The organism is Achromobacter sp., from assembly GCF_050285565.1.
In the GTDB taxonomy this organism is placed as follows: Bacteria; Pseudomonadota; Gammaproteobacteria; order Burkholderiales; family Burkholderiaceae_B; genus Achromobacter.
Genome location: NZ_JBLZXG010000011.1, coordinates 113,829 through 211,449, shown reverse-complemented (window position 1 = coordinate 211,449; position 97,621 = coordinate 113,829). Strand labels below are relative to the sequence as shown.

83 protein-coding genes are annotated in these 97,621 nt (G+C 67.0%); 45 read left to right on the top strand and 38 right to left on the bottom strand.

Features of this window, described 5'->3' with window-relative positions:
• Window positions 1-140: 140 nt before the first annotated feature.
• From ACN6O8_RS22625 to ACN6O8_RS22600, 6 genes are all read right to left on the bottom strand, one after another.
• Window positions 141-1,136: an ABC transporter ATP-binding protein gene (locus tag ACN6O8_RS22625; protein WP_427993225.1), complete on the bottom strand. Its 996-nt coding sequence runs from the start codon at window positions 1,134-1,136 to the stop codon at window positions 141-143.
• Entirely contained in the window at window positions 1,133-2,113 is a 981-nt protein-coding gene (locus ACN6O8_RS22620; protein WP_427993224.1) for an ABC transporter ATP-binding protein, read from the bottom strand. The genes ACN6O8_RS22625 and ACN6O8_RS22620 overlap by 4 nt, the downstream gene beginning before the upstream one ends.
• Before the next feature lie 10 nt (window positions 2,114-2,123).
• Window positions 2,124-3,038, bottom strand: a complete 915-nt coding sequence (locus tag ACN6O8_RS22615) for an ABC transporter permease (protein WP_427993223.1) — start codon at window positions 3,036-3,038, stop codon at window positions 2,124-2,126.
• Complete coding sequence (locus ACN6O8_RS22610) at window positions 3,038-4,027, bottom strand: ABC transporter permease (RefSeq protein WP_427993222.1); 990 nt, start codon at window positions 4,025-4,027, stop codon at window positions 3,038-3,040. Before ACN6O8_RS22610 ends, ACN6O8_RS22615 begins: the two co-directional genes overlap by 1 nt.
• A gap of 63 nt (window positions 4,028-4,090) precedes the next feature.
• Complete coding sequence (locus ACN6O8_RS22605; protein WP_427993221.1) at window positions 4,091-5,662, bottom strand: ABC transporter substrate-binding protein; 1,572 nt, start codon at window positions 5,660-5,662, stop codon at window positions 4,091-4,093.
• 192 nt (window positions 5,663-5,854) lie between these two features.
• On the bottom strand, window positions 5,855-6,349 hold the full coding sequence (locus ACN6O8_RS22600) for a MarR family winged helix-turn-helix transcriptional regulator (protein WP_427993220.1): 495 nt from the start codon (window positions 6,347-6,349) through the stop codon (window positions 5,855-5,857).
• Between the two features lie 371 nt (window positions 6,350-6,720).
• Here ACN6O8_RS22600 and ACN6O8_RS22595 point away from each other — a divergent pair, with 371 nt between their 5' ends.
• The 14 genes from ACN6O8_RS22595 to ACN6O8_RS22530 all read left to right on the top strand — a co-directional run bounded on the left by ACN6O8_RS22595 (window position 6,721) and on the right by ACN6O8_RS22530 (window position 23,992).
• A complete protein-coding gene (locus tag ACN6O8_RS22595; protein WP_427993219.1) occupies window positions 6,721-8,946 on the top strand; it encodes a thiamine pyrophosphate-dependent enzyme in 2,226 nt (741 codons plus the stop codon).
• 11 nt (window positions 8,947-8,957) lie between these two features.
• Window positions 8,958-10,502 carry an indolepyruvate oxidoreductase subunit beta family protein gene (locus ACN6O8_RS22590; RefSeq protein WP_427993218.1) on the top strand — a complete coding sequence of 515 codons (1,545 nt, stop codon included), beginning with the start codon at window positions 8,958-8,960 and terminating at the stop codon, window positions 10,500-10,502.
• 21 nt (window positions 10,503-10,523) lie between these two features.
• On the top strand, window positions 10,524-11,501 hold the full coding sequence (locus ACN6O8_RS22585) for a PDR/VanB family oxidoreductase (protein ID WP_427993217.1): 978 nt from the start codon (window positions 10,524-10,526) through the stop codon (window positions 11,499-11,501).
• 28 nt (window positions 11,502-11,529) lie between these two features.
• Window positions 11,530-12,843 carry an aromatic ring-hydroxylating dioxygenase subunit alpha gene (locus tag ACN6O8_RS22580; protein ID WP_427993216.1) on the top strand — a complete coding sequence of 438 codons (1,314 nt, stop codon included), beginning with the start codon at window positions 11,530-11,532 and terminating at the stop codon, window positions 12,841-12,843.
• Window positions 12,840-13,331, top strand: a complete 492-nt coding sequence (locus tag ACN6O8_RS22575; RefSeq protein WP_427993215.1) for an aromatic-ring-hydroxylating dioxygenase subunit beta — start codon at window positions 12,840-12,842, stop codon at window positions 13,329-13,331. Before ACN6O8_RS22580 ends, ACN6O8_RS22575 begins: the two co-directional genes overlap by 4 nt.
• A 9-nt stretch (window positions 13,332-13,340) precedes the next feature.
• Window positions 13,341-14,972, top strand: a complete 1,632-nt coding sequence (locus ACN6O8_RS22570; protein ID WP_427993214.1) for an AMP-binding protein — start codon at window positions 13,341-13,343, stop codon at window positions 14,970-14,972.
• On the top strand, window positions 14,969-16,144 hold the full coding sequence (locus tag ACN6O8_RS22565) for a thiolase family protein (RefSeq protein WP_427993213.1): 1,176 nt from the start codon (window positions 14,969-14,971) through the stop codon (window positions 16,142-16,144). Before ACN6O8_RS22570 ends, ACN6O8_RS22565 begins: the two co-directional genes overlap by 4 nt.
• Window positions 16,141-17,382 carry an SDR family NAD(P)-dependent oxidoreductase gene (locus ACN6O8_RS22560; RefSeq protein ID WP_427993212.1) on the top strand — a complete coding sequence of 414 codons (1,242 nt, stop codon included), beginning with the start codon at window positions 16,141-16,143 and terminating at the stop codon, window positions 17,380-17,382. Before ACN6O8_RS22565 ends, ACN6O8_RS22560 begins: the two co-directional genes overlap by 4 nt.
• 30 nt (window positions 17,383-17,412) lie before the next feature.
• Window positions 17,413-18,198 (top strand): cyclase family protein, encoded by a 786-nt coding sequence (locus ACN6O8_RS22555; protein ID WP_427993211.1) that lies wholly within the window; start codon window positions 17,413-17,415, stop codon window positions 18,196-18,198.
• Between the two features lie 38 nt (window positions 18,199-18,236).
• Window positions 18,237-18,965 carry an SDR family NAD(P)-dependent oxidoreductase gene (locus ACN6O8_RS22550; protein ID WP_427993210.1) on the top strand — a complete coding sequence of 243 codons (729 nt, stop codon included), beginning with the start codon at window positions 18,237-18,239 and terminating at the stop codon, window positions 18,963-18,965.
• 163 nt (window positions 18,966-19,128) lie between these two features.
• A complete protein-coding gene (locus ACN6O8_RS22545; protein ID WP_006388950.1) occupies window positions 19,129-20,277 on the top strand; it encodes an ABC transporter substrate-binding protein in 1,149 nt (382 codons plus the stop codon).
• A gap of 141 nt (window positions 20,278-20,418) precedes the next feature.
• Window positions 20,419-21,459 (top strand): branched-chain amino acid ABC transporter permease, encoded by a 1,041-nt coding sequence (locus ACN6O8_RS22540; protein ID WP_427993209.1) that lies wholly within the window; start codon window positions 20,419-20,421, stop codon window positions 21,457-21,459.
• Entirely contained in the window at window positions 21,456-23,249 is a 1,794-nt protein-coding gene (locus ACN6O8_RS22535) for an ABC transporter permease subunit (protein WP_427993208.1), read from the top strand. Before ACN6O8_RS22540 ends, ACN6O8_RS22535 begins: the two co-directional genes overlap by 4 nt.
• Entirely contained in the window at window positions 23,249-23,992 is a 744-nt protein-coding gene (locus tag ACN6O8_RS22530; protein WP_427993232.1) for an ABC transporter ATP-binding protein, read from the top strand. Before ACN6O8_RS22535 ends, ACN6O8_RS22530 begins: the two co-directional genes overlap by 1 nt.
• Before the next feature lie 18 nt (window positions 23,993-24,010).
• On the opposite strand, the gene ACN6O8_RS22525 is transcribed toward ACN6O8_RS22530, so the two are convergent.
• On the bottom strand, window positions 24,011-24,946 hold the full coding sequence (locus ACN6O8_RS22525; RefSeq protein WP_427993207.1) for a glycosyltransferase family 2 protein: 936 nt from the start codon (window positions 24,944-24,946) through the stop codon (window positions 24,011-24,013).
• A gap of 225 nt (window positions 24,947-25,171) precedes the next feature.
• Between ACN6O8_RS22525 and ACN6O8_RS22520 the strand changes: the two genes are divergently transcribed.
• Both ACN6O8_RS22520 and ACN6O8_RS22515 read left to right on the top strand, forming a co-directional pair.
• Complete coding sequence (locus ACN6O8_RS22520) at window positions 25,172-26,131, top strand: LysR substrate-binding domain-containing protein (RefSeq protein WP_427993206.1); 960 nt, start codon at window positions 25,172-25,174, stop codon at window positions 26,129-26,131.
• Between the two features lie 276 nt (window positions 26,132-26,407).
• Window positions 26,408-26,536: a hypothetical protein gene (locus ACN6O8_RS22515; RefSeq protein WP_006226408.1), complete on the top strand. Its 129-nt coding sequence runs from the start codon at window positions 26,408-26,410 to the stop codon at window positions 26,534-26,536.
• Between the two features lie 182 nt (window positions 26,537-26,718).
• Here the strand turns inward: ACN6O8_RS22515 and ACN6O8_RS22510 are convergent, their stop codons facing one another.
• Genes ACN6O8_RS22510 through ACN6O8_RS22500 form a run of 3 tightly spaced genes read right to left on the bottom strand, consistent with a single transcriptional unit; the run spans window position 26,719 to window position 29,095 of the window.
• Entirely contained in the window at window positions 26,719-27,642 is a 924-nt protein-coding gene (locus ACN6O8_RS22510; RefSeq protein ID WP_427993205.1) for a sugar kinase, read from the bottom strand.
• Complete coding sequence (locus ACN6O8_RS22505; RefSeq protein WP_427993204.1) at window positions 27,635-28,279, bottom strand: bifunctional 4-hydroxy-2-oxoglutarate aldolase/2-dehydro-3-deoxy-phosphogluconate aldolase; 645 nt, start codon at window positions 28,277-28,279, stop codon at window positions 27,635-27,637. The genes ACN6O8_RS22510 and ACN6O8_RS22505 overlap by 8 nt, the downstream gene beginning before the upstream one ends.
• A 24-nt stretch (window positions 28,280-28,303) precedes the next feature.
• Window positions 28,304-29,095 carry an IclR family transcriptional regulator gene (locus ACN6O8_RS22500; protein WP_427993231.1) on the bottom strand — a complete coding sequence of 264 codons (792 nt, stop codon included), beginning with the start codon at window positions 29,093-29,095 and terminating at the stop codon, window positions 28,304-28,306.
• A gap of 231 nt (window positions 29,096-29,326) precedes the next feature.
• Here ACN6O8_RS22500 and uvrA point away from each other — a divergent pair, with 231 nt between their 5' ends.
• From uvrA to ACN6O8_RS22485, 3 genes are all read left to right on the top strand, one after another.
• Complete coding sequence (gene uvrA, locus ACN6O8_RS22495; protein ID WP_427993203.1) at window positions 29,327-35,086, top strand: excinuclease ABC subunit UvrA; 5,760 nt, start codon at window positions 29,327-29,329, stop codon at window positions 35,084-35,086.
• A gap of 8 nt (window positions 35,087-35,094) precedes the next feature.
• Window positions 35,095-36,231: an aminodeoxychorismate synthase component I gene (locus tag ACN6O8_RS22490; protein ID WP_427993202.1), complete on the top strand. Its 1,137-nt coding sequence runs from the start codon at window positions 35,095-35,097 to the stop codon at window positions 36,229-36,231.
• A gap of 76 nt (window positions 36,232-36,307) precedes the next feature.
• Window positions 36,308-36,940 (top strand): aminotransferase class IV family protein, encoded by a 633-nt coding sequence (locus ACN6O8_RS22485; protein ID WP_427993201.1) that lies wholly within the window; start codon window positions 36,308-36,310, stop codon window positions 36,938-36,940.
• A gap of 40 nt (window positions 36,941-36,980) precedes the next feature.
• On the opposite strand, the gene ACN6O8_RS22480 is transcribed toward ACN6O8_RS22485, so the two are convergent.
• Entirely contained in the window at window positions 36,981-37,883 is a 903-nt protein-coding gene (locus ACN6O8_RS22480) for a LysR family transcriptional regulator (RefSeq protein WP_427993200.1), read from the bottom strand.
• A 193-nt stretch (window positions 37,884-38,076) separates the two neighbouring features.
• Here ACN6O8_RS22480 and ACN6O8_RS22475 point away from each other — a divergent pair, with 193 nt between their 5' ends.
• Genes ACN6O8_RS22475 through ACN6O8_RS22465 form a run of 3 tightly spaced genes read left to right on the top strand, consistent with a single transcriptional unit; the run spans window position 38,077 to window position 40,144 of the window.
• Window positions 38,077-39,342: an aromatic ring-hydroxylating dioxygenase subunit alpha gene (locus ACN6O8_RS22475; RefSeq protein ID WP_427993199.1), complete on the top strand. Its 1,266-nt coding sequence runs from the start codon at window positions 38,077-38,079 to the stop codon at window positions 39,340-39,342.
• A gap of 2 nt (window positions 39,343-39,344) precedes the next feature.
• Entirely contained in the window at window positions 39,345-39,818 is a 474-nt protein-coding gene (locus ACN6O8_RS22470; protein ID WP_427993198.1) for an aromatic-ring-hydroxylating dioxygenase subunit beta, read from the top strand.
• Window positions 39,819-39,832: 14 nt separating this feature from the next.
• Entirely contained in the window at window positions 39,833-40,144 is a 312-nt protein-coding gene (locus ACN6O8_RS22465; RefSeq protein ID WP_427993197.1) for a non-heme iron oxygenase ferredoxin subunit, read from the top strand.
• Window positions 40,145-40,214: 70 nt separating this feature from the next.
• On the opposite strand, the gene ACN6O8_RS22460 is transcribed toward ACN6O8_RS22465, so the two are convergent.
• The 14 genes from ACN6O8_RS22460 to ACN6O8_RS22395 all read right to left on the bottom strand — a co-directional run bounded on the left by ACN6O8_RS22460 (window position 40,215) and on the right by ACN6O8_RS22395 (window position 56,781).
• The gene (locus ACN6O8_RS22460) at window positions 40,215-41,045 is read right to left on the bottom strand and encodes a tRNA threonylcarbamoyladenosine dehydratase (RefSeq protein WP_427993196.1); all 831 of its coding nucleotides are present in this window, start codon (window positions 41,043-41,045) and stop codon (window positions 40,215-40,217) included.
• A 49-nt stretch (window positions 41,046-41,094) separates the two neighbouring features.
• A complete protein-coding gene (locus ACN6O8_RS22455) occupies window positions 41,095-42,369 on the bottom strand; it encodes an efflux RND transporter periplasmic adaptor subunit (protein ID WP_427993195.1) in 1,275 nt (424 codons plus the stop codon).
• The gene (locus ACN6O8_RS22450) at window positions 42,362-43,843 is read right to left on the bottom strand and encodes a TolC family protein (protein ID WP_427993194.1); all 1,482 of its coding nucleotides are present in this window, start codon (window positions 43,841-43,843) and stop codon (window positions 42,362-42,364) included. The genes ACN6O8_RS22455 and ACN6O8_RS22450 overlap by 8 nt, the downstream gene beginning before the upstream one ends.
• Complete coding sequence (locus tag ACN6O8_RS22445) at window positions 43,836-45,038, bottom strand: ABC transporter permease (protein ID WP_427993193.1); 1,203 nt, start codon at window positions 45,036-45,038, stop codon at window positions 43,836-43,838. Before ACN6O8_RS22445 ends, ACN6O8_RS22450 begins: the two co-directional genes overlap by 8 nt.
• A gap of 6 nt (window positions 45,039-45,044) precedes the next feature.
• Window positions 45,045-45,749: an ABC transporter ATP-binding protein gene (locus tag ACN6O8_RS22440; protein WP_427993192.1), complete on the bottom strand. Its 705-nt coding sequence runs from the start codon at window positions 45,747-45,749 to the stop codon at window positions 45,045-45,047.
• A 159-nt stretch (window positions 45,750-45,908) separates the two neighbouring features.
• The gene (locus tag ACN6O8_RS22435; protein WP_427993191.1) at window positions 45,909-46,751 is read right to left on the bottom strand and encodes a hypothetical protein; all 843 of its coding nucleotides are present in this window, start codon (window positions 46,749-46,751) and stop codon (window positions 45,909-45,911) included.
• A 413-nt stretch (window positions 46,752-47,164) separates the two neighbouring features.
• Window positions 47,165-47,575 (bottom strand): hypothetical protein, encoded by a 411-nt coding sequence (locus ACN6O8_RS22430; protein WP_427993190.1) that lies wholly within the window; start codon window positions 47,573-47,575, stop codon window positions 47,165-47,167.
• Between the two features lie 353 nt (window positions 47,576-47,928).
• Window positions 47,929-48,771, bottom strand: a complete 843-nt coding sequence (locus ACN6O8_RS22425) for a hypothetical protein (protein WP_427993189.1) — start codon at window positions 48,769-48,771, stop codon at window positions 47,929-47,931.
• A gap of 406 nt (window positions 48,772-49,177) precedes the next feature.
• Window positions 49,178-49,588 carry a hypothetical protein gene (locus ACN6O8_RS22420; protein ID WP_427993188.1) on the bottom strand — a complete coding sequence of 137 codons (411 nt, stop codon included), beginning with the start codon at window positions 49,586-49,588 and terminating at the stop codon, window positions 49,178-49,180.
• 309 nt (window positions 49,589-49,897) lie between these two features.
• A complete protein-coding gene (locus tag ACN6O8_RS22415; protein ID WP_427993187.1) occupies window positions 49,898-50,758 on the bottom strand; it encodes a hypothetical protein in 861 nt (286 codons plus the stop codon).
• 192 nt (window positions 50,759-50,950) lie between these two features.
• A complete protein-coding gene (locus ACN6O8_RS22410) occupies window positions 50,951-51,895 on the bottom strand; it encodes a LysR substrate-binding domain-containing protein (protein WP_427993186.1) in 945 nt (314 codons plus the stop codon).
• A gap of 308 nt (window positions 51,896-52,203) precedes the next feature.
• Complete coding sequence (locus tag ACN6O8_RS22405) at window positions 52,204-53,631, bottom strand: efflux transporter outer membrane subunit (RefSeq protein WP_427993185.1); 1,428 nt, start codon at window positions 53,629-53,631, stop codon at window positions 52,204-52,206.
• A gap of 5 nt (window positions 53,632-53,636) precedes the next feature.
• Complete coding sequence (locus ACN6O8_RS22400; protein WP_427993184.1) at window positions 53,637-55,595, bottom strand: MacB family efflux pump subunit; 1,959 nt, start codon at window positions 55,593-55,595, stop codon at window positions 53,637-53,639.
• 1 nt (window position 55,596) lies between these two features.
• Window positions 55,597-56,781 carry an efflux RND transporter periplasmic adaptor subunit gene (locus tag ACN6O8_RS22395; RefSeq protein WP_427993183.1) on the bottom strand — a complete coding sequence of 395 codons (1,185 nt, stop codon included), beginning with the start codon at window positions 56,779-56,781 and terminating at the stop codon, window positions 55,597-55,599.
• A 493-nt stretch (window positions 56,782-57,274) separates the two neighbouring features.
• Between ACN6O8_RS22395 and ACN6O8_RS22390 the strand changes: the two genes are divergently transcribed.
• The 6 genes from ACN6O8_RS22390 to purU all read left to right on the top strand — a co-directional run bounded on the left by ACN6O8_RS22390 (window position 57,275) and on the right by purU (window position 62,357).
• Window positions 57,275-58,402, top strand: coding sequence for an MFS transporter (locus tag ACN6O8_RS22390; protein ID WP_427993230.1), 1,128 nt, complete (start codon window positions 57,275-57,277; stop codon window positions 58,400-58,402).
• Window positions 58,403-58,404: 2 nt separating this feature from the next.
• Window positions 58,405-59,058, top strand: coding sequence for a gamma-glutamylcyclotransferase (locus ACN6O8_RS22385; RefSeq protein ID WP_427993182.1), 654 nt, complete (start codon window positions 58,405-58,407; stop codon window positions 59,056-59,058).
• Between the two features lie 105 nt (window positions 59,059-59,163).
• Window positions 59,164-59,793, top strand: coding sequence for a pyridoxamine 5'-phosphate oxidase (gene pdxH / locus ACN6O8_RS22380; protein WP_427993181.1), 630 nt, complete (start codon window positions 59,164-59,166; stop codon window positions 59,791-59,793).
• 51 nt (window positions 59,794-59,844) lie between these two features.
• Entirely contained in the window at window positions 59,845-60,369 is a 525-nt protein-coding gene (locus ACN6O8_RS22375; protein WP_427993180.1) for a flavin reductase family protein, read from the top strand.
• Window positions 60,366-61,499 (top strand): NAD(P)/FAD-dependent oxidoreductase, encoded by a 1,134-nt coding sequence (locus tag ACN6O8_RS22370; protein ID WP_427993179.1) that lies wholly within the window; start codon window positions 60,366-60,368, stop codon window positions 61,497-61,499. The genes ACN6O8_RS22375 and ACN6O8_RS22370 overlap by 4 nt, the downstream gene beginning before the upstream one ends.
• 3 nt (window positions 61,500-61,502) lie before the next feature.
• A complete protein-coding gene (gene purU, locus ACN6O8_RS22365) occupies window positions 61,503-62,357 on the top strand; it encodes a formyltetrahydrofolate deformylase (protein ID WP_427993178.1) in 855 nt (284 codons plus the stop codon).
• On the opposite strand, the gene ACN6O8_RS22360 is transcribed toward purU, so the two are convergent.
• Window positions 62,354-63,241, bottom strand: coding sequence for a LysR family transcriptional regulator (locus ACN6O8_RS22360; RefSeq protein WP_427993177.1), 888 nt, complete (start codon window positions 63,239-63,241; stop codon window positions 62,354-62,356). The genes purU and ACN6O8_RS22360 overlap by 4 nt on opposite strands.
• 133 nt (window positions 63,242-63,374) lie before the next feature.
• On the opposite strand from ACN6O8_RS22360, the gene ACN6O8_RS22355 reads away from it, so the two are divergent.
• The 4 genes from ACN6O8_RS22355 (at window position 63,375) to ACN6O8_RS22340 (ending at window position 68,989) form a co-directional block, all read left to right on the top strand.
• Window positions 63,375-65,072 (top strand): acyl-CoA dehydrogenase family protein, encoded by a 1,698-nt coding sequence (locus tag ACN6O8_RS22355; RefSeq protein ID WP_427993176.1) that lies wholly within the window; start codon window positions 63,375-63,377, stop codon window positions 65,070-65,072.
• Window positions 65,073-65,130: 58 nt separating this feature from the next.
• A complete protein-coding gene (locus tag ACN6O8_RS22350) occupies window positions 65,131-66,108 on the top strand; it encodes a Bug family tripartite tricarboxylate transporter substrate binding protein (RefSeq protein WP_427993175.1) in 978 nt (325 codons plus the stop codon).
• 13 nt (window positions 66,109-66,121) lie between these two features.
• The gene (locus tag ACN6O8_RS22345) at window positions 66,122-67,243 is read left to right on the top strand and encodes a CaiB/BaiF CoA transferase family protein (RefSeq protein ID WP_427993174.1); all 1,122 of its coding nucleotides are present in this window, start codon (window positions 66,122-66,124) and stop codon (window positions 67,241-67,243) included.
• Window positions 67,244-67,585: 342 nt separating this feature from the next.
• Window positions 67,586-68,989: an APC family permease gene (locus tag ACN6O8_RS22340; protein WP_427993173.1), complete on the top strand. Its 1,404-nt coding sequence runs from the start codon at window positions 67,586-67,588 to the stop codon at window positions 68,987-68,989.
• A gap of 73 nt (window positions 68,990-69,062) precedes the next feature.
• Here the strand turns inward: ACN6O8_RS22340 and ggt are convergent, their stop codons facing one another.
• On the bottom strand, window positions 69,063-70,817 hold the full coding sequence (ggt, locus tag ACN6O8_RS22335) for a gamma-glutamyltransferase (protein WP_427993172.1): 1,755 nt from the start codon (window positions 70,815-70,817) through the stop codon (window positions 69,063-69,065).
• A gap of 127 nt (window positions 70,818-70,944) precedes the next feature.
• Between ggt and ACN6O8_RS22330 the strand changes: the two genes are divergently transcribed.
• Complete coding sequence (locus ACN6O8_RS22330) at window positions 70,945-71,835, top strand: LysR family transcriptional regulator (RefSeq protein ID WP_427993171.1); 891 nt, start codon at window positions 70,945-70,947, stop codon at window positions 71,833-71,835.
• 126 nt (window positions 71,836-71,961) lie between these two features.
• Here ACN6O8_RS22330 and ACN6O8_RS22325 read toward each other — a convergent pair whose 3' ends face one another.
• Window positions 71,962-72,939 (bottom strand): tripartite tricarboxylate transporter substrate binding protein BugE, encoded by a 978-nt coding sequence (locus ACN6O8_RS22325; RefSeq protein ID WP_427993170.1) that lies wholly within the window; start codon window positions 72,937-72,939, stop codon window positions 71,962-71,964.
• A gap of 165 nt (window positions 72,940-73,104) precedes the next feature.
• Between ACN6O8_RS22325 and ACN6O8_RS22320 the strand changes: the two genes are divergently transcribed.
• A complete protein-coding gene (locus tag ACN6O8_RS22320; RefSeq protein ID WP_427993169.1) occupies window positions 73,105-74,085 on the top strand; it encodes an AEC family transporter in 981 nt (326 codons plus the stop codon).
• Between the two features lie 260 nt (window positions 74,086-74,345).
• Here the strand turns inward: ACN6O8_RS22320 and fumC are convergent, their stop codons facing one another.
• Window positions 74,346-75,737: a class II fumarate hydratase gene (gene fumC / locus ACN6O8_RS22315; RefSeq protein ID WP_427993168.1), complete on the bottom strand. Its 1,392-nt coding sequence runs from the start codon at window positions 75,735-75,737 to the stop codon at window positions 74,346-74,348.
• Between the two features lie 171 nt (window positions 75,738-75,908).
• On the opposite strand from fumC, the gene tsaE reads away from it, so the two are divergent.
• The 3 genes from tsaE (at window position 75,909) to ACN6O8_RS22300 (ending at window position 80,457) form a co-directional block, all read left to right on the top strand.
• The gene (gene tsaE / locus ACN6O8_RS22310) at window positions 75,909-76,448 is read left to right on the top strand and encodes a tRNA (adenosine(37)-N6)-threonylcarbamoyltransferase complex ATPase subunit type 1 TsaE (protein WP_427993167.1); all 540 of its coding nucleotides are present in this window, start codon (window positions 75,909-75,911) and stop codon (window positions 76,446-76,448) included.
• The gene (locus tag ACN6O8_RS22305; protein WP_427993166.1) at window positions 76,376-77,755 is read left to right on the top strand and encodes an N-acetylmuramoyl-L-alanine amidase; all 1,380 of its coding nucleotides are present in this window, start codon (window positions 76,376-76,378) and stop codon (window positions 77,753-77,755) included. Before tsaE ends, ACN6O8_RS22305 begins: the two co-directional genes overlap by 73 nt.
• A gap of 263 nt (window positions 77,756-78,018) precedes the next feature.
• Window positions 78,019-80,457 carry a TonB-dependent receptor domain-containing protein gene (locus ACN6O8_RS22300; RefSeq protein WP_427993165.1) on the top strand — a complete coding sequence of 813 codons (2,439 nt, stop codon included), beginning with the start codon at window positions 78,019-78,021 and terminating at the stop codon, window positions 80,455-80,457.
• A gap of 48 nt (window positions 80,458-80,505) precedes the next feature.
• On the opposite strand, the gene ACN6O8_RS22295 is transcribed toward ACN6O8_RS22300, so the two are convergent.
• A complete protein-coding gene (locus ACN6O8_RS22295; RefSeq protein WP_427993164.1) occupies window positions 80,506-81,144 on the bottom strand; it encodes a VTT domain-containing protein in 639 nt (212 codons plus the stop codon).
• Window positions 81,145-81,241: 97 nt separating this feature from the next.
• Here ACN6O8_RS22295 and mutL point away from each other — a divergent pair, with 97 nt between their 5' ends.
• The 3 genes from mutL to ACN6O8_RS22280 all read left to right on the top strand — a co-directional run bounded on the left by mutL (window position 81,242) and on the right by ACN6O8_RS22280 (window position 84,738).
• Window positions 81,242-83,200, top strand: a complete 1,959-nt coding sequence (gene mutL / locus ACN6O8_RS22290) for a DNA mismatch repair endonuclease MutL (protein WP_427993163.1) — start codon at window positions 81,242-81,244, stop codon at window positions 83,198-83,200.
• Window positions 83,201-83,203: 3 nt separating this feature from the next.
• A complete protein-coding gene (gene miaA / locus ACN6O8_RS22285; RefSeq protein ID WP_427993162.1) occupies window positions 83,204-84,160 on the top strand; it encodes a tRNA (adenosine(37)-N6)-dimethylallyltransferase MiaA in 957 nt (318 codons plus the stop codon).
• 83 nt (window positions 84,161-84,243) lie between these two features.
• Complete coding sequence (locus ACN6O8_RS22280) at window positions 84,244-84,738, top strand: hypothetical protein (protein ID WP_427993161.1); 495 nt, start codon at window positions 84,244-84,246, stop codon at window positions 84,736-84,738.
• 61 nt (window positions 84,739-84,799) lie between these two features.
• Here the strand turns inward: ACN6O8_RS22280 and purM are convergent, their stop codons facing one another.
• Entirely contained in the window at window positions 84,800-85,849 is a 1,050-nt protein-coding gene (purM, locus tag ACN6O8_RS22275) for a phosphoribosylformylglycinamidine cyclo-ligase (RefSeq protein ID WP_427993160.1), read from the bottom strand.
• 314 nt (window positions 85,850-86,163) lie between these two features.
• On the opposite strand from purM, the gene hda reads away from it, so the two are divergent.
• From hda to ACN6O8_RS22255, 4 genes are read left to right on the top strand one after another with little or no spacing between them, the layout of a single operon-like run.
• Window positions 86,164-86,865, top strand: a complete 702-nt coding sequence (gene hda, locus ACN6O8_RS22270) for a DnaA regulatory inactivator Hda (RefSeq protein ID WP_175131161.1) — start codon at window positions 86,164-86,166, stop codon at window positions 86,863-86,865.
• On the top strand, window positions 86,862-87,560 hold the full coding sequence (locus ACN6O8_RS22265) for an HAD family hydrolase (protein ID WP_427993159.1): 699 nt from the start codon (window positions 86,862-86,864) through the stop codon (window positions 87,558-87,560). Before hda ends, ACN6O8_RS22265 begins: the two co-directional genes overlap by 4 nt.
• Complete coding sequence (pcnB, locus tag ACN6O8_RS22260) at window positions 87,561-88,946, top strand: polynucleotide adenylyltransferase PcnB (RefSeq protein ID WP_427993158.1); 1,386 nt, start codon at window positions 87,561-87,563, stop codon at window positions 88,944-88,946. It begins immediately after the preceding gene.
• Between the two features lie 4 nt (window positions 88,947-88,950).
• Window positions 88,951-89,433 carry a 2-amino-4-hydroxy-6-hydroxymethyldihydropteridine diphosphokinase gene (locus tag ACN6O8_RS22255; protein WP_427993157.1) on the top strand — a complete coding sequence of 161 codons (483 nt, stop codon included), beginning with the start codon at window positions 88,951-88,953 and terminating at the stop codon, window positions 89,431-89,433.
• A 41-nt stretch (window positions 89,434-89,474) separates the two neighbouring features.
• On the opposite strand, the gene ACN6O8_RS22250 is transcribed toward ACN6O8_RS22255, so the two are convergent.
• Genes ACN6O8_RS22250 through ACN6O8_RS22235 form a run of 4 tightly spaced genes read right to left on the bottom strand, consistent with a single transcriptional unit; the run spans window position 89,475 to window position 93,277 of the window.
• On the bottom strand, window positions 89,475-90,371 hold the full coding sequence (locus ACN6O8_RS22250) for a sugar kinase (protein WP_427993156.1): 897 nt from the start codon (window positions 90,369-90,371) through the stop codon (window positions 89,475-89,477).
• A 55-nt stretch (window positions 90,372-90,426) separates the two neighbouring features.
• The gene (locus ACN6O8_RS22245; RefSeq protein WP_427993155.1) at window positions 90,427-91,260 is read right to left on the bottom strand and encodes an HpcH/HpaI aldolase/citrate lyase family protein; all 834 of its coding nucleotides are present in this window, start codon (window positions 91,258-91,260) and stop codon (window positions 90,427-90,429) included.
• Window positions 91,257-92,450, bottom strand: a complete 1,194-nt coding sequence (locus ACN6O8_RS22240; RefSeq protein ID WP_427993154.1) for a CaiB/BaiF CoA transferase family protein — start codon at window positions 92,448-92,450, stop codon at window positions 91,257-91,259. The genes ACN6O8_RS22245 and ACN6O8_RS22240 overlap by 4 nt, the downstream gene beginning before the upstream one ends.
• On the bottom strand, window positions 92,447-93,277 hold the full coding sequence (locus ACN6O8_RS22235; protein WP_427993153.1) for an FAS1-like dehydratase domain-containing protein: 831 nt from the start codon (window positions 93,275-93,277) through the stop codon (window positions 92,447-92,449). Before ACN6O8_RS22235 ends, ACN6O8_RS22240 begins: the two co-directional genes overlap by 4 nt.
• 136 nt (window positions 93,278-93,413) lie before the next feature.
• Between ACN6O8_RS22235 and ACN6O8_RS22230 the strand changes: the two genes are divergently transcribed.
• Complete coding sequence (locus ACN6O8_RS22230) at window positions 93,414-94,307, top strand: LysR substrate-binding domain-containing protein (protein ID WP_427993152.1); 894 nt, start codon at window positions 93,414-93,416, stop codon at window positions 94,305-94,307.
• Between the two features lie 75 nt (window positions 94,308-94,382).
• Here the strand turns inward: ACN6O8_RS22230 and paaG are convergent, their stop codons facing one another.
• From paaG to ACN6O8_RS22215, 3 genes are read right to left on the bottom strand one after another with little or no spacing between them, the layout of a single operon-like run.
• The gene (gene paaG / locus ACN6O8_RS22225) at window positions 94,383-95,183 is read right to left on the bottom strand and encodes a 2-(1,2-epoxy-1,2-dihydrophenyl)acetyl-CoA isomerase PaaG (protein ID WP_427993151.1); all 801 of its coding nucleotides are present in this window, start codon (window positions 95,181-95,183) and stop codon (window positions 94,383-94,385) included.
• Complete coding sequence (locus ACN6O8_RS22220; RefSeq protein ID WP_427993150.1) at window positions 95,180-96,292, bottom strand: acyl-CoA dehydrogenase family protein; 1,113 nt, start codon at window positions 96,290-96,292, stop codon at window positions 95,180-95,182. Before ACN6O8_RS22220 ends, paaG begins: the two co-directional genes overlap by 4 nt.
• 31 nt (window positions 96,293-96,323) lie before the next feature.
• Complete coding sequence (locus ACN6O8_RS22215) at window positions 96,324-97,514, bottom strand: acyl-CoA dehydrogenase family protein (RefSeq protein ID WP_427993149.1); 1,191 nt, start codon at window positions 97,512-97,514, stop codon at window positions 96,324-96,326.
• Window positions 97,515-97,621 lie beyond the last annotated feature (107 nt).

The window sequence follows — 97,621 nt, the reverse complement described above, 5'->3', positions numbered from 1 at the left end:
GTAGGGAGCCGAAGGCGTACGAGGTTGACGCAGGGGCAGTCCGGAGCGAAGGCTCCGGACCGCAATCGTAGCCCCGCATCCCCCGCCGCCCGCCGCGACAGGCGCCTCAAGAACCCCTCACAAGACCAGCAAGCAAAAGATCAACCCGCAATCCGCCCCTCCTCCACCGCATGGCAAGCCACCACCGCCACTCCCGCCATCCGAGCCACCGGCGCCTCCGCCTTGCACCGCTCATTCGCATGCGGACACCGAGGATGAAACGTACACCCCGACGGCGGATTCAACGGATTCGGCACTTCCCCCGCCACCGCCGTGCGCGGCTTGCCCGCCCCATCGATATCCGGGATCGCCGCCAGCAGCATCCGCGTATAGGGATGCCGCGGCCGCGCAAACAGCTCATCGCGCGGCGCCACCTCCACCATCCGCCCCAGGTACATCACCCCGACCCGATCGGCCACGTGATGCACCACCGCCAGATTATGCGAGATGAACAGATACGTCAGCCCCAGTTCCCGCTGCAGATCCTTCATCAGATTCAGCACTTGCGCCTGCACCGACACGTCCAATGCCGAGGTCGGCTCGTCGCACACCAGGAACTCGGGATTCACCGCCAGCGCCCGCGCGATCGAGATGCGCTGGCGCTGCCCGCCCGAGAACTGGTGCGGATAGCGGCCCTGGTCGGCCGGGTCCAGCCCCACCTGCCTGAGCAGCTCGCCGACTCGCGCGGTGCGCTCGGCCGGCGTCATCCTGGTGTGCGTCAGCATCGGCTCGGCAATGATGCGTCCAACCCGCCAGCGCGGATTCAGGCTCGCGTACGGATCCTGGAAGATCATCTGCAGGCGCTTGCGCAGCTCGCGCCCGCCCGGCTCCGACATGCGCGACAGCGGCTGGCCGTCGAAGCGGATGTCGCCGCGCGTCAGGCCATACAGCCCCACCAGCATGCGCGCCACCGTCGACTTGCCGCAACCGGATTCGCCCACCAGCGCCAGGGTCTCGCCGCGCTTGATCTCGAACGACACGCCGTCCACCGCGCGCAGCATCACCCGCGGCTTGCCCGCCAGCTTGCGTTCCAGCCAGGGCGGCGACACATCGAACCAGCGCGCCGCGTCCTTCACTTCCACCAACGGCGTGCTCATGTGGCCACCTCGACTGCGTTTGCATGCAACCAACAGGCCGCGCGGGACGTGCCCGCCGGCATCAGTTCGGGCCGCTCCTGGCCGCAACGCGGCAGGCGCCGCCCGCAGCGCGGATTGAAGGCACAGCCCGGCGGAATCGCGTTCAGCCGCGGCATGCTGCCGTCGATCTGCACCAACCGCTCGGCATGCCCCTGCAGCGACGGGATCGACCCCATCAGCCCCGTCGTGTACGGGTGGCGCGGCTGGTGAATGACGTCGCGCACCGGCCCGATCTCGGCCACGCGCCCGGCGTACATCACCGCCACCCGGTCCGCCGTTTCCGCGATCACACCCATGTCGTGCGTGATCAGCATCACCGCCGTTCCCTGTTCGCGGCACAGGCGCTTGAGCAGTTCGATGATCTGCGCCTGGATCGACACGTCCAGCGCCGTGGTCGGCTCGTCCGCCACCACCAGCTTGGGCTCGGCCGCCAGCGCCAGCGCGATCACCACGCGCTGGCGCATGCCGCCCGAGAACTGGTGCGGATAGTGGTCAATGCGCTCGCGCGCCGCCGGGATGCCGGTCGCCGCCAGCAGCTCGACCGCGCGGTTGCGCGCCTGCGACCAGCTCATGTCCAGGTGCGTGACGATGGTCTCGGCCAGTTGCCGGCCCACCGTGTACAGCGGATTCAGGGACGTCAGCGGGTCCTGGAACACCGCCCCGATCTCGCGGCCGCGCACGCGGCGCATCTGCTCGTCCGGCAGATTGTCGATGCGGCGGCCCGCCAGCAGGATCTCGCCACCGGCGATGCGGCCGGGCGGCTCCAGCAGGCCGATGATCGACGCGCCGGTCAGCGACTTGCCGGCGCCCGACTCCCCCACCACGCCCAGGACCTCGCCCGCCTGGATCGAGAAGGACACGTCGTCCAGGGCGCGTAGCGTGCCGCGGCGCGTCGGAAACTCGACGCGCAGATTGCGGACTTCAAGTAATGCGCTCATGGGTATATCTCTAGTTCAGGCGTGGATTCAGCGCGTCGCGCAGCCAGTCACCCAGCAGGTTGACCGACAGCACCAGCAGCACCAGCGCCGCGCCCGGGAAGATGGTGATCCACCATTCGCCGGAAAACAGGAAATCGTTGCCGATGCGGATCAGCGTGCCCAGCGACGGCGCCGTCGGCGGCACCCCCACCCCCAGGAACGACAGCGTCGCCTCGGTGATGATGGCGGTCGCCAGGTGCACGGTGGCCAGCACCAGCACCGGCCCCAGCACGTTGGGCAGCACGTGGCGGAACATGATGACGGGCGAGGCCACGCCGATCACGCGCGCCGCCTGCACGTATTCGCGGTTCTTCTCCACCAGGGTCGAACCGCGCACCGTGCGCGCGTACTGCGGCCAGCCAGCCAGCGCGATGGCGCCGATCAGCACCGGGAACGCGATGATCTCGTGCAGCTCGCGCGGCACCGCCGCGCGCGCCACGCCGTCGATCAGCAGCGCGATCAGGATCGCCGGGAACGACAACTGCACATCGGCGATGCGCATGATGAAGGCATCGATGCGCCCGCCCGCGTAGCCCGAGATCAGCCCCAGCACGATGCCGATCAGCATCGACAGCAGCACCGAGGCCAGGCCGATCAGCAGCGACACGCGGGTGCCGTACAGGATCGCGGAATACAGATCGCGGCCCTGGCTGTCGGTGCCCAGCAGATAGGTAGACTGGCCGTTGGGCGACCAGGCCGGCGGCAGCAGCGCGTCCAGCAGTTCGACCTGGGTCAGGTCGAACGGATTGTGCGGCGCCACCCAGCCGGCGCCGAACGAGCCGATCAGCAGGGCCACCAGCAGCACGGTGGCGACGATGGCCACGGGCGCGCGGCGCCAGGCCCAGGCAATATCGCTGTCCCACCAGCGTTTCAGTATGGCACGCATCAGTGGCCACCTCCGCCGCGGGTCAGCCCGGAACGCAGGCGCGGATCCACGACAAAATACAGAAGATCGACGATCAGGTTGATCACCACGAACACCAGCGCGATCAGGCACAGGTACGCGGCCATCACCGGCACGTCGGCGAATTGCACCGCCTGGATGAACAGCAGGCCCATGCCGGGCCACTGGAACACCGTCTCGGTCACGATGGCGAAGGCGATGATGCCGCCCAATTGCAACCCGGTGATGGTGATGACGGGCACCATGGTGTTCTTGAGCGCATGGCCGAAATGGATGGCGCGGCGCTTCAGGCCGCGGGCGCGGGCGAACTTGATGTAGTCCGAGCGCAGCACCTCCAGCATTTCCGAGCGCACCAGCCGCAGCACCAGCGTCATCTGGAACAGCGACAGCGTGATCGACGGCAGGATCAGGTGCTTCCAGCCATTCGCGGTGAACAGGCCGGAGGTCCACCAGCCCAGCGCCACGGTATCGCCGCGGCCGTAGCTTGGCAGCCAGCCCAGTTGCACCGAGAACACCAGGATCAACAGGATGCCGATCAGGAAGGTCGGCAGCGACACCCCCAGCAACGAGCCGGCCAGCAGCAGTTGCGACAGCAGGCTGTTGCGCTTGAGCGCGGTGTACACACCCAGCGGCACGCCCACCACCAGCGCCAGCAGGGCCGCCACCAGGGACAGCTCCAGCGTGGCCGGCAGGCGCGACTTGAGCAGGGTCGAGACCGGTTCGCTCTGGCGCAGGGAAATGCCGAAATTGCCTTGCGCGGCGTTGGCCACGAAGTGGCCGAACTGGACGATGGCGGGCTGGTTCAGCCCCAGGCGCTCACGCAGTTCGATGCGCTCGGCATCGGTGGCATCCTGTCCCAGCATGATGGTGACAGGATCGCCAACGTATTGAAAAAGCACGAAGGCCAGCAGCGCGACGGTGAGCATCACCGCTACGGCCTGCAACAGGCGACGCAGTATGAAAGCGAACATAGGCGGGAAAGGCAAGACAGCGAAGCCCCGCGGGGCCTCGCTGTCTGGTTAGCCGGGGCGGGGTCAGTCGACCTTGACCCAGTCGGCAACGAGGCGGTTGTCCGCGCGGTGGATCACCGACACGTTCTTGCGCATGGCCCAGGGAATGACCTGGTCATGCAGCGGAATGTGGCCGAATTCCTGGGCGTGGACTTCCAGCACCTTGCGGATGTCGGCGTCGCGCTTGGCCACATCGGTTTCCGTCTTGATGCGGTCGATGATCGCGTCCAGTTCCTTGTTGCTGTAGTTGCCCAGGTTGTACATGCCGTCCGCGCCCTCGCCCTTGGTGCGGATCAGGTTCTGCAGCGTGTACATGGCGTCGAACGTGGGCACGCCCCAGCCGAACAGATAGGCGCTGGTGTCGGAGCTCTGCACCTTGGGGAAGTAGGTCGAACGCGGCATGGCGTTCATGGTCGCCTTCACGCCCACCTTGGCCCACATGCCGACCACGGCCTGGCAGATGGCTTCGTCGTTGATGTAGCGGTTGTTGGGACAGTCGAGCGTGAAGTTCAGGGTGCCGTCGTAGCCGGCGTCCTTGAGCAGGGCGCGGGCCTTTTCGGGATCGTACGGCACGCGCTTGTGCAGCGATTCGGTCCAGCCGTGAACCTGCGGCGCGATCATGGTGCCGGTGGGCGCCGACAGGCCGCGCATCACGGCGCGCTTGATGGCGTCGACGTCGATGGCGCGGTACAGCGCCTCGCGCACGCGGACGTCCTGGAACGGGTTCTTGCCCTTGATGTTCGAGTACTGCAACTCGGGACGCTTCTGGTCGAGGCCCAGATAGATGGTGCGGTACTCGTTGCCCTCGACCACCTTGGCGGACTGGCGCAGGCGGTCCAGGTCCTGCGCGGCCGGGTCGAGCACGAAGTCGATTTCGCCGGACAGCAGCGCGGCGGTGCGGGTGGCGTTCTGCTTGATCGGGGTGAACACCACTTCGGTGACGTTGCCGACCTTGTTGGGCTTGTTCCACCAGTCCTTGTTCTCTTCGAACACGGTGCGCACGTCGACTTCGCGCGACTTCAACTTGTACGGGCCGGTGCCGTTGGTGTTGCGCGCGCCGAAGGTCTCTTCCTTGTTGACGAAGTCCTGCGGCTTGGCGATGTTGTTCTTCTCCGACCAGGCCTTGTTCATGATGAACACGTTCGGCAACTGGCGCAGCAGCACCGGGTTGGGCGCCGTGGTCTCGATCTCGACCGTCAGGTCGTCGATCTTGCGCGCTTCCTTGATGCCGGTGGTGTAGGCCTTGTAGTTCGAGGTGGGCGCCATGGCGCGGTGCACCGAGAACACCACGTCGTCGGCCGTGAACGCGGCGCCGTCGTGGAACTTGACGCCGGGGCGCAGCTTGAAGCGGTACAGCGTGGGCGAAACCTGCTGCCACTCGGTTGCCAGGCGCGGCACCACCTTGAAGTCCTTGTCGTAGTCCACCAGCGGTTCATAGATATAGCTGTTGGCGGCGATCGTCATGCCTTCGTTCTGCGAGTGCGGATCGAAGGTGAGGATGTCGCCCTGGGCGGCCCAACGGAAGGTCTTGGCCTGCCCGATCGAGGGCACGGCCACGGCGGCGGCGATCGCGATGGCAATCAAAGTGCGGCGCATAGGTTCAACTCCTGACTGTAGTCTGAATACCGGCGCGATATTGCCTAGCGCCCAGACCCGCGTCAATTAAGGGTTTATGCGTACCGGAGGCGGTTTACACAGGGAAAACGCATTTAGGGACACATATAAATATGACAAAAAAATCGCTGTCCCTTGATGTAAACAGCGTTCGACCAGCGCCGCCGCGCCCCGCTATTCCTCGGCGTCCAGCGGCAAGTCGAGCGGCACATGCTCGGCCATCAGGCGCCGCAGCATGTCGATCAGCAACGCCGCCTTGTCCTCGCCGAACGGCGCCAGCACCGCCTTCTGGTGCTGCATCGCCTGCTCGCAAAGCGACGCGATCAGGTGCCGGCCCTTGGTGGTGATGACCACGCGCGTCTGGCGGCGGTCGGTTCGCACCTCGGTGCGCGTCACCCACCCTTCGGCCTCCATCCGCTGCACCACCTTGCTCAAGGTCGGTTGCTTGGTGATGGCCAGCACCGCCAGGTCGCCGATGGTTTCGCCGGCGCTGCCCTCCAGGCTCGCCAGCACCCGCCACTGCGTGACCGACAGGCCGGCGGCCTTCACCTGCTGGTGGAATTCCGCCGAGATGCGCTGGCTGGCCTGCGCCAGCAGGTAGGCCAGGTAGTCGTCGACGAACCGCGCGCCGCTGTCCTGGAGGCCACCGCCCTGCTTGTCCGACCGCATGTTGTTCCGCTCCCACGCATCAATATTGAATGGACGACCCGAGGCCGGCAGGCGCATTGCACCACGCTGGCGCGGGCGTGCGCCATGACGCGGCGCAATGCTGTTGCGCAGCACAGGGTATACCCCGAATCGCAACCCGTTTTTGCACCATCAAAGGGCCTTTTTCAAACGCTTCGAGTAGAGAACAACCAGTATATACACCCTTGTTTTCACGTGATATTTTTTTGATTCCATGAAATTTCATCTTTTTTGTTGACAGCTAAAACGTTGACTCCTAAAGTATTTTTCAGAGCGAAATTTCGTGACATGGCGTTGCTGCGAAGCAGCATGGCCGCGGGACCCGGATGCCGGTCCGCGTGGAGGAGTTCGAGATGGCTGAAAGGTCTTTCAAGAAAGAAGTCCAGCAGTTGCGCATCGGCGCGGGCCAAGAGTTCCGCGGCGAAGGCATTCTCGCGGTCACCAAGGCGCTGCTGCAATCCGGCGTGGGCTATGTGGCCGGCTATCAGGGCTCTCCCATCTCGCATCTGATGGATGTGCTGGCCGACGCCAACGACATCCTGCAGGAACTCGGCGTGCACTTCGAGGCCAGCGCCTCGGAAGCCACCGCCGCCGCCACGCTGGCCGCCTCGGTCATGTACCCGATCCGCGGCGCGGTCACCTGGAAATCCACCGTCGGCACCAACGTCGCCTCGGACGCGCTGGCCAACCTGGCCTCGGGCGGCGTCACCGGCGGCGCGCTGGTGATCGTCGGCGAAGACTATGGCGAAGGCTCGTCCATCATGCAGGAACGCTCGCACGCGTTCGCCATGAAATCGCAGATCTGGCTGCTCGATCCGCGTCCCAACCTGGAAAGCATGGTCAAGGCGGTGGAAGACGGCTTCGCGCTGTCCGAAGCCAGCAAGACGCCGGTGATGCTGCAACTGCGCATCCGCGGCTGCCACGTGCACGGCCGCTTCATCGCCAAGGACAACCAGCGGCCGGCGTTCTCGCTGGCCGAGGCGCTGGAAAGCCCGGCGCGCGACACCAGCCGCATCGTGCTGCCGCCGGCCTCGTTCCTGCACGAGCAGGAGAAGATCAAGGAACGCTGGCCCGCCGCCATCCGCTATATCAAGGAACACAAGCTCAACGAGCACTTCGACGGCGACCATGACGACATCGGCCTGATCTTGCAGGGCGGCTTGTACAACGGCGTGATCCGCGCCCTGCAATTGCTGGGCCTGGCGGACAACTTCGGCAACAGCCGCATTCCGCTGTATGTGATGAACGTGGCCTACCCGGTGATCGAGGACGAGGTCATCGACTTCTGCCGCGGCAAGCGCGCCGTGCTGCTGCTGGAGGAAGGCCAGCCCGACTACCTGGAGCAGGCCCTGCACGCGGTGCTGCGCAAGGCGGGCGTCGACACGAAGCTGGCCGGCAAGGACGTGCTGCCGATGGCCGGCGAATACACCACCCAGGTGATGCGCGACGGCCTGCGCGCGTTCCTCAAGCGCGAGCGCCCCGAATCGCTGCAGACCCATCCCGCCGTGGCCGCCGACAGCGGCGTGGCGGAACCCGCGCTGCAGGTCACCGAAATCATCCGGCCCAAGCCCGCGCCGCGCCCGGCCGAACAGCCCATCACCTTCCACAAGCACGTGGCGGAACTGGCCGCCGTGGTGCCGCCGCGCCCGGCCGGCTTCTGTACCGGCTGTCCGGAGCGGCCGATCTTCTCGGCCCTGACGCTGGCGCAGGAGAGGCTGGGCCAGCACCATATTTCCTGCGACATCGGCTGTCACCTGTTCTCGATCCTGCCGCCGTTCAACCTGGGCGCCACTACCATGGGCTACGGCCTGGGCGCCTCCAGCGCCGCGGCCTTCAACGTGCCGGCGGCCAAGCGGCCGATCTCCATCATGGGCGACGGCGGCTTCTGGCACAACGGCCTGGCCTCGGGCATCGGCAACGCGGTTTTCAACAAGTATGACGGCGTCATCGTCATCGTCGACAACTTCTACGCCTCGGCCACCGGCGGGCAGGACATTCTGTCGTCGCGCGCCGAGAATCCGGACCGCTCCACCAACAACCCCATCGACCAGGCCGTGCGCGGCGTGGGCGTGAAGTGGGTGCGCACGCTGGACCGCACCTATGACGTGGCCAAGGTGCGCGCCACCATCGAGGAAGCGCTGACCACCGACATCAAGGGCCCCAAGGTCATCATCGCCCAGTCGGAATGCATGCTGAACAAGCAGCGCCGCATCAAACCGCTGTTCAACCAGGCGGTCAAGGCGGGCAAGCGCGTGGTCAAGGAACGCTTCGGCGTCGACCCCGACGTCTGCACCGGCGACCACGCCTGTATCCGGCTGTCCGGCTGCCCGTCGTTGACGGTCAAGGACAGCGGCGACCCCCTCAAGGAAGATCCGGTGGCCCACGTCGAAAGCAGCTGCGTGGGCTGCGGCAACTGCGGCGAGGTAGCGCACGCCGCCGTGCTGTGCCCGTCTTTCTACCGCGCCGACATCGTCCACATCCCCAGCGGCCGCGACCGTTTCCTGGCGCGCCTGCGCCAGGGCGTGATCGGCTTCCTGCAGCGCCGCCGCGAAGCGCGCCTGGCCAAATTCGCCCTGTGAGGACCCGCCCCATGAACCCGGTGGCATTGCAGCAAGGCACCCCCATCAAGATCGCCATCCTGGCCATGGGCGGCCAGGGCGGCGGCGTGCTGGCCGACTGGATCGTCGACATGGCCGAGCACGCCGGCTGGTGGGCCCAGACCACCTCGGTGCCGGGCGTGGCCCAGCGCACCGGCGCCACCATCTATTACCTGGAACTGCTGCCCGAGGCCGATGTGGCCCGTGCCGGCCGCGCGCCCGCGCTGGCGTTGATGCCCACCCCGGGCGACGTCGACCTGGTGGTGGCGGCCGAGCTGATGGAAGGCGGCCGCGCCATCCAGCGCGGGCTGGTCACGCCCGACCGCAGCGTGCTGATCGCCTCATCGCACCGCAGCTACGCGGTCAGCGAGAAGTCGGCGCCGGGCAATGGCATCGCCGACCCCAACAAAGTGCTGGAAGCCGGCCGCGCCGCGGCCCGCCGCTTCCTCTGCTTCGACCTGCAGGATCTGGCCGACCGCGCCGGCAGCGTCATCAGCGCCAGTCTGTTCGGCGCGGTGGCCGGCAGCGGCGCCTTGCCGTTTTCGCGCGAAGATTTCGAGGCCACCGTGCGCCGCGCCGGCGTCGGCGTGGACGCCAGCCTGCGCGCCTTCGCGCTGGGCTTCGAGGCCGCCGCGCAGGCGCCGGCGCAACCCGCCGCCATCGACCTGACGCGCCCGGTGCCCGCCGTGCCCGAACGCGCCGCCAGCGCAAAGACGCAGGCGCTGCTGGATCGCATCAACCGCGACTTCCCCGCCTGTGCGCGGCCGCTGCTGACGGCCGGCGCGCGCCGCCAGATCGAGTTCCAGGACCTGGCGTATGCCGAGGAATACCTGGCGCGCATGGCGGCGATCCGCGACCTCGACGCGCGCCACGGCGGCGAGGCGAAACAATGGGCACTGACCTGCGCCGCCGCGCGCTACGTGGCCACCGCCATGGCCTACGACGACGTCATCCGCGTGGCCGATCTGAAGACGCGCGGCACGCGCTTCGAACGGGTGCGCGCCGAGGTCGGCGCCAAGCCCGGCCAGTTGGTCTACACCACCGAATTCATGCACCCGCGGCTGGAAGAAATCTGCGGCACGCTGCCGGCCGGCCTGGGCCGCTGGCTGGAACAGTCCAAGGCCTTCGGCGGCTTCGTCGAACGGCGCCTGGGCAAGGGCCGCCGCATGCAGAGCGGCACACTCGCCGGCTTCCTGATGCTGTACACGCTGGCCGGCATGCGGCGTTTGCGCCGCCGCACGCTGCGCCACCAGATCGAATCCGAAGGCCTGAAGCAATGGCTCGACCTGATCGCCAGCCTGACGCCGCGCGACTATGACCTGGCGGTCGAAACCGTGAACTGCCGCCGCCTGGTCAAGGGTTATAGCGACACCCACGCGCGCGGCGGCGGCAAATACCGCCAGTTGATCGCAGCGGCCGCCCAGTTGGCAGGCCGCCCCGACGCGGCCGCCTCGCTGCGCGCCCTGCGCGAGGCCGCGCTGGCCGACGAAAAATGCGGCCCCCTTGAACGCCAATTGGCCGAGAAACTGGCCGCCTGACATCGACAAAGAGACGACGCCGTGCAAACCCTGAAACTCATCGTCCGTGAAGTGCGGCAAGAATCGCCGCTGATCCGCTCGCTGCGCCTGGCGCGCGAAGACGGCGGCGCCCTGCCCGCCTTCGGCCCCGGCGCCCACCTGAAGGTCAGCGTGCCGGGCCTGCGCGAGCCGCGCTGCTATTCGCTGGTGCAACTGGCCCCGGAAGCCGGCCGTTTCGCCGCACCCGTCGAATACCGCCTGGGCGTGCGGCTGGAGCAAGACAGTGCGGGCGGCTCGCGCCACATGCACGGCCTGGCGGTGGGCGACACGCTCAGCGTCGAAGGGCCCAAGAACGACTTCCCGCTGCACGAGGGCCCGGCCGGCGACGCGCCGGTGGTGCTGATCGCCGGCGGCATCGGCATCACGCCGGTGGCGTCCATGGCGGCGTCGCTCAAGGCCGCCGGCCGCGCCTTCGAACTGCACTACAGCGGCCGCAGCCGCGACCAGTTGGCGTTTCTGCCGGAATTGCAGGCGCTGGCGGGCGACGCGCTGGTGCTGCACGCCGACGACGACGCGACCTGCCGCTTCGACCTGAAGGCGCTGCTGGACGCCGCCAATCCGCGCCAGCACCTGTACGTGTGCGGCCCCAAGGGCCTGATCGACGCGGTCATCCAGGAAGCGCGCGCGCGCCACTGGCCTGACGCCCACATCCATTTCGAACTGTTCGCCAGCGCCGCGCCGCAGGCCGGCGACCAGCCCTTCGAGGTCGAGCTGCGCCAGTCCGGCCGGGTGCTGACCATTCCCGCCGACAAGACCATCGTCGACGTGATGGAAGAGGAAGGCTGCGACCCGATGTACGACTGCAAGCGCGGCGAATGCGGCGTGTGCCAGGCCACCGTGCTGGAGGGCGAGCCCGACCACCGCGACTACTACCTGTCGGATACCGAGAAGGCCAGCGGCAAGATCATCCAGATCTGCATCTCGCGCGCCAAGTCGGCGCGCCTGGTGCTGGATCTGTAGGGCCGGGCGCGACAAGAGGAGACCCCCAATGGCCAAATACCGCGACAACCCCGATGCCATCCGCGCCCTGCTGCGCGAGACCGAGGTGCACAAGGATCTGTTCATCGACGACGAACTGTTCGACCTGGAGATGGAACGGCTGTACGCCAACACCTGGGTCTACGTCGGCCACGACAGCCAGGTGCCCAACCCGGGCGACTACATCACCACCACCGTCGGCAACCAGCCGGTGGTGATGGTGCGCCACAGCGACCGCTCGGTGCGCGTGCTGCACAACCGCTGTCCGCACAAGGGCACCATGGTGGCCGGCGACGCCTGCGGCAACACCGGCAAGTTCTTCCGCTGCCCGTATCACGCCTGGACCTTCAAGACCGACGGCAGCCTGCTGTCGATCCCGCTGAAAAAGGGCTACGAAAACACCGGCCTGGAACAGTGCGAAGCCAGCCAGGGCATGGCGGCGGTGAAAGACGTGCGCAACCACCGCGGCTTCGTGTTCTGCCGCCTGAATCCCAACGGCCAATCGTTCGAGGACTTCTTCGGCGACGCGTTGTCGACGCTGGACAACATGGTCGACCGTTCGCCCGAGGGCCGGCTGGAAGTGGCCGGCGGCGTGCTGCGCTACATGCACCGCTGCAACTGGAAGATGCTGGTCGACAACCAGACCGACACCTGCCACCCGATGGTGGCGCACGAATCCTCGGCCGGCACCGCGGTCAAGGTGTGGGAGCAGGCGCCCGCCGGCACGCCCAAGCCGATGGCGGTGGAACTGTTCGCGCCGTTCATCTCGCCCTACGAATTCTTCGAGAACATGGGCATCCGCGTCTGGGAAAACGGCCACGGCCATACCGGCGTGTCCGATTCGATCCACGCCGCGTACTCGGGCGTTCCCGGCTACTGGGAAGCGATGGTCGCGGCCTACGGCGAGGAACGCGCCCGGCGGATTCTGGGCGACGTGCGCCACAACACCGTGTACTTCCCCAACATCATGGTCAAGGGCCCGATCCAGACCCTGCGCGTGTTCAAGCCGATCGCCGCCGACCGCACCCTGGTGGAGTCGTGGACCTTCCGCCTGGTCGGCGCGCCCGACCTGTTGCTGGAACGCACGCTCATGTACAACCGCCTGATCAACGCGCCCACCTCGGTGGTCGGCCACGACGACCTGGAGATGTACGAACGCGCCCAGGACGGCCTGCAATCGCGCGCCCGCGAGTGGGTCAACGTCGGCCGCCTGTACGACCCGGCCGAAGTCGGCCAGAAGAACGTCACCACCAACGGCACCAATGAATGGCAGATGCGCAACCAGTACCGCGCATGGGGCCGCTACATGACGGAGCAGGCATGAGCTTGAGCGACCGCGACCTGATCGATTTCGTGTACGCCGAGGCGCGCCTGCTCGACGAACTGCGCTTCGAGGAATGGCTCGACCTGTACACCGACGACGGCCACTACTGGATGCCGCTGGCGCACGGGCAGACCGACCCCAGGCTGCACGCGTCGCTGATGTACGAGGACAAACTGCTGCTGCGCGTGCGCGTCGAGCGGCTGGCCGGCCAGCGCACGTTCTCGCAGCAGCCCGGGAGCCGCTGCCACCACCTGCTGCAAGCCCCCGTCATCGAGCGCGACCATCCCGAGTCGGCGCCCGACCAGGGCCGCCACGTGCTGCGCACCGCCTTCCATTACGTCGAGACGCGACAGGACGCGCAGACCCTGTATGCCGGCTGGGCCACGCATCACCTGGTCGAGCAGGACGGCGCGCTGCGCATCCGCCTCAAGCGCGTCGACCTGGTGAACTGCGACGCCGCCTTCGGCAACATCCAATTGTTCATGTAGGAGCGGCTTGTGAGCACCACCGTCCATCAGGCATTCCGCGACACCGCGGCGCGCCACGGCGCCAGGCCCTTCCTGTGCATCCTGCCGGAAACCGCCGGCATCTACGGTATCGGCGCCGGCGAGCTGGGCTATGCGCAGGCGGCCAGCGCCATCGAGACGCTGCGCGCGGCCTATGCGCGCGCCGGCTACGGCCATGGCCACCGCGCCGGCCTGCTGTTGGAAAACCGTCCGGCCTTCTTCCTGCATTGGTTTGCGCTGAACGCGCTGGGCGTGTCGGTGGTGCCGATCAATCCCGACCTGCGCGCGGCCGAGCTGGAATACCTGACCGGCCACTCCGAGATCGCGCTGGCGGTAGCCCTGCCCGAGCGCCACGCCGACCTGCTGGCCGCCGCCGCGCGCGCCGGCCGGCCGCTGCGCGTGATGGGCCCGGACGACGCGCCGCCCGCCGCGCCCTTCCCCGCGCCACTGGCAGGCGATCCGGACGAACTGACTGAATGCGCGCTGCTGTACACGTCCGGCACCACCGGCCGCCCCAAGGGCTGCATCCTGCCGAACCGCTACTTCCTGCACGCGGGCCGCTGGTACGCCCGCATCGGCGGCCTGGCCGCACTGCGGCCCGGCGAGGAACGCATGCTGACGCCGCTGCCGCTGGTGCACATGAACGCCATGGCCTATTCCGCCATGGCCATGGTGCTGACCGGCGGCTGCCTGATTCCGCTGGATCGCTTTCATCCCAAGACCTGGTGGGACAGCGTGCGCGACTCGGGCGCGACCGTGCTGCATTACCTGGGCGTGATGCCGGCGATCCTGATGAAGGCCGAGCCGTCGGCGCGCGACAGGCAGCCGGCGATCCGCTTCGGCTTTGGCGCCGGGGTCGACCGCAAGCTGCACCAGCCGTTCGAGGAGCGCTTCGGCTTCCCGCTGCTGGAGGCGTGGGCCATGACCGAGACCGGCGCCGGCGCCGTCATCATCGCCAACCGCGAACCGCGCCACATCGGCAGCAGCTGCTTCGGCCGCGAGGAAGACGACGTGCAGGTGCGCATCGTCGCCGACCATGGCGGCGAGGCCGTGGCGGGCGAGCCGGGCGAGCTGCTGGTGCGCCATGCCGGCGACGACCCGCGCTATGGCTTCTTCGCCGGCTACCTGAAGGATGCCGACGCCACCGCCCAGGCCTGGGAGGACGGCTGGTTCCACACCGGCGACATCGTGCGGCGCGAGGCCGACGGCGCGCTGCGCTTTGTCGATCGCAAGAAGAACGTGATCCGCCGCAGCGGCGAGAACATCTCGGCGGTGGAAGTCGAAAGCGTGCTGTTGCAGCATCCGCTGGTCAAGGCGGTGGCGGTGGCCGCCGTGCCCGACCCGGTGCGCGGCGACGAGGTGCTGGCCTGCGTGGTGGCGGAAACCGCGCCCGCCGATGCCGCCGCGCGCGCCGCCGCCGCCCGCGATATCGTGCAATGGAGCCTGCAACAACTGGCCTACTACAAGGCGCCTGGCTACGTGGCCTTCGTCGACAGCCTGCCGCTGACCACTACCAACAAGATCCAGCGCGGCGAGATGAAGGCGCTGGCGCCGACGCTGCCCGGCACCGCCGCCTGCGTCGACACCACCGCCATGAAAAAGCGCCAGGAGCCCGCCCGATGAGCGCGCCGCGCGCCCGCTACGACGGCGTGGTGGCGGCCCTGCCCGTCAGCATTCCGTATGAGCGCTACTCGCCCCATGCCGCCCACTGGTGGCTGGGCCGCGCGCTGGGCGCGCTGATCCGCCAGGCCGGCATCGCCAAGACCGACGTCGACGGCCTGTGCGTGTCCAGCTTCACGCTGGCGCCGGACACCGCCGTGGGCCTGACGCAGCACCTGGGCATGAGCCCGCGCTGGCTCGACCACATCCCCATGGGCGGCGCCAGCGGCGTGGCCGCGCTGCGCCGCGCCGCGCGCGCGGTGCAGGCGGGCGACGCCGGCATCGTCGCCTGCATCGCGGGCGACACCAACCAGGTCGACTCGTTCCGCAACACCGTCAGCCAGTTCTCGCGCTTCGCCCAGGATGCGGTCTACCCGTATGGCGCGGGCGGCCCCAACGCCAGCTTCGCGCTGCTGACCGCGCACTACATGCGCAGCACCGGCGCCACCCGCGAAGACTTCGGCAAGGTCTGCGTGGCGCAGCGCGACAACGCGCTGCGCTATCCGCACGCGTTGATGAAGAAGCCGCTGACGCTCAAGCAATACCTGGACGCGCGCGTCATCACCGACCCGATCCACCTGTTCGACTGCGTCATGCCCTGCGCCGGCGCCGACGGCTTCCTGGTCATGAGCGAGGACCGGGCGCGGGCGCTGCATCTGCCCTACGCCCGCATCCTGTCCACCATCGAACGCCACAACGCCTGGATCGAAGACCCGATCCAGACCCGCGGCGGCTGGACCATGGACATCGACGAACTCTACGGCATGGCCGGCGCCGCGCCGGCCGACATGGACTTCCTGCAGGCCTATGACGACTACCCGGTCATCAACCTGATGCAGATGGAAGACCTGGGCTTCTGCGCCAAGGGCGAGGCGCCCGCCTTCGTGCGCGCCAACACCTTCACCGTCGACGGCAGCCTGCCCTTCAACACCAACGGCGGCCAGCTATCGGTGGGCCAGGCCGGCGCGGCCGGCGGCTACCTCGGCATGGTCGAGGCGCTGCGCCAACTGACCGGCGCCGCCGGCGGCACCCAGGTGGCCGACGCGCGCCTGGGGCTGGTCAGCGGCTTCGGCATGATCAACTACGACCGCGGGCTGTGCACCGCCGCGGCCATTTTGGCCAGGAGCGACGCATGACCCAGCCGCTAGCCAAGCCGCCGCGCAAAGACCCCGTGGCGCGCACGCGCCAGCCGACCCTGCCGCCCGGCGCCCGCAGCCGCGCGGCGCTCGGGCTGACGGCCGCGGCCGCCGAAGGCCGCTTCGAACTGCAGACCTGCGCCGAGTGCGGCGCCGTGCAATACCCGCCGCGCGAAGTCTGCGGCCATTGCCTGTCGCAACACCTGCCCTGGCGGCCGGTGGACCCGCGCGGCGAACTGCTGGTCAGCACCACCCTGCACCACAGCAACGACCTCTATTTCCGTGAACGCCTGCCATGGCGCGTCGGCACGGTGCGCATGGACGCCGGCCCGTCGGTGGTGGCGCATGTGCACCAGGACTGCGCCGACGGCGCCCGCGTGCGGCTGGCGCTGAAGCTCGATCGCAGCGGCCAGGCCGTCATGATCGCCCTGCCCGAAAGGAATACGCCCAACATGGAAGACGACAAGACCCTGCGCGAGACCTCGTGCGATCCGAAATTCCGCCGGGCGCTGGTCACCGACGGCAAGTCGGCGGTGGGCCTGGCGGTGGCGCGCGCGCTGCTGGACACCGGCAGCCCGACGGTCTTCGTCGGCGATCCGCGGACCTGGCGCCGCGACGCCGCCTTCGACGCGCTGGCGGCAGACCCACGGGTGCAGGTGCTGGCGCTGGACGTGACCGACAGCGATTCGGTCGCGCGCGCCGCCGCCTCGATCGGCGGCAAGGTCGAGATCCTGGTCAACACCGCCGACCAGGAGCGCGAAGGCGGCCTGCTCGGCCGCAAGGACGTCAACACCGCGCGCGACGCCCTGGACGTCAACGTGCTGGGCCTGATGCGGCTGGCGCAGGCCTTCGGCCCAGCGCTGTGCGGCCGCGCCGCCGACGGCGTCAACAATGCCACGGCCTGGGTCAACGTGCTGTCGATCTACGCCCACGTCAACCTGCCGGCGCGCGGCATGTGGTCGGCTTCCAAGGCCGCCGCGCTGTCGCTGACGCAGTGCCTGCGCGCCGAAATGCGGCCGGCCGGCGTGCGCGTGGTGAACGTATTTCCCGGCCCGGTGGACCACGAATGGGAGCAGCGCACGCCGCCCCCGCGCGTGGCCCCCGCAGCCATCGCGAGCGCCATCGTGCGCGCGCTCAAGGATGGCGTCGAGGACGTGTACGTCGGCGACGTGGCACAGGAATTCCGCGCAAGGCTGGCGGAGAACCCCAAGGGCCTGGAACGGGAACTGGGCGCCTGACGCCCCGACACGAAACCAAAGGAGCAACAGATGAGCCAACCCATACTCGCGCAGTTCATGACCGAACTGGTGTCGGGCCGCATCCGCCTGGTGGACCTGACCGAGACCCTGACGCCCGAATTCCCCACCATCGTGCTGCCGCCGGAATTTGGCCAGGCCTGGCCCTTCCGCATCGAGGAAATCTCGCGCTATGACGAGCGCGGCCCGGCCTGGTACTGGAACAACTTCTCGTGCTCCGAGCACACCGGCACCCACTTCGACGCGCCGGTGCACTGGGTCACCGGCAAGGACCAGCCCGACAACACCGTCGACACCATTCCGGTCGAGGCTTTCATCGCCAGCGCCTGTGTCATCGACTGTTCGGCCGAGGCGCGCGACAACCCCGACTTCCTGCTGACCATCGACTTCGTCAAGAAGTGGGAGGAAAAGCATGGCCGCATCCCGGCCCGTTCCTGGGTGCTGATGCGCACCGACTGGTCCAAGCGCGCCAAGCCGGCCGAATACCTGAACATGCGGGAAGACGGCGCCCACTCGCCCGGCCCCGACGCCGAGGTGGTGCCGTGGCTCATCAAGGAACGCGACGTGCACGGCTTCGGCACCGAGTCGGTGGGCACCGACGCCGGCCAGGCCCATCACCTGAACCCGCCCTACCCCTGCCACTACTTCATGCACGGCAACAACCGCTACGGCCTGCAGTGCCTGACCAACCTGGACCAGTTGCCGCCCACCGGCGCGGTGATCTTCTCGGCGCCGCTCAAGATCCGCAGCGGCTCGGGCAGCCCGCTGCGGGTGCTGGCGCTGGCGCCGCGCGCCTGAGCGGCGGCCGATAACTACAGAACACAGGGGGAAGCACCATGACGCAAACCAACGTCGCCATCGTCACCGGCGGCAGCGCCGGCATCGGCGCCGAGATCTGCCGCAGCATGCTCGACGCGGGCTACGAGGTGATCTCGATGGCGCGCCGCGCCGCCGACTTCAGCCACCCGCGCCTGCACAACGTGCAGGTCGACCTGCTGGACGCAGACGCCACCGCGCAGGCGGGCGCCGAGATCGCGGCGCGCTTTCCGGTCAGCCACGTCATCCACAACGCCGGCGTCATCTGGCCCAACCTGCTGCCGCAGGTGACCCAGGAGGAACTGCATGGCTTGACCCAGATCCACCTGGGCGCGGCCATCAGCCTGGTGCAGGCGGCGCTGCCCGGCATGCAGGAACGCAAGTTTGGCCGCATCGTCATGATGTCCTCGCGCGGCGCGCTGGGCCTGCCGACCCGCACCGCCTATTCCGCCACCAAGGCCGGCATGATCGGCATGGCGCGCACCTGGTCGCTGGAACTGGCCCCTTTTGGCATCACCGTCAACGTGGTGGCCCCGGGCCCGATCCAGACCGACATGTTCTACGAAGTGATCGAACCCGGCAGCGAACGCGAAAAGCAGCTGGCCAACGGCATCCCCGTCAAGCGCCTGGGACGCTCGGACGACGTGGCGCGGGCGGTGATGTTCTTCGCCGACCCCGCCAACAGCTTCGTCACCGGCCAGACGCTGTTCGTCTGCGGCGGCGCCAGCGTCAGTTCCATCACCATCTGACCGGCGTCCAACGCATCCGCTTCGGGTTTTGACGGATAGGTAAGCACGCAGACCGCGTCTACAGTGCAGTGCCAGAAAGTTGAAGCCAAAAGCAATTTTCGCGGTATCCGTTTTCTCCGTTTTCCAGCCGCACCCACTCTGCTCCCTATCCGGAGGTTTTGCCATGCTGTCGAAGAAACTCCCCCTGGCCGCCGCCGTGCTGGCCACGCTGGTCTCGCTGCCCGTCCTGGCCCAGGTCAAGGTCGGCGTGGTCACCTCGTCCACCGGCCCCACCGCGCTGGTCGGCATTCCGCAAAAGAACACCGTGCCGCTGCTGCCCAAGAAGATCGGCGACCTGACCGTGGAATACATCTCGCTGGATGACGCCAGCGATTCGACCAACTCGGTCACCGCCTTCAAGAAGCTGATCACCGAGCAGAACGTGGACGCGCTGATCGGGCCGTCGGGCTCGCCCAACGCCATGGGCGTGATCCAGTTCGCCGCCGAGGCCGGCGTGCCGATGCTGGCGCCGGTGGGCACCGCCGCCGTGGTGCTGCCGATGAACGAACAGAAAAAGTGGGTCTTCAAGACTACCCAGAACGACGACATCATCGCCCGCGCGCTGGTCGACCACATGGCCAAGACCGGCATCAAGACGGTCGGCTTCATCGGCCTGAACGATCCCTATGGCGAGAACTGGTACAAGGTATTCTCCGGCCTGGCGGCCGAGAAGGGCATCAAGATCACCGCCAATGAGCGCTACCTGCGCTTTGACAGCTCAGTCACCGGCCAGGCGCTGAAGATCCTGGCGGCCAAGCCCGACGCCGTGCTGGTGGCCGCCCCCGGCGCCGCCAGCGTGCTGCCGCAGACGACGCTGTTCGATCAGGGCTACAAGGGCAAGTTCTACCAGACCCACGGCGCCGCGCTGCCCGACTTCCTCAAGCTGGGCGGCAAGAAGGTCGAAGGCACGGTGCTGGCCGCCAGCCTGATGCTGGTGCTGCCGGAAATGCCCGACAGCAACCCGTCCAAGAAGGTGGCCAGCGACTACATCGCCGCCTACGAAAAGCTCAACGGCTCCAAGCCCGCCACCTTCGGCGCCAACGTCTACGACGCCGGCCTGCTGCTGGAGAAGGCCATTCCGCTGGCCGAGAAGGCCGGCAAACCTGGCACCAAGGAGTTCCGCAGCGCGCTGCGCGACGCGCTGGAGCAGACCCGCGAGCTGGTCGGCACCCAGGGCGTCTACAACATGAGCGCCGCCGACCACAGCGGCTTCGACGACCGCGGCCGCGAACTCATCACCGTCAAGGACGGCAACTGGACGCTAGTCAAGTAACCCCCCCTTGAACGCTGCCACATCGAGATGCCGCGGAGCCGGCTCCGCCGGTCCGCAGGCATGCCCCCCGGGGGCAAGCGCGCAGCGCTTCGGGGGGGATAAAACCGCTGCAGTGTTTTTCCGTTTTATCCGGAAGTACCGATGAATGCTCAGATCGCCTTGATACTCGGGCAGGACGGCATCACCAACGGCGCCATCTACGCGCTGCTGGCCTTGTCCATCCTGCTGGTCTTTACCGTTACCCGCGTGCTGTTCATCCCCCAGGGCGAGTTCGTCGCCTTCGGCGCGCTCACCATGGCCGCGCTGCAGGCCGGCAAGCCGGTGCTGCTGGTGTGGCTGCTGCTGGCCTTCGCGCTGGCCGAGGCCGTGGCCGACCTGATGGCGCGCGCCAAGCGGCCGGGACGCCGCGCGCCGTTGTGGCGCATCGGCGCCAAGGTGGCGTATCCGCTGCTGCTGGCCGCGCTGTTCTACCGCCTGCCGCTGGCGCAGTTGCCGATGGCCGCGCAGGCGCTGCTGACGCTGCTGCTGGTGGTGCCGATGGGGCCGCAGCTTTACCGCCTGTTCTACCAGCCGATCGCCTCGGCCTCGACGCTGGTGCTGCTGATCGTGTCGATCGCGGTGCACCTGGCGCTGGTGGGCCTGGGCCTCTTGGCCTTCGGCGCCGAGGGCGCGCGCACCGCGCCGTTCAGCGACGCCAGCCTGACGCTGGGCCCGGTCAACGTCAACAGCCAGGCGCTGTGGGTGGTGGCGGTGTCGGCGCTGCTGATCGTGGTGCTGTACCAGTTCTTCGAGCGCTCGATGTACGGCAAGGCGCTGCGCGCCGCCGCCTTCAACCGGCTGGGCGCGCGCCTGATGGGCATTTCGCCGGTATTCGCCGGCAAGGCCACGTTCTTCCTGGCGGCTTTGATCGGCACCGTCTCGGGCATCCTGATCGCGCCCATCACCACCATGTATTTCGATTCCGGCTTCATGGTCAGCCTGAAGGGCTTCGTCGGCGCCATCATCGGCGGCCTGGTGAGCTACCCGCTGGCCGCCGCCGGCGCCGTGCTGGTCGGCCTGATCGAGGCCTTCTCCTCGTTCTGGGCCAGCGCCTACAAGGAGATCATCGTCTTCACGCTGATCATCCCCGTGCTGCTCTGGCGTTCCCTGAAAAGCCGCCACGTCGAGGAAGAAGAAGAATGACCCCGCGCCACCTCGTCCTTGTGTTCCTGGCGCTGCTGGCGGTCGCGCCGCTGGCGCTGCCGCCGTTCTACGTCACGCTGTTGAACTACATCGGCCTGTACGCCATGGTGGCGCTGGGGCTGGTGCTGCTGACCGGCGTCGGCGGGCTGACCAGCTTCGGCCAGGCCGCCTTCGTCGGCATCGGCGCCTACACCACCGCGCTGCTCACCACCCGCGCCGACGCCCTGCCCGCCTGGCTGGCGTGGCTGGGCGCCTCGCCCTGGCTGACGCTGTTGGCCGGCCTGTTGCTGACGCTGGTGGTGGCCTACCTGCTGGGCGCCATCACGCTCAAGCTGTCCGGCCACTTCCTGCCGCTGGGCACCATCGCCTGGGGCCTGTCGCTGTACTTCGCCTTCGGCTCGGTCGAGGGCCTGGGCGGCCACACCGGCATTCCCGACGTGCCCGCCATCAACCTGTTCGGCTGGGCGCTGACGCAGGGCGATGACATCTACTACCTGATCTGGGCCTTCCTGCTGGTGGCCATGTGGTCGACCAGCAACCTGCTCGACTCGCGCGAGGGCCGCGCCATCCGCGCCCTCAAGGGGGGCCGCGTCATGGCCGAGTCCATGGGCGTGGACACGGCCCGCTCGCGCATGGTGATCTTCATCATCGCGGCGCTGCAGGCCTGCGCCTCGGGCTGGCTGTACGCGCACATGCAGCGCTTCGTCAATCCGAACCCGTTCGGCCTGCAGATGGGCATCGAGTACCTGTTCATGACCGTCATCGGCGGCGCCGGCCAGGTCTGGGGTGCGCTGGTCGGCGCGGGCGCGTTCACCGTGCTCAAGCAATGGCTGCAGGACTGGCTGCCCAAGCTGCTGGGCCAGACCGGCAACTTCGAGGTGATCGTGTTCGGCTTCGGCATGGTGCTGCTGCTGCACCGCTTCCGCGGCGGCCTGTGGCCGGTACTGGCGCGCTGCGTGCCGGTGCGCAAGCGCCAGCGCCAGATCGATGCCCAGGCCGAACCGCTGCCGCGCAAGCCGATGCCGCCGCACGGCGAGGTGGTGCTCAAGGCGGTGGACGTGACCCGCAAGTTCGGCGGCCTGGTCGCCAACAACGCCATGAACCTGGAGATACGCGCCGGAGAGATCCTGGCGCTGATCGGCCCCAACGGCGCCGGCAAGAGCACCATGTTCAACCAGATTTCGGGCGTGGACACCCCCACTTCCGGCCAGGTCACGCTGCTGGGCCAGCAAGTGGCCGGCGCCGGCGCGCGCCGCATCGCCCGCCTGGGTCTGTCGCGTACCTTCCAGCACGTGCGCCTGCTGGGCCGCATGAGCGTGCTGGAGAACGTCGCCATCGGCGCCCACCTGCGCGGCCATCGCGGCGTGCTGCCGGCCGCCTGGCGGCTGGACCGCGCCGAGGAAACCCGCCTGCTGGCCGAGGCCGCGCGCCAGGTCAAGCGCGTCGGCCTGGGCAAGCACCTGCACGACGAGGCCGGCTCGCTGGCGCTGGGCCAGCAACGCATCCTGGAGATCGCGCGGGCGCTGGCGTCCGATCCCTGCATCCTGCTGCTGGACGAACCGGCCGCCGGCCTGCGCTACCAGGAAAAATGCGAACTGGCCGAATTGCTGAAGAAGCTGCGCGCCGAAGGCATGGCGATCCTGCTGGTCGAGCACGACATGGATTTCGTGATGGGCCTGGTGGATCGGGTGGTGGTGATGGACTTCGGCGAGAAGATCGCCGAGGGCCTGCCGGCCGAGATCCAGCACAACCCCGCGGTGCTGGAAGCCTATCTGGGCGGAGTGGAATGATGAGCGCGAAACTGCTGGAAGTACGCGACCTACGCGTGGCCTACGACAAGGTCGAGGCGGTCTCGGGCGTCAGCCTGTCGGTGGACGAAGGCAAGATCGTCACCGTGATCGGCCCCAACGGCGCCGGCAAGACCACGCTGCTGTCGGCCATCATGGGCGTGCTGCCCTCGCGCGGCGAGATCGTGTTCGGCGGCAAGCGCCAGGAACACGCCGAGATCGAGGAAATGGTGGGCGCCGGCATGAACCTGGTGCCGGAAAAGCGCGAACTGTTCGCCGAGATGTCGGTGGAAGACAACCTGATGCTGGGCGCCTTCGACCGCTTCCGCCGCGGCCTGCGCGACCAGGATCGGACGCTGGCCGAGGTCTACGATCTGTTCCCGCGCCTGCGCGAACGCCGGGCGCAACTGGCGGGCACGCTGTCCGGCGGCGAGCGCCAGATGCTGGCCGTGGGCCGCGCCCTGATGGCCAAGCCGCGCCTGTTGATGCTGGACGAACCCAGCCTCGGCCTGGCGCCGCGCATCGTGCGCGAGGTGTTCCGCATCGTCGAGCAACTGCGCGGCATGGGCGTGTCGATTTTGCTGATCGAGCAGAATGCGCGCGCGGCGCTGCAAGTGGCGGACTACGCCTATGTGCTGGAAACCGGCACGGTCACGCTGGAAGGCCCGGCCGCCGCAGTGGCGGAGGATCCCCGCGTGGTGGAGGTGTACCTGGGGTTGGGGCATGCGGCGCCGGCATCGCCGTAGCCGCGCGGCCACCGACGCTCAGACCACGCCGCGCCGCCGGTCGCGGCGGTACAGCGCGTAGCCCAGCGGCCACATCGCGCCCACCATCACCCGTGCCCACGGATTGGTCAGGCGGTAGGCCTGCACCGCCGTGGGCACGCCGGAATGCTTCAGGTGCAGCCGGAAGCGCGTGTAGCGCGCCGCGGCCATGATGAATTCGCGCGGCCGAAAACGGAAGAATTCCAGATGGTGTTGCAACATGTCCCAGGCCAGCAAGTACAGGCCCTGGGCGTTGTTGCTCACCGACACCGCCCCCTGGCTCAACCCGCCCGGGGTGTCGTGATAGGTGCGCACGACCTGGTTGATGAAGCGGCTGAGATAACCGGCCCGGGCGATCGCCCACCACACCAGGCTTTCGGGCACGAACCCGGCCACGTCCTCGGGGAAGGGAAACCGGCGCAGGATGTCGGTGCGCATGCAGCCGAACTTCTCGCCCTTGATGCGGTAGCGGAAGTACACGTCGACCGCGGTGCTGTCGAACACGTCCTGCGGATAGCGGTCGCCCACGATGCTGCCGTCGGGCCGCGCGCACAGGCCGGTCACGGCCACGTACGAATCGCGCCGCGCGGGCGGAATCGCCTCCCAGGCGGCCTTGAAGATCGCCAGCGCGTCCGGTGGCATTTCGTCGTCGCTGTCCAGCGCCACGATGAGCTCGCCGCGCGCCTCGCGCACGCCGCGGTTGAAGGCGGTCTTCTTGTGCTGGTTGTTCTGCCAGACGTAGCGGATGGGAAAGTCGGCGCGCTGCTGCCAGTCGAGCACGGCCTCGTGCGTGTTGTCGGTGGAGCCGTCATCGACGATCACCCACTCGAAATCCCGGAATGTCTGGCGGGATAGCGATTCATACACCCGATGCAACGTGCCCGCCCGGTTGTAGGTGGGCGTCAGGACGGTGAAGAACGTCGGCGTATCGGTCATGCGAACTGTGCCCCTTTGCGATTTCCGGACAACCGCTGCGGTCTTGGTCTGTGTGGTTTTCGCCTGAAGTGTAGGGGATATGCCTGTGCCAACGGATGCCATGGCATGCAAATTTGCAATCAAATCTGACAATCCGCGGATTTCCAGACCTGTCCTAGCCCTGTCCCGGCCGTTGGGCCCCCAGCCGGAGTGGCGTAAACTCGGGCGGCCCACCACGGAATGCCTATGGAAGCTTCGACCGTCCAGCTCAATGACATCGCCTTGTTCGTCGAGGTGGCCAAGCGCAAGAGTTTCAGCCTGGCCGCCCGCGCCCTGAACATGCCCACTTCGACGCTGTCACGCCGCATCAACGAGCTGGAACGCGCGATCGGCCTGCGCCTGATCAACCGCAACACCCGCCGCCTGGACCTGACCGAGGCCGGCGCGGCCTACATGAGCCGCTGCCAGGGCCTGATCGACGAGGCCCGCCTGGCGCACGAGCAGTTGCAGGCGCTGTCGGGCGGGCCGTCGGGCAATCTGCGGGTGTCGATGCCCTACAGCCTGGCGATCTGGCTGTTGCCGGAGACGATCAATGACTTCACCGAACGCTATCCAGAGGTGGAGTGCGAGTTCGACCTGAGCATGATGACGGCGTCGGACGCCCAGGGCACGCCGTTCGACATCGTGCTGCGCTTCGGCCGCAATAGCGACTATCCGGGAGTCACTGCCGACAATGGCAATGGCGGCGTGCCGGTGCCGCGCAGCGACGGCGCGGTGGTGCAGGAGCTGGTGTCGCTGGACAACTATCTATATGCGTCGGACCGCTATCTGGAGCGCTTCGGCGAGCCCAAAACGCCGCGCGACCTGACGCGGCATCAGTGTCTGCGCACGACCATCGACGATGCCCATTCCCACTGGACGCTGCACAACGGCCGGGTCAGCGAGCAGGTGCCGGTGAGCGGACATCTGGCGGCCAACAACATGAGCATCGCGGGGACGCTGGCGGGTCTGGATCTGGCAATCACGCGGATGCCGCATTGCCAGGCGCTGGATCCGATCATCAAGCGCAATTCACTGCGGCGGGTGTTGCCGGGGTGGTCGGTGGATCCTATTTCGATCTACGTGGTGTATCCGTCGACGATCCAGCCGGCCAAGACGCGGGCGTTCATGGATTTCATTCGGCCTAAGTTGGGGCCGGCTGAGTAGGTCATTTGCGTGGGCGCCCGCCATCGGATCCGCCCGGCCGAGGGGCGACCTGCGAAGCACTATTGCGTCCCCGTTTCGCTCCCGAGGCCCTATCCGACAGAAAAGCCCCAAAATTGGCAGGCACCCCACTTTCAGGCTAGAATACCGAGTTACCCAATTTCCCCGCCAGCCCGGTATCCGGTTGTGCGGCCGGGTCGAAGGCCGAAGTCCTGCAAAACGCAAGACCCAGCTTCGCCCCGCTAATTCGATTTCCGCAAATTCAACAGGAGAATCAACATGGCTGAACGCAAACGCGTACGTCGCAACACCCTGGAACGCCGTTGCCTGGGCAAGGCCTTCAAGCGCTTGTTCGTCAAGTCGCCCAAGGGCGTGTTCAAGATGCTGGAAAAGATCAAGCGCGTCTAAATGACTCGCCGGCCGCGCCAGGCTGCTGGCGTGCGGCCTGATCGAAAAAAATCCCCGCTGGTGCGAACCAGCGGGGATTTTTGTTTGGGCCGGCAGGCGGGCCCGTGCCTGGCGGCCCGGCGCGCGGCAGGCGGAGCCGTTGCTTGCCGAGTGGCTGCCCCGCCCCACCCTTGACTGGCGTGTCAGCCGCCCAGCCTGGCCAGCACCTGGGCGGCGCGCGGCAGCGGGTCGACCGCGCCGTAGCCCAGCGTCGACAGCGCCGCCGCCACGTTGGCGTAGCGCACCGCGGCGGGCCAATCGTCGCCCTGGCAACGGCGCGCCAGCAGGCTGCCGGCGAAGCAGTCGCCGGCGCCGGTGGCGTCCACCGCATCCACGCGCAGCGCGGCAACGGGGGTGCGGGTCTTGCCGTCGTCGATGATGGAGCCATCCTTGCCCAATTTCAGCACCACCACACCGCTGGCGCCGGCGTCGCGGACCCAGTCGAGCGTGCGTTCGGGGTCGTCGTTGCCGGTCAGGTGCTGCATGTCGTCCATGCTGGGCAGGAACAGGTCGGCGTGGCGCAGCGCCTCGCGCAACACGGCGCGGGCCCGGTCCAGCGGCCACAGGCGCAGCCGCAGGTTCGAATCCAGGCTGACCTGCACGCCGGCCGCGCGCGCGCGGGCGATGGCAGCGAACACCGTGTCGCAGGCGCTGGTGCTGATTGCCAGGCTGATGCCGGAGACATGCAGGAACCGTGCGCGTTCGACCAGGCCGCCATCCAGCGTGGCCGGCGTCATCAGGCTGGCGGCGGAACCGCGGCGCAGGTAGCTGAAGGCATGACCGTCGGGGCCGTGCTGCACGAAATACAGACCGGTATGGGCGTTGGCATCGACCTCGACGCCCGCGGTGTCCACGCCCTCCTCGCGCCACAGCGCCAGGAACTGCGCGCCGAAGGCGTCGTCGCCGACGCGCGTCAGGTAGGCGCAACGCGCGCCCTGGCGGGCCGCGGCGATGACCGCGTTGGAGGTGTCGCCACCGAAGCCTTGCAGGAATTGGCGCGGGTCCCGGCGGGTCTGGTTCAGCTCGACCAGCGGCTCGCCCAGCGCGACGATGTCGAAATCAGCCATGGGCGGCCTCGCGGGTGCGGGAGATCTGCGCCACCAGCGCCGCGGTATCGCGCGCGGCGAAGGCGGCCTTGTCGTAGAGGTTGCTGCCGATGCCGACCAGGCCGGCGCCGGCGGCGAAATAAGCAGCCATGTTCTCGGCGGTGACGCCGCCCGTGGGGCAGAACACCGTGTCCGGGTAAACCGATTTCAGCGCCGCCAGGTGCTTGGGGCCGCCCGTGTCGGCCGGGAACACCTTGACCACGTCGACGCCGGCGCGGCGCGCGGCCAGCACTTCGGTGGGCGTGAAGGCGCCCAGCAGGCACAGGGCATCGGCGGCGTGCGCCAGGTCGACAATCTCGGTGGCCAGGGCCGGCGACACCAGGAAATCGGCGCCGGCCACCAGGGCCTCGCGCGCCTGGGCTTCATCCAGCACCGTGCCCACGCCCAGCAGCAGCGCGGATCCGTGCTTGTCGCGCAGCGCGCGCACCAGATCGGTCACGCCCGGGATGGTCCAGGTCAGTTCCAGCGTGGTGCAGCCGGCGGCCACGGCCACCTCGGCGGCGTAGGCCGCGGTGGCGGCATCCTGGTAGCGCAGCACGGGCACGACCCGGGCGGCGAGCAAGGCGGCGAGTTTCGAGGCACGGGGGGCAGCAGTCATGGCATTCCTTTCGGGAGGGATCGTTCAGGCGCCGCCCGAGGGCAGCATGGCGAGTTTGGCGGCGGCCGCATCGCGCAGCCGCAGCAGGGGTTCGATATAGGCGGACTGCGGATCGTCGCGGCGCCGGAACAGCAGGGTGCTGATGCTGACGCAGGCCACCGGTTGGCCGGCGGCGTCGCGCAGCGCCACGCCATAGCAGACGATGCCGGGCTCGTTTTCCTCGTTGTCCAGGGCGTAGCCGCGCGCCGCCGTCTCGGCCAGCGCCGCCCGCAGCGCGGGCAGGTCCGCCACGGTGCCGGGCATGCGCGATTCCAGCGGCAGGCCGCGCAGCAGGGACTCGCGCGCGGTGTCGCCGAGCGCCGCCAGATAGGCCTTGCCCACCGCGCTGGAATGCAGGGCCACGGTCGCGCCGACGCGCGAGGCCATGCGCACCGGGCCGGGGCTTTCGAGCTTGTCGATATAGATCATTTCGGCCCCCGCGGGCACCGCCAGGTGCACGGTTTCGCCGGTTTCGTCGCGCAGCGCCCGCAGGTCGGCCGCCAGCGCGGCGCGCAGGTCGAACTGCGACCAGGCGCGGCTGGCCAGCGCCAGCAGACGCGGCCCGAGACGGTAGGCACCGTCGCTCTCGACCACCATGCCCTGCTCGGCCAGCGCCGCGACGATGCGGTAGACCGTGGGCCGCGGGTAGCCGCAGCCGCGCGCCAGGGCCGCCGCCGTGGGCGGACTGGGCGCGTCCGCCACCGCCTGCAGCACCGTCATGAACTTGGCGAACGCCGCGGCGCCCGCCACCTTGGATTCCGTCACCACCACCCCCATCTCGGGAAGATGCCCCGCGTTGACCCTGCGTATGCGGCATGCCGCAGGCAAGCCGCGCTAAATTCAGACGAATCTGCGATACTGTTTATTTGTACAGCAGCGTAGCGCATGATTGCCCACATTGTGGACACATGCCTCACGATATAGGCAATTATTCCACATCGCCGCGCCCGGAACCAGCCACAGGCCGTCGTCCGGGCCCGCGCCCTCCCTCAGGCTACGATACCGTCCATGAGCTCCCAAATCCGCATCGTTGGCGCCCGCCAGAACAATCTCAAGAACCTGGACCTGACCATCGCCACCGGCGAACTGGTGGTCGTGACCGGCGTGTCGGGGTCCGGCAAAAGTTCGCTGGCCTTCGACACCCTCTACGCCGAGGGCCAGCGCCGCTACGTGGAAACCTTCTCGCCCTATGCGCGCCAGTTCCTGGACCGCATGGACAAGCCGCAGGTGGACCGTATCGAGGGCATCCTGCCGGCCATCGCCATCGACCAGACCAACCCGGTGCGCAGCTCGCGCAGCACGGTCGGCACGATGACCGAGCTCAATGACCACATCAAGCTGTTGTTCGCGCGTGGCGCGCGGCTGCATTGCCGCGGTTGCGGCAAGGTGGTGCAGCGTGATACGCCCGAATCCATCTACCGCTCGCTGGCCGAGCGCGCGGCCGCCGCGAACGATCCGCGCCTGGTGGTGACTTTCCCCATCGCCGTGCCCGCCAACTTCACCGAAGACGAAGTGCGCGGCTTCCTCGAACAGCAGGGCTACACCCGCGTGCACGCCGAGGAAACCGCCGTGCCGCGCGCCGCCGCGCCGGCCAAGGGCGCCAAAAAGGAAAAGGGCAAGGCCAAGGCCAACACCGAGGCGCGCCGCATCCTGCACGTGATCCAGGACCGCTTCCGCTTCGCCGGCACCGAGCGCGAGCGCGTGATGGAGGCGCTGGACACCGCGCTGCGCATGGGCGCCGGCCACCTGGCCGTGTACGTCATGGAGGCCGAGGGCGCCGACGCGCAAATCTGGAAGTACAGCGACCGCCTGCACTGCGCCGACTGCAATATCGAGTACACCGATCCGTTGCCCAGCAGCTTCTCGTTCAACTCGCCGTTGGGCGCCTGCGAAGCCTGCCGCGGCTTCGGCCGCGTGATCGGCATCGACTTCGGCCTGGTCATCCCCGACGAGAACAAGACGCTGCTGGAAGGCGCCATCAAGCCCTGGACCACGCCCTCGTACAAGGAGTGCCAGGACGAGCTGCAGAAGTACGCGCCGCGCGCCGGCATCCCGTTGGGCGTGCCATGGAAGAGCCTGAGCGAGGAGCACAAGCGCTGGGTGCTGTACGGCACGCCCGACTGGAAGGGCGGCAACGACGCCTGGAAGCACCAGTGGTACGGCGTGCAGCGCTTCTTCGACTGGCTCGAGACCAAGTCGTACAAGATGCACGTGCGCGTGCTGCTGTCCAAATACCGCAGCTACACGCCCTGCCCCACCTGCAACGGCGCGCGCCTCAAGCCCGACGCGCTGCTGTGGCGCCTGGGCACCAAGGCCGAGGCCGACACCGTGCTGCCGCCGGAAGATGGGCGCTACAAGCGCTTCATGCCGGTCGGCGCCAACTGGAGCCGCGCGCAGCTCGACACGCTGAACGGCCTGTCGATCCACGACGTGATGCTGCTGCCGATCGAGCGCGTGCGCGCGTTCTTCGACAAGCTGTCGTTCGAAGGCGCGCTCGACGCCGCCACCGACCTGCTCATGACCGAGGTGCGCGCGCGCCTGAAATTCCTGTGCGACGTCGGCCTGGGCTACCTGACGCTGGACCGCCAGAGCCGCACGCTGTCCGGCGGCGAAGTGCAGCGCATCAACCTGACCACCGCGCTCGGCACCTCGCTGGTGAACACGCTGTTCGTGCTGGACGAGCCCTCCATCGGCCTGCACCCGCGCGACATGCACCGCGTGGTCGAGGTCATGCACCGGCTGCGCAACGCCGGCAACACGCTGGTGGTGGTGGAGCATGACCCGCAGGTCATGGTGGCCGCCGACCGCATCATCGACATCGGCCCCGGCCCCGGCGAACGTGGCGGCCAGATCGTGTTCGACGGCACGCCGGCGCAGCTGCGCGCGGCCCGCACGCTGACCGGCGACTATCTTGGCGGACGCCAGCGCGTCGAAGCGCCGCGCCCCATGCCGGTGGCGGCCAGCACCCCGCGCCTGCTGCTCGAAGGCGTCAGCGCGCACAACCTGAAGAACGTCTCGGTCGAGCTGCCGCTGGGCCGGCTGGTGTGCGTCACGGGCGTGTCCGGCTCGGGCAAGTCGACGCTGGTGCAGGACGTGCTCTACCCGGCTCTGCTCAAGCAAAAAGGCAAGCCGTCGGAAGCGCCGGGCGCGTTCGAGCGCCTGCTGGGCGCCGAGCAGATCGCCGACGTCGTCATGGTCGACCAGACCCCGATCGGCAAGACCGCGCGCTCCAACCCGGCCAGCTATGTCGGCGCGTTCGACGCGATCCGCAAACTGTTCGCGCAGGCGCCGCTGGCGCGTGAACGCGCCTACACCGCCGGCACCTTCAGCTTCAACGGCGGCGATGGCCGCTGCCCGACCTGCGGCGGCACCGGCTTCGAACACGTCGAGATGCAGTTCCTGTCCGACGTCTACCTGCGCTGCCCCGATTGCGACGGCAAGCGCTTCCGCCCCGAAGTGCTGGAAGTGCGCGTCGAACACCTGGGCAAGAGCGCCTCGATCGACGAGGTGCTGGAAATGACCGTGAGCGAGGCGCTGGAATTCTTCAAGGGCCTGCGCGACGTGCAGACCGGGCTGGCGCCGCTGGCCGACGTCGGCCTGGAATACGTGCGGCTGGGCCAGCCGGTGCCGACGCTGTCGGGCGGCGAGGCGCAGCGCCTGAAGCTGGCCGGCCACCTGGCCGAAGCGGCGCGCAGCGGCATCTCCACCGCCAAGGTCGCCAAGAAGGGCAGCCTGTTCCTGTTCGACGAGCCCACCACCGGCCTGCACTTCGACGACGTGGCGCGCCTGATGCGCGCCTTCCGCAAGCTGCTGGCCGCGGGCCACACGCTGCTGGTGATCGAGCACAACCTGGACGTGATCCGCGCCGCCGACTGGCTGATCGACCTGGGCCCCGAAGGCGGCGACGCCGGCGGCCTGGTGATCGGCGTCGGCACCCCACGGGACCTGATGGCCAACCCCGCCTCGCACACCGGCGCGGCGCTGCGCGACTATGAAGTCAGCATCCTGCCGGCCGACGTGGTGGTCAGCAGCGACATCGACGCGCAGGAGGCCGAGCAGGCCGGCCTGACGGCCCGCATCGCCGAACCAGCGGCGGCCTACGCCGCGGGCGAAGGCACGCCGCTGCAAGCCGTCATGCGCAAGCGCCGCCAGGACAACATGGCGATCGAGATCCGCAATGCGCGCGAGCACAACCTGAAGAACGTCAGCGTCGAGATCCCGCGCGACAAGTTCACGGTGATCACCGGCGTGTCCGGCTCGGGCAAATCGACCCTGGCCTTCGACATCCTGTTCAACGAAGGCCAGCGCCGTTACCTCGAATCCCTGAACGCCTACGCCCGCGCCATCGTGCAGCCGGCCGGCAAGCCCGACGTGGACGCTATCTTCGGCATCCCGCCGACCGTGGCCATCGAGCAGCGCACCAGCCGCGGCGGCCGCAAGTCGACCGTGGCCACCATGACCGAGATCCACCACTTCCTGCGGCTGCTGTACGTGAAGCTGGGCACGCAATACTGCCCCGACTGCAACGTCGCGGTGGAGCCGCAGAACACCGACCAGATCGTGGCGCGCCTGCTGCGCGAACGCAAGGGCGAGCACATCGGCCTGCTGGCGCCGCTGGTCACCGCGCGCAAGGGCTACTACACCGACCTGGCCAAGTGGGCCGGCGCCAAGGGCCACACGCACCTGCGGGTCGACGGCGAATTCATCCCGGTGGCGCCGTGGCCGCGCCTGGACCGCTACAAGGAACACACCATCGAACTGCCGGTGGCCGACGTGGTGGTCGACCCGGCCAACGAGGCCGGCCTGCGCGCCGCCGTCAAGAGCGCGCTGGAAAACGGCCAGGGCGTGATGTCGGTGGTGTGGCCGGTGGACAAGCTGCATGAGGCGCTGAATAGCGAACTGCAGCAGCAGCACTTCTCGGTCAAGCGCGCCTGCCCGTCGTGCGGCACCAGCTTCCCCGAGCCCGATCCGCGCCTGTTCTCGTACAACTCCAAGCACGGCTGGTGCACCGGCTGCTTCGGCACCGGCCTGCAATTGCAGGGCTTCGACGAAGAGCAGACCGGCGAGGAAACCGCCTGGAACGCCTGGTACGAAGGCGAGGCCAAGGTCTGCACGCAGTGCGACGGCCAGCGCCTGAACCGGGTCGCGCGCGCGGTGCGCTGGCGCGACAAGTCGATCGCCGAACTGGCCGCGCTGCCGGTGTCGGACGCGCATACCTTCTTCACCGGCCTGGTGGCGCGCGGCCGCGAAGGCGAGATCGCCCGCGACATCCTCACCGAAATCCGCGGCCGCCTGAACTTCATGCAGGAAGTCGGCCTGAACTACCTGGCGCTGGACCGCGCCGCCCCCACGCTGTCGGGCGGCGAGGCGCAGCGCATCCGCCTGGCGGCGCAGCTGGGCTCGAACCTGCAGGGCGTCTGCTACGTGCTGGACGAGCCCACCATCGGCCTGCACCCGCGCGACAACCGCATCCTGCTGGACGCGCTGGCGCGGCTGGAAGGCAACGGCAACACGCTGGTGGTGGTCGAGCATGACGACGACACCATCCGCCGCGCCTCGCACATCATCGATATCGGCCCCGGCGCCGGCATCCGCGGCGGCCGCGTGGTGGCGCAGGGCAGCGCGCAGGACCTGATCGACGCGCCCGAATCCGTCACCGGCCGCTACCTGGCCAAGCCGCTGCAACACCCGCTGCAGGGCCGCCGCCCGGTCGAGGCCGACACGCCAATGATCGAGATCAAGGGCGCGCGCCTGCACAACCTGCGCAGCGTCGACGCCAAGATCCCGGTGGGCCGCCTGAGCGTGGTCACCGGCGTGTCCGGCTCCGGCAAATCGACGCTGGCGCGCGAAGTGCTGCTGGACAACCTGATGCAGGCCGTCTCGCAGGGCAAGGCGCCCGGCTGGGCCGGTTGCGAAAGCATCCAGGGCTGGGAAGCGATCGACCGCGTGCTGGAGGTGGACCAGACCCCGATCGGCAAGACGCCGCGCTCGTGCCCGGCCACCTACGTCGGCTTCTGGGACGACGTGCGCAAGCAGTTCGCCGACACGCGCGAAGCGCGCATGCGCGGCTGGACCTCGGCGCGCTTCTCCTTCAACACCGGCGACGGCCGCTGCCCGATCTGCGAAGGCCAGGGCATGCGCACCATCGAAATGAACTTCCTGCCCGACGTGAAGGTGCCGTGCGATGCCTGCAACGGCGCGCGCTTCAACAGCGATACGCTGAGCGTGCAGATGCGCGGCAAGAACGCCGGCGAACTGCTGGCCATGGAAGTCGATGACGCCATCGAATACTTCGCCGCCCATCCCAAGATCCACCGCCCGCTGCAACTGATGCAGGACGTCGGCCTGGGCTACCTGACGCTGGGCCAGCCGTCGCCGACGCTGTCGGGCGGCGAGGCGCAGCGCATCAAGCTGGTCACCGAGCTGTCCAAGGCGCGCCTGACCGACGGCCTGATCAAGACCGGCCGCGCCTCGCGCATCCCGCACACGCTGTACGTGCTGGACGAACCGACCGTGGGCCTGTCGATGGCCGACGTGGAAAAGCTGATCCACGTGCTGCACCGCCTGGTGGAAGCCGGCAATACGGTGGTGGTGATCGAGCATAATCTCGACGTCATCGCCGAAGCCGACTGGCTGCTGGACCTGGGCCCCGAAGGCGGCACTGGCGGCGGCAAGCTGGTGGCGCAGGGCTCGCCGGAACACGTCATGACGTTACGTGACCACTCCCATACCGGCCGCGTCCTGACGGAATTCCTGGCGCAACCGTAAAGAGAGTCATGCATTGTCGTTTTGAAGACCGGCTGGCCGGCCGCGCCCTGCGGCTGGACGGTTTCCTGGCCCGCATCGAGGCGCGCACGGCGGCCGAGGTCGGCCCCGCGCTGACCGCCATCGACGCGGCACGCCGGCGCGGACATTGGGTCGCGCTGCTGCTGGACTACGAGCTGGGCGAATGGCTGCTGCCCGAAGCCACCCGGCCCGCGCCCGCCGGTCCCTGGACGCCGCCGCATGATGACGGCCGGGCGCGCCTGACGGCATTGGTGTTCGAGCGCCAGATCGACGAAACGCCATGGGACCCGCCGGCGGCCGACAGCCCCCCGGCCGCCCTCAGCATTCCCGCGCCGCGCATGACCGAGGCCGGCTACGTGCGCCAGATCGAGGCCATCCGCGCGCTGATCGGCGCCGGCGAGCTGTACCAGGTCAACTACACCCAGCCGCTCGACGTGCAATACCAGGGCGACGCGGCCACGCTGTACCGCCGCATCGCCGCCCGCAACCCGGTGGCGCACGGCGCCTACATCGAAGACGGCGCGCGCACGGTGCTGTCGTTCTCGCCCGAGCTGTTCGTGACCCGCCGCGGCGCGCGATTGACCACCCGTCCCATGAAGGGCACGGCGCCGCGCCACCCCGATCCGGCCGAGGATGAACGCCTGGGCCAGGCGCTGCTGGCCAGCGACAAGAACCGCGCCGAAAACCTGATGATCGTCGACCTGCTGCGCAACGACCTGGGCCGGCTGGCCGCGCCCGGCTCGGTCAAGGTCGAGGCGCTGTTCTCGCTGGAACGCTACCCCACCGTCTGGACCATGACCTCGACCGTCTCGGCGCAGGCGCCGGACGCCACGCTCGCGGACGTGCTGCGCGCGCTGTTCCCCTGCGGCTCCATCACCGGCGCGCCCAAGGTCGCCGCCATGCGCCGCATCCGCCAGCTGGAAACCGCGCCGCGCGGCCTGTATTGCGGCAGCATCGGCTGGCTGGCCCCGGACGGCGACTTTTCGCTCAACGTGGCCATCCGCACCCTGGTGCTGGACGCGGCCGGCCACGGCGTCTACAGCGTCGGCGGCGGCATCGTGCACGATTCCGACCCGGCCGAGGAATGGCAGGAATGCCACTGGAAGGCCCGCATCCTGCGCGCCTGAGTGCGCAATCCGTGTGCGCGGGTTAGGATAGAACCCGGCCCCGCCCGCCGCCGTCCGCCGTTTACCAGGAGCCCCCATGCAACCCGAACTGATCGAGACCATCCTGGTCGACGCCGAGCACCGCGTGCCCCTGCTGGCGCGCCACCTGCGCCGCCTGGAGCAGTCGTGCAAGGCGCTGGGCTACACCTGGGGCGGCAACGCGGTGCAAAGCGACATCATGATCGCCGCGCTCAGCCTGAACACCCCCGGCGCGCACCGCCTGCGCCTGCTGGTCGCGCGCGACGGCAGCCGCCACATCCAGACCGCCGTGCTGCCGCCGCTGCCGGCGGCGCAGGAAATCATGCTGGCGCCCGAGGCGCTGCGCTCGTCCGAACCGCTGCTGCGCTACAAGACCACCTACCGCCCCTGGTACACCAAGACCATCGAATGGCTGCCGGCGCATCCGCACATCTTCGACCTGGTCTACCTGAACGAACGCGGCGAGCTGTGCGAAGGCAGCCGCAGCAACGTCTACCTGCGCCTGGATGGCGACTGGTACACCCCGCCGGTCGACAGCGGCTGCCTGCCCGGCGTGCAGCGCGCCGAACTGCTGGACACCGGCAACGTCACGGAACGCGTGCTGACCCTGGCAGACCTGCACGCCGCCGACCAGATCCGGCTGTCCAACGCCCTGCGCGGCTGGTTCACGGTCACGCTGCGCGAAGCCTGAATCGCGCAGCGCCCGCCGCGGCGCATGCGCGCGCACGCCGCTAGTCCGCGAACTGCTCCACCACCACCTGCCGCAGCCACTGGTTGGCCGGTTCGCGGTGGTTGCGGGCATGCCAGAAGACGTTGATGACGGACTCCGGGATCTTCACCGGGCAGGGCGCGGTGGCCAGGCCGAACGGCTTGCAAGCGCAATCGGCGAAGCGGCGCGGCACCACCGCGATCATGTCGGTGGCCTGCAGCACCGGGCCCACCGCCATGAAGTGCGGCACCGTCAGGCGCAGGCGCCGGCGGATGCCGGCCTGCTCGATGACCTGGTCCACCACCCCGTGGCCGGTGCCCTCGGACACGATGGCAACGTGCTCGGCGGCGCGGAACTGCCGCGCCGACACGCCGGTGCGCGCCAGCGGGTGGTCCTCGCGGAAGATGCACACATACGGCTGGCGGAACAGCCGGCGCTGGAAGAAACCGTGCTTCAGCCCCGGCAGGAAGCCCATCGCCAGGTCGATGCGGCCGCGCTCCATCTCGTCCTTGACGTCGATCGAGGTGGTGCGCACGGTGCGGATGGTGACGCCCGGCGCGGCGCCGTCCAGGGCCCGCATCAGGCGCGGCAGGAAGTAGGTTTCACCGACGTCGTTCACGCCGATGACGAAGGCCCGTTCGCTACGCGCCGGATCGAAGCTGGCGCGGGCGTTGAGCGTGCCGTGCAGCGCCGCCAGCGCGTCGGCGATGGGCTGCGCCAGCGCCTCGGCATACGGCGTGGGCACCATGCCGCGCGCGGTGCGCAGGAACAGCTCGTCGCCCAGCAGCTTGCGCAGCCGCCCCAACGCGTTGCTGACCCCGGGTTGCGAGATGCCCAGGTTCTGCGCCACCGCCGACACCCGGCCGTGCTTGCACAGCTCGTTGAACACGACCAGCAGGTTCAGGTCGATGTCTTGCAGGTTCATGCTTGTCTCCACCAATATTCATTTTGGTGATTGTTGCCATCATCCAGATTCTATTTATTTATTTAACACCCTGGCCGATGATGCGACAAACGCCCGCGCCCATGTCGCGCGGGCCCCGATGGATGAAGGAGACAACCATGCGCCATCCCCTCGCCCCGCCCTGTCCGCGCGGCCGCCTCGCCGGAGGCCGCCGATGAACGCCCCCGAACAGCCGCTGTCGTTCGTGCCGCCCTGGCAGGGCGGCGGCAGCCACCGCATTCCCTTCGGCGTCTACACCGACGCCGCCCTGCACCAGCGCGAGCTGGAGCGCTTCTTCTATCGCGGCCACTGGAACTACGTCGGCCTGGAAGCGGAAATCCCCAACCCCGGCGACTTCAAGCGCACCGCCGTGGGCGAGCGCTCCGTCATCCTGTTGCGCGACAACGACGGTCAGGTGCGCGTGGTGGAGAACGTCTGCGCCCACCGCGGCGTGCAGTTCTGCCGCGAACGTTCCGGCAACCGCAGCGAATTCGTCTGCCCCTACCACCAGTGGAACTACGACCTGCAGGGCAATCTGATCGGCGTGCCGTTCCGGCGCGGCGTCAAGCAGGACGGCCGCGTCAACGGCGGCATGCCGCCCGACTTCAAACCCGAGGAACACGGCCTGACCAAGCTCGCCGTGGCCTGCCGCAACGGCGTGGTATTCGCCTCGTTCGACCATGACGTCGAGCCGCTGGAGGACTACCTGGGCCCGGACATCCTGCACTACTTCGACCGCGTCTTCGACGGCCGTCAATTGGTCATCCACGGCTACAGCCGCCAGCGCATCCCCGGCAACTGGAAGCTGATGCAGGAGAACATCAAGGACCCGTATCACCCGGGCCTGCTGCACACCTGGTTCGTCACTTTCGGCCTGTGGCGCGCGGACAACCGCTCGGAACTGAAGATGGACCGCCACTTCCGCCACGCCGCCATGATCTCGACCCGCGGCCAGGGCGGCAAGGGCAGCGTCACCAGCGGCGTGTCCAGCTTCAAGGAGCAGATGACGCTGAATGACGAGCGCTTTCTCGACATCGTGCCGGAACCCTGGTGGAACGGCCCCACCGCCGTGCTGATGACGCTGTTCCCCAGCGTCATCATCCAGCAGCAGGTCAACTCGCTGTCGACGCGCCACATCCAGCCGGTCGGCCACGACGCCTTCGACTTCGTCTGGACGCACTTCGGCTTCGCCGACGACACGCCCGAGATGACGCAACGCCGCCTGCGCCAGGCCAACCTGTTCGGCCCGGCCGGCTTCGTCTCGGCGGACGACGGTGAAGTCATCGAATTCTCGCAATCCGGCTTCGCGCAGAAGCCCTGGCACCGCAGCGTGGCAGAGCTGGGCGGCAAGACCGCCGAGAACACCGACCACATGGTGACCGAAACCCTGATCCGCGGCATGTACGCCTACTGGCGCCGCGTGATGCAAGCGGAGGCGTGAACATGCTGGACTTTCCCCTGTACTACCAACTGACCCGTCTGTACACCGACTACGCCGCCGTGCTCGACGCCGGGCAGTGGGAACAATGGCCCGAGTTCTTCCTGGAGGAGTGCGTCTACAAGGTGCTGCCGCGCGAGAACCACGAGCGCGGCTATCCGCTGGCGACCATGTCGTTCGAGAGCCGCGGCATGCTCAAGGACCGCATCTACGGCGCCACCGACACCATCTTCCACGACCCCTACTACCAGCGCCACGTGGTCGGCGCGCCGCGCGTGCTGTCCGTGCGGGACGACCGGATCGAAGCGGAAGCGAACTACGCCGTGTTCCGCACCAAGCCGAACCAGCTGACCACGGTCTACAACGTCGGCCGCTACCTGGACGTGATCCGGCGGACGCCCGACGGGCTGAAGTTCGAATCGCGCCTGTGCATCTTCGACAGCGAGCTGATCCCGAATTCGCTGATCTACCCCATCTGACCAGGACACCCGACATGAGTACGAACTGGATCAAGGCCATCGCCCTGGCCGACGTGCCGGACGAAGACGTGATCGCCGTGCAGGCGGGCGATCGCGAGATCGCGCTGTACGGCGTGGACGGCAGCGTCTACGCCACCGACAACCTCTGTACGCACGGCAATGCTCGCCTGTGCGACGGCTTCCTGACGGGCCACGAGATCGAGTGCCCGCTGCACCAGGGCCGCTTCGACGTGCGCGACGGCCGCGCGCTCTGTTCGCCGCTGCGCGACAACCTGGCGACCTATCCGGTCAGGATCGAGGACGGCGTGGTGTTCGTGGCGCTGTGAGCACGGCGCGGCGCCGCAAGCGTGGCGCGGCGGCCCGCCGTTCCGAACCGGGCGGCGCCAGCCCCCCGCCTTACAACGCCAGCCGCAAGGCCTCGTTGGCGGCCGCCATGCCCATGGCGGCGGTCACGGTGACCACCGAGCCATAGCCGGCGCACGACAACCCCTGTGGCGCCACGGCCTGCCCCGAAGCGCCCATATCGTCCTCGGCCTCGGCCTGCCGCGTCCATTCGTCGGGCAGGATGGCGGGCTGGTCGAACCACAGGGCGTGGATGCCCATCTTCGGCACCCGTTTGAGCGCCTTGCCGTTCTTGTCGGACGCCCGCGCAAAGCCATGCTCGCGCCGCAGCTTGTTGCGCAGCTTGGCCAGCAAGGCGTCGTTGACGGCCGCCGACAGGTCGCCGGCGCGCAACGCCAGCGGATCGGTCTTGCCGCCCGCGCCGCCGCACAACAGCATCGGAATTCCCAGCGCCCGCGCATGCAGGATCATGGCGATCTTGGCCGCGGCCTGGTCGGTGCAGTCGATGATGGCGTGGTAGGGGCCGGGCAGCACTTCGCCGACGTTCTCCGGCGACACGAAATCATCGACGCGCGTCAGGCGGCACTCGGGATTGATGGCCAGGACGCGCTCGGCCATGGCATCCACCTTGGATTGCCCCAGGGTCTGCGTGAGCGCATGGATCTGCCGGTTGACGTTGGATTCGGCGATGTGGTCCAGGTCGATCAGCGTCAGGGCGCCGACGCCGCAACGGGCCAGCGCTTCGACGGTCCAGGAGCCGACGCCGCCAAGTCCGGCGACGGCGATGTGGGCGTTTTGCAGGCGCGCCGGAGCATCGGGGCCATAGAGGCGGGACAGGCTGCCGAAGCGGCGGGCGATGTCGGCTTTTTCTTGGGGGGTGTTCATGGGCGCCTATTTTATATGGCCGACGGTGGGACGATCCCTTCCCCCATTTTCACGGCCGAGGGTCCCCCGGGGTCCACACGTACCCCGGCGCAAGGCCGGTCACGACGACCCCGTCTTGCGTGGCAGGCCCGACCGAGACGGCCACCTGCCGCTCGGGGGCGCTCGCGGACTCACGAAACCGGACGAGACGCGTATCCGCATCAGTCCGAATCGCCGTGGCAGGCACCACCAGGGCGCCGTCGTCATGAAATATCACGATGGCGGCGCTTGCGCTCATTCCCAGCCGCACCACCCGCTGCTGCGCCGCCGTCAGCGGGGGCAAGGCAATCACAACCCGGTACATCGTGCCCGCCTGCGAATCGCCTTCGAGGCCCTGCACGCCAATCGATTCCAACTCACCCGACAGCACCAGATCCCTGAACCCGTCGCCACGTATCTCCACCCGCTGGCCCGGGCGCAGCTGATTCAGATCCGTCTCGTCGACCTTGGCCACGACGTTGACGCGCTCGACGTTGGCGACGGCCAACAGCCCCTGGCCCTGCGTCACTTTGGCGCCCGCCAGCAAGGGATCGCCCGTGGCGTCCTGCCTGGCGTTGGCGTTGCCCGGAACGCGGATCACCACACCGGAGAACGGCGCCGTCACCGTCCCGGAGGCATCAGTGCCCAGCGCGTCGACCGCGGCAGAAGCATTGGCCAATTCCATTTCCGCGAGTTGCCGCGCCTCCCCCGTGCCGCGTTGCCGGGTATTCGCCAGCTCCGCCTCGGCCGACGTCACCGCCAGGGATTGCATCTTTTCCTGTTGGATCAATGCGTCCCGCTCCATGCGGGGAACGATTCCACGTTCGTAGAGCCGCCGCGTCTCCACCAGCTTCCCCTGCGTATCGTTCAAGCTGAGGCGCGCGCTCAACACGGCTTGACGCGCACGGGCGACATCCGGGCCCGACTCCCAATGATCGATGTCGCTCAGGGCCTTGCGCGCCTTGATCTGCTCGCTCAGCGCCTGGCGCCGTTGCATGTCGAGCTGGGTCATATCCATCTCGAACAGGCGCTGGCCCGCGGCCACCCGTTGTCCCTCCGCCACCTCAAGGGACTTGATATTGCCGTCGAAGGGCGCCGTGATCGTGACGATTTCCGCGGAGGCGATCTTCCCCACCACGCCAAGACGAATATCGACAGGACGAGGCGAAATCCGTACCCAGGGAGAAGGGGCCTCCCGTGGCTCGCCGCGCGGCGGTTGATGCCACGCAAAGACGATCGCCAAGACGGCAAGCAGCGCCAGGCCTGCCGCCAGCAGGCCACGCTTATGGACACGGAACTCAGTCATTCAGCGAAATACCCCAGCTTTGCAGCGTCATGCCGAGCTCCAGGTCCAACTGCGCCTGGGCGTCCAGGTAGCTGATCAAGGCATTGAGCCGGGCGCTCTCCGCCCCGCGAAGATCGGTTTCAAAGGCAAGGACCTGGAAGTTGCTCGAGCGCCCGGCCTGCAGCTTTTGATGTTCGATCTCGAGCTTCTGGCGCGAGAGATCCCGCACGCGCCCGGCGATTTCGTACTGGCGCCATCGCGAGGCCAATTCCCGCACCGCGTTGCTCACGTCCAGCGCCAACTGCTTTTCGGCGTTTTCAAGCAGCAAAGCCTGGTTGTCAGCATCGGTTTTCGCATGGACTTCAGCCTGTCGCGTGCTCAGGTCGCCGATCGGTATCTGGAGCTGGATCCCGACATAACCCTCCCAGCGGCGATCGGAGACCGCTTCCGATTGGCCCGCTCGCCGGGTTCGCCCTTGGCTGGCGCCGCCCATCAGGGCAACATCCCACAGGCGATTGTCGCGCGCGACCACGAGATTGATATCGGCCTGTTCACGGGCGATCACCTGCCGCAGATACTGCGGTTGATGCGTCAGCGCGATACGCTGGGCGTCTTGCAGGCTGAGTCTCGAAGGGGCTTTTTCCGGCGTGTCGCTGACCCGGATCCGGCTGTGCAGGTCCAGGGCCAGCAGCTGCAGCAATGCCAATCGGCTGGCGTTGAGATCGTTGTCGGTATTCTCGACATTGAATTCCTGGGTAGCCACATCCGCCTCGGTCTGCACCACGTCGACCTGCGCCATGCGCCCGGCGGCGATCAACGCCTTGTTGATCTCCAGCAGCCCCCGGGAACGCTGCAATGCCGCCTGGGCGATGGTGACTTGCTCCTGTGCCCGCAGCAATTGCCAGTAGGCCTGGACGATCTGCGTGACAGTCCGGGAAACCGACTCCTGCAAGGCCAGCCGATTGCTCTGTTCGATCAATCGCGCCATGCGCACAGGCGCGGTTGCGACCTCACGCCCGGCGCCGCGCAGCAAGGGCTGAATGATCGCGAGCGTGACGCCATCGTCCCGAAATCCGCCCGTCCGGCTGGCGTTGCTCAGTTGGCGGATCCAACCCAGGCTCAAACGCGTGCCGAATTCACTCACCATCGTCGTCTCGGGCGAAAACAATCCCTGTCGCGAACGATCATCCTGATTGCGGTTGCCGGTGATCCTCCCGGTCACCAGCAGCTTGGGAGAAAAGTAATCCTCGGCCACGCGCAGGTCGAACTTCTGCGCCAGGCGACTCAGGTAGGCGCTGCGTATGCTGCGATTGCCCCGCAGGCCGAGAAAGACGGCATCGGTCACGGTCAGATTGACGACGTCCTCGCCCCGTGGAACCGGCGCTTGGTGCGACATGGTGGGGCGAGACGGTGACGGGTCATCATCCGCGCGCGCCATGGGCAACAGCGTCGCGACGCCAAGCGCCGCAATCAGCATCCGCGTGCCGTCATGCATCGCGCAAGGCCTGGACAGGCTCCAGCCGCGCCGCCGCGATGGCCGGATACCAACCGAAGAACAACCCGGTCAGCAGCGAAGTCCCCATCCCCAGAGGCAGGGATGCGGGAGCCAGCACGAACTGCCAGTCAGAGAAGCGCGCAAAAGCGTAGGCCGCGCCAACGCCGAAGACCGCGCCCAGCGCCGCGCCGGCCAGGGCCAACAGGCCGGCCTCGGCGAGGAACAACCGGCGGATGTCGCGCCGCGTCGCCCCAAGCGCCAGGCGAAGGCCGATCTCGCGCCGCCTTTCGAAGACGCTCATCAGCATCACGTTCATCACGCCCACGCCGCCCACCAGCAGTGCGATCGCGCCCAATCCGGCCAGCATGTACGAAAAGGTTCGCGATTGGCGTTTGAGGCCGTCGATCAACTGCTGGGGAATATCCACCTGAACCTCCCTCCCGGGCACCTGCGTCATGACGTACTCGCGCAGCGCGCTGGCCGTTTCAGGCAGGTCGGCCAGAGGCTTCGCCTTGGCCAGGATGGCGCCGAGTTCAGGCTTGGGAAACAATCGATGCACGCCCTCAATGGGAACAATCACCGATCGGTCGGCATCGACCGGAATCAGCGGGTTCCCTTTCATGCCGCGCGTGATGCCGATGACTTGATACAAGTAACCGCCGATTTGCAGCGCGTCCCCCACAACGAGTGGCTGCGCCGGGCTGCCCAGCGCCAGCGCGGCTTGCGCACCCACGACGGCAAAGGTGGCATCGCGATCAAAGGGCGACAGGAAACGGCCCCGCGCCATGCGCAGATTCATCGCGTCGGCAAGATCCGCCGTCGTGCCCACGATCCTGAGAGCTGTGGTGCGTCCCGCGAAGCGCAACGGCACGTTGTAGACCGACAGCGGCGCCGCATGGCGGATGCCGGGCACGGCCTGCTCCAACGCACCGGCATCCAACGTGCGGGGCAGCGCGCGCGGCTGGGCGCCCGTCACCGGGAAAGTCACCACCAGGACATCCGTACCCATGTCCTTGAACATGCGCATCACCTGTTCGGCGGCGCTATGCCCGATATTCAGGAGCGCGACGATGGCGGTGCTGCCAACCATGATGCCAAGCAGAGCCAATAAGGCCCGGCGACCCAATTGGCGCAAGCTGTCGACCGCCTGCAGCAGGGTTTGTGCCAGTGATGGGCCGCGCATGCGCTGAATCACCGGGAATCAACGCCCGCCACGGCGGCGGGCAGGCTCATGCAATGCTCCATCCTTCACGTGAATCTGGCGCGAGAAGCGGGCCGCCAGGCTGGCATCGTGCGTCACCATCACGATCGTGACCGCCCGCTCGCGGTTCAGCCCCATGAGCAAGGCCATGATGCTCTCGGCTGAAGCCTGATCCAGATTACCGGTCGGCTCGTCCGCGAGAATCAGGGCGGGTTCTCCCACCAAGGCACGGGCAATGGCGACCCGCTGGCGTTGCCCGCCGGAGAGATCGGCGGGGAGATGCCCGCCGCGATCGGCCAATCCAACTTGACGAAGCAAATCCATGGCCGTGGCCCGCGCCTGCGCGCGCGGGATACCACGATAGAACAGTGGCAGCGCAACGTTATCGAGGGCGTTCATACGGGGCAACAGGTTGAAGGACTGAAAAACGAACCCGATCTCTCGATTGCGCACCCAGGCGCGGGCGTTCTCATCGATACCCAGCATGTCTCGTCCGCGAAACAGGAACTGGCCGGCCGACGGCCGGTCGAGTAAGCCCAGGATATTGAGCAAGGTGCTCTTGCCGGAACCGGACGCCCCGAGCATCGCGCAGGTTTCGCCGGGATGGATCTCGAGCGTCACGTCGCGCAGCACGCTCACTGACTGGCTGCCTTTGCGATAGGCATGGCTGACATGCGTGATTTGGATGAGCGGATGGTGCGACATCTTTGCGATCTGAATCAGTCAAAAAATCCAGATCTATTCGAATTCAATATATGGACCAACAGGCTGCCAGCCCCCCACGCGAACAAAGTCTCGATGAACCTCAGCCCAGCATTAGCCCATAACGAGAACCACCTTAATAGCCACTTCAATACAATAAATTCAACGACCAGATGCCAATTTCGACTTATTCCCCATATTTCTGTAAAGCAAATCCATCAGAAAATATTGTCTATCTCGCTCCATATCACGGGCTTTCTGCATTATGGCTTTTTGTGAAATTCCACCCTTTATTTGCGCCAGTGTATCGACGTCCGATTCATCAGGAGGGCTATACATGAGCGAAAAGGAATCATCGCGTCCTTCGAACGGATTGCCACGAGGACCCCATTGAGGCATGGACTCCACGGCCTCTCGAAACTTGACACTGAATCCGAACCTGTAGGCAAAATCATCGGGTTGAGACAAAATCAATTTACCAATCTTCTTATAGATATCCATTGCCGAACTACCCTTCTCCACTTCTTCTCTGTACATGGATTGCAGTTGGGCAACGAACGCATCGGATTGTCGCTTATCGATAACTTCACTTTCAGGAGTTACCAGAATTCTCGTGGTCGTATAATAAGTCGGCCCTCCATAGATGGCCTCTGTGCAATCATGCGCAGTAGAGTATCCGCTGTTAAAAACCATGGTATTGAGGCGCTGGAACCGTTCTTCCTCAGTATAATTTCTATCAAAGCGAGCCAGTTCAGCCGGTGTCCAGCACGCTAACAAACTGAGATCAGCGTCCTCGTCTGCTTCTTTATTTACCAAGACCAATGCTTTATCGGACAGAATCACGGCTTTCGATTCCGACGGACTTTCAAGATGATTCTCCTTAACCGCACCCATGACCTCGGTAAAAGTAGATTCACCAGTCACATCCGTAGTGAGGCGCGTCGACGGATCTTTTACTGCGAGCGGAGCGCGAGGGCCAAATAGCGTTGAAGCAGATATCTGCATTGGAAACTCCTGCGGGAAATATGATCTTCCAATGTAAAATAGCAAACAGTCCTCGCGTTGCTTTATGAGAAGGGCGTGATACCAAAAAGGCAACACACGAGTGGATCTCCAGGTGCTGGCCGGCTTTAATGCGCGGATCATGACTTATACAAAAGTTGGGCGACGCCGATCTGCCGACGTGGCTTCCGAGCGCCCTGCAAATAGATGAATAACCGGGGGCCTAGCACTACACAGAGCTCGAGGTCGGACGCCCATGCCATAGGCACCGCTGGCATGCATAATGTGAATAGCTGGATGTTGAGCGCATTACACGTGCGTTTTGCATCAGCTCACAACACCCATAGTGCACCCCAACATGCCCGACAGCGATTTATCGCCAGGATCTGCGATAAATCGCTATCGCTTAGGCTCACTTAATCGTTGTAATAAACCACCATCGTGGCGAGGATGTAACGGGGATATGGACCAAGGCCAGTGCCGGTATATTTCACATGGAAAGGATTATCGGCAAGCTTGCCATTAAAATACTGCGATATCTGCCCGTTATTGGATAAAGGAATGCAATCAAACGGACCGTTATAGCAAACCTGCATAGATACGCTTGCTTGGCTACTATCCTGAAGCTGAACTTGCACACCCTTGATTGTTTTCCCCACTGGCGAAACAAGGAAATTGCTGGGTTGATACACAACCGTGGCGGTTCCTCCTCTTCTCGACACATAGTCGCCACTCTTATAGGTGGACCACACATAATCACCGGCAAACGCGCTGCCGGAGAAAAAAAGCGAAGTAATAACCAATGCATGCAGCAATGGGGTTTTCATGGTATCTCTCCAGGGCCAGGTATGAAACTACGCATCAATCACCGATTGATGCCCCCCCTTAGATGACTTGCTTTCAGCCTGACAACATACGGGGTGGACAGGTTGACAACCTGCATATCAATTTGAACGCAGCAACGGCGTCGTTTATTGCTATTTCAGGAACACGCGTTACCGTATGGGTCAGAAAAATATGGTTTTGCCCCTAGCCATAAAAAAGCTATGGTCAGCCCGATCCCCACGAAGCGCTACGCCGAGCGGGGTTCTGTCTGACCATCTTTATTAGGCCCGGCGAATCCAATATGCCGACGCCTTTCCGAAAAATGCGACATGCGCATTTTTCGGAGGAACCTAATTTACGCCTGGCGACCTGCAGGTTTCGACTTATGGTTCACTTTCCCATACAACAGGTCCATCAGTTGGTGCTGCCTGTCTCGCTCCATATCATGTACCCTCTGTTGCAGCTTGTTGTGCGAAAACCCATCTTTCATTTTTTTCAACATCGCGACATCCGATTCGTCTGAAGCGGCGTGACTAAGGGTAGAAAAATCACCGCGCTGCCGTTCGACCGGCTTAGCACGTCCCCCCCATTGCATGGACTCCACCCTGTCGCGAAACGTGACACTGAATCCGAACCTATAAGCAAAATCATCCGGTTGGGACAGAATCAATTTTCCGATCTTCTTGTAGATATCCAGCGCTGAGCTGCCTTTGTTCCTTTCGGCCTTATACATGGATTTCAACTGCGCAACGAACGTATCTGACTGCCGCCTGTCGACAATTTCACTTTCTGGGGTAACCGGAATCCTCGTGGTCGCATAGTAAATCTGACCACCATCTTCAGTAAGCTCACTGCAATCGCACCCCGGTGAATATTGACTGTTAAAAACCATAATATCCAGTTCCTCGAGCCGCTCGCTTTCCGTATAGTTCTTGGTGAACCGCGCCAGCTCAGCCGGTGTCCAGCACGCTAACAAACTGAGATCAGCGTCCTCGTCTGCTTCTTTATTTACCAAGACCAATGCTTTATCGGACAGAATCACGGCTTTCGATTCCGACGGACTTTCAAGATGCTTCTCCTTACCCATGACCTCGGTAAAAGTAGATTCACCAGTCACATCCGTAGTGAGGCGCGCCGACGGACCTTTTACTCCGAACGGAACGCGAGGGCCGAATAGCGTTGAAGTAGATATCTGCATTGGAAACTCCTGCGGGAAATTGATCTTCCAATTTAAAATAGCAAACAGTCCTCGCGTTGCTTTATGAGAAAGGCGTGATACCAAAAGGGCAACACACGAGTGGATCTCCCGGTGTTGGCGGCTTTAATGCGCGGATCATGGTTTACACAAAAGTTGACGATGCCGATCTGCCGACGTGGCTTCCGAGCACCCAGCAAATAGATGAATAACCTGGGCCTAGCACCACACAGAGCACAAGGTGGGCCGCCCATGCCATAGGCACCGTTGGCATGCGTAATATGAAAGTTGGGTGCTGAGCGCGTTGCACATGCGATTTGCATCGGCTCACAATACCCATACTGCACCCAACATGCTCGACAGCGATTTATCGCCAGATCTGCGATAAGTCGCTATCGCTTAGGCTTACTTAATCGTTGTAATACACCACCATCGTGGCGAGGATGTAACGGGGATATGGACCGAGGCCGGTACCGGTATACCTTACCGTGAACGGCTTATCGGCCGGCCTGCCATTGAACATTTTATAGATTTGCCCATTGTAGGTTATGGGATAGCAATCGATCGGACCGTTATAGCAAACCTCCATTGATACGTTTGCCTGGGAACTATCTTGAAGCTGAACTTGCACACCGGTGACGGTCTTTCCCAGTGGCGAGACAAGAAAATTGCTGGGTTGATACACAACCGTGGCGGTTCCCCCTCTTCTCGACACATAGTCACCACTCTTATAGGTGGACCACACATAATCACCGGCAAACGCGCTGCCGGAGAACAAAAGCGAAGCAACAACCGAAACATGCAACAATCGATTTTTCATAAAATCTCTCCATGGGGTACGTTGACTATGCATCAATCATCGACTGATGCCGAACTCACCTTGGGATGACTTATGCTTCAAAAACTTGGCCAACATGCAGGGTGAAGCAGGTTGACAACCTGCCACCTCAATTTGAACGCGGCCATGAACTCGCACATTGCTATTTTTGGAACACGCGTGACCTTATAAATCAGGCAAAACCGGCCAGATTACGAAATAAAAAATGCCCGATGAAAATCATCGAACGCCACTTCTGCCAGGACTTTTTTCTAAAAAACAACCCGGGCACAGGACTTTTAAATTTACAACCTACACTCGGTGACTGGATGCAGATTTAGACCTGAAACCTGCTTTCCCATGAATCAGGTCCATTAATATTTGCTGCCGCTGCCGCTCTAGATCACTCGCTTTTTGCAATACGGAATTATGCGCAAGGCTAGTCTTCGCTTTCACCAATGCGTCAACCTTTGACTCATTCGTGAGTGGCATACTAGATGGGGAATGATCGCCATGCCTGCCAAACTGGTTATTATGCGCACTGTTATAAGCCGCGGTAAGAGCATCCATTCTTTCGCGATATTTCACACTAATTCCAAATTTATAGGCAAAATCATCCGGCTGCGCCAAAATCAGTTTCCCGATCTTCTTGTAGATATCCATAGCCGAGCTCCCCTTACTCATTTCGGTGACATACAAGGCTTCCTGTTGAGCTGAAAATGTATCGTGCTGCCGCTTTAATGCGGCCTCCCTTTCGGGCGTGACAAGAATTCTCGTGGTCCCATAATATATAGGCCCACCCTCCGACGTGAGTTCGCTGCAATCGTGCCCTGGCGTGTATGCGCTATTGAAAACCATAATCTCGAGCTTCTGATACCGTTCGGCCTCTGTATAGTTATTTGCGAAACGCGCCAGAGCTTCCGGTGTCCAGCACGCCAACAAGCTGAGATCTGCATCCTCATCTTCGGTCTCCTGGCTTGACAGCGCCACCGCCTTATCAGACAGGATCACGGCCTTCGATGCGGGGGGGCTTTCGATATATTTCTGCTTCGCAGACCCCATGACTTCGGTGAAGCGGGCTTCCCCATTCGCGTCCGTAGTGAACCGGGTCGGCGAATAGTTGAATCCGAGCGGGCCGCTCGGACCTGACAGCGTTGAATTGGATACTTGCACAAGCAGCTCCTGATTGATTCCAGCAATTGACACCCCTGACTTCTTTCTCAAAAGCGCTACAAAGGCAGGGAATTGGATCTTTCAATCTAGAACGGCGAAAGGCCTATCACGTTGCCTTATGGGAAACGTGATAGGCCCAAAAGGTAACGTGTGGATGTGATCGAGCCGGGCTCACGCGCCGATAGTGGCCGTTTACCGCGCGCGGGAAGGTGGAGAGGTGTCTTCGCGCATGGCAATCACCCGCTCAACGAAGCGCGTCACGTTCTGGCGCGAGACGCGGGTTGAGCGCAGGAGCCAAGTCGTCAACGCCGCCGGCTCGGCCAGCGGGCGGCTGAGGATGCCGAGTTCCCAGTTTGAAAGGGCCTGGGAAGCACCCACCAGCGCGAGGCCGACGCCAGCGGCCACCATCGAAAGCATGAGATAGGTCGATTGCACCTGCGCCGCCACGAGAGGTTGGACCGAACCCTTACTGATCAAGCGGTCGATTTGCCGGCGGCATCCCTCGCAATACTTGGGATCGCCAAGTACCAGGGGATGCCTGAGAACCTCGCTCAATGGAATCATTTCCATCGCCAGCAGCGGGTGGCCGGTGGGGAGGACCACATGGATCGGGTCTTGCCAGGCTCGTTCAGCCACGATGCCGCGGCCCACGTGGTCGGATGGCGCGAAACCCAGGTCGTAAAGGCCTTGGTCCAGGCCTGCGAGTTGCTGGGCGAATGGCACCTCCGAAAAATGGATGACCACGCGCGGCTCGTCCGCGCGGCAACCGGCCATTAACGCGGTCAATCGCGTCGGGTTCATTCCTTCTGACAGGGCAATATGTAGCGCGCCGTGATTGCCAATGGCCACGCCTAGGACGCTGTCGCGTGCATGGCCGATTGCGCTGAATATGGCCGGAATGTGTTCCCGTAGCGCCTCCCCCTCCGGCGTGAGCAGGGTGCCGCGGTTGGAGCGCACAAAAAGAGACACCCCCAAGGTGGTTTCCAGCGATTGAATCGCGCGAGACAACGGCGAGATTTCGATATTCAGCCGTTCGGCGGCGCGGCGATAGTTCAACTCGTCGGCCAACACAGCGAAGTACTTCAGCAGTCGCAAGTTCATTCTGAGTATTTCGGTGATGGTGATCCACCATTGCAACGAACGGGATCAGCCTGGAGGGTGTCTTGCGCGGTCAATAGATTGTAGCGACGGCCTTCATAATTCAGCGTCAGTTGACGCTGCTTTCCGTCTTCTATTGCATCGGGTGAAACCGTCCGAATCTGACGGCGCAGGCGACGATTCGAGAACGGGCCGAAGTGCCGCGGGTCAGCTTGCACACTGCCCGTGCCAATATCGAAGTGGATGCTGCCGGGAGGATCGAAGGCGACCCGGTTTCAATGCTGGCGCCGGCAATATCGCGCGCCGACGCCAGGGCATTTTTTCAGGGTGCTATCGGCGCGATCCGCTCATCGACCGCCCACCGCACCAGAACCGGCCACGACGGCAACATCGTCGCCTCCCAGCGCCTGGTAGACCTTCACCTGGTTAATGAGGCGATTCAGGGCATTCTCATCCCGCGCGATCTCGGCCGCGCGCCGCTTTTCCTGCGCATCCAGCCAGAACCGCAATGACACCGAACCGGCGCGGTAGCGCACTTCGTACAGGCGCTCGGCCTCGCGCGCCGCCTTCAGCGACGCTTCCAGTTGTTCAGCCTGCAAGCGCAACTGGGTGCGGTTCGAAAGCGCGTTCTCCACGTCCGCCATCGCCTGGTACAAAGCCTGGCGGAAACTTACGACCCGCTCGTCGAAATCGGCCTGTGACACCCGCAGGTTCAGGCTAAGACGGTTCCATTGCAGGAACGGCAGCGTCAGCGCCCCCGCCAGCGTGCCCACCGGGTTCTGCAGCACATTCGACAGCGTCGGGCTGGTGCTGCCCAGCGCGCCGGTCAGGTTCAGCGTCGGATAGAAACTGGCGCGGGCCGCGTCGATGTTCGACAGCGACTCCCGCAGGCGCAGTTCGGCGGCGCGCAGGTCGGGACGGCGGCCCAGCAGTTCGGCCGGCACGCCTTCGCGCGCCTGCGGCAGCGGGTATTGCGGCAGACGTTGCGGGTCGGCCATGGCGCGGTCGGGCGGGCCGTCGAACAGGATCGCCAGCGCGTTCACGTATTCCACCCGTTGCTGCACCAGCAGCGCGTGCGCCGCCTGCTGGCTGGCCACGGTCTGCTCGGCCTCGGCCACTTCCAGCGCCGAGGCGCCGCCGGCGGCGTACTGCGCGCGCACCAGGTCCTGCGTCCTGCGGGCGTAGGCGATGCTCTCCAGGCTGCTGGCGATACGCTGGTTGATGAAGGCGGTCTGCCAGTACAGCGTGGCCGTGGTGCCCACCAGCGACAGCGCCGAACTCTGGCGGTCCTGCTCGCTGGCCAGCGCCTCCCATTCGGCGGCGTCGAGCTGGCGCGAGAGCTTGCCCCACAGATCCACCTCGTAGCCGATCGACAGTTCGGCGCTGTTGGTGCGGGTGATCTCGCGTTCGCCGCGCAGGTTGCGGGCGCGCGTCACGTTGCCGGTGCCGGACAGTTGCGGGATCAGTGAGTCCCGCGCCAGGCCGGCCTGCAATTGCGCGCGGCGCACGCGGATGGCGGCGGCGGCCAGGTCGTTGTTGCGCGCCAGCGCGCCATCGACCAGGCCGTCCAGCACCGGGTCGTTGAAATTGCGCCACCAGGCGCCGCCGGCGGCCAGCGCGTTGGCCGGCGCATCGGCGCCCGCGCCGTGGCGCCAGGCGGCCGGGGCCTGCGTCGCGGGCGCTTGGTAAGCGCTCTTGAGCAGGCCGCCGCAGCCGGCCAGGATCAGCACCAAGGCCAAGGCGGCGGGCTTGCGGATCAGGGAAACCACTTTCATCGTTCTCATTCCCGGGCCAGCGCCTCGACGGGGTCCAGGCGCGCCGCGTTGCGCGCCGGTAAATAGCCGAACAGCACGCCGATCAGCGTCGAGCAGGTGAACGCCGCCACCATCGACGCGGTCGAATAGATCATGCGGAACGAACCGCCGGTGGCCTTGGACACCAGCACGCCCAGGCCCAGCGACAGGGCGATGCCCACGGCGCCGCCGATCAGGCAGACCAGCACGGCTTCGATCAGGAACTGCTGCATGATGTCGCTGCGCCGCGCGCCCACCGCCATGCGCACGCCGATTTCGCGGGTGCGCTCGGTGACCGACACCAGCATGATGTTCATGACGCCGATGCCGCCGACCATCAGCGAGATCAGCGCGATCAGCGACACCAGCAGCGTCATGGTGGCTGTGGTGCGCTCGATGGTCTTGCGGATGGCGTCGGTGTTGAACACGAAGAAGTCCTTCACCACGTGGCGCCGCAGCAGCGCCTTGGTGATGGCCTGTTCGGCCGCCGCCGGCGGCGCGGCGTCGTTGACGCGCACCGTGATGCTCTTGAGATGCTGCTGCCCGAGCACGCGCGACAGCGCCGTGGTGTAGGGAATCCACACGTTCAGGGTTTCGTTGTTGCCGAACACGGTGTCGTTCTTCTTGGTGACGCCGATCACCCGCGCCGGCATCGTCCCCAGGAACACGACCTGCCCGATCGGGTCGGTGTGCGAACCGAACAGGGTCTTGCGGGTGCTCTCGTCGATCACCACTTCCTGGGCGCGCCGCGCCACGCTGGTGGCATCGAAGAACTTGCCCTGCGCCAGCTTGACCGCGCGCACGCGGAAATACTGCTCGCCCACGCCCTGGATCGAGCCATTCACCGCCACATTGCGATAGCGCAGCGTGCTGCTGGTGGAGACCTCGGGCGTGACGCTGTCCACATACGATTCGCGCGACAGCGCCTCGGCGTCGGCCGGCACCAGGGTGCGGATGGTCAGGGCCTTTTCGTCGCCGAAGTCCTTGCCCGGGAATACCTCGACGGTGTTGGTGCCGATCTCGCTGATGTCTTCCAGGATCTTCTGGCGCGAGCCCTCGCCCAGCGCCACCACTGACACCACCGCGGCAATGCCGATGATGATGCCCAGCATGGTCAGCGAAGTGCGCAGCCGGTGCGCGTTCATGGCCAGCAGCGCCATGCGCAGCGCTTCGCCGCAACGGTCGAGGTAGGCCTGCCAGGCCGGCCGCGGCGGCAGCGGCGCGGCTTCTTCGCGTACCGCCTGGATGCGCGGCGCGTCGGGATTGCGCTGGTCGGAGACGATCTCGCCGTCGCGGATCTCGATGATGCGCCGCGCGTGGCGCGCCACGTTCATGTCGTGGGTGACCAGGATGATGGTGTGGCCGGCGGCATTCAATTCCTCCAGGATGCGCAGCACCTCCTGGCCGGTGTGCGTGTCCAGCGCGCCGGTGGGTTCGTCGGCCAGGATGATGTCGCCGCCGTTCATCAGCGCGCGGGCGATGCTCACGCGCTGCTGCTGGCCGCCGGACAACTGGCCGGGACGATGGCCGGTGCGCTCGCCCAGTCCCAGGCGTTCGAGCAGTTCGGCGGCGCGCGCCAGCCGCGCCTCGCGGCGCTTGCCGGCGTAGACGGCCGGCACTTCGACGTTGCCCTGCGCCGTCAGGTCGGACAGCAGGTGGTAGCGCTGGAAGATGAAGCCGAAATGCTCGCGCCGCAGTTGCGCCAGCTCGTCCGGATCCAGTTCGCCGGTGCTGCGGCCGCTGACGCGGTAGTCGCCGCGGGTGGCGCGGTCCAGGCAGCCCAGGATGTTCATCAGGGTCGACTTGCCCGACCCGGACGCGCCGACGATGGCCACCATTTCGCCGGCCTCGATGGTCAGGTTGATGTCCTTGAGGACGGCGATGGTCTGCTCGCCCGCGGGAAATTCGCGCCGCACCCCGGACAGCGAAATCAACGGTTCGGCCATGTCAGCGTCCCGCCGCGGCGGCCACCGGCGCGGCATCGGCCGACACCACGCGCTCGCCCACCTCCAGGCCGTCCAGCACCTGCGCCTGCACGTTGTTGTTCATGCCGATCCTGACCTGGCGGGTCTCGGTCTGGTTGTCCTTGCCCACCACCCGTACTTCGTAGCGACCGTCCGCGCCGCGCTTGCCCAGGGCCGAGGCCGGCACCACCACGGCGTCGCGCGCCTCGCCCAGCACGATGGAGACCTGCGCGGTCATGGAGATGCGCAGCTTTTCGTCGGGGTTGGGCACGTCGAACAGGCCGTTGTAGTACACCGCCGCGCTGGTGGAGCTGGAGCTGGACGAGGTCAGCGACGCGGTGGCGTCGTCCTTCTGGATCGAGTCCGGCGCCGGCTCCACCGCGCGCAGCGTGGCGTGGTAGCGGTGGTCCGGTTCGCCCAGGATGGTGAAGTACACCGGCAGGCCCGGCTTGACGCGGGTCACGTCGGCCTCGGAAATCTGCGCCTTGATCGTCATGGTGGCCACCTGGGCCACTTTGATGATGGTGGGCGCGCTCTGGAACGCATTGACGGTCTGGCCTTCCTTGGTCACCACCGCTACCACCACGCCGTCGATCGGCGAGACGATGCGGGTGTAGCCCAGGTTGACCTTGGCCTTGTCGACCTCGATCTCGGCCTGGGCGATCTGCGCGTCCAGCGCGGCGATGTCGGCGCGCGTCACGCCCAACGTGGCCTCGGCCGCTTCGTAGTTCTCGCGCGAGCTGGCGTCGGCCGCCAGCATCTGGCGCTGGCGGCGGAAGGCCAGTTCGGCCTGCTTCAGGGTGGCGACCTTGGCGGCGCGCTCGGCGCGCCGGGTTTGCAGAGCGGCCTGAGCGTTGCGCAGGTCGTTCTGCTGGGTCATGTCGTCGATTTCGGCGACCAGTTGTCCTTTTTTCACGCGGTCGCCCAGCGCCACTTTCAGCGACTTCAACTGGCCGGTGGCCTGCGCGCCGACGCTGACGCGCTCGATGGCGTCCATCGTGCCGCTGGCCAGCACGCTGTCTTCGAGATTGCCGCGGACGACCTCGGCCACGGCGAAAGTGGGGGGTGGCGGCGACGAGAAAAACGCGGCCCGGACGCCAAAGACGATGATCAGGAGAACGACGGCGATCAAGGCGTAACGCCGGACTTTGCTACGAGGTTTTTTCATTGAACCAGTCAGGAGGAGGGGGCGGAGGCATCGTCCGCCACTCGAATAAGTCGATACGGATGGGGAAGCATGCGTACCCATACTGACCGCTCATGCTAAACGGCGGGTACGGTCAAAGCATGGCCAATCTGTGGCGAAAGGGTGAAAAACGGTAAAGCGGCCTCCATTGGGGCATCCGGCGCGGAAATTGTTCCGTTGCACGAACGACACATCTGTTGCGGCGCATTAGCGTTTCCATTCTGCGGAACCATCGGGCAACGTGACGCCATCTTGCCGCATCCTTGTCGCAGATGGGCCATAGATGGCGCCTATCCCCTTGCCGCCTCCCATCATGGATTGCGGCGGCGCAAAAAAACCGCGCCTCGACATAGGCCGACGATCGGCACAGAATGAACGCAGTTAAGCCGTATCCGTGTCCAATCCGCCCCCCTCCCCCTCTTCAAACAGCGCCGCCCCGGAGTTTTCCGGGGCGGCGCTGTTGTGCGTGCTGGCCATGTTGAACCATGTGGCGCTGACAGGGGGACGGATTACCGTGTCGCTGACGGCCTTGCAGATGGGGCTGTCGACGTTCAAGGTCGGCACCCTGGTGGCCGTGTTCGCGGTGTTGCCGATGCTGTTCTCGGTGCGCGCCGGCCGCTGGGTCGACCGGGTCGGCATTGTCCGGCCGCTGGTCACCGGCACCGCGCTGGTGGCGCTCGGCACGGCACTGCCATTCCTGTCGCAGACCCAGTTCGCACTGCTGGTGGCGTCCTGTTGCATCGGCATCGGCTTCATGTTGCACCAGGTGGCCACGCAGGACCTGCTGGGCCATGCCGAACCGGCCCAGCGCCTGCGCAATTTTTCGCTGATGTCGCTGGCCCTGGCCGGCTCGGGCTTCTCGGGGCCGCTGATCGCCGGTCTGGCGATCGACAATCTGGGCACCCGGCTGGCCTTCGGCCTGCTGACGCTGGGCCCGCTACTATCGGCCGGCGGTCTGTATTTGCTACGTCACCAATTGAAGGCGGTGGATTCGCAGCTGTCCGGCGCCAAGGAGGCGCAGCGCCGCAGGGTGACCGAGCTGCTGGCGGTGCCAGCGTTGCGCCGCATCCTGATGGTCAACACCATCCTCTCGGGCGCCTGGGATACGCACCTGTTCGTGGTACCCATCTTCGGCGTCGCCATCGGCCTGTCGGCCACCACCATCGGTGTCATTCTGGCGTCCTTCGCGGCGGCAACATTCATCATCCGCCTCGTATTGCCACTGATCCAGCGCCGGGTGCGCTCCTGGACGCTGGTGCGGGCGGCGATGGCCACGGCCGCCATCGACTTCATGCTTTATCCGCTGTTCACCGACGTTGGCGTCCTGATCGGGCTGTCCTTCATTCTTGGGCTTGCGCTGGGATGCTGCCAACCGAGTATGCTCTCACTGCTGCACCAGCATTCGCCGCCGGGCCGCGCCGCCGAAGCCGTGGGGCTGCGGATGGCGCTGATCAACGGTTCCCAGGTGTCCCTGCCGCTGACCTTCGGCGCGCTGGGTGCGGTCATCGGCGTCGCCCCGCTGTTCTGGGCCTATTCCGTGGCCCTGATGGCCGGTGGCTGGGCCAATCGCAACCCCCCGATCGAGCCTGACCGGAAACCGTAGTCGTGAACATGCAGTCTTCTCCCTCCGTGGCCGGCGCCAGCCTGCCTTTCCGTCTGTGGACTCCCGAAGAGCGACACGCCTCGCTGCAGGCCGCCCTGCAACACTGGCGCGACGGCGAGGACGTGTGGGTATATGGGTACGGATCGCTGATCTGGCGCCCCGATTTCGATTTCGAAGAGCGCCGCCTTGCCACCCTGCGCGGCCATCACCGCGCCCTGTGCCTGTGGTCGCGGGTCAACCGCGGCACCCCCGAATGCCCAGGCCTGGTGTTCGGCCTGGATCGCGGCGGCTCCTGCCGGGGGGTGGTCTACCGTCTGGCGGGCAGCCAGGTGCCGACCTATTTCCCCGCCCTGTGGGACCGCGAGATGTCCACCGGCGCTTATCTGCCGCGCTGGCTCAACTGCAGCACCGAGGCCGGCCCGGTGCGCGCCCTGGTATTCATCATGAACCGCGACAACCCGGCCTACATCCGCGCCCTGCCCGAGGCCGAGCTGCTTGCCATCGTGCGCCGGGCCGCCGGCCGCTACGGCCCCTGCACCGACTACGTGGTGCAGACGGCCCAGGCGCTGCGCGCCGCCGGCATCCACGACGCCCGCCTGGACGCCATCGCCCGGCGCCTGGAACAGGACAGCCATACGCTGCCCGAAGGCCCTTGAAGCCCCCGGACGCGAAAACTTGCCCGGGCCCTGCGCGGGGTCAATGAGGGAAGGGGTTCTCCGGCGGTATAAACTGCTTGTTATCAACGCTGAATCCAACCTCCCATGTCTGTCTCCGATCTGCGTCAAAGCTACGAAAAGAACGTGCTGCTGGAAAGCGAGGCCGCCGCGTCTCCGTTCGAGCAGTTCACCCGCTGGTTCGACGAGGCCCTGGCCGCCAAGGTGCCCGAGCCCAACGCCATGACCCTGGCCACCGTCGACGCCAGCGGCCAGCCCAGCGCCCGCATCGTGCTCATCAAGGGGTTCGACGAGCACGGCTTCACGTTCTTCACCAATTACGAGTCGCGCAAGGGCACCGACCTGCTGGCCGAGCCGCGCGCCTGCCTGTTGTTCTTCTGGCAGCCGCTCGAGCGCCAGGTGCGCATCGAGGGCGTGGTGGAAAAAGTGCCGGCCGAGGAATCGGACGCCTACTACCATAGCCGTCCGGCCGGTTCGCGCATCGGCGCGTGGGCCTCGCGCCAGAGCCAGCCCATCACCCGCGCCGAGCTCGAAGCCCGCGAGCAGGAATTCCGCGCCCGCTACGGCGACCAGCCGCCGCGCCCGCCGCACTGGGGCGGCTACCGCCTCAAGCCCACCTCGCTGGAATTCTGGCAAGGCCGGCCCTCGCGCCTGCACGACCGCCTGCGCTACGTCGCCGACGGCCAGGGCTGGAAGATCGAACGCCTGTCGCCTTGACGCCGCCGGGCGCCGCATGAGCCCGCGGCGCCCGCCCCATCTCTCAATTGCATGCCCGCCTCCTCCCCTGATTTCGACGCCGCCTTCTTCCGCACCGCACTCGGCCGCTACGCCACCGGCGTCACGGTCGTGACCACCGCCGACCTCGATGGCGCGCCCATCGGCCTGACGGTCAGCTCGTTCAACTCGGTGTCCCTGAACCCGCCGCTGGTGCTGTGGAGCCTGTCGCGCAGTTCCTCGTCGCTGGCCGCTTTCGAGCAGTGCCAGCGTTACGTGGTCAACGTGCTGAGCGCCCACCAGATCGCGCTGGCGCGGCGCTTCGCCACCGGCAAGACGCCGGACCGCTACGCCGGCCTGACCGTGCATCACGCGCCAGGCGGCACGCCGATGCTGGATGGCCATTGCGCCGCCTGGTTCGACTGCCACAACCGCAGCCGCTATGTCGAGGGAGATCACGTCATCATGGTCGGAGAAGTCGAACGTTGCGGACATAGCGCCGAGCCGCCGCTGGTGTTCCACGCGGGCGGATTCGACCTGACGCCCGCGGGTGGGCGCGCCGGGGACAAGGCATCATGAGCGCCGACATCGATTGCGTCGTCATCGGCGCCGGGGTGGTCGGCCTGGCCGTGGCGCGCGCCCTGGCCCAGGCCGGCCGCGAAGTGCTGGTGGCCGAGGCCACCGAGGCCATCGGCACCGGCACCAGTTCACGCAACTCCGAAGTCATCCACGCCGGCATCTATTACCCGGCGGGCAGTCTCAAGGCGCGCCTGTGCGTGCGCGGCAAGCACCTGCTCTACGCCTATTGCGCCGAACGTGGCATTCCCCACCGGCGGCTGGGCAAGCTGATCGTGGCCACCAGCGCCGACCAGGCCGCCCAGCTCGAAGGCATCGCGCAGCGCGCCCGCGCCAACGGCGTGGACGACCTGCAGTTCATTTCCGGCGAAGACGCCATGCGCCTGGAACCCGCGCTGCGCTGCACGGCCGCGCTGGTGTCGCCGTCCACCGGCATCGTCGACAGCCACGCATTGATGCTGGCCTACCAGGGCGACGCCGAGAACGCCGGCGCCCAGTGCGTGTTCCACACGCCGCTGGTGTCTGGCCGGGTGCGCCCCGAAGGCGGCTTCGCGCTGCAATTCGGCGGCGACGAAGCCATGACCCTGAGCTGCAACGTGCTGATCAATTCCGCCGGCCTGCAGGCCCCGGCGCTGGCGCGCCGCATCGAGGGCGTGCCGGCCGCCAGCATCCCCGCCGACTACCTGTGCAAAGGCAGCTACTTCACGCTGTCCGGCCGCGCGCCGTTCTCGCGCCTGATCTACCCGGTGCCGCAGCATGCCGGCCTGGGCGTGCACCTGACGCTCGACATGGGCGGCCAGGCCAAGTTCGGCCCCGACACCGAATGGGTCGGCACCGAGGACTACACCATCGACCCGGCCCGCGCCGAGGTTTTCTACGCCGCCGTGCGCAGCTATTGGCCGGCCCTGCCGGACAATGCCCTGGCGCCCGGCTACACCGGCATCCGCCCCAAGATCTCCGGGCCGCACGAGCCGGCCGCCGATTTCGTCATCGCCGGCCCGGCCGCGCACGGCGTGCCCGGCCTGGTGAACCTGTTTGGCATAGAATCGCCCGGACTGACGTCCAGCCTGGCGCTGGCCGAAGAAACCCTGGCGCGCCTGGCGGATGACGCCTCTTCCCCTTCATTTCCCTGAACCATGCAGCACAACGACTACATCCTGACCCTGTCCTGCCCCGACCGCACCGGCATCGTCTTCCGCGTCAGCGGCCTGCTGTTCGAATCGGGTTGCAACATCCTCGATTCGCAGCAATTCGGCGACGAGGAAACCGGCCGCTTCTTCCTGCGGGTGCACTTCGACCTGCCGGCCGGCGCGGCCCCGGACGCGCTGCGCACGCGCCTGGACGAGATGGCGGCCGAATACGACATGGAATTGCAGCTGCATGACGCGCGCCGCAAGGAACGCCTGCTGATCATGGTCAGCAAGCAGGGCCACTGCCTGAACGACCTGCTGTTCCGCGTGCACAGCGGCCAGCTGCATGCCGAAGTGGCCGCCATCGTCTCGAATCACAACGACTACGCCAGCCTGGCCGCGTCCTATGGCATCCCGTTCCACCACCTGCCGGTCACGCCCGACACCAAGGCCGATCAGGAGCGGCAGGTGCTGGCGCTGGTGGACCGCTACGAGATCGACCTGGTGGTGCTGGCGCGCTACATGCAGATCCTGTCGGCCGAGATGTGCCAGGCGCTCAATGGCCGCGCCATCAACATCCACCACAGCTTCCTGCCCAGCTTCAAGGGCGCCCGTCCTTACCACCAGGCGCACGCGCGCGGCGTCAAGATCATCGGCGCCACGGCGCACTTTGTCACCTCCGACCTGGACGAAGGCCCGATCATCGACCAGGACATCGAGCGCGTCGACCACACCATGACGGCGCAGGATCTGACCCAGGTTGGCAGCGACATCGAATCGCTGGTGCTGTCGCGCGCCGTGCGCAGCCACGTCGAGCACCGCATCCTGCTGAACCGCAACAAGACCGTGGTGTTCCGCTAGGCCGGAAACTGGCGCGCCACCAGCGCCAGGGCCTTTTCCTGCAACGGCGAACGGCCCGCGTCCGGCCAGATGACCTGGCTGACCGAGCGCGCCTGGTGTTCGAACGCGATGAAGCGCGTGCCCGCCAGGCCGCTGCGCGACAGGCACAACGGCACGATCGACACCCCCAACCCCTGCGACACCAGCGAGGCCACGCTCAACCAGTGGCGCACCTCGTGGCGGATCACCGGCATGAAGCCCGCGCTCACGCAAAGTGACAGCACGGTCTCGTAGTAGCTGGGCGAGGCGGCGCGGGCGAAAAACACGAAGTCGTCGGCGGCCAGCTCCCGCAGGGCCAGCGACGGCCGCCCGGCTAGCGGATGGCTTTGCGACAGGCACACCACGAACGGTTCGGCCATCAGGTCACGCGCGGCCACGCCGGCAGGCACCGGGTTGGCGTGGATGAACCCCAGGTCCTGCTCGCCGCGCCGCACCGCCTCGATCTGTTCGTGCGAATTCAGCTCGGTCAGCACGTGTTCCACGTCCGGCAGTTCCGCCCGCATCGACGCCAGCAGCGCCGGCAGGCCGCGATACAGCATCGAGCCGACGAAGCCGATGCGCAAGCGCCCGCGCAGGCCGGCGTCGACCCGCTGCACCAGCATGCGCACGTCCTCGGCCTGGCGCAGCAGCGTCAGGGCCTCGCGGTACAGCACCTGGCCGGCGGCGGTCAGTGCGACCTGCCGGCTGGTGCGCGCCAGCAGGCGCGCGCCGACGTTGTCCTCGAGCTGGCGGATGGCGTAGCTCAGCGGCGGCTGGGAGATGTGCAGCCGGGCGGCCGCGCGGCTGAAATGGCGCTCTTCGGCCACGGCGATGAAATAGCGCAGCAGGCGCGGATCCAGGTCCATCGGTCTCCTCCCGGGCGGCCACGCGCCGAGATCCATATTTTTATTGGATAGGTCTACACAAAAACGGTATTTGTATAGATTAATCCATCGTCGCACCATGCGGGCAATCCCCCTTTTTGCGCAGGAAGCCGCCATGGATACCCCCGCCCAGCCCGCCGCCGCCACCACGCCCGTCCCGGACGCGCGCGGCCTGAACCTGTTCCGCGCCGATCCGTATGCCGCGCCGCTGGCCCGGCGCTACCTGCCCGCGGCGCTGCATGCGCACCTGCTGCCACACCTGGACCGCCTGGGCGCACTGGCCGGCGGCCTGATGGACGAGCTGGCGGCCACCGCCGACAAGCACCCCCCCACCCTGTCGGTGCGCAGCCGCGCCGGCGCCGACGAGTCGCGCATCGACAAGCATCCGGCCTATGTCGAACTCGAACGCCTGGCCTACTGCGAATTCGGCCTGGCGGCGCTGTCGCATCGCGGCGGCGTGCTGGGCTGGCCCGAGCCGATGCCAGCCGCCGCCAAGTACGCGCTCAGCCACCTGTTCGTGCAGGCCGAGTTCGGCCTGTGCTGCCCGGTCAGCATGACCGATTCGCTGGCGCGCACGCTGCGCAAGTTCGGCGATCCGGCGCTGGTCGAACGGGTGCTGCCGCAGGTCACCAGCCAGGATTTCGACACGCTGCGCCAGGGCGCCATGTTCATGACCGAACAGGGCGCCGGGTCGGACGTCAGCGCCACCGAGGTCACGGCCCTGCGCCAGGACGACGGCAGCTGGCGCATCCACGGCGACAAATGGTTCTGCTCCAACCCCGACGCCGGTTTCGCCATGGTGCTGGCGCGCAGCGAAAGCGAGCCGGGCCTGAAGGGTGTATCGCTGTTCCTGTTGCCGCGCGACCTGGCCGACGGTTCGCACAACCACTACCGCATCCTGCGGCTCAAGGACAAGCTCGGCACCCGCTCCATGGCCAGCGGCGAGATCCGCCTGGAAGGCGCGGTGGCCTGGCTGGTGGGCGAGCGCGGCAAGGGCTTCAAGCACATGGCCGACATGATCAACAACTCGCGCCTGTCCAACGGCATGCGCGCCGCCGGCCTGATGCGCCGTGCCGTCACCGAGGCCGTCTATGTGTCGCAGCACCGCCGCGCGTTCGGCAAGCGCCTGATCGACATGCCGTTGATGCAACGCCAACTGGTGAAGATGACGGTGTGGGCCGAGCAGGCCCGCGGCGTCATGTTCCAGACCGCCCGCGCGCTGGCCGACGCCGATCAGGGCCGGGGCGATCCGGCGCTGGCGCGCATCCTGACGCCGCTGATCAAGTTCCGCGCCTGCCGCGATGCGCGCAAGGTCACCGGCGACGCCATGGAAGTGCGCGGCGGCTGCGGCTACATCGAGGAATGGAGCGAGCCGCGCCTGGTGCGCGACGCGCACCTGGGCTCGATCTGGGAAGGCACCAGCAACATCGTGGCGCTGGACGTGCTGCGCGCCATCAAGAAGGAAAGCGCGCTGCCGGCGCTGCAACGCCATATCGACCAATTGCTTGCGAAAGGCGCGCCCTGCCCGCCCGCGCTGGCCGCGATCCAGGCCAACGCGTTGCGACAGACCTACGCGCTGGCCGAACACGCCGCGCAGGGCGACCATGCCGAACTGGCGCGCCAGGCCGCCTCGCTGCTGTATCACGCGGTGTCAATGGCGGCGCTGCGCTGGGAAGCCGCCGGCGACGGCCTGGCCAGCCGCGCCCTGCTGGCCGACCAGGTGCTGCAGCATCGCCTCGCCCCGCGCGACCCCTACGCCATTGCCGCCGACGAAAGCGCCGCCAACCGCGACATCCTGCAATACGCGCTGTAGCCTGGCGCGCCACGACGCCGGCGGCACAGCCGGCGCGCCCCAACCACTGGAGACAACCATGAAACGCCCGTTCACCCCCTTGCTGCTGGCGGCCGCCACCATCGCCGCCGCGCCGCCGGCGCTGGCCGCCGACGCCTATCCGTCGCGCCCGGTCACGCTGGTGGTGCCGTTCCCGCCCGGCGGGCCCACCGACGCGCTGGCGCGCCGCCTGGCCGAAAAGCTCAAGCAGCCGCTGGGCCAGACCGTCATCGTCGAAAACCGCGCCGGCGCCGGCGGCAACATCGGCTCCGAATACGTGGCCGCCGCCAAGCCGGACGGCTACACCCTCCTGTTCGGCACCTCCGGGCCGCTGGCCATCAACATCAGCCTGTACAAGAACCAGGGCTACAACCCCGAGACCAGCTTCGCACCCATCATCCGCATCGGCCACCTGCCCAACATCCTGGTGGTGAACCCGTCGGTGCCGGCCAACAACGCGCGGGAACTGATCGCGTACGCCAAAAAGAATCCGGACAAGCTCAGCTATGCCTCGTCCGGCAACGGCGCGTCGTCGCACCTGGCCGGCATCCTGTTCAACCAGATGGCCGGCACCCGCATCATGCACATTCCCTACAAAGGCACGGGCCCCGCGCTCAACGACCTGCTGGGTGGACAAGTGTCGATGTCATTCACCGACATCCTGACCGCGCTGCCGTACATCAAGGCCGGCAAGCTGCGCGCCATCGGCCTGGCCAGCGCGCAGCGCTCGGACGCGCTGCCCGACCTGCCGACGCTGTCCGAGCAGGGGCTGTCCGGCTATGACGTCAGCGTGTTCTTCGGCATCGTCGCGCCCAAGGACACGCCGGCGCAGACCGTCGCCATGCTGAACCAGGCGTTCCGCACGGCGCTGTCCGACCCCGCGATCGAACAGACCCTGCACAACCAGGGCATCGTGCGCGCCCAGGACCAGACGCCGCAAGGCTTGTCGTCCTTCATCACGACCGAAGTGCCCAAGTGGCGCGCGCTCATCCAGAGCGCCCACGTTTCCATCGACTGACCGCAGAGGCCCCATGGCTCCCAAGCTTCCCGACGCCGGCGCCCTGGCCGGCTGCAGAGTGATCGACCTGTCGCGCGTGCTGGGAGGCCCGTACTGCACCCAGATCCTGGCCGACCACGGCGCCGACGTCCTCAAGATCGAGCCGCCCGGCGGCGACGAGACGCGGGGCTGGGGGCCGCCGTTCCTGGGCGATACCGCGTCGTACTTCGTTGGCGTCAACCGCAACAAGCGCGGCATGACGCTGGACCTGTCGCAACCGGCGGGCCAGGATCTGCTGCGCCACCTGCTGGCCGACGCCGATGTGCTGGTCGAGAATTTCAAGCCCGGCACGCTGGAGAAGTGGGGCCTGGGCTACGACACGCTGAGCCAGCGCTTCCCGGCGCTGATCCATTGCCGCGTCAGCGGCTTCGGCGCCGACGGCCCGCTGGGCGGCCTGCCGGGCTACGACGCCTGCGCCCAGGCCATGTGCGGCCTGATGAGCGTGAACGGCGAGGCCGATGGCGACGCCACCCGCGTGGGCCTGCCGGTGGTGGACATGGTGACGGGCCTGAACGCGGCGGTGGCGATTCTGCTGGCGTTGAACGAACGCGCGCGCAGCGGCCTGGGCCAATTCCTCGACATCACGCTGTACGACTGCGCGCTGTCGCTGCTGCATCCGCACGCGCCCAACTATTTCTACAGCGGCAAGACACCGGGCCGCAGCGGCAACGCGCATCCGAACATCGCGCCCTACGAGACGCTGCCGACCGCCAGCGGGCCGATCTTCCTGGCGGTCGGCAATAACCGTCAGTTCGCGCAACTGGCGCAGGTGCTGGAGGCGCCGGCCTTGGCCACGGACGCACGCTACGCCAGTAACGCCGACCGCCTGGCGCATCGCCAGGCGCTGCGCGACGATCTCGCCGCGCTGCTGGCCCGCCATGACGCGGCGGCGCTGGCGGACCGCCTGCTGCGCGCCGGCGTGCCGGCCGCGGCGGTGCAGACGGTGGACCAGGCGCTGGCGCATCCGCACACCCGGCATCGCGGCATGGTGCTGGAACAGGGCGACTACCGCGGCGTCGGCTCGCCGATAAAACTGTCGCGCACGCCCGCCACGCTGCGCACCTTGCCGCCGGAACTGGCGCCGCGCGAGCCATAGCGTCGCAGGCATTCGCGCCCGCCTCCGGCCACCGGTCTTTGGCGCCCCCCGGCCCGCCTCGCGCGGGCATTTCCCTTTTCGTCCCCGCCCGGCCGGGCCTGGCACCGATGGCCGCCACCCTTGGCTACACGCGCTTGCATGTCTTGCATGCACAGACAATTCGTTGCAGGACTGTTGCATTGCCCGGCGCGCGGCCGATTTAGACTTTTCGCCATCACTCCGGCCCGCCCTGCCCGGCGGGCCCCGGGGAAGCGACGCGCAGCGCCACTGGCCTTGCCCGCCCGCGCCCCCCACGTTGCCCTGGCGCGACTCCCCCATCTAACGAGAACAAGGAGAAAGACTATGGCCACGAACGCCCCCAGCGGCGATCCGCAGCAGAACGCCCCGCTCAAGCGGGTCATGGGCCCCAAGCTGCTGCTGCTTTTCATCGTCGGCGACATCCTCGGAACCGGCGTTTATGCCTTGACCGGACAGGTCGCCAAGGAAGTCGGCGGCGCGGCGTGGCTGCCGTTCCTGGTGGCCTTCGGCGTGGCGCTGCTGACCGCGCTGTCGTATCTGGAGCTGGTGACCAAGTATCCCAAGGCCGCGGGCGCGGCGCTCTATGTGCACAAGGCGTTCGGCCTGCACTTCCTGACCTTCATTGTCTGCTTCACCGTGATGTGCTCGGGCCTGACCTCGGCCGCCACCGCGTCGCAGGCATTCGCGGCCAACCTGTTCGCGGCGTTCGGCATCGAGGCCGACAAAGCCTGGATCACACTGGGCGCGCTGGGCTTCATGGCGCTGGTGATGCTGGTCAACCTGCGCGGCGCCTCCGAGAGCGTGCGCGCCAACGTGGTGCTGACCTTGATCGAGCTGGCCGGCCTGCTGATGGTGATCCTGCTGGGCTTCTACGCCATGTCGGAAGGCCAGGCCGACTTCTCGCGCGTCATCGCCTTCGACACGCCGGAAGACAAAAGCGTGTTCCTGGCCGTCACCTCGGCCACGGCGCTGGCGTTCTTCGCCATGGTCGGCTTCGAGGATTCGGTCAACATGGCCGAGGAAACCCATAACCCCAGCCGCATCTTCCCCAAGGTAATGCTGACCGGCCTGGGGCTGACCGCGGTGATCTACGTGCTGGTGTCGATCTGCGCCGTGGCGCTGGTGCCGGTGGGTGAACTGGCCAGCAGCAGCACGCCGCTGGTGCTGGTGGTCAAGCGCGCCGCGCCCGGACTGCCGGTGGAATACATCATGCCGGTGATTTCGATGTTCGCGGTGGCCAACTCGGCGCTGATCAACATGATGATGGCCAGCCGCCTGTTGTACGGCATGTCGCGCCAAGGCGTGCTGCCGGCCTTCCTGTCGCACGTGCATCGCCGCAACCAGACGCCGTGGACGGCCATTCTGTTCACCACCGCGCTAGCCTTCGGCCTGATCATCCTGGTGGCGCTGGCCGATTCCGAGGCCATCCGCGCCCTGGGCGGCACCACCGCGCTGTTGCTGCTGGGCGTGTTCGCCTTCGTCAACGTGGCGGTGCTGGTGCTGCGCCGCGACCGGGTCGAGCACGACCATTTCCGCATCAACCGCATCGTGCCCTGGCTGGGCGCGGCCGCCTGTCTGTTCCTGGTGACGCCGCTGACCGGGCGCGACGTGATCCAGTACCAGGTCGCCGGCTGGCTGCTGCTGCTTGGCGTGGCGATGTGGGGCGTGACCTATCTGGCGCGCAGCCGCGAGGAAAAGATGCGGCTGGATCCGGCGGCGCTGGAATGAACCGTAACGGCAGGCCCCGCCTGTCGCCGGGCCTGCCCTGCCCGCGTCCTGACACGCCCGGAATGCCGCCCCTTCAACCGCCCTGCGCCAACCCTTCGCGGCGCGGGTCGACCCCGCCCTGCAGGCCGTCGGCGTCGATCACGATGCCATGGATGCCGCTGGGAAAATCGGTGATCTTCACCGGATGTCCCATGCGTTCCAGGGCCGGCGCCAGCGCCTCCAGCGCGGTGCCCTTCTCCAGCTCGGTGTCCTTGTTGCGGCTGCCCAGGTTCGGCAAGGCCGCCGCCGCCTGGATGTCGAGCTTCCAGTCCAGCACCGCCACGATGGTCTTGGCGACGTAGTTGATGATGGCGCTGCCGCCCGGCGAGCCCACCAGCAGATAGGGCTTGCCGTCGCGCAGCACGATCATCGGCGCCATGGCGCTGCGCGGGCGCTTGCCGGGCTCGACGCGATTGGCCACCGGCCGGCCTTCGGGATCCTGGAACGACGACGAGAAATCCGTCATTTCATTGTTCAGCAGGAACCCGCGCACGAAGATCTTGCTGCCGAATTCGTTCTCGATGGTGGTGGTCATGGACAGCGCATTGCCGTCCTTGTCCACCGCCACCAGATGACTGGTGGCGGGTTGCTCCCAGGCGTTGTCGCGGCCCTGCGACAGCAGCGTGCCCTCGGGATCGCCGGGCAACGCCACCTTCATGCTGCGGTCGGGCCGGATCAGCGCGCCGCGCGCGCGCAGGTAGGCGGGATCCAGCATGGCGCGCACCGGCACGCGCGCAAAGTCCGGGTCGGCCACGTAGAAGTCGCGGTCGGCGAAGGCCAGGCGGCCGGCCTCGGCGAAATAATGCACCGCCTCGACGCTGCCGGGCGCATAGCGGCCCATGGGGTATTGCTCCAGCTCGCCCAGCATCTGCAACACCGCGATCGGGCCGCTGCTGGGCGGGCCCATGCCGCACAGCGCATAGCCGCGATAGGCGCCGCAGACCGGTTCGCGCTGGCGCGCCCGGTAGCCCGCCAGATCGGCCAGCGTCAGGTCGCCGGGCTTGGGATGGGCATGCACCGCCGCGACGATGTCGCGGGCGATATCGCCCTGGTAGAAAGCATCGGCGCCGCCTTGCGCCACCGCCCGCAGCGTGGCCGCGAAGGCGGGGTTCTTCAGCACGTGGCCCACCGGCCAGGCGCTGCCGTCGGGCGCGTAGAAGTAAGCGGCGGCCGCCGGCTGGCGCGGCAATTCCGGGTTGCCCGCCAGCAGCTTGTGCAGGCGCGGCGACACCGCGAAACCCTGTTCGGCCAACCGGATGGCGGGCTGGAACAGGTCGGCCCAGGGCAGCTTGCCCTGGCGCTGGTGCGCCATCTCCAGGCCCCGCAGCAGACCCGGCACGCCGACCGCCATGCCATTGTTGACCGCCTGCTTGAACGGCAGCGGCTTGCCGTCGGCATCCAGGAAGCGATCGGGACGCGCCGCGGCCGGCGCCGTTTCGCGGCTGTCGTAGGTGACGATGGCGCGGTCCCGGGCCGAGTACAGCACCATGAAGGCGCCGCCGCCAATGCCCGAAGACTGCGGCTCGACCAGGTTCAGCACCAGTTGCGTGGCGATGGCGGCGTCCACCACGCTGCCACCGCGCCTGAGCATCTCGTCGCCGGCGGCGGTGGCCAGCGGATTGGCCGCGACCATCATGTAATGGGACGCGCGCACCAGGGCGCGCGCCTGACTGCCGGTGGCGGCCTCCGGGTTCCGGTCCTCGGTCGCGGCGGGCGAGCGGCCCCAGGTGGACGGCGCCGCCAGCGCGGCGGCGAGCAACAGGGGGGCGGCGCAACGGCACACGCGCATGGGGCGGACTCCATAATGGCGCCGGGCTGCCGGCTGGGACGTCCATGATAGACAAGACCCGCGCCGCTGTCGCACCGCGCCGGCCACACCGTAGAATGCGGGATTGCGCCGACACCCTCTTAGCCCCATGCGCTTGCGCCACATCGAGATCTTCGAAGCGATCCGCCGCACCGGTTCCCTGACCCAGGCCGCGGCGGCGCTGCACATCACCCAACCGGCGGCCAGCAAGCTGCTGGCCAGCGCCGAGGCGCAACTGGGCTTCAAGCTGTTCGAGCGTGTCAAGGGCCGTCTGGTGGCCACGCGCGAGGCCGATCTGCTCACGCCCGAAGTGGCGCGTCTGAACCAGGATCTGGACAGCGTGCGCCGGCTGGCCGCCAGCCTGCGCGACCGGCCCCACGCGCACCTGCGGCTGGGCTGCGCGCCAGCGCTGGGCCTGGGCCTGCTGCCGGGCGTGGTGCGCGACAGCCGCGCCGCGCAGCCCGGCCTGACGTTCGACATCCACACCCATCACAGCGCCGAACTGGTGCGCGGCATGCTGACGCGCGAGCTCGACCTGGCGGTGACCTTCGACACCCGCGACACCCCCGGCCTGGAGCGCATCGAGCTAGGCCACACCGAACTGGTGCACCTGGGCCGCGGACCCGGCGATGGCCCCCTGGCCCTGGCCGACATCGCCGGCGACGCGCTGATCCTGCTGGATGCGAGCGACGCCTCCGGCGCCTTGTTGCAGATGGCGCTGGATGCGCAAGGGCTGGACCCGCGCGCCCCGGTGCGGGTGCAGACGCATTACGTCGCCTGTGCCCTGGCGCAGGCGGGCGCGGGCGACGCCATCGCCGACGCCATCACGGCCCAGGCCATGCTGCGCCCGGACATGCGCCTGCGGCGCCTGACGCCCGCGCTGCGCGTGCCGATCAGCGTGCTGGTGCGCAGCCAGGATCCGCTCACCGGCCTGCAACGCGACCTGATCGCCCGGCTGCGCGCCGCCTGCGAAGCCAGCCAGGCGCTGCTCGACGCCTAGCGCGTCGGCGTTGCGCCGCGGCGCGCGGGCATGGCGCGGCGGGCATGTGGCGCGACCATGAAAAAAGGCGCCCGAGGACGCCCTTCGCGTGGCAGGCGGCGGGCTCGCGCCCGCGCCTTCAGCCCATCAATCCAGCTTGATGTTCTGCTTCTTCACGACGTCCTTCGCCCAGTCGTACTGTTCCTTGATTTCCTTGGCGAATTCTTCCGGCGTATTGCCCGACGGGGCCGAGCCCTGGTCGTCCAGCGCCTTGATGACCTTGGGATCCTTCAGGGCCACGACGGCGGCGTCGCGCAGCTTGTTCACGACTTCCATCGGCGTGCCCTTGGGCGCCAGCAGGCCGTACCAGACCGGCTGGTTCAGCACCGGGAAGCCCGCTTGCTTGAAGTTCGGCACGCCCTTGAGCGAGGCGATGTCTTCCGGCCAGGCGATGGCCATGGCGTTGAGCTTGCCCGCCTGGATCTGCGGCATCGAGGACGGCAGGTTGTCGAAGATGATTTCGATCTGGCCGCCCACGGCGTCCGCCACGGCCGGCCCCGAGCCCTTGTACGGCACGTGCACGATGTCGGTGCCGGTGGCCATCTTGAACGATTCGCCCATCAGGTGCAGCACGCCGCAAGTGCCCGAGCTGCCGTACGAGTACTTGCCGGGATTCTTCTTCAGTTCCTCGACGAAGCCCTTGAAGTCCTTGGCCGGGAACTTCGGGTTCACGGCGACCACGTTGGCGGTATTGGCGAAGTTGGTGACCGGCTGGAAGTCCTTGATCGGATCGTAGGGCAGGTCGTTGGGACGGCACGCCGGGTTCACGGCCATCGTCGAGACGGTGGCGATCGACAGCGTGTAGCCGTCCGGCGCGGCGCGCGCGGCTTCGGCCGCGCCGATGGCGCCACCGGCGCCGCCCTTGTTCTCGACCACCATGGGCTGGCCCAGTTCCTGGCTCATGCGCTGCGTCACCAGACGGGCGATGATGTCGGTCGAACCACCCGGCGCGAACGGCACGATGACGCGGATCGGCTTGTTGGGATAGGCGTCGGCGGCGTGAGCGGCACCGACCGTGCCGGCGGCCAGCGCGATGGCGACAGCCAGGGAGCGAACTTTAATCATTGGTGTGTTTCCTCCAAATTTGCGTGCCCGAGTGTGAACGGACCGTCTTGTGGCGCCCCCGTCTGTGGACGGGCGGGCAGTTAGCGCCGGCGGGGCATCGCTTGGTATGCAGGGCAGAAAGCCGTGCTGTTTATCGAGTTGCTTGTGGCACACGCGCCCGCCAGAATGACGGAGAATAGCAGCAAACGCTTACCGTCGCATAGCGTGCCGATCCCCGGCGGGCGCTCTCGAAAAAACGTAAATCCCATGTCGGTCGCACTGCTGGTTTTCCCTGATTTCATGCTGGTCGCGCTGGGTTGGGCGCTGCGTCACAAACTCAATTTCTCGCGCGAATTCTTCGCCGGCACCGAGCGCCTGGTGTACTTCGTGCTGTTCCCCGCGCTGCTGTTCCAATCCATCCTGCGCACGCCGATCAGCGCCGGCAATGCCGCAATACTGCTGCAGGCCACGGCGGCGGTGATCGTCTCGGGCGTGATGCTGGCGTGGCTGGCGGGCTGGGTGCTGAGGCCGCCGTCGCTGGCGCTGGCTTCGTCGGCGCAGTGCGGCTATCGCTTCAATACATATATCGGACTTGCCCTATCCGCCAGCCTGGGCGGTACGCAAGGACAGACCGTGATGGCGCTGATCATCGGCTTCGCGGTGCCCATGGCGAACGTGGCGGCGGTGTACGGACTGGCGCGCCACAACGGCGGTAATCTGCTGCGCGAGCTGGCGCGCAATCCGCTGGTAGTGTCGACGCTGGCGGGGCTGGCGTGCAATCTGGCGGGGCTGCATCTGCCGGGGCCGGTGGACACGGTACTGGCGCGGCTGGGCGCGGCGGCCATCGCGCTCGGGATCCTGTGCGTAGGCGCCAGCCTGGCATGGGAAGGCGGCAAGGGCTATGGCGGGCTGATCGCATGGATGCTGGCGGTCAAGCTGGTGGCGTTGCCATTGGTGGCGCTGGGCGTGGCCCGGTTGCTGGGACTGGCGCCGCTGGAGGCGCGGATGCTGTTGCTGTTCGCGGCGTTGCCGACAGCGTCGGCGGCTTATGTCCTGGCGATGCGGATGGGGGGCGATGGGCGGATGGTGGCGGTGCTCATTTCCCTGGGGACGTTGTTCTCTGCCTTGACGATTCCGGGGTGGTTGTTGTTGACGGGGAACGCTTAGCGGGTTTCTGTCTGCGGGGGCTAGCACGGGTTTGTCTTTCTTCGTAGGTCGCCCCTCGCGGCGGGGTTCGAGAAATGTTGCGCTGCCGGGCCGAGGGACAGGGACGGGGTTTGCGTTGCCCGCCAGGGCATGGGGACGGCCGCGGGCCACATCCGTGTAGGTGGGCGATGGTCAGCGGCGTTACGGGCAGCAACGTCAAACATGGCCGCATGAAAAAAGCCGCCCGTGTCGGGGCGGCCTCGTGTTGGGTGGCGCCGGCGTTACTTGCCGGCGTTGGTCATGCTGCCGGGCACGACCCATTCGGCGAACTGGGCTTCGGTGACGTAGCCCAGGGCCAGGGCCGATTCCTTCAGGGACAGGCCTTCCTTGTGGGCCTTCTTGGCGATCTGGGCGGCCTTGTCGTAGCCGATGTGCGGGTTCAAGGCGGTGACCAGCATCAACGAGCGGTCGACCAGTTCGGCGATGCGTTCGCGGTTGGGCTGGATGCCGGCGGCGCAGTGCTTGTCGAAGCTGGCCATGCCGTCGGTCAAGAGGCGCACCGACTGCAGGAAGTTGTGGATCACCAGGGGCTTGTAGACGTTCAGCTCGAAGTTGCCGCTGGCGCCGCCGATGTTGATGGCGACGTCATTGCCCATGACCTGGGCGGCCAGCATGGTGATGGCTTCGCACTGGGTCGGGTTGACCTTGCCCGGCATGATGGAACTGCCGGGTTCGTTTTCGGGGATGCTGATCTCGCCCAGGCCGGAGCGCGGACCGCTGGACAGCCAGCGCACGTCGTTGGCGATCTTCATGAGACCGGCGGCCAGCGACTTCAGGGCACCGTGCGCGAACAGCAGGGCTTCATGCGAGGCCAGGGCCTGGAACTTGTTGGGCGCGGAGACGAAGGCGGTTTCGGTGGCGTGGGCCAGCTCGGCCGCGACCTTGGCGGAAAATTGCGGATGGGCGTTCAGGCCGGTGCCGACGGCGGTGCCGCCGATGGCCAGTTGGTGCAGGCCCGGCAGCGTGGCGCGGATCTGCTGTTCGGCCAGATCCAGCTGGGCGACGTAGCCGGACAGTTCCTGGCCCAGCGTCAGCGGCGTGGCATCCTGCAAGTGGGTGCGGCCGATCTTGACGATGTCGTAGAACTCGGCGCTCTTGGCGGCGAAGGTGGCGCGCAGGGTCTTCAGGACCGGCAGCAGGTGGTGCTCGACCTGGACGGCGGCGGCCACGTGCATGGCGGTGGGGAAGGTGTCGTTGGACGACTGGCCGCGGTTGACATGGTCGTTGGGATGCACCTTGCGTTCTTCGCCGCGCACGCCGCCCAGCAGTTCCGAGGCGCGGTTGGCCAGCACCTCGTTCATGTTCATGTTGCTCTGCGTGCCCGAGCCGGTCTGCCACACGGACAGCGGGAATTCGTTGGGCCACTTGCCGGCGATGACTTCATCGGCGGCGCGGATGATGCCGTCGGCGATCTTGGGGTCGAGCTCGCCGAGATCCGCATTGACCTTGGCGGCCGCGCGCTTCAGGCGCGCCATGGCGATGACCAGCGGCTCGGGCATCTTTTCAGTGGAGATCGCGAAAAAATGCAGCGAACGCTGCGTCTGCGCGCCCCACAGATGATCCTCGGGGACTTCGATGGGGCCAAAGGTGTCTTTTTCGATGCGGGTCTTCATGGCGCTTACTGCTCCGTGGCGGCGTACGTCGCGGCCGGCGCGATGGCGCCAGACCGGACTCATTTGAGAATAGCAATCACTTCTAGATTAGCAGAAACCCGAATTCCTATAATCGCGTTCAATCGGTGTTTCCCATCCTGACTTTTTACCACTCGCCCCGCGACCCGCGCCATGCCCGTTCCCCTTCGCAGCCTGACCCTGCACCTGCCCGACGAAGCCGCCACCGAGGCGCTGGCGCGGCAGCTTGCCCCGCTTGTCTCTGGCCGTGACACCGGGCTGGCAGGCGCATGTATTCATCTTCAAGGCGACCTGGGGGCAGGAAAGACGGCCTTCTCCAGGGCATTGTTGCGGGAATGCGGCATCACAGGCCGAATCAAGAGTCCGAGCTACGCGCTGCTTGAATCCTATAAAGTTTCTAACTTATACTTCTATCATCTTGATTTTTATAGATTTAGTGATTCGCGCGAATGGTTGGACGCAGGATTCCGGGATTTACTGCGTGACGATGCGGTCGTTTTGATCGAATGGCCGGAGCGGGCCGAGGGTCTGTTGCCCCCGCCCGACCTGCAGATTTCCCTGGCTTACGCTGGCCAGGGACGCGACGCCACCCTGACCGCTTACACCGCCCGAGGACAAACATGGTTGAACGCGATTGTCCCCCCGCCCGAGACGGCGCCCTCCCCGCGGCAGGCGCCACCCGACGCCGCCTGATCAGCGTCGCCGCCACCCTGCTCGTCCTGCCGGTCGTGCCGCGACTGGCGCAGGCCGCCACCATCCTGGCCGTGCGTACCTGGCCGGCCGACGAATACACCCGTGTCACGCTGGAACTGGACAGCGAGCTCAAGGCCGAACAGTTCACCCTGGAAAATCCCCACCGCCTGGTCGTGGATATCGAGGGACTGACCCTGAGCGCCGCGCTGAACGATCTGGTGTCCAAGGTTCGCCCCGGCGATCCCTACATCCAAAGCCTGCGCGTGGCGCAGAACCGTCCCAACGTCGTGCGGCTGGTGTTCGACCTCAAACAGGCCGTGGCGCCCCAGGTGTTCACGCTCAAGCCGGTGGCCGACTATCAGTACCGCCTGGTGCTGGACCTGTACCCCAAGGTCGCGCAGGACCCGCTGGTCGCCATCCTCAACAAGACCGGCCCCGACGCCGACGATCCGCTGGCGCGCATCCTCGAAGACATCCAGCGCAATCCCGCCACCCGCGCCGACCCGCCCGAACCGCCGCGCGTGAGCGGCCAGCAGCCGGCCGCGCCGCTGCCGGTGCCGAAGGCGCCGCCGGCCACCGCCGGGCGCGGCAAGCAGCGCATGCTGACGATCGCGCTGGACCCGGGCCATGGCGGTGAGGATCCCGGCGCCATCGGCGGCAGCGGCCTGCGTGAAAAAGACGTGGTGCTGCGCATCGCCCGGCGCCTGAAGGCGCTGATCGACAGCCAGCCCTACATGCGCGCCTACCTGACGCGCGACGACGACTTCTTCGTGCCGCTGCACGTGCGCGTGCAGAAGGCCCGCCGGGTGCACGCGGACCTGTTCGTGTCGATCCACGCCGACGCCTGGATCAAGCCCACGGCCAACGGTTCGTCGGTGTTCGCGCTGTCGCAGCGCGGCGCCTCCAGCGCCCAGGCGCGCTGGATGGCCGACAAGGAAAACGCGGCCGACCTGATCGGCGGCGTCAACCTGGGCAGCCACGACCGCCAGGTGGCCAAGGTGCTGCTGGATCTGTCCACCACCGCGCAGATCAACGATTCGCTCAAGGTCGGCAATGCCTTCCTGGACGAGATCAAGAAGATCAACCGGCTGCACAAGAACAGCGTCGAGCAGGCCGGCTTCGCGGTGCTGAAGGCGCCCGACATTCCGTCGGTGCTGGTCGAAACCGCCTTCATCAGCAACCCGCAGGAAGAGGCGCTGCTCAAGACCACGGCGCACCAGGAAAAGCTGGCGCAGGCCATGATGACCGGCATCCAGCGCTACTTCACCGCCAACCCGCCGCTGGCGCGGTTGGGCGACGTCAGCTGAAGCCATCCCGGAAGCACCAAGGGCCATGCATGCGCATGGCCCTTTTCTTTTGCGGGTATCGCCAGCTCGGGTTACGCGATCCTATATCGCAGCGAGCACAAGCCTTTTTTCCAGACATTCAGACCAGTCCCTGCTGATTTCGCAGTCCGACCTGGGTAGATTGGCGGCCATCCTGTTCGGAAAATCCATGGTCGCGCCCCTGCCCACCAACCCGCTCTACGTTCCAGCGCGTTCCTGTATTCATCATGCAGGAACCCTGGACCATGAAATGCACGAAAATATCGCTGGCAACAGTCCTCTTGTTGTCCACAACCGCTTATGGCCAGAGCGCGCCCAGTGAAACTCCGCCTGACGAGGCCAGAAATGCCGCCGATGACAGGCTGAAGATCTTTTCACCGATCACCGTCACCGCAACCATCAAGCCTGAGGACGTCACCACGCAGTCCATTTCCGCCGAGGATCTGAAAAAAATAGGTGGAAATAATTTTGGCACCATCATGCGCTATCAACCCCTGATCAGCGCATCGGGCGTGAACAACGGGTCTCGCAACGGCAAATCCGGTTTCGACCGTGGCGGTTACAGCAGCTACAACATTCGTGGCCTGGATGGCAACCGCGTGGCGTTGGATGTCAACGGCATTCCCTTGCCGGACGCCACCGGGCGCAGTTACGCGGTCTCCAGCGGCGAAGATACTTTTGGCATCGGCCGCGATTACATCGACCCCTATCTATACGGCCAGGTAAACATCGCTTCCGGCTCGGCACGCCAGAACACGGTCAAGAACGTGGTCGGTGGCTCGGTGTCCTTCATCAGCAAATCACCGGACGCCTATCTCACGGACGATAAAAGCAGCTATCTGGACTACACCGGAGAATTCGACACGGCCGATCATGCCTGGCACAACGGCATGACGACCGCGTTCGGCAATGGCAGCGCCCGCGCATTGTTCGCCTACAGCCGGCGTGATGGCAGGCAAACGCAAAACAACAGCGGCACCCTGGATACGTACCCGATGCGCTGGAATTCCGATGCGGCGCTGATCAACGGCGTGATCGATACCGGCAGCAGCGGCCGCATCATAGGCACCCTGGATTTTTATCGTAAGTCCAGCAGGGAAAGCGCGCCCATGTATAAAAAGCTGAACAGCCGCGCCCCGCACGAGAGTATCGTTGGCGAAAACAGGCAGAAGAACGCCACGCAACGCGATTCAATAAGCCTGGCGCATGTATTCACGCCAAGAAACAGCAAACTGATAGATACCATGGAGAGCAAGGTCTTCTATCAGCAAACGCGCGTTGGCGATGACACGGTTTCATCGCAGGATATTGTCACTTCATCCTGGTCGAGGTCGAGCGCAATGGAGACGGACAACCCATTGGAGAACGTCTCCACCTTCTCCAACCTGAAGACCAGAACCTTCGGCCTGCAGAGCGAAATCACCAAGGACTATGGCGTCCAGACATTGAATTACGGCGTGAATTTCTCGATGACGGAGTTCTCCCGGCCGTTTGAACAAGTTGGCGCGGACTATCCCAACTTTCAGCCACAGGGCAACAATAAAACCTACGATACGAACGTGTGGCTGGGGGATACCGTTGCCCTCGGCGCGTTTTCGGTGATGCCGGGACTGAAATATTCGTGGCACAAAATCAAGCCGCAAGGCTTTGAGGCGCCGTCCGACGACAACGCGCTGGGCGGATTGACGCTGGCGGAAATCAACCAGATACATGGCAAGACGTTTACGGACGGCAAGCTACTGCCTTCCTTGACCGTCATGTATGCGTTCAATCAGGGGTTCCACGCCTATCTGCAATACAAGCGCGGCGTGTCCTACCCCACCAGCAGTCAAATAGCGGGGATCTGGCTGCATCCCAGAATCGGGCGAGCTTCGCCCGCCATGATTGGCAATTCCGATCTGAAGTCCGAAACCAGCAATCAGTTTGAATTGGGCGTGACTGGCAACGCAGCCCGTGGCCTCACGGTGCGCGGCAATGTCTTCTACAACAGCTATGACAATTTCATCTATAACCGCAAATATGCCTTGAGAGATTACCAGACAGGCGCGCCGAAACCAGGCGTGGAAAGCCTGCTTGCCAGACTGCCCGCCTCGATTTCCAGCCTCACCATCGCGGAGAACCGCGACAAAGCGTACATCTATGGCGCCGAGGTGGTCACCCGGATCGATTATGGCGCGCTGTTCGGCGCCGCCCATGGGCTGAGCAGCACTTTTGCCGTGGGATACAACCAGGGCAAATCGAAATCATCGTACTCGGGCGATGGCTGGGTGGATCTGGACAGCGTGCTGCCTGTCAAGGCCATAGCATCGTTGGCCTGGGATGATCCTCAAAACCGCTATGGCGCAAGCATTACCGCCACCTTTGTCAAGGGCAAGCAAGCCGTCGATCCGGTTCGGCAGAATTTCCCGAACAATGGCAGCCTCACGTTCGAAGAATATTCCGGGAAATACGAAAAGCAGTACATGCGCGTGCCTGGCTACAGCATTTTCGATCTGGCGGCCTATTACAACGTGAAGAAGCACCTGACGTTGGCGATGGGCATCTATAACCTCACCAACCGCAAGTATTGGGAGTACGCCAGCAATAAGCGGATGACGACGACCTCGGACCAGGACCAACGTGATATCGCCCTTGGCGTTGCGCCTGGCAGAACCTACCAGTTGAGCGTTACCGCGATCTTCTGATTTCGTCCTGTTCCCTTTCCCGCGGCGGCCTGGCGCGCGTCGGCGCCCCTAGCCGCCCCGGCGCGCGCGCAGCAGCTTGAACAGGGCCGCGCCGACCACCGGCACGATGGCGGCGGCCAGGCCGATCAGGACAATGGTGTTCAGGTGTTCCCTGACCAACGGGATGTTGCCGAAGAAATAGCCCGCCGCCACCAGGCTCACCACCCACAGCAGCGCGCCAAGAATGTTGAACAGTTGGAAGCGCGACAGCGGCATGTCGGCCACGCCGGCCACGAACGGCGCGAAGGTGCGCACCACCGGAATGAAGCGCGACATGACGATGGTCTTGCCGCCATGCTTCTCGTAGAACGCATGAGTGCGCATCAGCGCGCCGCGATCCAGGAAGCGCAGATTCATCGAGAACACGCGCGGCCCGAGGTAGCGGCCGACGGCGTAGTTCACGCTGTTGCCGGTGACGGCGGCCACGATCAGCAGCGCCGCCAGCAATACCGGATCCAGGCTGCCCGTGGCGCCGAAGGCGCCGGCGATGAACAGCAGCGAATCGCCCGGCAGGAAGGGCAGCACCACCAGCCCGGTTTCCGCGAAGACGATCAGGAACAGCACCAGATAGACCCACACGCCATACTGCTGGACCCAGACTCCGAGGGTCTGGTCGATGTGGAGCACCATTTGGAAAAATTCAAGCATCTATACGTCCCGGGAAGCGGAAGGGGGATGAGGCCACGACTATAGCCCACCCCGCCCAGAGGCTAAAATCATCCCTGTAGCTACACCGGAACACCCCATGACAGAACGCCGCTCCATTCTTGCGCTGCCCGATCTGCTGATCAGCCAGATCGCCGCGGGCGAAGTGATCGAGAGACCCGCCTCGGTGCTCAAGGAAATCCTCGAGAACGCCATCGACGCCGGCGCCCGCGCGATCGAGGTGCGCCTGGAAGGCGGCGGCATCCGCCGCATCGCCGTGACCGACGACGGCGGCGGCATTCCTCCCGAAGAACTGCCGCTGGCGCTGGCGCGCCACGCCACCAGCAAGATCCGCAATCTGCATGAACTGGAATCGGTCGCGTCCATGGGGTTCCGCGGCGAGGCCCTGGCCTCGATCGCCTCGGTGGCGCAGGTGTCCATCATCTCGCGCACCCGCGACGGCGAGCACGCCTGGCAGATCCACGCCGGCAGCATGCAGGTCACCCCCGCCTCGGGTCCGCCGGGCACCACCGTGGACGTGCGCCAATTGTTCGACGCGGTGCCGGCGCGGCGCAAGTTCCTGCGTTCGGAAGCCACCGAATTCGGCCACTGCGTCGACGCCATGGAGCGCATCGCCCTGGCCCATCCGCAGATCGCCTTCCGCCTGTTCCACCACGACCGCGCACAGCGCCAGTGGCTGCCGGCCGAACCGCCGCAGCGCATCCGCGACGTGCTGGGCGCGGAATTCGCCGAGCACGGCCTGCTGCTGTCGCACAGCGTCGGCACGGTCAGCCTGGCCGGCATGATCACCCGCCCCACCGCGGCGCGCGCCCGCGCCGATCGGCAGTACCTGTACGTCAACGGCCGCTACGTGCGCGACCGCACCGTCAGCCACGCGCTGCGCGCCGCCTATGCCGACGTGCTGCACGGCGACCGCCAGCCGGCCTACGTGCTGTTCCTGGACATCGACCCGGCCGCGGTCGACGTCAACGTGCATCCGGCCAAGCACGAGGTGCGCTTTCGCGACAGCGGCGCCGTGCACCGCTTCGTCAACCACGCGGTCAGCCAGACGCTGGCGCAGACCGGCGGCGCGTCGGTCGTGGCGCCGGTTTCGGCGGCGCGCGCTGACGACGATGGATTCGAGACCGTGGCGCCGCCCTCTCCCGCTGCGCCCGGGAGCCCGAGCGCGACCGCGCCGGCCGACACGGCCGTCTCCCGCCCCGCTTACAGCGGCGCCCATCCAGGCACCGCCCCCGCCCCCGCCTACGATCTGCGGCCGTCGCCGACGCCGCAACGCCCGCACACGCAGGTGCCGTTCCGCCTGCACGCCGAGCCGGCCGGCATTCCCGCCGCCGACTGGCAGTCGCTGTACCGCCCGCTGACCGAAGACACCGCCGCCCGCGTCGAACCGCTGCGCAACGTGGCGGCGCCGGCGCCGCAGGCTCGACCCGCGCCGACACTGCCGGCCGACGAGGAACATCCGCTGGGCATGGCGCTCGGCCAGTTGCACGGCATCTACATCCTGGCGCAGAACCGCCGCGGCATGGTGCTGGTGGACATGCACGCCGCCCACGAACGGGTGGTCTACGAACAGCTCAAGCAGGCGCTGGACGCGCGCAGCCTGCCGCGCCAGGATCTGCTGGTGCCGGTGGTGTTCCACGCCCAGGAAAAAGACGTGGCGGTGGTCGAGGAATTCGAGGAACAACTGGACGAGCTGGGCTTCCAGATGCGCCCGTCCGGCCCCACCTCGATCGCGGTGCGCTCGGTGCCCGCCATCCTGGCGCGCGGCGATATCGAAACGCTGGCGCGCGCGGTGCTGCGCGACCTGGCCGGCGTGGGCGTGTCGCGCCTGCTGACCGAACAGCGCAACGAACTGCTGTCGACCATGGCCTGCCACGGCTCGGTGCGCGCCAACCGCAAGCTCACCATCGAAGAGATGAACGGCCTGCTGCGGCAGATGGAAGCCACCGAGCGCGCCGACCAGTGCAACCACGGCCGGCCCACCTGGGTGCAATGGTCGGTGTCCGACCTGGACAAGCTGTTCCTGCGCGGGCAATAGACCTTGTCCGCGCCCACCGCTCCGCTCGTCATCTGCCTGGCCGGCCCCACCGCGGCCGGCAAGAGCGCGTCCACCCTGGCGCTGGCCGAACGCTGGCCGCTGGAGATCGTCAACGTCGATTCGGCCACCATCTACCGTGGCATGGACATCGGCACCGCCAAGCCGTCGCCGGCCGAACAGGCCCGGGTGCCACAGCACCTGCTGGACATACTCGACCCGGCGCAGTCGTATTCGGCGGCCGAGTTCCGCGCCGACGCGCTGCGCCTGATCGACGCGATCACGGCGCGCGGCCGCATCCCGCTGCTGGCCGGCGGCACCATGATGTACTACAAGGCGCTGCGCGACGGCCTGGACGACCTGCCGCAGGCCGATCCGGCCCTGCGCGCCGAACTGGAAGCGCGCGCCGCCCGCGACGGCTGGCCGGCGCTGCACGCCGAACTGGCCCGGCTCGACCCCGCTACCGCCGCGCGCCTGGCGCCCAACGACAGCCAGCGGATCCAGCGCGCGCTGGAGATCTGCAAGCTGTCGGGCCAGCCGATGTCGGCGCTGCTGGGCCGCCAGCGCGGCGCGGCCGACGGGACCGGCAACCGCTACCTGACCATCAGCCTGGAACCGTCCGAACGCGCCGCGCTGCACGCGCGCATCGAGCAGCGCTTCGACGCCATGCTGAGCAATGGCTTGCTGGACGAGGTGCGCGGCCTGCATGCGCGCGCCGACCTGCACCCGGGCCTGCCGTCGGTGCGCTGCGTCGGCTACCGCCAGATGTGGGCTCATCTCGACGGCGAGATCAGCCTGGACGAGGCCCGCGAACAGGGCATCGCCGCCACCCGCCAACTGGCCAAGCGCCAGATCACCTGGCTGCGCGCGCAGCCCGAACGGGTGATTGTCGACTGCCTGGCGGCCGACGCGGTGGCGCGAACCATCGACGCGGTGGCCGTGGCGTTGGCCGGCGCGTCCTGACGCAAGGGATGCCCGCCTTCGGCTCTGGCCGCTCGTCGCAACCGGCCATCCGCGATGGCGACTGATCACCGGATAGCGAACTGATGGACATCAACGAAGCACACCTGTCTTTTGCGGCCATGCTGCGCAAGCAAGACAAGGCCTTGATCCGCGAAATCCAACGGCTGCTTCAGGAGCGCCCGTTCGCGCTGGTTCGGGGCGTTTCCAAGGAAACCGTGGACGCCATTCACTTCGAGTACGACTGGGAGTCGTTCGCTCCCGTCGCGATTCCTTTGAACACGCGCTCCGGCTACTGTGGACGGGGCCTGCCGCTGACATTGCCGTCCCCGCTGATTCCGCCGGATGTCGACGCCGCGTTGGCTGAGGCCATGGACAACGAGGACGATGATTTTTGCGATGAGCTGCGCGAAAAAATGACGCAGACATACATCGCCTGGTTCCAGGCGGCCTGGCGCGACGCGCGCATCGTCAACCAGACTATGCGCGGCTTTCTATCCGTTCACGACACCCTCTGGCGCACGGATCTGGATACGGGCGAAGAATTCCGCGAGGATGCGGGCCGGGTCAAATTCTTCTAGCCACGCGGGGAAGTAAAAAACCCGCCACCAGGGCGGGTTGTTCGGGGCGTAGTCAGCCGGCTCAAACCACCACGGTCTGCGGCATGCCTTCGGTCTGGGCGACGATCTCGCCCAGCTTGCTGACGGTCTCGCCCTGCTCGCGCAGCGTGGCGGCGATGGCGTCGGCCTGGGCCGGATCCACCACCAGCACCATGCCGATGCCGCAGTTGAAGACGCGGTACATCTCGGTGTCCTCGACCCCACCCTGTTGCTGCAGCCACTGGAACAGCTTGGGCATTTCCCAGCTATCGCGCCGCAGGCGGGCCGACAGGCCGTTCTGCAGAATGCGCGGCACGTTGTCGAGCAGACCGCCGCCGGTGATGTGGGCCAGGCCCTTGATGGCGGTGCCGTGCTTGGCCAACGCGGCCAGCACCTGCTTGACGTAGATGCGGGTCGGGGCCATGACCACATCGACCAGCGGCTGGCCGTGGAAGTCGTCGTCGGGCTTGGCGCCGGCGCGTTCCAGGATCTTGCGCAGCAGCGAATAGCCGTTCGAGTGCGCGCCGCTGGACGCCAGGCCCAGCACCACGTCGCCGACCTTGATCGACTTGCCGTCAATGATGGCCGACTTCTCGACCGCGCCCACGGCGAACCCGGCCAGGTCGTATTCACCGTCGGGGTACATGCCCGGCATTTCGGCGGTTTCGCCGCCGATCAGGGCGCAACCCGACAGTTCGCAGCCCTTGGCGATGCCGCCCACCACCGACGCCGCCGTGTCCACCGAAAGCTTGCCGCAACCGAAGTAATCCAGGAAGAACAGCGGCTCGGCGCCCTGCACCAGGATGTCGTTGACGCTCATCGCCACCAGGTCGATGCCGACGGTGTCGTGGCGGTTCCAGTCGAACGCCAGACGCAGCTTGGTGCCCACGCCGTCGGTGCCCGAGACCAGCACGGGCTCCTTGTAGTGCTTGGGCACTTCGAACAGGCCGCCAAAGCCGCCGATACCGGCCAGCACCCCGGGGCGCATGGTGCGCGCCGCAAGCGGTTTGATACGGTCGACCAGGGCGTCGCCCGCGTCGATGTCGACACCGGCGTCACGGTAGGTCAGGGGAGCTTTGGGTTGATTCGTCATGAGAAATGCCGTGGGATATGTAACAATTGCTGGGAATTGGGGTGGAACGCCCTGCATTTTACGATGTTGCGGCCCGGTCCAGGACGGGGGGCGGCGAAAGCCGCCCGCGGCGGGCACGACCGCCCCCGGGCCGGCGCGGCGCCATTTTGGCGCAAACCCACGTCAGGCAATGGGCCTGGACGCGACACCGGCGCCCCGGGTGGTTTAAAGTGTAGGGTTGGCCGACAGCGATTTTGCCAGTTTCTGGCGGGCAACGCCGCCGGCCATGGGCTCGCCCCGAGGCCCTGCCATACCCGCTTGATCGATAACCTCTCATGAACCGCCAGCTGCTGCTCGACGTTCTTCCCGCGCCAGCGCCTTCGCTGAACAATTACATCGCCGGTCCCAACGGAGAGGCGCTGGCGGCCGTGCGCACGCTCGCCCCCGGCCGCGCGCTGTACATCTGGGGCGCGGCCGGCTGCGGCCGCAGCCACCTGCTGCGCGCGCTGACCGCGCGCCCCGACGCCGTCTACATCGAAGCGGCCAACAGCGCCAACATCCTGCGCGTGCTGGCCGAAGCCGATTCCAAGTCGCCCATGCCCAAGTTCGTGGCGGTGGACGACGTGCACCGCATGGACGATCACCGCCAGGCGGGTCTTTTTGCCCTGTACAACCGCTGGCGCGAATCCGCCGCCACCGGCCGCGCTTTCGCGCTGGCCGTGGCCGGCGACCGCTCGCCGCTGTCGATGCCGCTGCGCGAGGATCTGCGCACCCGGCTGGGCTGGGATCTGGTGTTCCGCCTCGATCCTCTGTCCGACGCCGACAAGCTGGCGGCGCTGGCCGCGCAGGCGGCCGAACGCGGCCTGCACCTGGCGCCCGAAATCATCAACTGGATGTTGACGCACCACGAGCGCGACATCCGCAAGCTGGCGGCGTTGCTGGACGCGCTGGACCGCTATTCCCTGGCCACCGGCCGTCCCATCACCCTGCCCCTGCTGCGCGCCATGCTCGCAGACCCTGATTCACAACGCACATGACCTCCCGACGTCTCGCCCTGTTCGACCTGGATCACACCCTGCTGCCGCTGGACAGCGACTACCAATGGGCCGACTACCTGGCGCGCACCGGCCGCGCCGGTGATCCCGACGAGGCCCGCCGCCAGAACGACGACCTGATGGACCGCTACAATCGCGGCGAACTCACCGCCGAGCAAGCCGCCGAGTTCATGCTGGGCCTGCTGGCGGCGCACGCGCCGTTCGAGCTGGCCGCCTGGCACGAAGACTTCATGGCCGAGGTCATCCGGCCGTCGATCACGCCCGCCGCGCGCGAACTGGTCGAATCGCACCTGGAGGCCGGCGACCTGTGCGCCGTGGTCACCGCCACCAACAGCTTCGTCACCGCCCCCATCGCCCGCGCTTTCGGCATTCCCCATCTGGTGGCCACCGACGCCGAAGTCCTGCGCGGCCGCTATACCGGCCGTATTCTCGGCACCCCCAGCTTCAAGGAAGGCAAGGTGGTGCGCGTGAACGACTGGCTGGCCGGCATGGGCCTGGGGCTTGCGGATTTCCCCGAATCGTTTTTCTATAGCGATTCGGTCAATGATGTCCCGCTGCTCGAAAAGGTGACCCGTCCGATCGCCGCCAACCCCAGCCCCAGCCTGCGCGCCATCGCCATGGAACGGGGCTGGCAAGTGATCGACCTGTTCGACCACGTCATAGATGCCAAGTCCTAAATGATCACCGAAACCATAAAAAAATTCGTCGGCCGACTGTTCGCGCCGGCAGCCCGGGGGCCCTTGCGCATCGGACGCGACAAGCACGGCATCGACCGCCGCAACGTCTCGCGCCATGCCATCAAGGTGTGCGAAGTGCTGCGCCAGCACGGCTATGAAGCCTATATCGTCGGCGGCGCGGTGCGCGACCTGATCGTCGGCCTGGAGCCCAAGGACTTCGACGTCGCCACCAACGCCACGCCCGAGCAGATCCGGCCGCTGTTCCGCCGCGCCCGCATCATCGGCCGCCGCTTTCAATTGGTGCACGTGGTGTTCGGCCAGGAGATCATCGAGACCTCCACCTTCCGCGCCCCCGCCTCGGAAGACCAGGAGACCGACGCGCACGGCCGCATCCTGCGCGATAACGTGTTCGGCACCCACGAGGAAGACGCGGCGCGCCGCGACTTCACCATGAACGCGCTGTACTACGACCCGCACAACGAGGAAGTGATCGACTTCCACAACGGCGTGGCCGACCTGAAGAAGCGCCAGATCCGCATGATCGGCGATCCGGCCAAGCGCTATCGCGAGGATCCCGTCCGCATGCTGCGCGCGGTGCGTTTCGCCGCCAAGCTCAACGGCACCCTCGACCCGGCCACGCGCCAGCCGATCCGCACCATGGCCGACCTGATCGAGAACGTGCCAGCCTCGCGCCTGTTCGACGAAATGCTCAAGCTGCTGACCTGCGGCCACGCCATGGACTGCCTGCGCCAGTTGCGCGCCGACGGCCTGCACAACGGCCTGTTGCCGCTGCTGGACGTGGTGCTGGAACAACCGGGGGGCGAGCACTTCGTGGAACTGGCGCTGGAACGCACCGACGCCCGCGTGCGCGCCGGCAAGACCATCAGCCCCAGTTTCCTGTTCGCCGCGCTGCTGTGGCAGCAGGTGGAGGTTCGCTGGAAACAGTTGCGCGCCCAGGGCGAGCACACCATCCCGGCGCTGTCGCAGGCCGCCGACTCGGTGCTCGACGAGCAGACCGAGAAGCTGGCGATCCAGCGCCGCTTCTCGTCCGACATGCGCGAGATCTGGTTCATGCAGCCGCGCTTCGAGCGCCGCATGGGCAAGACCATCTTCCGCATGATCGAGCAGCCGCGCTTTCGCGCCGCCTGCGACTTCCTGCAACTGCGCGCCGCCGCCGGCGAATTCGACAGCGTGCTGGCACAGTGGTGGATGGATCTGGCCAACGCCGATGACGCCACCCGCGCCGACATGATCGAGGAAGTCTCGCGCCTGCCGCGCGAGGCTGGCGACGGCCCGGCGACGGCGGCGCGCAAGCGCCGTCCGCGCCGCCGCTCATCATCGCGCAACGCGGGCACCGCCAGCGGCAATGCCGGCAGCGCCGAATAAGGCCATGGCGGTCCCGGTGCGCGCCTTTATCGGACTGGGCGCCAACCTGGGCGACAGCGCGGCCACGCTGCGCGCCGTGCTCGCCGAACTGGCCGCCACCGACGGCATCGGCTCGGTCACGGCCTCACCCTTCTATCGCACCGCGCCAGTGGACGCCACCGGCCCGGATTTCGTCAACGCGGTCGCGGCCCTGGAGACCACCCTGGCGCCGCTGGATCTGCTGGACCGCCTGCAGGCGCTGGAATTGCGCCACGGCCGTGAACGGCCGTACCGCAACGCGCCGCGCACGCTGGATCTGGACCTGCTGCTGCACGGCGACACGACACTGGCGCACGAGCGCCTGACACTACCGCATCCGCGCATGCACCTGCGTGCCTTCGTGCTGCGCCCGCTGCGCGATCTGGCGCCAGCCCTGACGCTGGCAGGCCGCGATCTGGACGCCTGGCTAGGCGACATCACCGACCAGCCGATCGAACGGCTGGCCTGAATCCGCGCCGGACGGCGCGGCCCGCCTCCTTTTTTGCCGCGCTAGGCCTTGGGCGCGAACGCCAGCATGGCGCGCTCGACGTCGTCCACGCCGGGCAGACCGGCCTCGTTGCCAAGGTGCTGGATCTTGTGCGCCGAGGCGGCGCGGGCGAAGGTGAAGTGTTCCTTCCAGGCCAGTTCGGGCCGGTTCAGGTACGACCAGACATAGGCGCCGTGGAACACATCGCCCGCGCCCGAGGTGTCGATGATGCGCGCGGCCGGCACATCGAGCGACGGCAGCGTGTCGACGGCGCCGCTTTCGTCGTACCAGAGCATGCCGCGCTCGCCCAGCGTCACCGCGCCGATGCGGCAGCCGCGTTGCTTGAGCAGGTCAAGCAGGCCGTGCGGCGACAGTTCCAATTGTTCGCACATGCGCTCGGCGCACACCGCCACGTCGATGTGGCGCAGCAGTTCGTCGGTGTTCTCGCGCACGCCGCCGCCGTCCAGCGAGGTCAGGATGCCGGCCTGGCGGCAGGCGCGCGCGTAGTGCAACGCGGCGTCGGGCTGGTGGCCATCCAGGTGCAGCGCGCGGTAGCCGCTGACGTCCAGGCGCGGGAAGTCGTTCAGGTAGTCGACGTCGCGCGCGCGCACGATGGCGCGCTTGCCGTGGTTGGGCATGATGAACGACAGCGACGAGCGCCGCACCTGGCGCCCGTGCAGCGTGACGCCGTGCGCGGCCGCCATGTCGGTGTACATGTGGCCCAGCCAGTCCGGCGCCAGCGAGCAGATCAGGTCGGGCTTGGTGCCCAGCTTGCCGCAGGCGAAGGCCGCGGTGACGGCATTGCCGCCGAACGACACGGCGTAGTCGCGCGCCACGCTTTTCTCATCGCCGGTGGGCCATTCGTCGGCCAGCACGGTGACGTCGATATAGGTATGCCCGATGAAAAGCGCTGCACTCATGAGACCGTCCGCGGAAAGGAATGCCGGATTGTAGGCCGGACACCGCCGGGCCGGATCAGCCGACGCTGGCTTCGCCAGCCTGCGCCAGTACGCGGCGGGCGCGGGAGATGACGGGCGCGTCCACCATCTTGCCATCCAGCATGAAGGTGCCGGCGGCCTTGTCGCGGTGCGCGTCGACCACGCGGCGGGCCCAGGCCAGCTCGGAAGGATCCGGCGCGAAGGCGGCGTGGATCGCCGCCACCTGCGCGGGATGGATGCACAGCATGCCGCCGAAACCCATCTGCTGGGCGCGCGCGGCGGCGGCGGACAGCCCTGCGTGGTCCTCGACGCCCGGGAACACGCCGTCCAGCGCCGGCGCCAGCCCGGCGGCGCGGGTCTGCAGCAGCACCTGCACGCGGGCGTGGTCCAGCACCGTTTCGGCGCCGGCGGTGTCGGGCGCCAGCCCCAGGTCCAGGCCGTAGTCGAGGCTGCCGAACGCCAGCCGCGCCACGCCGGGCGTGCCGGCGACCTCGGCGGCGTTGAGGATGCCGCGCGCGGTTTCCAGGATGGGAATGACCGGCAGCCCGGCCTGCGCGACGTGGCGCACCTGCGCCAGGCTTTCGGCCTTGGGCAGCAGGATGCCGGCCACCGCCGGCTTGCCGCGGCAGGCCTTGAGATCGTCGTCGTGCCACGAGGTGGAGGCGTCGTTGATCCGTACCCATACCCGCGCCTGCGGCTGCGTGCCGAGAAAATCACAGAGCGCTTCGCGCGCCGAGGCCTTGGCCAGGTGCTCGACCGCGTCTTCCAGGTCGACGATGACGGCGTCGGCGCCGCTGGCCAGGGCCTTGGGGATGCGGTCGGGACGGGAGGCCGGCACGAACAGCGCGGTACGAACGACGGAATGCATCACACCACCTCCGAAGCATGCAATTGCGCCACCTGTTCGGGCGCGTATCCCAATGATGCTAGCACCGCATCCGTGTTCTGGCCCACGGCGGGCACCGCCGCCATGCGCGGCGCGAAGGCGTTGCTGCTGGCCGGCGGCAGCAGCGCCGGCAGCGCGCCGGCCGGGCTGTCGACCTGGCTCCAGCGGTCGCGCGCCCGCAATTGCGGGTGGGCCCAGACCCCGGCCATGTCGTTGACCCGGGCGTTGGCGATCTGGGCGTCTTCCAGCCGGTCGGTGACCTGCTGCACGCTGAGGTCGGCGAAGGCCGCCACGATCAGCGCGCGCAGGGCCTCGCGGTTGGCGGTGCGCAGCGAGTTGGTGGCAAAGCGCGGGTCCTCGGCCAATTCGGCCTGGCGCAGCACCTGGGCGCAGAACACGCGCCATTCGCGTTCGTTCTGCAGGCCCAACATGATGGTGTTGCCGTCGCCGGTGGGGAACGGGCCATACGGGTAGATCGAGGCGTGGGCCGCGCCGGCGCGCACCGGCGGCTTGGCGCCCTCGAACGCGTAGTACATCGGAAAGCCCATCCACTCGACCATGCTTTCGAGCATGGAGACGTCCAGGCGGCTGCCCAGGCCGGTCTTCTGGCGCAGCAGCAGCGCGTTGAGGATGGCCGAATAGGCGTACATGCCGGCCGAGATGTCGGCGATGGAGCAGCCCGCCTTGACCGGGTCGTCGGCGGTGCCGGTGACCGACAGGAAGCCGCTTTCGCTCTGGATCAGCAGGTCGTAGGCCTTCTTGTCCTGGTAGGGACCGCCTTCGCCATAGCCGGAGATGTCGCAGACGATCAGGCGCGGGAAGCGGGCGTGCAGCGCCTCGAACGACAGGCCCAGGCGCGCCGCGGCGCCGGGTGCCAGATTCTGCACCAGCACGTCGGCCTGTTGCAGCAGGCGCTCCATGATGTCGCCGGCTTCATCGCGCTTGAGGTCCAGCGTCAGGCTTTCCTTGGAGCGGTTGGTCCAGACGAAGTGCGACGACAGGCCGCGCACGCGCTCGTCGTAGCCGCGGGCGAAGTCGCCCGCGCCGGGGCGTTCGATCTTGATGACGCGCGCGCCCATGTCCGCCAGTTGGCGGGTGCAGAACGGGGCGGCGATGGCGTGTTCGAGGCTGACGACGGTGATGCCGTCCAGCGGGCGGGGGGCGGGCGTGCTCATGCGGTGAACCTCAGCTCGGCCTGGTGGGCCAGCGTGCCGTCCTGCTCGGCCCAGAGCCGGGCCAGGCCCGGTTCCTCGACAAGGCCGGCGACCTGGAACGGCGTGGGCGCAATCAGCGGCCGCAGGCCGCGGTACGACAGGTGCGTGGGGCGCGCGCCGGGATGGGCGCGCAGGAAAGCGGCGACCATCTCGGTGGCGATCAGCGGGCCGTGCACCACCAGGCCCGGATAGCCTTCGGTGCCGGTGACATAGGGATGATCGTAGTGGATGCGGTGGCCGTTGAAGGTGACGGCCGAATAGCGGAACAGCAGCACCGAGGTAGGCTCGATGGTGTCGCGCCATTGCGCCCGCGGCGCCGGCTCGGTGCCGGTGAGCTTGGGCGGCGTGGGCTGGCGGTAGACGATGTCCTGCTCTTCCAGGATCGCCGCCTCGCCATCCTGGCGGTACTCGTGGCGCACCGTCACGAACAGCAGCGCGCCGGTGCGGCCGGCCTTTTCCTTGACGTCGGCCACCACCGAAACCCGTTCGGCCGGCACGCCCACCCGCAGCGGACGGCGGAATTCGACGCGGCCGCCGGCCCACATGCGGTTGCGGTCGTGCGCCGGCGGCAGGAAGCCGCCACGGGCCGGGTGCCCATCCGTCCCCAATCCGTCGGCCGCCACCGTGCTGATGAAGAACGCCCACTGCCACAAGGGGGGCAAGGGGTCGCCCACCGCGGGCGCGGGGCGGCCCAGCGTGGCGGCGATGCGCGCCGCGTGGCCGGGGTCCAGCGCGTCCGCCTGGCGCTCGCCGCTGCCGATCCAGCCGGCCGGGTCTGTCGATGTCATGCCGAGATTCCTCTGGTAAATGGTCTGACGGCTAGCATCCCGCATGCCGTGCACGCTGTGAATTCATTTTTCCTCAAGGCCGGGTTTGGGGCCCCTGAATCGTGCGCCCGGCGCCGGGCACCGTAATATAGGCGCCATGCACTTCGACCTCGCCGACCTCCGCCTGTTCATCCACATCGCCGAATCCCCCAGCCTGACGCAGGCCGCCAAGCGGGCGCACCTGTCGCTGGCCGCGGTCAGCGTGCGGATCAAGGCGCTGGAGAACCAGCTCGGTACCCGCCTGTTGTACCGCGACAGCCGCGGCGTGGAAATCACCCCGGCCGGCCAACGGCTGTTGCAGCATGCGCGGGTCATCATGCGCCAGGTCGACCACCTGAAGCACGATTTCCAGGAACAGGCCGACGGCGACACCGGACACATCCGCATTTTCGCCAACACCACCGCGGTGACGGAGTTCATGCCGGACATCCTGGCGCAATTCCTGGCGGGCCATCCCGGCGTCACGGTCGACCTGCAGGAACGCCTGACGCGCGACATCGTGCGCGGCGTGCTGGATGGCACCACCGACCTGGGCATCGTCGCCGGCCCGGTCGACGCGCCCGAATTGCAAACCATCCACTTCAGCACCGACCGGCTGGTGCTGGTGGTGCCCAACGGCCATCCCCTGCAAGATCAGGACAAGGTCAAGCTGGCCGACGCGGTGCGCTATCCGTTCATCACCATGCACGAGGGCTCGACGCTGGTGGCGTTCCTGCGTGACCAGCTCGAGCGCATCGGCCAGCGCCTGCCGCAGCGCATCCAGCTCTACAGCTTCGACTCGATCTGCCGCATGGTGCAGGCGGGCGTCGGCGTTGGCGTGATCCCGGATTCCGCCGCGCGCCGCTATGGCGCGGAGAGGAAGCTGCGGGTGGTGGAGCTGGACGAACCCTGGGTAGTGCGCGAGCGCAAGCTGCTGGTGCGCGACGTCGACGCCCTGCCCGGCTGCGCGCGTGAGCTGATCGCGCAGATCCGCCAGCCGGCGGCCGCCTGAGGCCTCGCCGCTGGGCGCCGGTAGGCGCGGCGGCGGCGCGCATTCGCGCGCTGGCTCCGGCTGCGATATCGCGCCCTAACGCCCCGTGAACGCCGGCGCGCGCTTGTGCGCGAAGGCGCGCATGCCCTCCAGGTAGTCGTCGGTGTAGCCCAGCTCGCGTTGCAGGGCGCATTCCAGGTCGAACTGCTGCGCCAGGGTGTTGCCGCTGGAGGCATGCAAGGCGGCCTTGGTCGCGGCATAGGCGCGGGTCGGCCCGGCCGCCAGCGTGGCGTGGACCTCGGCCAGCGTGGCCGCCAGATCCGCATCCGGCACCACGCGCCAGATCAGGCCCCAAGCCTCGGCCTGCCGCGCGCTGACGGCCTCGCCGAACAAGGCCGCGCCCATGGCCCGCGCCGACCCCACCAGGCGCGGCAGAAACCAGGTGCCGCCGGCGTCCGGCAACAGGCCGATCTTGCTGAAGGCCTGAATGAAGCGCGCCGACTCCACCGCGAACACCACGTCGCACGCCAGCGCCAGGCTGGCGCCGGCGCCGGCCGCCACGCCGTTCATCACACACACCACCGGCGCCGGCAGCGCGCGCAACCGCAGGATGAGCGGCTTGTACAGTTTTTCCAGATTCTCGCTCAGGTCACGGCGCGAACCGTCCTCGGCCGGCTTGCGCTCGCCCAGGTCCTGGCCGGCGCAGAAACCGCGGCCGGCGCCAGTCAGGATCACGCCGCGCAATCCGGCGTGCGCCTCCAGCGTGTCCAGCGCCCGCGCCAGTTCGGCGTGCATGACGGCGGTGAAGCTGTTCAGGCGCTCGGGGCGGTTGAGCGTGATGACGCCCACGCCCTGCTCCAGGGTGAAGGTGATTTGGGCATAGTCCACGGTGCTCATGCCAGTTCCTCCAGCACCGCCAGTTGTTCGGCGCTGTCGCCCAGCAGCAGATCCACCACCGTCAGGCGCTTGAAATAGTCGCCGACCTCCAGTTCATCCGTCATGCCCATGCCGCCGTGCAACTGCACCGCCATCTGCGCCACCAGCCGGCCGGCGCGCGCGGTTTCCAGCTTGGCCGCGGCCAGCATGCGGCGGCGCCGCGCCGCGTCGGGCTCGGTCAGCGCGGCCACGGCCACGTAGGCCATCGACAGCGCCAGTTCCTTGGCCACCAGCATTTCCGCCAGTCGGTGCTGCAGCGCCTGGAAGGAAGCCAGCGGCTGGCCGAACTGCCTGCGCGTCTTGAGATAATCGACGGTGATTTCCAGCAAGCGATCCATCGCGCCCGCCGCATGGGCGCAGAGCGCCGCCGTGCCCCATTGCAACGCTTGCGCCAAGGCCGCGTCGGCCGCTTCGCCTCGCGCCAACACCGCGTCGGCGGCAAGCGACACCGCGTCGAAATCCAGCCGCGCGCAACGCGCGCCGTCCAGCGTCGGCGTATCGGTGACGCGCACCCCGGCCGCATCCGCCGGCACCGCCAACAACAGGGCAACGCCGTCTTCATCTCGCGCGCTCGCCAGCCAGGCGTGGGCCGCGGCGCCATGCCACACCAGGTGCTTGACGCCGTCCAGGCGCCAGCCGTTGCCGTCGCGCGTTGCGCGGCAGTCGCGCGGATCGGCCTGATAGCGGCGCCCGGGCTCCTGGTACGCCACGCTGACCACCTGCTCGCCCGAGGCGATGGCGGGCAACCAGCGCTCGCGCGCGGCGTCGCCGCAGGCGCCGACCAGGGCCGCGCCCATCACCGCGCTGGGGATCACCGGCTCGGCCACCAGCCCGCGCCCCAGTTCCAGGTGCACCGGCAGCAGGCTGGCCGGCCCTTCGCCAAAGCCGCCCGCTTCCTGCGGGATGTTCAGGCCCAGCACGCCCAGTTCGGCCAGCGCGGCCCAGGCCGCCGGATCCAGCCGCCCCGCCGTCTCGCGGGCGCGGCGCCGCGGCCGGGTCCATGCCTGGTCCACCAGGCGGCGCAGGCTGTCGGCCAGCATGCGCTGTTCTTCGGTATAGAGGAAATCCATGCGTCGTGTTCCTTGCGGATGCGGGCCGGGCCTACAGGCCCAGCACCAGGCGGGCGATGATGCCCTTCTGCACTTCGGTGGTGCCGCCGTAGATCGAGGTCTTGCGCATGTCGGCATAGCCGGCGCCCGACGCGGCCGCCATCTCCGGGCCGGGGCCGTGGTAGTCGGCCTCGGCCAGCATCCATTCGGGGTCGTAGGGCCAGGCGTCGGGGCCGGCGACTTCCATCTGCAGCATGGCCAGGTCCTGCTGGATCTCGGAACCGCGGATCTTCAGCACCGAGGCTTGCGGGCCGGGCGTGCCGCCGTTGCTGGCCGCCACGCGCAGCAGCAGCATTTCCAGCGCCATGATGTCGACCTCGATGCGCGAGATGCGGTCGCGCATGCGGCTGTCGGCCAGCAGCGGCCGGCCGCGCGCGGTGGCGCGCGCGGCCATGTCCTTGAGGATGCCCTGTTCGCGATGGCAATGACCCAGGCCGGCGATGCCGGTGCGTTCGTGGCCGAGCAGGTATTTGGCGTAGGTCCAGCCCTGATTCTCCTCGCCCACCAGATTGGCGACGGGCACCCGCACGTTCTCCAGCCAGACCTCGTTGACGTCATGGCCGCCGTCGAGCGTGCGGATCGGGCGCACGGTCACGCCCGGGGCGCGCATGTCCAGCAGCAGCATCGAAATGCCGCGCTGCGCGCGCGCCTCGGGATCGGTGCGGGCCAGGCAGAACATCCAGTCGGCGTACTGCGCCAGCGTGGTCCAGGTCTTCTGGCCGTTGACCACGTAGTCATCGCCGTCGCGCACCGCGCGGGTCTTGAGCGAGGCCAGGTCCGAGCCCGCGCCGGGCTCGGAATAGCCCTGGCACCACCAGTCCTGCACGCGCGGCATGCGCGGCAGGAATCGCGCCTGCTGCTCGGCGCTGCCGTACTTCATCAGCACCGGGCCGATCATGGACAGGCCGAACGGCAGCAAGCGCGGCGCGCCGGCCTTGAAGCACTCGATTTCGAAGATCAGCCGTTCCAGCGCGTTCCAGCCGGTGCCGCCATGCTCGACCGGCCAGTTGGGCGCGCCCCAGCCCCGGTCGGCCAGGATGTTGTGCCAACGCACGTAGTCATCGCGCTCCAGGCGCTGGTGCCGGCGCACCTTGTCGCGGATGTCGCGCGGCAGCCGGTCGGCGGCGAACGCGCGCACCATTTCGCGGAACCGGATCTCCTCCGGCGTCCAGGTCAGATTCATGGCCTACCTCCTTTGGCGGGTATCTAGCCATGGCGACCGCGCGCCGGACAATCTGCGGTTGCCGAAGACCGGCTTTTGCCTCGGTGTAGGGCGCACGCACTACGGGC

What these genes read in the sequence shown, in the direction of transcription:
- ACN6O8_RS22625 (WP_427993225.1), bottom strand. Translation starts at nt 1,136, where the DNA reads ATGAGCACGCCGTTGGTGGAAGTGAAGGACGCGGCGCGCTGGTTCGAT.
- ACN6O8_RS22620 (WP_427993224.1), bottom strand. Translation starts at nt 2,113, where the DNA reads ATGAGCGCATTACTTGAAGTCCGCAATCTGCGCGTCGAGTTTCCGACG.
- ACN6O8_RS22615 (WP_427993223.1), bottom strand. Translation starts at nt 3,038, where the DNA reads ATGCGTGCCATACTGAAACGCTGGTGGGACAGCGATATTGCCTGGGCC.
- ACN6O8_RS22610 (WP_427993222.1), bottom strand. Translation starts at nt 4,027, where the DNA reads ATGTTCGCTTTCATACTGCGTCGCCTGTTGCAGGCCGTAGCGGTGATG.
- ACN6O8_RS22605 (WP_427993221.1), bottom strand. Translation starts at nt 5,662, where the DNA reads ATGCGCCGCACTTTGATTGCCATCGCGATCGCCGCCGCCGTGGCCGTG.
- ACN6O8_RS22600 (WP_427993220.1), bottom strand. Translation starts at nt 6,349, where the DNA reads ATGCGGTCGGACAAGCAGGGCGGTGGCCTCCAGGACAGCGGCGCGCGG.
- ACN6O8_RS22595 (WP_427993219.1), top strand. Translation starts at nt 6,721, where the DNA reads ATGGCTGAAAGGTCTTTCAAGAAAGAAGTCCAGCAGTTGCGCATCGGC.
- ACN6O8_RS22590 (WP_427993218.1), top strand. Translation starts at nt 8,958, where the DNA reads ATGAACCCGGTGGCATTGCAGCAAGGCACCCCCATCAAGATCGCCATC.
- ACN6O8_RS22580 (WP_427993216.1), top strand. Translation starts at nt 11,530, where the DNA reads ATGGCCAAATACCGCGACAACCCCGATGCCATCCGCGCCCTGCTGCGC.
- ACN6O8_RS22575 (WP_427993215.1), top strand. Translation starts at nt 12,840, where the DNA reads ATGAGCTTGAGCGACCGCGACCTGATCGATTTCGTGTACGCCGAGGCG.
- ACN6O8_RS22565 (WP_427993213.1), top strand. Translation starts at nt 14,969, where the DNA reads ATGAGCGCGCCGCGCGCCCGCTACGACGGCGTGGTGGCGGCCCTGCCC.
- ACN6O8_RS22560 (WP_427993212.1), top strand. Translation starts at nt 16,141, where the DNA reads ATGACCCAGCCGCTAGCCAAGCCGCCGCGCAAAGACCCCGTGGCGCGC.
- ACN6O8_RS22555 (WP_427993211.1), top strand. Translation starts at nt 17,413, where the DNA reads ATGAGCCAACCCATACTCGCGCAGTTCATGACCGAACTGGTGTCGGGC.
- ACN6O8_RS22550 (WP_427993210.1), top strand. Translation starts at nt 18,237, where the DNA reads ATGACGCAAACCAACGTCGCCATCGTCACCGGCGGCAGCGCCGGCATC.
- ACN6O8_RS22545 (WP_006388950.1), top strand. Translation starts at nt 19,129, where the DNA reads ATGCTGTCGAAGAAACTCCCCCTGGCCGCCGCCGTGCTGGCCACGCTG.
- ACN6O8_RS22540 (WP_427993209.1), top strand. Translation starts at nt 20,419, where the DNA reads ATGAATGCTCAGATCGCCTTGATACTCGGGCAGGACGGCATCACCAAC.
- ACN6O8_RS22535 (WP_427993208.1), top strand. Translation starts at nt 21,456, where the DNA reads ATGACCCCGCGCCACCTCGTCCTTGTGTTCCTGGCGCTGCTGGCGGTC.
- ACN6O8_RS22530 (WP_427993232.1), top strand. Translation starts at nt 23,249, where the DNA reads ATGAGCGCGAAACTGCTGGAAGTACGCGACCTACGCGTGGCCTACGAC.
- ACN6O8_RS22525 (WP_427993207.1), bottom strand. Translation starts at nt 24,946, where the DNA reads ATGACCGATACGCCGACGTTCTTCACCGTCCTGACGCCCACCTACAAC.
- ACN6O8_RS22520 (WP_427993206.1), top strand. Translation starts at nt 25,172, where the DNA reads ATGGAAGCTTCGACCGTCCAGCTCAATGACATCGCCTTGTTCGTCGAG.
- ACN6O8_RS22515 (WP_006226408.1), top strand. Translation starts at nt 26,408, where the DNA reads ATGGCTGAACGCAAACGCGTACGTCGCAACACCCTGGAACGCCGTTGC.
- ACN6O8_RS22510 (WP_427993205.1), bottom strand. Translation starts at nt 27,642, where the DNA reads ATGGCTGATTTCGACATCGTCGCGCTGGGCGAGCCGCTGGTCGAGCTG.
- ACN6O8_RS22505 (WP_427993204.1), bottom strand. Translation starts at nt 28,279, where the DNA reads ATGACTGCTGCCCCCCGTGCCTCGAAACTCGCCGCCTTGCTCGCCGCC.
- ACN6O8_RS22500 (WP_427993231.1), bottom strand. Translation starts at nt 29,095, where the DNA reads ATGGGGGTGGTGGTGACGGAATCCAAGGTGGCGGGCGCCGCGGCGTTC.
- uvrA (WP_427993203.1), top strand. Translation starts at nt 29,327, where the DNA reads ATGAGCTCCCAAATCCGCATCGTTGGCGCCCGCCAGAACAATCTCAAG.
- ACN6O8_RS22490 (WP_427993202.1), top strand. Translation starts at nt 35,095, where the DNA reads ATGCATTGTCGTTTTGAAGACCGGCTGGCCGGCCGCGCCCTGCGGCTG.
- ACN6O8_RS22485 (WP_427993201.1), top strand. Translation starts at nt 36,308, where the DNA reads ATGCAACCCGAACTGATCGAGACCATCCTGGTCGACGCCGAGCACCGC.
- ACN6O8_RS22480 (WP_427993200.1), bottom strand. Translation starts at nt 37,883, where the DNA reads ATGAACCTGCAAGACATCGACCTGAACCTGCTGGTCGTGTTCAACGAG.
- ACN6O8_RS22475 (WP_427993199.1), top strand. Translation starts at nt 38,077, where the DNA reads ATGAACGCCCCCGAACAGCCGCTGTCGTTCGTGCCGCCCTGGCAGGGC.
- ACN6O8_RS22470 (WP_427993198.1), top strand. Translation starts at nt 39,345, where the DNA reads ATGCTGGACTTTCCCCTGTACTACCAACTGACCCGTCTGTACACCGAC.
- ACN6O8_RS22465 (WP_427993197.1), top strand. Translation starts at nt 39,833, where the DNA reads ATGAGTACGAACTGGATCAAGGCCATCGCCCTGGCCGACGTGCCGGAC.
- ACN6O8_RS22460 (WP_427993196.1), bottom strand. Translation starts at nt 41,045, where the DNA reads ATGAACACCCCCCAAGAAAAAGCCGACATCGCCCGCCGCTTCGGCAGC.
- ACN6O8_RS22455 (WP_427993195.1), bottom strand. Translation starts at nt 42,369, where the DNA reads ATGACTGAGTTCCGTGTCCATAAGCGTGGCCTGCTGGCGGCAGGCCTG.
- ACN6O8_RS22450 (WP_427993194.1), bottom strand. Translation starts at nt 43,843, where the DNA reads ATGCATGACGGCACGCGGATGCTGATTGCGGCGCTTGGCGTCGCGACG.
- ACN6O8_RS22440 (WP_427993192.1), bottom strand. Translation starts at nt 45,749, where the DNA reads ATGTCGCACCATCCGCTCATCCAAATCACGCATGTCAGCCATGCCTAT.
- ACN6O8_RS22435 (WP_427993191.1), bottom strand. Translation starts at nt 46,751, where the DNA reads ATGCAGATATCTGCTTCAACGCTATTTGGCCCTCGCGCTCCGCTCGCA.
- ACN6O8_RS22430 (WP_427993190.1), bottom strand. Translation starts at nt 47,575, where the DNA reads ATGAAAACCCCATTGCTGCATGCATTGGTTATTACTTCGCTTTTTTTC.
- ACN6O8_RS22425 (WP_427993189.1), bottom strand. Translation starts at nt 48,771, where the DNA reads ATGCAGATATCTACTTCAACGCTATTCGGCCCTCGCGTTCCGTTCGGA.
- ACN6O8_RS22420 (WP_427993188.1), bottom strand. Translation starts at nt 49,588, where the DNA reads ATGAAAAATCGATTGTTGCATGTTTCGGTTGTTGCTTCGCTTTTGTTC.
- ACN6O8_RS22405 (WP_427993185.1), bottom strand. Translation starts at nt 53,631, where the DNA reads ATGAAAGTGGTTTCCCTGATCCGCAAGCCCGCCGCCTTGGCCTTGGTG.
- ACN6O8_RS22400 (WP_427993184.1), bottom strand. Translation starts at nt 55,595, where the DNA reads ATGGCCGAACCGTTGATTTCGCTGTCCGGGGTGCGGCGCGAATTTCCC.
- ACN6O8_RS22395 (WP_427993183.1), bottom strand. Translation starts at nt 56,781, where the DNA reads ATGAAAAAACCTCGTAGCAAAGTCCGGCGTTACGCCTTGATCGCCGTC.
- ACN6O8_RS22390 (WP_427993230.1), top strand. Translation starts at nt 57,275, where the DNA reads ATGTTGAACCATGTGGCGCTGACAGGGGGACGGATTACCGTGTCGCTG.
- pdxH (WP_427993181.1), top strand. Translation starts at nt 59,164, where the DNA reads ATGTCTGTCTCCGATCTGCGTCAAAGCTACGAAAAGAACGTGCTGCTG.
- ACN6O8_RS22375 (WP_427993180.1), top strand. Translation starts at nt 59,845, where the DNA reads ATGCCCGCCTCCTCCCCTGATTTCGACGCCGCCTTCTTCCGCACCGCA.
- ACN6O8_RS22370 (WP_427993179.1), top strand. Translation starts at nt 60,366, where the DNA reads ATGAGCGCCGACATCGATTGCGTCGTCATCGGCGCCGGGGTGGTCGGC.
- purU (WP_427993178.1), top strand. Translation starts at nt 61,503, where the DNA reads ATGCAGCACAACGACTACATCCTGACCCTGTCCTGCCCCGACCGCACC.
- ACN6O8_RS22360 (WP_427993177.1), bottom strand. Translation starts at nt 63,241, where the DNA reads ATGGACCTGGATCCGCGCCTGCTGCGCTATTTCATCGCCGTGGCCGAA.
- ACN6O8_RS22355 (WP_427993176.1), top strand. Translation starts at nt 63,375, where the DNA reads ATGGATACCCCCGCCCAGCCCGCCGCCGCCACCACGCCCGTCCCGGAC.
- ACN6O8_RS22350 (WP_427993175.1), top strand. Translation starts at nt 65,131, where the DNA reads ATGAAACGCCCGTTCACCCCCTTGCTGCTGGCGGCCGCCACCATCGCC.
- ACN6O8_RS22345 (WP_427993174.1), top strand. Translation starts at nt 66,122, where the DNA reads ATGGCTCCCAAGCTTCCCGACGCCGGCGCCCTGGCCGGCTGCAGAGTG.
- ACN6O8_RS22340 (WP_427993173.1), top strand. Translation starts at nt 67,586, where the DNA reads ATGGCCACGAACGCCCCCAGCGGCGATCCGCAGCAGAACGCCCCGCTC.
- ggt (WP_427993172.1), bottom strand. Translation starts at nt 70,817, where the DNA reads ATGCGCGTGTGCCGTTGCGCCGCCCCCCTGTTGCTCGCCGCCGCGCTG.
- ACN6O8_RS22330 (WP_427993171.1), top strand. Translation starts at nt 70,945, where the DNA reads ATGCGCTTGCGCCACATCGAGATCTTCGAAGCGATCCGCCGCACCGGT.
- ACN6O8_RS22325 (WP_427993170.1), bottom strand. Translation starts at nt 72,939, where the DNA reads ATGATTAAAGTTCGCTCCCTGGCTGTCGCCATCGCGCTGGCCGCCGGC.
- ACN6O8_RS22320 (WP_427993169.1), top strand. Translation starts at nt 73,105, where the DNA reads ATGACGGAGAATAGCAGCAAACGCTTACCGTCGCATAGCGTGCCGATC.
- fumC (WP_427993168.1), bottom strand. Translation starts at nt 75,737, where the DNA reads ATGAAGACCCGCATCGAAAAAGACACCTTTGGCCCCATCGAAGTCCCC.
- tsaE (WP_427993167.1), top strand. Translation starts at nt 75,909, where the DNA reads ATGCCCGTTCCCCTTCGCAGCCTGACCCTGCACCTGCCCGACGAAGCC.
- ACN6O8_RS22305 (WP_427993166.1), top strand. Translation starts at nt 76,376, where the DNA reads ATGGTTGAACGCGATTGTCCCCCCGCCCGAGACGGCGCCCTCCCCGCG.
- ACN6O8_RS22300 (WP_427993165.1), top strand. Translation starts at nt 78,019, where the DNA reads ATGAAATGCACGAAAATATCGCTGGCAACAGTCCTCTTGTTGTCCACA.
- ACN6O8_RS22295 (WP_427993164.1), bottom strand. Translation starts at nt 81,144, where the DNA reads ATGCTTGAATTTTTCCAAATGGTGCTCCACATCGACCAGACCCTCGGA.
- mutL (WP_427993163.1), top strand. Translation starts at nt 81,242, where the DNA reads ATGACAGAACGCCGCTCCATTCTTGCGCTGCCCGATCTGCTGATCAGC.
- ACN6O8_RS22280 (WP_427993161.1), top strand. Translation starts at nt 84,244, where the DNA reads ATGGACATCAACGAAGCACACCTGTCTTTTGCGGCCATGCTGCGCAAG.
- purM (WP_427993160.1), bottom strand. Translation starts at nt 85,849, where the DNA reads ATGACGAATCAACCCAAAGCTCCCCTGACCTACCGTGACGCCGGTGTC.
- hda (WP_175131161.1), top strand. Translation starts at nt 86,164, where the DNA reads ATGAACCGCCAGCTGCTGCTCGACGTTCTTCCCGCGCCAGCGCCTTCG.
- ACN6O8_RS22265 (WP_427993159.1), top strand. Translation starts at nt 86,862, where the DNA reads ATGACCTCCCGACGTCTCGCCCTGTTCGACCTGGATCACACCCTGCTG.
- pcnB (WP_427993158.1), top strand. Translation starts at nt 87,561, where the DNA reads ATGATCACCGAAACCATAAAAAAATTCGTCGGCCGACTGTTCGCGCCG.
- ACN6O8_RS22255 (WP_427993157.1), top strand. Translation starts at nt 88,951, where the DNA reads ATGGCGGTCCCGGTGCGCGCCTTTATCGGACTGGGCGCCAACCTGGGC.
- ACN6O8_RS22250 (WP_427993156.1), bottom strand. Translation starts at nt 90,371, where the DNA reads ATGAGTGCAGCGCTTTTCATCGGGCATACCTATATCGACGTCACCGTG.
- ACN6O8_RS22240 (WP_427993154.1), bottom strand. Translation starts at nt 92,450, where the DNA reads ATGAGCACGCCCGCCCCCCGCCCGCTGGACGGCATCACCGTCGTCAGC.
- ACN6O8_RS22235 (WP_427993153.1), bottom strand. Translation starts at nt 93,277, where the DNA reads ATGACATCGACAGACCCGGCCGGCTGGATCGGCAGCGGCGAGCGCCAG.
- ACN6O8_RS22230 (WP_427993152.1), top strand. Translation starts at nt 93,414, where the DNA reads ATGCACTTCGACCTCGCCGACCTCCGCCTGTTCATCCACATCGCCGAA.
- paaG (WP_427993151.1), bottom strand. Translation starts at nt 95,183, where the DNA reads ATGAGCACCGTGGACTATGCCCAAATCACCTTCACCCTGGAGCAGGGC.
- ACN6O8_RS22220 (WP_427993150.1), bottom strand. Translation starts at nt 96,292, where the DNA reads ATGGATTTCCTCTATACCGAAGAACAGCGCATGCTGGCCGACAGCCTG.
- ACN6O8_RS22215 (WP_427993149.1), bottom strand. Translation starts at nt 97,514, where the DNA reads ATGAATCTGACCTGGACGCCGGAGGAGATCCGGTTCCGCGAAATGGTG.